Consider the following 114,431-nt stretch of genomic DNA (forward strand, 5'->3'; position numbering starts at 1 on the left):
TACGGTGTTGGGGATGCTGAAATTGAGCGGTGCGCTGCTGACTGCACGAGCATTGATACCTTGATGGTTCAACAGCTCGGCGTAGGCGATACAGCAGGCGAAGGCGTCGATATCCAGATAGGCGGAGCCGGAGGTCACGACCCGCATGATGTGCGACATTGCTTTCCTTAAAATCCATTGTCCAAAATGAAAACCGCGCATGAGTGTCCGACGCACTCATGAATAAAATATGACACCCAGGCCCCTATGCCGTTACCGCCAAGCGACAGCGCCTGCCTCGAACGCCATCGGGTTGCAGTGGCTCACTGTTTCAAGCTGATATCATTCCGGCATTCACCTGCTGAGTAGCAATCATGAACCGTCGTAAAAAGATCAATCAGCTATTAAAGGCCAACGCAAAGAAGGCCAGTGCCAAATTGGCACCTAAAAGCAAAGATAAATACGTCAGTAAAGCGGACCGCTTGAAACTGGCGGAGGGGTCCGATCAGGACGCCAGCAGTTCCCCAGACAACGAAACCTGATTCAAGGCACTCTATAGCGGCGTAGCAGTCTGTTCCTCGCCCCTTCTCGCCCAGCGGAGTTCCCATGATCACTGTCCACCACCTCAACAACTCGCGCTCGCAGCGCATTCTCTGGCTGCTCGAAGAGCTCGGCCTGCCTTACGAGATCAAGCGTTACCAGCGTGACCCGAAGACCAACCTGGCGCCGCCGGAACTCAAGGCGGTTCATCCGCTGGGCAAGTCCCCGGTAATTGAAGACGGCTCGCGCGTGGTGATCGAGTCCGCCGCGATCATCGATTACCTGATCCGTCGCCACGGTGCGGGCCGCCTGCAACCGGACCCAAGCACCGCCGCCTTTGATGAGTACGTGCAATGGCTGCACTTCGCCGAAGGCTCGGCGATGCTGCCGTTGATGCTCAACCTGTACGTCGGGTTCCTGGGTGACGCCGGCGCGCCGTTGCATCCGCGAATCGAGTCCGAGGTGGCCAATTACCTGGGTTATCTCAACGATGCGCTGGCGCACACGCCGTATCTGGTGGGTGACGAATTAAGTGGCGCGGATATTCAGATGAGTTTTATCGGCGAAATCGCCAACGCACAGGGCAAGTTGCAGGCGTATCCGAACCTGGCGGCGTGGGTGCAGCGGTTCCAGGCGCGACCGGCGTATCGCAAGGCGCTGGAACAGGGTGGGGAGTATGCGTTTGCGAAGTGACGGGCGATGAGGCCTTTGGCGAGTGCTTGAACCGGCGCCCTGCAGGCGCTGCCGAGCTTTAGCGAGGCTGCGATGCAGGCGCACACCGAGGTGATCCTGTCGCAGCCTCGCTGAAGCTCGACAGCTCCCACATTTGGACGGGTTTACCCCCGGCAAAGCTCTCTCGGCAGCCCACTCAGCTCAGGCGGAAACGTGCGGTGTTGTCACTCAACGCGCGGCTCCCCTTGCTCAGCGTATCCGCAGCCCGGTTCACCGCCCGCGCGCCATCGAGCAAGCGCCCCGCCGCCTGGTCCACCTGCTGGATATTGCCGCTCACTTCATCCGCCGTCGTCGCCTGCTCTTCCACCGCCGCCGCGATGTGCGCCAGGGTGTCGGTGACGTTCTGCACCGCCCCGGCGATCTCGCCCAGCCGCGTGCCCAGCCCGGTGACGGACTCGGCGTCGGTCAGGGCCTGAGCGCAGGCGGCGCTCATCAGTGTGACCGCCTGGCTGACCGTGGCACGCAAGCTGTCCACGGTGCTAGCGATTTGCGCGGTGGAGGCCTGGGTGCGTTGCGACAGGCTGCGCACTTCATCAGCGACCACCGCAAAGCCCCTGCCCTGTTCGCCGGCGCGCGCGGCTTCGATGGCGGCGTTAAGTGCCAGCAGGTTGGTTTGCTCGGCGATGCCACGAATGGTGTCGACCACCGACTGAATCTGCTGGCCCTGTTGGCTCACTTGTTCCAGGGCGTTGGCGGTGTCGGTCAGGCGCCGGTTGAGTTGCTGGATGCTGGCCGTGGTGCGCTGGCTATCGCGGCTGCTGTCTTCGGCGATGCGTCGAGTGTGCTGGGCGCTACCGGAGGCTTGTTCACAGCTTTTGGCGACGCCCATGGAAGTGGCGGCCAGTTGCGTAGCCGCTGCGGCGATCTGGCTGATCTGGTATTGCTGGTCTTCGACGTCGGTGAGGGTGCTGCCCGATTGCGAGTTGAGCGTGAGCACCGCCGAACCAAGCTGCTGAGTCTCGTGATTTACGCCCAGCAGGCTGGTACGCAGTTGCACCACCGCCACGTTGAGCGCGGCGCTGATCGCAGCCAGTTCATCGCGGCCGTCAACAGCCACTTCCACGCACAGGTTGCCGTCGCGCAGGGACTGGGCCAGCGTGGTGATGCCGCTGGCACTGCGACGGATCGAGGCTTGCAGACACATGAACAGGTAGAGCGCCGCCAGGGCCAGCAGGCTGAAGATGGCCGCGACGGGGATGAATTGCTGCAAGGCGCGATCGTGGTAATAGGTCAGGCGTGCATCCAGCGAGCGGAGCGACTGGTTGCGCAGCGCGCCCAGGCTGCCGAGCATCGTGTCGACACTGCGCTCGAAACCGGCAGGGTCGAGTTTGATGGTGCCACCGAACACGCCGTCGTCGAGCACTTTAAGCTCGCTGTCCAGTTGTTGCAGGCTGTTATCGTACTGCGCGGTCCAGGGCTCCAGGCCGAGGTATGGTTTGGCCTTGAGCGACGCGGCGGCCTTGACCAACTGGTCTCGCGCATCGCCGATACGGCCGCGCAGGTCGCGCATCTGCAAGCGGCTTTGCAACGTGAACTGCCCCGAGGCGATGGACGACTGACCAATACTGGCCATGCGGCCGATACGCTCGATCAGGTCCGGCGTGTGCTGGGTGGAAATCTGCATTAGCAGATAAGTCTCCAGCCAGGGGTCGAGGATCAGGCCGGCGTCGAGGGTGATCTGTTCGCGCAGGGTTTGCATGGCGGTCAGCGCCGAGGTGAAGCGATCGTAGCCGTCCGGCCACCAGCCCACGGTGCGCAGGGATTGCACATCCATCCCCTTGACCATTGCCTGCAACGCGTCGAAGCGCGCCAGGGTGTCGACGCTCGCGCCCTGTTGTTTGAGCGCATCGCCCAGAGCTTGCAGGCTTTGCAGGATAAGCGGGTTGTTCGCATCCAGCTTGTCCATCGCCGCCTTGGCTGCGGGCGTCGGTTCACGCAGCAGGTCCAGCGCTTTCCAGCGCGAGGCGAGGTTGCGCTGGGCAATCAATTGGCCATCTAACGCGTCCAGGGCCAGTAGTTGAGAAACGCCGGACTTTTCGCTGGAAATCACCGCAAGTTTGTCGCGATAGTCCAGCCCGATCATCCAGAGGCTCCCGACCAGGGGCAGCATGAACAGAATGAACAGGATCTGGAATTTGCGGGCGAAGCCGAAACGTCCGAGCAGGCGGATACCGGGTGACAACAGACTGTGCATGGCCGACTACTCCCCAAAACAACCCACGCGAGGCAACGATGGACGAAGCCTTGAAATGAATCACGGCAAAGTGCCATGTCATTGATTGGGAAGGCCCAAGCAAGATACGAGCCGCCACTAGCGAGCCCCTGAATAGGCGGTGCGGCACGCAAAAAACCGCGCGCAGTGCTCGAAAATGGGGCGAAAGCACTCAATCAAGGGAACGACCGAGTAGCGAGTGGGTTCGATCAACCCGGTGCGGCAATGAAAGGCCAGCTCACGCCAGCAACGCGGTGATCCACTGCACCTGCCGGGCGACCTCTTGCACCTTGGCCTCGGGCACCGCCTGGCGAGCCTGCTCGAAACTGGCCAGGGTTTTCTGCTTTTGCCGCAGCAGGCGCTGCCACTTGGCCAGGAAGGCCGGGCTGCGGGCCTGCAACTGCAGCGGACCGAAGTACAACTCTTCGGCACTGTACGCCACCGGTTCGGCGCGCTCAGCGACGATGATTTCGTAGTAGAAGCGGTTTTCCCGCAACAACTCTTCGACCAGGATGCGGTAACCGTTGTCCATCAGCCATTGGCGCAGCGGTTGCTCGCCGCCGTTGGGTTGCAGGATCAAGCGCTCTTGGCCGGTGAGGTGCGCCTTGCCGCTGTCGAGGATGTTGCGGATCGTCTCGCCGCCCATGCCGCAGACGCTGATCGCGGTGATCGCGTCGGCAGCCGTGATGGCTGCCAGGCCATCGGCCAGGCGCACGCTGACGTGTTGCTCCAGGCCATTTTCACGCACGGTGCGTTCGGCGGCCTGGAATGGCGTCGCGGCCACCTCCCCCGCCACCGCCGCCGCGATCAGGCCACGGCGCAGCAACGCCACCGGCAAGTAGCCATGGTCGGAGCCGATATCCGCCAACCGCGCCCCAGCCGGCACATGCGCGGCTACGCGCTCCAGGCGCATGGACAATGTGTGTTCGTTCAACTGCGGTTCCTTCTTCACCACGAGTGTCAGTGCGAGGGCTATTGACGCACAAACTCCACCACCCGCTCCAGCATTCGATCACACGCATCCAGTTGCTGCAGACTGATGAACTCATCCGCCTTGTGCCCCTGTTCCATGCTGCCGGGTCCGCACACCACGGTGGGAATCCCCGCCTGATCGAACAGCCCGCCTTCGCTGCCGAAGGCAACGGTGCCGAAGTCCTGCGAACCGCAAAACTGCGCGACCCACTCAGCCGCCTGGCTTTGCGACGAAGTCGCCAACCCCGGATAGCTGGACAACTCACTGAAGCCGATCGCGCACTGCGCACTCACCGCCTGCATCGCCGGCAGCAGGGTTTGCTCGGCATACAAACGTAACTGGTGCGCCACCTGCCACGGGTCCTGGGTCGGCAGCGAGCGCACTTCGAAATCAAAGCAGCACTGCTGCGGGACGATATTCAGCGCCTTGCCGCCGCTCATCACCCCGGTTTGCACCGTGGAAAACGGCGGATCGAACGCCACGTTCAGGTGTTGCGGCGCCTTGAGTTCCTCACCGAGCCGCACCAGTTCCCGGATCAAGCAGGCCGCGTACTCAATGGCGTTGACGCCTGATGGTGCATAGGCCGAATGACACGCCGCACCCTGCACGTCGCAGCGCACGGCCAATTTGCCTTTGTGCCCCAGCACCGGCTTGAGTTCGGTGGGCTCGCCGATCACACACAACAACGGCTTGACCGGCTGCGCGTGAAACCTTTCGATCAATGAACGCACGCCCAGGCAGCCCACCTCTTCGTCATAGGACAGCGCAATATGCACCGGCATACGTAGCGACTCCCGCACCAGCGTCGGCACACAGGCCAACACACAGGCGATATAGCCCTTCATGTCGGCGGTACCACGCCCGTACAACTTGCCGTCTTTTTCGGTGAGGTCGAACGGCGCCACGCTCCAGCGCTGGCCGTCCACCGGCACCCCATCGGTATGCCCGGACAGCACGATGCCAGGCACATCCGCCGGGCCGATGGTCGCCAGCAGGTTGGCCTTGTTCTTGTGTTCGTTGAACACCAGTTCACAGGCGACACCGTGGCCCTGCAAATACGTGCGCACGAAGTCGATCAGCGCGAGGTTGGATTCGCGGCTGGTAGTGTCGAAGCGCACCAGTTGCGCCAGCAGGTCACGGCTGTGGCTCATCGGTCATCTCCCGGCACCGCATAGCCCGGCGCGATGTGCGGGTTGAGGGCGCGGTCGAGGTAGTCTTGCAGTTGCCCGCGATAGGCCTGCCAGAGCAGATCGAGGGCGCCAATCGGGTCGGCGTCGGCCCAGTCCACGCGCAGACTGACGATGGGCCACAACAGCTCATCGACCACCATCAGGGCCGCCGAATGCACCGGCCCCGCTTCACCGCCGTGGGCCTGGCCAGCATGCATCGCGGCGAGCAGCCGGTCCGCCAGAGGCCCGGAGGCGTTCTCGAACACGCCGACCATCGCAGCGATTACATCGGGATTGGCCAGCATGTTCCCGGCCGCCACGCATTGCTCGCCACTCAGCGCCGCATGAATGCCAAGGGTTTGCGAGCCACTGAAATGTGCGGTGCGGCCCAGGCCATCGATCACCGTCACCTGCCGATAGTCGCGGTGGTCCTGCCCAGCAAACACCGCCGCCACGGCCTCACTCGGCGCCATGCCCTGCTCCAGCAGGTCGAGAATCTGCGGGCCCAGGCTCGGCAGGGTGATGTTCTGCGACGCCACCGCGCCTACACCGGGGCGCAGCCACGGGCAACGCGCGCCCACGGCGATGCTCGACGAACTGATAGCGATCCCCAACTGGCCCGTCTCGGCACAGCGGGCGACAACGGAAAAGGTCATAGGGCTTCCTCAGTCGAGCACCGACGCATCGGCATCGATCATCATGTGCTTCATTTCTTCAAAATGCCGGCGCGAGAAATCGGTGATGCCTTCCCAGCCCCGCGCGGTTCTTTCCGCCACTTCATCGGACAACACCCGCAACGGCTGCCCGGTGGACCACGCCGTGACGAGGATCTGGCAGGCGCGCTCCAGGGTCCAGATATCGTCGAACGCTTCACCGATAGACGAGGCGGTCACCATCACACCGTGGTTGCCCATCAACAGGCGGCTCTTGCCGTCGAGCAAGCCGGCCAGGCGTGCGCCTTCGGCCTCGGTGTCGGCCATGCCGCCGTAGAGCTCGTCCACCGCCACACGGTTGAAATAGCGTGCGGTGTTCTGGTCGATCGCCGGGATGTGCGGCTTGGCCAGGCACGCCACCGCCGTGGTGTAGACCGGGTGCAAGTGCAGCACGGCACGGGTGTGCGGCAGCCGTCGATGGATCTGCCCGTGGATCGACCAGGCGGTGGCGTCCACGTCCGGGTGGTCGGCACAGGCGGGGTCGTCGGCGTTCAATAGCAGCAGGTCGCTGGCGCGAATGCGCGAGAAGTGCTTCCACTTCGGGTTGAGCAAAAACTGTTTGCCATCGGCCGACACGGCAGCGCTGAAGTGGTTGGCCACCGCCTCGTGCATGCCCAGGTGGGCAACGATGCGAAAGGTCGCCGCCAGGTCGATGCGCGTCTGTTCTTCGAGGGATAACGCCATGGATCGGTCTCCGCAGGGCGCGGCCGCAAGACTGCGGCCGCGCAATAGGCTTACTTGGGCATCAGCGCCGCAAGGTCGGCATCGGTAGGCGCCTCGAAGTTGTACTTCTTGAGCAAGGCCGCGTATTCCGGCGTGGTGCGGTACTTCTCCAGACCGTCGAGCAAGGCCTGCTTGACCGTGTCATTGCCCTTCTTCACGCCGAAGCCGTTCAGCACCGGGTAGATCAAGGCGTCGGACGAAATCACCACGCGGCTGCCCAGTTTGTCGATCACGCCACGGGCCACGGCCGCGTCGGTGATCTGCGCTTCGACCGCATGGGCCAGCAGCGCTTGGGTGGTTTGCGGGTCGGTGCTGTACTCGCTGATCTGGATCGGCTTCAACCCTTTGGCCACGCAGTACTCGGCCGACAGTTTGTTCATCTGCGCCAGCCACGAGGTAGCCCCCATGGAACCGATCTTGTGGCCGCAGAACTCTTCCGGGGTCTTGGGTTGGAAGGCACTGTCCTTGAGGGTCAGGATCGACTCGCCGCTTTTCAGGTAGGGAATCATGTCGATGACCTTGACCCGCTCGGCGGTGATATACATCGACGAGTTGGTCACATCGAAACGCCCGGCCTGCAAGCCGGTGATCAAGTTGGGAAAGCGCGTGTCGAGGGTCTCGACCTTGCGCCCCATGACCTTGCCCAGGCCGTCCATGAACTCGATATCGAAGCCCGCCGGCTTGTTGTTATCCATGTATTCATAGGGGAAGAACGTCACATCGGAACCGGCGATGATCTTGCCGTCCTGCTGGAACGCCGAAGCCGCCAACGAGGTCATCGCAACCGCTGCGCCCAGCAGGCACAAGGCAAGGGGACGAACACTTTTACGAAACGCTGTCATGGTCAATACCTGCAAGGGAGTGGGGAGGTTAGGCAGTGGCAGAATCTTGTCCGGCCTGTTGCACGAAGAAAGACGCACCACGGGGTTTCTGCGGCAAGCGCAGTTGGTTGTCCGTGGAACGTATCAAGCCACTTTCTTCACCGGCCACCAGCAGGCCGGCATGTGCGCTGGGCAGAGGGTTTTCGCCGAATGGCAGCGCGTCTTCAGCGGCGTAGACGCTGATGAACAGGGTGCGCGGCAGTTCGGTCTCGTTAGGGCTGGAGGCGTGCAGCAAGCGGGTGTGCATGAAGCATACGGAACCGGCCGGGCCGTAGCAGGCGATCGGTTGCCGGCAGTGTTCCGCGACCACTGCGTCGTCCACCGCGCCGGTGAAACGCTGGTTCTGCCAGTGCGACCACAGCGGGCCTTTATGGCTGCCGGGGATCACATTCAGCGGGCCGTTTTGCGGGGTCACTTCGCTGACCATCAGCAAGGCGGTGATGATGTCGTCGTTGCTGTGGGGCGTGAACAAAAAGTCCTGGTGCCACTTCACCTGGGTCGCGGTGTGGGGCAACTTCGAATTGATCTTGCTGTGGTGAAAGCGTGCGCCGCTGGCGCCGATCAACTGCGCGGAAATCGCCGCCATGCGTGAATGCAACGCCACGCGTTCATACACTGGGGAAATTTCGGTGGGCGAGCTGACCCGGCGCAGCGACGGGTGATCGGCGCGATGGTCGCCCTCCAGATCAAAGCGTGCGCGGCCATCCACGGTCGTGCCCCAGCCCTGATCATGGCCGCGACTTTCTTCTACCCACTGGTCGAAGTCGTGCTGCAGCGCGGCCACTTCGTCCATCGACAACACGCCTTCCACCACCAGGTATCCGTCGCGCTGGAACTGCTCGATTTCATCTTGCTCGATCATTTTATGTTTCCTGAACGTTAGAGGGTCACGCCAGCGAGACGTCCTTGAGGAACGCCTCCACGCGTGGGTTCTGACCGCTGCGCAATACCGCAGGCGTGTCGTCGCAGACCACACGCCCCTTCTCCATGAACACGATGCGATCGGAGACCTTGAACGCGAAATTCATCTCGTGGGTGACGATCACCATGGTGATGCCCTCCTCGGCCAAGGCTTCGATGACCTGCAGCACTTCGTTGACTTTCTCCGGGTCGAGCGCCGAGGTGGGCTCGTCGAACAGCATGATCTGCGGGCGCATCATCAGCGCGCGGGCGATGGCCACGCGTTGCTGCTGGCCGCCGGAGAGTTGGTGCGGGTACTTCCAGGCGTGGTCGAGCATGCCGACCTTGTGCAATAGCGCGTAGGCCTGTTGCTTGAGCTCGTCGGTGCGCCCCAGGCCGTGGTATTTCGGCGCCATCAGCAGGTTGTCGAGCACGCTCAAGTGCGGGAACAGGTTGAAGCTCTGGAACACCATGCCGATGTTCAGGCGATGCTCGGCGTGTTCGACGTACTGCGGTTTCTGCGCGCCGGTTTTGTTCAGGTGGATGAACGGCTGGCCGTTGATCCTGATCTCGCCGTTGTCCAGTTGCTCCAGGCCGTTGAGCAGGCGAATCAAGGTGGTTTTACCCGACCCCGATGGCCCGATCACCGACACCACTTCACCGGGCAGGACCTGCAGGTTGACCGAGCCCAGCACCTCGATGTCGTTGTAGGCCTTGTGCAGCCGCGTGGCGTGCAGCGCCGGGGCCCCAGTGGTCGCCGGACGTTGCAGCGCAACACGTTGTTGCGTGGCCAGGGCCAGCACCGCCGCATCGGGAACCCGCGACACATTGCGCTGGTTGACGTCGAGAAAGCGCTCCAGGCGTTTGAGCAGGAAGTCGAACACGGTGACGATAAACACATAGAAGAACGCCACCGCCGCCATGGTTTCGATCACCAGGAAGTTCTGCGAATACAGGCGCTGGCCGACCATCAGGATTTCTGTCAGCGAGATCACCGACACCAGCGAGGTGAGTTTGACGATGGAGATGTATTCGTTGGCCAGGGACGGCAGCGCCACCCGCAATGCCTGGGGGATCACCACGCGCCATTGGGTGCCGAAAAACTTCAAGCCCAACGCCCGCGCCGCCTCGCCTTGGCCTTTGGGGATCGAGAGCAAACCGCCGCGATGGATCTCGGCCACATACGCCGTTTCGCAAATCACCAGGGCCAGCAGGCCGGACCAGAACGGGTCGGCCAGAATCGCCGAAGTGCCGGGCAGCGCTTGAGGCAGGTTGTAGATAAAGATCAACAGCACCAACAGCGGCAGGCTGCGAAACAGCCAGATATAGCCACGCGCGGGAACGCTGAGCAGCCCATGCCTGGATTGCTTGGCCAGCGCCAGCAGAAAACCCAAACCGATGCTCAAGACCCAGGTCAGGGTGCTGAGCTTGATCACCGTCCACGTCGCGCGCCAGAACTCGGCGTCGCCCAGCAGACCAAACGTGTAATTCCAGTCGAATGTCATCGTCGCGGTGCCCTGCCCCAAAAGAAGGAAATTGATCTGCATCAATGAAATCAGAGTCGTGGGGACGGGCCCTTGGGGTCAATTCGTAAAACCCGGTCCACTGGGTAGGCAGAACCTACGCAGCCCGCCGCCGCCCTCGAAACCACCAAAAATCAATGTGGGAGGGGGCTTGCCCCCGATAGCGGCGCATCAGCAACACATCAGCAAGCTGACCCAGTGCAATCGGGGGCAAGCCCCCTCCCACATTGGATAGGCCGCATGACCTGACCGAAAGGGTGCGCGCCTGAACTCACCGCGCCGAACACGCGACCTTTTGGTGCAAATTCAGCTCACACTGCTGAGCGAGCGCACCGCATGCGGGTCAAAAAAACTCGGCGGTGCCATGCCGGGGATGTACTGGTCAGACACAAACATCCGGCAGCGCTCGGCAAACGCCGACACCACGCGTGACAGCTGGGTGTTGCTCGCCGTGGCGTAGCCCAGCTTCATCGGTCGGTGCGTGCCCGCCAGGCGCAGGCGGATCACGCGTTTACCGTCCTGGGACAGGTTCGATTTGGGCCGCGCATTCGCGAAGGAATAACCGATCCCGTTGCCGACCATGGCGCGCACCGTTTCGAGGTTGGTGGAGCGCATGATGATGTTCGGCGTGGTGCCCGCCTGCATAAACAGGCTGAGGAAATAGTCGCGGCTCCAGGGCGTGTCGAGCAGCACCACCGGGTACGCCTCCAGGTCCTGCATGCTGACCGCCGACAGACTCGCCAGCGGGTGGTACTCGCCGACCATCACATACGGCGGCAGGTGTGCCAGGGGTTGGAAGTCGATGTCGGGGCTGGTCACCAGGTCGTAGGTCAGGGCGATGTCCAGCTCGCCACTGCGCAGTTTTTCCAGCAGTTCCTCGTGGTTACCCTCGGCCTGGGTCACGCGCACGCCCGGAAACGCGCGACCAAAGCCAAACACCAACTCGGGGGTGATCATCGGCGCCAGCGACTCCAGGCAGCCCACCCGCAGCGGCCCGCGCACGGTGTTCAATGACTCCGAGGCGATGGTGTAGAGGTTGCTCATCTGTTCCATGATCTGCTTGGCTTCTTGCATCACCAGACGCCCCACTGCCGTCAGGGAAATGCCCTGGGCGTGATGCCGGATAAACAGCTGGATGCCCAGCTCAGCCTCCATATGAGTGATCGCCGCCGAGATCGACGGCGAGGAGACATGGATGCGTTCAGCGGCGGCACTGATGCTGCCGGCCTCGCCCGACGCGACAAAATATTCCAGTTGGCGCTGAGTAATACGACTGAGCATCAGGCCTGTACCTCGGTAATGACTGTATGCCCAGCGTGTTGCAGGGTTCATGCCGGGATAGGCGCGGGGCCTGCGCAGGGCGATGACCAGCACGGGCTTCGGTTTTTCCTAAGCACTACCCCGCACAAATGCTGGTTTCGCCCGGCAACAGGCGATGTGAAGCTGATTGCATCCCGCTTCCGACGAGTCGCCAGCCATGCCCACCCACACCCGCATCCGCATGTTCAACACAAAGCAGACCTACCCCAACCAGACGCTGGACAACGACCTGTGCCAGGCCGTGCGCGCCGGCAACACCATCTATGTGCGCGGCCAGATCGGCACTGATTTCGACGGCAACCTGGTCGGCCTCGGCGACCCGCGCGCCCAGGCCGAACAAGCGATGAAAAACGTCAAGCAACTGCTTGAGGAGGCGGGTTCCGACCTGTCCCATATCGTCAAGACCACCACCTATTTGATCGACCCGCGCTACCGCGAGCCGGTGTATCAGGAGGTCGGCAAATGGCTCAAGGGCGTGTTCCCGATTTCCACCGGGCTGGTGATTTCCGGCCTGGGCCAACCCGAGTGGTTGATGGAGATCGATGTGATCGCCGTGGTGCCGGACGATTGGACCGTATGAAGGCGGCCGACGCCGAAGTCGTGTTGCACCTCGCGGAACAAGCCGGAGAACCCCATGCCCCACACCGTGTACTTCCTCAATGGCCCCAACGCCAACCTCTACGGGCTGGACAAGAACGGCACCTACGGCAGCGCCAGCTTCGCCAGCATCGAAGCGTGTTGCCAGGGCCACGCCGCAGAGTTGGGCCTGACCCTGGACTTTCGCCAAAGCAACCATGAAGGCGTGCTGGTGGACTGGATTCAAGAGGCCCGCCTGAACGCCGACGCCATCGTGATCAACGCCGCCGGACTGAGCTACAGCTCGGTGCCGATCCTCGATGCGCTACTGGCGTTCGACGGCCCGATCATCGAAGCGCACATGAGCAATATCTGGAAGCGCGAGAGCTTCCGGCATCACTCCTACGTGTCCAAAGCCGCCACCGGCGTGGTCGCCGGGTTGGGCGCGCTGGGTTACCGACTCGCACTCACGGCGCTGGCCGAGCTGCTCAAAGAGCCGCAGCAGTGAGCAGGCCGATCATCGATCAAATGCGGCTCTGCGGTGTTGCAGATAAACCTCTAACTTTTCAGGAAACGCCTATGTCCGTCGAAACAATCAACACCTTGGTAGTCGGCGCAGGCCAGGCCGGCGTCGCCATGAGCGAGCACCTGTCGCTGATGGGCGTGCCGCATATCGTGCTGGAGCGCAGCCGCATCGCCGAGCGCTGGCGTTCGGAGCGCTGGGACTCGCTGGTCGCCAACGGCCCGGCCTGGCACGACCGCTTTCCTAGCCTGAAATTCGAGGGCATCTCCCCCGAAGCCTTCCCGCCCAAGGAGCGCATGGCCGATTACTTCCAAGCCTATGTCGAGATGCTCAACGCCCCGGTGCGTACCGGCGTCGAAGTGTTGCAAGTGGAGCGCCATGTCGGTCGCCCCGGCTTCAAGGTGACCACCTCGGCGGGCGTGATCGAGGCCGCTAACGTGGTGGCCGCCACCGGGCCGTTCCAACGCCCCTCGATCCCGGACATCGTCCCCACCAGCGCGCCGCTGCATCAGTTGCATTCCTGCGCCTACAAGAATCCGGGCCAACTGCCCGAAGGCGCCGTGCTGGTGGTCGGCGCCGGTGCCTCCGGCTCGCAGATCGCCGAAGAACTGCAAAAGGCCGGCAAAACCGTGTACCTCTCGGTCGGCGAACACTACCGCCCTCCCCGCGCCTACCGCGGCCGCGACTATTGCTGGTGGCTCGGCGCCCTGGGCCTGTGGGACGAAGTCAAAATCCAGCCGAAGAAAAAACACGTAGCCTTTGCCGTCAGCGGCTACGAAGGCGGTAAGACCGTCGACTTCCGCCGCCTCGCACACCAAGGGATCACCCTGGTGGGCGCCACTGAACACTGGAACGCAGGCGTCATGACCTTCGCCCCTGGCCTGGCCGCCAACGTGGCAGAGGGGGATCGAGCGTACTTCGAGGTACTGCGCGACGCCGATGCCTATATCGAGGCAAACGGCTTGCCGTTCCCCGAAGAACCGCAAGCCTGGGAACTGCTGCCCGACCCGCAATGCCTGCTTGACCCGATCCTCAGCCTGGACCTGGCCGAAGCCGGCGTGACCACGATTCTGTGGGCCACCGGTTTCAAGTTCGACTTCAACTGGTTGAAGGTCGATGCGTTCGACGAGAACGGCGAACCGTTCCACAAACGCGGGATTTCGGCACAGAGCGGGATCTACTTCCTGGGCCTGCCGAATCTGGTGAACCGGGCGTCGTCGTTTATCTACGGGGTTTGGCATGATGCGAAGTACGTGGCAGATCACATCGTGTTGCAGAACGAGTACATGGCGTATGGCAAGGCTTAGCGCCTTGCTCCCCGCGCCACTTCAACGACCGATCCGTTACAATCGCCACTTTGGACATTCGCCAAGGAGGCAGCCATGAGCGTTCGTGGTCAAGATCGACAGATCGACAATATTGAATTCAATGTCAGCGACATTGCCCGCAGCAAAACGTTCTACGGCCACGCGTTCGGATGGACGTTCGTCGACTACGGCCCGACCTATACCGAATTCAGCGATGGCCGGCTGACCGGTGGTTTCACCACGGGGGAGCCGGTGCGGCCGGGCGGTCCTTTAGTCATCTTGTATTCGGACAATCTCGAGGACGCACAGCAGCGGCTCAAGGCTGCGGGCGCGGTGATCTCCCGCGAAACCTTTTCGTTCCCCGGTGGAAGCAGGTTCCACTTCATTGATCCTGACGGCTATGAACTGGCCGTGTGGACAGCGCAACCGTAAAGACTGAGCTTTTATCGATTGAGCGAGCGCATGGTTTTATACATGCGCAAACTTTCCTTCCCCACTTTTATGCTGTTTCTGTGCTTGCAGGGTTGTGCAGAGATACCCACCCGTTCGGATGTAAATGCCGGTAAAAATTGGCCCCCTGCACCTCGTCAACTCTCCGCCTCCGCGCTTCTCCTCCTCCAGTCTCCGCCACATCGGCCGATAACCTTATTAGCCGCAAGCCTATTGCATGCGTCCCCTCACTGGATCGAGCCCGTCGCCATGAACCCACTCAACTTCCTAAAAAAAGCTCGGGCCGATCGACAAGGCACCGCCACCCTCACCTGCACCGCCAATGAGCTGGAGTCTTCATTGGCTAACCTGCGCATCGCGCCGGTGCTGATCACCGGTTTCATTTCCCCTCATCTGGACATCGACCAGGTCGCCGCGAAGCTCAAGCGCCGCTTCCCGCAAACCAGCATCAGCCTGTGTACCTCCGCTGGCGAGTTGTGCAACGCGGCGAATTCGCTGTATTGCACCACCGGCGAGCGCTGGGACCGGATTGTGCTGCAGCTGTTTGACGACAGCCTGATCGCTTCCGCCGAAGTGGTGATGGTGCCGCTGGAGTGTGAAGACATCCGCAGCGGCGGCAAGCGCATGGGCATGAAGGAGCGGATTGCCAAGCTGACGAACAATATCAAGCGCGTGCAGGTACACACACCGATCGACCATCGCGACACGCTGGCCTATGTGGTGTTCGACGGGTTGTCGGCGTCGGAGTCGTTTTTCATGGAGGCGTTGTATGAATCGGGGCGTTTCACCTGCCTGTTTGTCGGCGGGTCGGCCGGGGGCAAGCTGGATTTCCAGAAAACGCTGATCCATGACGGCCAGCGCAGTTACCAGAACCACGCACAAATCGTGTTCCTGAAGACCGCCGCGAATGTGCGTTATGGCGTATTTAAAAGCCAGAACTTCAAACCAGCTGATTTGACCTTCAGCGTGCTGACCGCCTCCGAAGAGGACCGCACGATTGACCAGGTGATCGACAGTGCGGGCAATATCAAGAGCATGGTGCAGGCACTGTGTGACGCCTTCAATTGCACGCCCCAGGCGCTGGAGCCGAAGTTGGCGGATTACTCATTTGCCATCCGCGTGGGCGGTGAGTTGTTCGTGCGCTCCATCGCACGGATCGACTATGAACACCAGATCGTCCAGCTGTATTGCGACGTGGCACCCGGCGAGGAGTTGGTGATGGTCCGGCGCACACCGTTGCGCGAGGCCACCCGCGTGGACTACGAGCAGTTTCTGCGCGGCAAGGGCGGGCAGCCGGTGGCGGGCATTCTCAATGACTGCATTTTGCGCAGGCTGAACAACGCCACCGAATTGGGCAGCATGGCCGGGACGTTTGGCGATGTGCCGCTGGCAGGGCTGTCGACCTTTGGGGAAATCCTGGGCTTGAACCTGAACCAGACACTGACCGCGATTTTCTTCTTTCGGGTGGCCAAGGGCGCCAGCTTCAGCGACGAGTACGCGGACAATTTCATTGCGCACTACGGCGAGTTCAAAGCCTTCTTCCTCCGTCGCCAGGTGAATAAACTGGCGGGCTTGAACCATGTAGTGGTCAAGCAGATTGCGGCGTTCAAAAACAATGACTTCAGCGGCGCCCTGAATACCCGCGGGCTGGACAGCAATATTTTGCCGGTGTTCGAGGGCCTGGCGGACCTGGGCCAAGTGTTGGCCCAGGCCGAACGTCAACACGAGGAAATCTCCTCGCAGATCAAGCATTACTCCGGCGAGTTGCACGCCTCGATGGATGAACTGGTTGGCACCATCGACCAGCAGAACACCGTGTCTGCGAAAGCCGGTGCGACGGTCGAGGGCTTGTCCAGCCAGGCCGATGATGCCGTGGTCGGCGCGCGGACCCTGGCCGGTTCGAGTTTGCGTATCCAGTCGATTGTGCAGGTAATTCAACAAATCGCCGGCCAGACCAACCTGCTGGCGCTCAACGCGGCTATCGAAGCCGCGCGCGCAGGCGACCTGGGCCGGGGTTTTGCGGTGGTGGCGGACGAGGTGCGCAAGCTGGCGGAAATCACCCGCAAGAATGCGGCGGAAATCGGCGTGGATATCGACCTGTTATCCGGCGAAATCCAGCGTGTTGCCCAACAGATTGAAGACCAGTCCAGCGGCGTCGGTGCCTTGCGCGAAATGCTCGATGCGCTGGAGGCGTCAAGCCGTGCGACGGAGGGGACTGCGCAACGGACCAAGACAATTGCGGATACGTTGACTGGGCTTACGCATGCGTAGACCCCCATGGGGTCAACTTCGGATGTTCGAGTAGCTGGAACAGAGTGTTCAGCCAGAGGGCTCGCGTGCAGGGATGATCGCGAGTTTCTGGCTGGGCATCCTTTAAGACTATGATGCGGCGCTCATCAGTGCCTTCCGTATAGCGTTCAAAATTCGGGGGATTGCAGGGCCCGATTATTGGCGCAACGGAAAGCAATTCAATGCACAGGTCGGGGCTAAAAAGCGACCCAGCGCAAGGTGCACACCACCGGAAACAATCGCTCAGCACCCGCTCAACGCCACCTGCGGCCGCTCGCCGGCAAAGAAAAACGGGCGCAACCGCACGCCGACGCTGTTGCCGATGAACGCCGCCACCAGCCACACCCAGCCATGCAGGCTGCCGGAGGCGATGCCGCTGAAGTACGCGCCGATGTTGCAACCGTAGGCCAGGCGCGAGCCATAACCGAGCAGCAGGCCACCGATCACCGCAGCCCCCAGCGAGCGCGCAGGAATGTTCAGGCTGGGGGCGAAACGCCCGGCCAGGCCGGCAGCCAGGAGCGCACCGAGGACGATGCCGATGTCCATGACGCTGGTGATGTCTTCCCACACCGGCGCGGCCAGGGCCTTGGCATTGCCCGGTATTTGCCAGAACGCCCAATTGCCCACCTCCACGCCCAGGCCGCTCACCACCTTGGCGCCCCACAGCGCGAACGCCGAGGTGATGCCCCACGGTCGACCGGCGAGTGCCAGGGTCGCGTAATTGAGCAGGGCCAGGCCAATCGCGCCCCACACCAAGGGCCAGGGCCCACGCAGAAAACGGCGCACGCCTCGGTGCTCGCTGGTCACCCCGGCTTCCAGTTGACCATGACGGGCTTTTTCCAAGCGCACGCTGACGGCTGCGATGAGGCCGAACACTGCCAGGTTCAAAAGCAACGCGGGCATGACCCCGAAACTTTTGACGATGGACGTCGCCGGCAACGCCGGCAGTGCAAACCACCAGCCCACATGGTGCGTGGCGATCAACGAACCACAGATAAAGAAGAACAGCGTCACCAACATGCGCGCATTACCGCCGCCCACGGTGAACAGGGTGCCCGACGCACAGCCGCCGCCCAACTGCATGCCGATGCCAAAAATGAACGCTCCGAACACCACCGACACCCCGGCCGGCGCTACCAGCCCAACCACCGGCTGGCCGAACAACGTGCCCGCCCCCAGCGCCGGGAAGAACAGCAACACCGCTATCGCCAGCATCACCATTTGCGCACGCAAACCGGCGCCGCGCCGGTCATTGATGAACACACGCCAGGCCGAGGTAAAGCCAAAGGCCGCGTGGTACAGGGTCAAGCCCAGCGCGGCGCCGACGACCAGCAACAGCACCTGGCGCGCGCCGACAAGGTTATGCAGGAACACGGCGCCCAGTACCAGCAGCACAAAAGCCACCAGGGGCGCGACGGGCTTGCGCGCAGAGGTTGTGGAAAGAGAGGTGCTCATGAGGTATCTCAATTCGTTTGAAGGGGTTTGATTACGAAGCCATCGAGTATAAACCGAGGGGTCGGTCTCCGGAGGAATCGGCATCCGAGCTGAAGGATTGTATAGGGGGACGGGGTATGCGATGATCCGCGAATCATAGGTAGGGGGGGTATATTGTGAGCCATATAGCGGCCAACAAAGACAGTCTGATCAAGCGTGTCAAACGCATTGCCGGTCAGATTCAAGCGGTGGAAAGAGCACTGGAATCGGACAGCGATTGCGCCAAGACCCTGCACCTGGTGGCCGCCACACGCGGCGCCATCAACGGTTTGATGGAAGAAATCATCGAAGAACATGCCCGCGCGCATGTGGCGGACCCATCCCTCAGCGAGGAAGAACGTAACCAGGGCGTCGAAGAGCTGCTTGAAGCCATTCGGCGGTACTCCAAATGAGCCTTGATCACACGCACGGTCACACCCACGAGCATGTCTTCCTCGGCGCGGCTCACGAAGAAAACGCCAAGCGCACCTTATGGGTGGTGATGCTGACGGTAGTGATGATGGTCGCGGAAATCGCCGCCGGCGCCCTGACCGGCTCGATGGCCCTACTGGCCGACGGTTTTCATATGGCCACCCATGCTGGCGCGTTGGGCATCGCCGCTGCGGCCTATGCCTACGCCCGGCGCCATGCGTCCAGCCCGCGCTTCAGCTTCGGCACCGGCAAGGTCGGCGATCTGGGCGGTTTTGCCTCGGCGCTGATCCTGGCGCTGGTGTCCCTGGGCATTGGCATCGAGTCGATCATGCGCCTGCTGCAGCCGACCGAGGTGCAGTTTGGGACGGCAACCCTGATTGCTATCGTAGGGCTGGTGGTCAATATCGTCAGTGCGCTGTTGCTCGGCCACGGTCATAACCACGGGCATGACCACGACCACGAGCATGCCCACGGCCACCATGGCCACGATAACAACCTGAGATCCGCCTACGTGCATGTGCTCGCCGATGCGCTGACCTCGGTGCTGGCGATCGCTGCGTTGCTGGCGGGGCGGTATCTGGGTTGGGTCTGGCTGGACCCGGCGATGGGCATCGTCGGCGCCATCGTGATTGCACGCTGGGCATGGAGCCTGATGGGCGTGACCGCCGGCGTCCTGCTCGACCAGACCGACGTGCATGTTGCGGCGGAGATCCGGGAACTGGTGGAACAAGCGGGCGACGCGACGATTACCGACTTGCACGTCTGGCAGGTAGGGCCAGGTGTGCATGCGGCAATCGTGAGCGTCGTCGGCCACGCCACAGCGGATGCCGACAGCATTCGCGAACGCCTCAAACCGGTGCATGAAGTGAGTCACCTCACCGTCGAGTTTCGCACGCTCGATGCAGCGTAGCGACGACGCCGGGCGACTCGCCCCCTTACGAGCGTCCGACTGACCCGGAGACCGGAAGATTACCGAGCAACTTCAGCCCGGTACTCTTCACGAACGCGTCATAGTCCATCGGCCGTTGGATACGCGTCTGCGCGTTGGGCAGCACGTAAGCCCAGGCGCGTTGCGACGAGGCGTCGTACACCAGCTTGAACAGGCGCGTCGGCACCCAGACCTTGTTGTCGCCGATGGTGCCGTAGCCTGGGTCGAACAACGGGCCGGTGAACACAAACACATCGCCGCCGGCGCGCTTGGCGAACTTGCGCACATCCGCCTCGACCTTGCTCCAGATCTTACGGTTGTTGACAGGGTCTTGCGGCACCATGTTCGACAGCGCAAACGACTGTGCCATGGCATGGGCGTTCGGTGCGTCGGCGGCCGGGGATTGGTGGCCACGGTCGACGGCCGGATGCTGGCTGCGGTAGTCACTCAACTCCGCGCGCCCACCCTTAGGGATGCGCGGGTCGGGGTAGAACAGATTGGTGCGTTCCTCACCTTTGGCATCCTGCAACTGCGCGGCATTCAGGCGCTCGACCACCACCAGCGGCGTCTTGCTGGTCTGCGAATAGAGCACCGCGAAACTGTCCGAGCACAGGGCCAGGGGGCGCATGCCAGCAGGCACGGTGGCGGTGTTGATGGGTTTCGCGGCGGGAAAAAGATCGGCACAGCCATCAAAGGACGCGCGTTGCTCAGTGGCGGTATAGAGGTTGGGCAGGCTGCGGGCGTGGGCCCCGGTCGAGAGCAAAACAAGGGCCGACAACCCGACTGCAATGTTGCGTAAGTGCATGCTTTAGATCTTTTTGGTAAGGGTAAACGGATGACCACCGACGGTGGTGCGGGGGCTGTTGACCGTGAAAAACCAGGTTAGTGCCGCAGGGCGGCCCCTGCTCTATGCTTGGGCCGCGAGTTGCAGCCCTCCTGCACAGACAATTGCGCTCAATGGACGGCAAAAATCAGCGTTTGATTGATATGACCACCTTGGCGATTCTGAACACCGGTCTAAACTCCGATACCCAGTCATGCTCCGCAAGGGAGTCAGCGTGCCATGCAGTCCACCCTCAAACTGCTCGATCAACCCACCCGATATATGTTCTTCACCGGCAAGGGCGGCGTCGGCAAAACGTCGGTCTCCACCGCGGTGTCAATCGCACTGGCTGACGCAGGCAAGAACGTGCTGCTGGTCAGCACAGACGCCGCCTCGAACCTTGATGAGATGCTCGGCGTTGAGTTAAGCAATCAGCCTGTCGCGGTGCCGCACGTGCCTGGAATGTCCGTGCTCAATATCGACCCAGGGACCGCAGCCATTGACTATCGGGCCCGGGTTGTCGAGCAAATGGGCGCCCAGGCCAGCGATCAAGACATTGCGCTTGTGCGCGAGCAACTCTCAGGGGCATGCACGACTGAAATCGCAACCTTCGATGAATTCTCGCACCTGCTGTCGCAGGGCAGCGCGGCCTACGACCACATCGTGTTCGATACCGCGCCCACGGGGCACACGCTCAGACTGTTGAGCCTGCCAAAAGCGTGGAGCGGTTTTTTGAAGGGCAATGATCGTGGTGCGTCATGTTTGGGGCCGCACTCGGGCTTGAAAATGCAGGAGCAGCTATTCAATCAGGCATTGGCGGCGCTCAACGATCCAGCCCTGAGCACTGTTGTACTGGTGACCCGCCCTGATAAAGGCGCGCTCGGCGAGGCGGCACGCTCCAGCGATGAGCTCCGTGAGTTGGGCCTGAAAAACCAGCGCCTGGTGGTGAATGCGGTGTTTAAACGCAGCAATTTGCATGACCCGATCGCAGCGGCGATTGAGTCCGTAGGCCAGCAGGCGCTCGACGAGATGCCCGCGTCACTGCGCCAGCTTTCAGCCGACTACATCCCACTCAAGGCAGTCGACTCCGTAGGCCTGCCCGCGCTTCGCGCACTGCTGACCCCGGAGCTTGCTCGCCGAGCCAGCACTGCAACCCCGGCACCGGCACGCCTGGAATATCACGCACTCTCGGAGTTGATTGCCGAGTTAGCTCACGACCAGCACGGCTTGATCATGGTCATGGGCAAAGGCGGTGTTGGCAAAACCACCATTGCCGCCGCCATCGCATTGGGCCTCGTGCAGCATGGCAAGTCCGTGCACCTGAGTACAACAGACCCTGCCGCACATCTGACGGTAACCCTCAACGCCGAGGTGCAGGGACTCAGCGTCGGCCGCATCGACCCTAAGGTCGAGACCCAAAAATACGTGAACAAGATCATCGCTTCCCGCGCGCCAGGTATGACGGAAGACGAAATAGCCTTGCTCATCGAGGATCTGCGATCCCCCTGCACCGAAGAGGTCGCGGTGTTCCACGCGTTCTCCCGCGTGGTTGCTCAAGCCAGAAGCGCATTTGTGGTATTGGACACCGCTCCCACGGGACACTCCCTGCTACTGATGGACGCCACAGGCGCCTATCACCGCCAGATGGTTCGCGAATTCAAAGGCAAAGCCTCGGACCACATCGTCACGCCACTGATGCGCCTGCAAGATGCGGACTACACCAAAATCATTCTCGTGACGCTGCCCGAAGCCACACCGGTGTCTCAGGCGGCGGCGCTGCAGGATGACTTACGCAGGGCCAACATCGAACCGTTTGCCTGGGTGGTCAATAAGTCGTTACTGGCCACCGATACGACAGACCCGCTGCTGCGAGCACGCCTGGATAGCGAGCGCAAACAAATGGCGAGGGTGGCCGACGAAACCCAGCATGCCGTCATCGTGGTGCCCTGGACGGCGGAGCCGCCGGTTGGCGTCGCCGGGTTGAAGCGCCTGCTGGACTGAAACGATACTCGGCGAACTCATGCTGTGCGCCTGGATTGCTGGAGCAAATCCCAGGCCCCAAAAAGCCTGCATCGCTGCAGGCTTTTCTCTGTCTGGCACGCCCCTGACTCGAATAGATAAACAAGCATCTGTTTTGCAATGAGACCCTGCTGATTTATATCCCTACGATTATCCCAATCAAGTTCGTACTTTATGCAAAGCACGGCAGCAGCAAGACGTAGGCCCGTCTGTGCTGGATTTGGCCCGGCGGGTTATCGATCAGAGCCGTATTTATCGCCAGACAGTCTTTAGACCCGCTCTTAGCGTTGATACAAAGCTTTCCAATGACGGATCTTTCTCGGCGTGCTGCTTAAGCCTGCCGATGAAAATCCACTCATATTCGGCCCAAAAAATTCGAATCGTTTTGGGTGATTTGCAGTCGAATACAACTTGATAGATTCTTGTTTCTCGCTGCTGAACGACGACGCATTGCTCATGGCAAACCAATACTCGTTGCCCTGGTTCCAGGGTCGGAGCATTCAGCGGAAGGCGCTTCTCAATTGCTGTTTTGCGCATGATGACTGCCGTCCTTAAAATTCAAAAACCTTACGCGTTGCATCAAAAGCAAGGGCGATCCGCTGTTGCGAGGCGCTCATCTGGAGCCTTTGCGCATGACGCCCTATGGGGTCTTCAACAATCACGCAAAACCGGCCGCAGGGTCGTGCACCTTTAAAGCCACGCCTTGGGCGGACCTCCTCGGCCCCTCGTGGCTCAGGTGCCTCGACAATCCTGCTCATGACTAGCCTCCAGCGGCTCATATGTGCATAATATTATCATGCAATGATAATAGAAAGGCAATCGACTCGCCCCTGCTTCAGACAGGGGCGAGGTCTTTTAATCAATTGCGGGGCGGCAAATACATGCATGAGAACAGCAATACGTGAGCGCTTGGAGACCCGTATGAAACGTGAGGACGTAAAAACCAAATACGCTGAAGGCATTCAGTTTGATACCCATTTGATTGCCAACCCGGCCAACACCCAGGAGTGGATCGTCTTCTTTAAAAAGGATGCAGGAAGAAGCTTCTTCCTAGTCAATGACAACGAAGAAATCGAACCCTTCCGGTACCTTGATGATTTGATTCATGAACTGCGAGAAATCGGTATCAAGGTTGCTGAAATTCACTTTTGAATTGTTTTCCTTGGAGTGTCGTCATGTCCGTCAAAATCGAGCAGCTGTCTAGCCAGAGTGAACCGCTATGGTCTGTGTGCATTGGAGCCAGGCGCATTCAATTTCGCAATGAGCAGGGTGCAAAAGATTACGCAGAAAAGCTAAAAGAGCGTATTGAAGCCCCGCACTCATTCCCTCGCACATTGTCGTCCGCCGACAAGCGCGATAGCAGCAAACAATAATATTTAATGAATTTCTATTAACGCTAACGTTACGACAACACAGTATTGCTACTTCCGTAGCGCGCCGTGGAACTTAGTCAGTCAAATTGATTTTCATGTTGCACAGCGCTCGACGGTGCAAGAACGCTGAGGGATGGCCGGATCGGCCCGTGGGGCATAAGAAGATTTAGCCCGGCAGGCTGCCCTCGGGGTAGGTCAGCGTAGAACACACGCAGAAAATCGCCAGCTCGTAGTGAGCTGGCGAATCGGACGACGCGCGTGATTCCTGATGCGCTATTTAGCCACGCACGTAGGCCACCAAGGCGTCAGCGAACGACTCAGTGGTGCCGGCCCCGCCCATGTCGGCTGTCACTTGATCACGGGAGTTTTCCAGAACAGCGCGGATAGCGGTACGCACGCGTGTCCCCTTGTCCACCATGCCCAGGTAATCAAGCATGTCTGCGGCAGCCAACAACAATGCGCATGGGTTCGCGATGTTCTTGCCGGCGATGTCCGGCGCCGAGCCATGGACCGCTTCGAAGATGGCCGCATCGGCGCCGATGTTGGACCCCGGCGCCAAACCCAAGCCACCGACCAGGCCTGCGCACAAGTCTGAAAGGATGTCGCCAAACAGGTTGGTGGTGACGATGACATCAAATTGATGGGGATTCATCACCAACTGCATACAGGCGTTGTCGACGATCATCTCGTGGAATTCGATTTCCGGATAATCCGCCGCAACTTCACGCGCCACCTCAAGGAACAACCCGGAGCAAGACTTGATGATGTTGGCCTTGTGCACCGCGGTCACTTTTTTACGGCCTTTGCTACGAGCCAGCTCGAACGCGTACCGCACGATGCGTTCGGAGGCTGTGCGTGTTACGCGAATGCTCGCCAGAGCAACTTCGCCGTCCTCAGAAATACTTTGCCCTTCTGGCAGGTACGCCCCTTCGGTATTTTCGCGCACCGTGATGATATCGATATCTTCGAAGCGTGAACGAGTACCAGGGAAACTGATCGCCGGTCGGACGTTGGCGTAGAGATCGAAATGGCGGCGAAGGTGAACGTTGATCGAGGAGAAGCCGCGGCCAATCGGCGTGGTCAGAGGGCCTTTGAGTGCGACACCGTGTTTGGCGATCGTCTCGATGGACACGGGCGGCATCAGTTGCCCATGCTGCTGCAAGGCCTCCAAACCGGCCTCAACGAAGTCATACTGAAGATTGCAGTCAAGGGCATCGAGTACGCGTAGCGTCGCTTGCATGATCTCGGGGCCGATGCCGTCACCCTTGATGATTGCGATGGTTTTGCTCATGGTCTCTTCCTTAACAGCGCTTTGTCAGCCTGCTGTTTTGATGGGGGCATTGAGACTGGTGTCACGAGTCTGCTGATAGGCATTGACTGTCTGACGGCTTTCACCGCGGCAGAGTGCCGTGTGTCATCCTCCGCGCCGTGACTGCGCAGGTCATCACGGATCAATTGACGAGCGACCTGAGTGGGTGTCAGCTCTCGCGTCGCACAAAACGGGCATGAACGCGGCTGCTACGAGCGAGCGCCCGGATCAAGCGTGCAGTCATTTGCTCCACCGATGACGCGCATAACATTAACATACAATGCTAATTCCACGTGGTGGAAAGCGGCGTTTTCCCGATGAGACAAAGGTCTTAGAACGCCTGTGCGTGGCAGGGCGAGGTCGCGTTTAGGCAGGCATAAAAGGAAGACGAGTTGTGGCTCGGATCATTCAAGAACGGATGATCTTGCAAATGGTGGGCTGTCGATATTCAGGCGCTGCGGCGGCTGGATGCACACTGAGTGCGACAGTTGCCAACCGCGCAAAAGGTCGTGCAACTGCCGCACATCAGCCTGATTGATCTCAGCTTACAGCGGGTAGTGCGTTGGGTAATGCAGCTTCGCAACGCCGGTGTCGATAGCGGCCTTGGCCACTGCGCCGGCGATTGCGCCGAGCAGGCGAGCATCGAGTGCTTTGGGGAGAATGTAATCGCGCCCAAACTCAAGCTTATCGACATTGAATGCTTGCAGCACTGCCACAGGGGTTGGCTCTTTGGCCAGTTGGCGCAGTGCTTCCACTGCCGCAATTTTCATCGCTTCGTTGATCCGGGTTGCCCGAACATCCAGGGTCCCGCGAAAGATGAACGGAAAGCCCAGAACGTTATTTACTTGGTTCGGGTAGTCAGAACGGCCGGTCGCCATGATCAGGTCATCACGTGTGGCCATGGCCAGTTCGTAGCTGATTTCAGGGTCGGGGTTTGAGCAGGCAAACACGATCGGCTTGGGAGCCATCGCCGCCAGCGCTTGCGCCGGAAGAAGATTGGCTCCAGATAGCCCCACAAACACGTCGGCACCGCTCATGGCTTCCATCAGCGTAAGCGGGCCACCGTCGTTGACAAATTGTGCTTTGTATTGGTTGAGGTCTTTGCGGGCGGAGTGGATGACACCGGTGCGATCGACCATGTACAGATTGCTTTTTTGCGCGCCAAGACTGAGCAGCAGGCGCATGCAGGCCGTGGCTGCGGCACCCGCGCCGAGGCAAACGATTCTCGCGTTCTCCAGCGTTTTACCCTGAATTTCCAGCGCATTGAGCATACCGGCCGCGGTGACGATGGCGGTGCCGTGTTGGTCGTCATGGAAGACCGGGATGCTGCACAGTTCGATCAGGGCTTCTTCGATTTCAAAGCACTCAGGGGCTTTGATGTCTTCCAGATTGATGCCACCAAAGGTGTCAGCAATACGCACGACTGTGTCGATAAAGGCCTGGGAACTCTCAGCATTGACTTCGATATCGATCGAGTCGATGCCGGCAAACCGTTTGAACAGCAACGCTTTGCCTTCCATGACCGGCTTACTGGCCAAGGGGCCTAGATTGCCGAGGCCCAAAATGGCCGTACCGTTTGTGATCACGGCCACCAGATTGCCTTTTCCGGTAAAGCGATAGGCGTTCTCCGGGTCCCTCGCGATTTCGCGAACGGGCTCGGCTACGCCTGGGCTGTACGCCAGTGCGAGCTGGGCGGCGGTGTCGGCAGGCTTGGTCAGCGCAATGCCGATTTTTCCTGGGGTTGGGAATTCATGGTAATCCAATGCAGCCTTTTTGAAGTCGGTAGTCATGCGAGCCCCTAATTAGACGTTGATTATAATTTTATGTTAACACTATTATAATGCAAGACAATGAGGTCCTGAGCCACAGACCAGGATCAAATTGCCGGTTTGAATGCTGCTGATGAAGGGGTTTATCAGCGCCAGACCAACGCTATTGGCCCTAAGACTTCAGGGCGGGCCTGTATTTTTTGGCCAATCGCGCCCTCCTATGCTTGAACCCGTTTTAGGCCACCTTGTGTGGCCATTTTTTTGCGCGCACGAATACCCAATGGGCCACGACCTAAGCGCGGCACATCTGGATTCAGGGTTTTCTCATTGCGTCTTGGACGCTGACCCACGCGCTTCGACACTCGTGCGAGTGCTTGACCCGGTTACATAAGGGCGTCGGCGTGGCTCATTGGTTCGGATCAGTGTTGATCCGTGTTAGGCGAGGCAGGGTGAATTCGCGGAAAGGATGGGGGCATCGATTCTTTCTTTAACACCGCTCAATCTTTACAGACATGATCAACCTTCCTGAGTGCAGCTGTCAGAAATGAACTTCAGCGGACTTGATACCCAGCTCGCGAAGCTCATGGATCAGATCATCGAGGCGTCCAAATGACTCCACTTCCTCATTGTCATTAACCAGAAAATAGCTCCTCCCTGCATCCTTTTTGAACAGAATGATCCACTCGTGCGTGTTGGCCGGATTGGCTATCACATGCGTGTCGAAGTGCATGCCTTCCCCGTGATTGGTTTTGACATCTTCGCGTTTCATGCGGGGTCTCCGGGCATAGGGTCCAGCTCTCTGAACACTGAATCTAGAGCGTCGCAGGTGGTGTGCCGAGGCTAGACCAATTGCTTTGCTATTATCACATCGTGTGAATAGTATGCACATGCCACCAGAACGAGGCTAGTCATGATTGCGATACGAGAAGCTTGGAAAGCGGGCTTGTTAGGGCGCGAACATTGGCTTAGAAATATCGTCTCGGGGGTCATCGTCGGCGTCGTAGCGCTGCCCTTGGCCATGGCATTTGCCATCGCCTCCGGCGTCAAGCCAGAACAGGGGATCTACACGGCCATTGTGGGTGGCTTGCTGGTTTCGCTGTTCGGCGGAAGCCGGCTTCAGATTGCTGGCCCCACAGGGGCGTTCATCGTCATTCTGGCCAGCGTGACAGCCAAGTACGGCGTTGATGGCTTGCAGGTCGCAACAATGATGGCCGGGGCAATTCTATTACTGCTCGGTATCACCAAACTTGGCGCACTCATCAAGTTCATCCCTGATCCCGTTATTGTTGGATTCACTGCCGGCATCGGGGTGATCATTTGGGTTGGACAATGGAAAGACTTTTTGGGCTTGCCGAAAATCAGTGGCGAGCATTTCCATGAGCGGCTGTGGCACCTCATCCAAGCATTCCCCAACCTTCATGTACCCACGACACTGTTAGCCCTGCTGAGCCTGGCACTGGTGGTCCTCACACCTAGACTGCCCGGCGTAAAGCGCGTTCCTGGCCCCCTGATCGCCATGGTCGTGGTGACGGCATTGCATGCCTATTTTCAATTCGACGGCGTGGCCACGATCGGGAGTGCCTTTGGGGGCATTCCCCAAGGGCTTCCCAAAATAGGCCTTCCTCAAATAACGCTGCCACAGGTCATTGAGTTGATCGGCCCGGCGTTTGCGATCGCAATGCTGGGGGCCATCGAGTCACTGTTGTCGGCGGTTGTCGCCGATGGGATGGCCGGCACCAAACATGACTCCAATCAGGAGTTAATCGGCCAAGGCATTGCCAACCTGGTTACCCCGCTGTTTGGTGGCTTTGCTGCGACAGGCGCGATCGCTCGAACAGCAACCAACGTCCGTAATGGCGGCAATAGCCCAATCGCGGGGTTTACGCACGCCCTCACGTTGATTCTGCTGATCTTCTTCTTGGCTCCTTTGGCTTCGGATATCCCACTTTGCGCGCTGGCGGCGATCTTGTTCGTGGTCGCTTACAACATGAGCGAACTGAAGCACTTCAAGCGCATGGTCAAACGAGCCCCCAAAGCAGACGTTGCCATCCTTTTAATCACCTTCGGCCTGACCGTTTTCAGTGACCTGACGATCGCCGTGAACATCGGGGTCATTCTCGCCATGCTGCAATTTATGCGTCGTATGGCTTCCTCCGTGGAGGTACAGCTCATGGTCGAAAAAGAGCTGGAGGTGGAGTTGCGCATGAATGGGCATACACATCTTCCTACCGGTGTTTTGGTTTACACCATTGAGGGCCCCCTTTTCTTTGGCGCAGCAGAAACCCTTGAGCGTGCTTTGGCGCAAACGCACACCGATCCCGAGACGTTGATTATTCGCCTGAAGCGAGTGCCGTTTATGGATATCACGGGCCTGCAAACGCTGCTCGAAGTGATAGAGCAACTGCAAAAACGCAACATTGTCGTAAAGCTGTGCGAAGCCAACGAGAAAGTGCTTGGCAAGCTCGACAAGGCAGGGATTCTTCAGGCGCTTGGTTCACAGCATTATCATGCTGACTTCAGCGGCGCACTGGTCAGCCATGTCCCGACTAACGAGACCCAGGACTAGACGTGAGGGGCAGGCGTGAATGAGGCGCGATGAGCAGGCATTTGTCTTGCCCGCTCATGCAGGGATGAATTATTTGCCATTGGCCGCAATTTTGCTTTTGGTCGCGTAGGACACGCCATGCGTCTCCAGGTAGTCCCTAATAAGCTGACGAACGACCTGAGAAGGCGTCAGATCCTGAGACGCACAAAGCTCCTCAAGGGCTTTTTTCTTGACGGGATCAATGAGCACCGTTAATCGTGCAGTCTTATTTTCCATGGAATGGCCTGTACCCTAAATCGATCAATGATAATCAAATTATAATAGTCGGACATTCATTTGTCACCGGTTAGCTTCCAGACGTGAGACGGCTTCCTGCAAATCACGTTGGGCGCCTGGATTACCGGGTCAACCAGACGCTCGCCAAGGAGTGCTCCCGAATGCTTACAGAAAGACAATCTGAGGCGTAGCTGTGTCTGCGTATATTCTGATTAGCAACTAATTCAATAGGAATTCATGCTGCTGCGTCATCTGCAAAGCAGTTTTTTCCAAACGCAGTAAAAACTCTTTCCGTGGCTGTCCGCCGCCATATCCGGCGAGCGCACCATTTGTCGCTATGACACGGTGACAGGGGACGACAATGGACAGGCGATTGTGTCCATTTGCATTGCCCACCGCTTGGCTTGCACCTGGCTTGCCGATGCTCCCAGCGACGGCACCGTAAGTTGAAATGGTTCCATAGTCGATTTTTAGAAGCGCTGCCCACACAAGCCTGTCAAAAGAACTGCCTGGCATGTGCAGCGGTACTGAAAACTTTTTTAGCGTTCCATCAAAATAAAGTTTCAGCTGCACTTCGATCTGCTTGATGTGGGGATGCTCGCCCGGTGCAATTGAATACCCATAACGCCCACGCAATTCATTTAACTCAGCAGTGAGCGCCGGGCGGTCAAGAAATTCGAGGAGCACCAAACCTCGCTCCTCTGCCATAGCAATCATCGGCCCCAATGGCGTAGTCAGATGGCGATATAGCAGGAGCGACGTTTCGGCCGACTTGCCAGGGGAAATTTGAAATGTTTTTTTGAAGGCATCTCTAAAGCCACTTAATGACTCGTACCCTAAGTCAAAAGCCGTGTTATCCAGCGTTTCGCCCACAGCAATGCGACCTAAGGCAATACCGAGCCTTCTGGAACGCATCCATGTATGAAAAGTCATACCAAAATTTTGTTTGAACCACCTGCGTAACCGTAGCGGGTCGATACCACGCTTAGTTAGTTCAGCATCACTCCAGCGAGCATCAGGCGATGCAGATATAGAGGCTAGTAGACCCTTGACCCAATCTGGCGCGGTAGCTGCGAGATCCAACGGCTTGCATCGTAAGCACGGCCGATAGCCTGCTGCCATAGCTTCGTTCGCCTGCGAAAAAAACTCTACATTCTCGGGTTTTGGCTTGCGTGCTCCACACGTAGGGCGGCAAAAGATACCTGTAGTTTTGACAGCCGTAAAAAAAACGCCCTCATAGGCGCTGTCGCTACACAGCATCGCGCTGACCATCTCGCCTCTGGGCGGAAGATCGTTGTTGTAAGATCTCATAGACCGTAGCCTCATCCTGCATTGGGCGTGAACATCATTTTTAGACGTGGGAAACAGTGGCAATTTTCAGGCGGATCACAGATTAATACGTGAATGATTAATCTTGGCTCAGTTGGTTTTTGCCATAAGGCCATTCAGATCGCTGTATGTAAATGCGTCCAATGGGTGCTCAAAAAGCCTTCCCGTGCGCAAGAAACTCTTGGCGAGCGCGTTGTTTGCACCCAATAAGAACTCAGCAATGCTGGAACCTGCGCTTAGTCGTTTGACGCCTAGTCTCGCCAATTCATGTATCTCTGGTTGGCCGCTCCAAGAAAGCAGGTTGACAGGTAATCTAGTTGCCTCGCACAGCGTGGCAATGTCGTACTCCTCAACCATTGCAGCTGCAAAAAAGCCGTCAGCACCGGCTTGCTCAAACAACGATGCACGGGAAATGGTTTCTGCCAGTTGTCGTTCTGGTGCTACCAAACATCTGAGATACACGTCAGTTCGTACGTTCACGAACAGATCGATCCCGCGTGTGCTTGCCACCTTCTTTGCCACTTCGATTTTTCGCAAAATCAGATCGATGCTCCCCGCACCGTCTTCAATGTTGATTCCAACGGCCCCAGCCCTAACCACGCAATCAATGACTTTGGCAACCGATTCAAGATCGTCGGAGTAGCCACCTTCGACATCGACTGTGAGGGGTACTGTCAGCACACGAACCATTGACTCCACTGTAGTAGTCAACAATTTCAGGGGAAGCTGATTACCATCTTGGTAACCATTCGCCCAAGCCACAGCGGCGCTGCTGGTCGCTACCGCCTTACTCCCCACGCTCTCGACAATACGTGCGCTGCCGGCATCACCCACGTTGGCAAGTACCAACAAATTATCCTGGTGAAGGTTACGGAAAACCGTACTTAGTCGCGTCATTCAGTAGTACCCCGGCGAGAGAAGACAGGTGCAGATCACGCTATCGTAAGCTGACTACAACGACGTCTCCACCGAGAAATCGACAGTGATTTGAGTGCTAGCGAATACGATTTTTTGCTGGCTAGAGAGCGCGGAATACCCACCTCTAAAGTCTGCTGCACGATGTTGCCGTACACATCCACTTATCGCGGGGATCAGGTATCAAGATCGATGAGCCGTGTGCGGATGCCTGCATCGGCGCAAAATCCGCCCAGATTGGCGCCAACCGTGGTCTTACCCGACCCGCCTTGGGTTGCTGGGTCAAATCCAAAGCAAAAAAAAGCCTGCATCGCTGCAGGCTTTTCCCTATCTGGCTCCACGACCTGGACTCGAACCAGGGACCCAATGATTAACAGTCATTTGCTCTACCAACTGAGCTATCGCGGAATTTGCCGTATGTTACTGATTAAAAAGGATAAGTCAAGCACTCCGTAGCGCCTGATCGGCGCATTCGGACAGTTGGCGTGCGCCTCTATCCCGCGACGGCCATTTCCTTGGCCAAGTCCAGCCAGGCCCGGGCTGCCGGTGGCAGGTGGGCGCTGGCGCGCCAGGCCAGGGCGATGTGCCAGTCGGTGTGGGGTTCGTCCAAAGGAATCAGCGCGATGCCGGCGTGCTGGTGCTTGAGCGCGAGCATGCGTGGCAGGAAGGCGACGCCCAGCCCTGCCGCCACCAGGTCGACGATGAAGTCGATCTGCCCGCTGCGGGCGGTCACCCTGGGCGTCACGCCCTTGCGTTCGCAGGCGGTGAGGATTAATGCGTTCAGGGCAAAACCGGCTTCGAACAGAATGAACGGTGAATCCGCGAGGTCGGTGAAGTCGATGCGCTTGCGCCGCGCGAGCGGATGGCTCATGGGCAGCACGGCCATCAGTGGCTCATTGCGCACGGGCTGGTAGTCGAAGCCTTCGTCCACCGGCAGTAGCAGGGCCGCCAGATCGACCTCCCCGGCTTCCAGGCATTCGCGCAGTTTTTTGCTGCCGTGCTCGGTGAGTTCGATATCGATGTCCGGGTAGCGGTTGCGGTAGGTCGCAAACATGGACGCGAACAGTACGCCGCATCCCACTGGCGGCAGGCCGATACGCAGCAGGCCACGCTTGAGCTCGCGCAGGTCGTTGATCTCGGCGACCAGGTCGCTGCGCTCGGCGAGCAGCACCAGGGCGCGGCGGTAGGCAATTTCGCCGGCGGCGGTAAGTTCATTCTTGTGGCCGAGGCGATTAAGCAGCGGCGCGCCCAGCTCGTCTTCCAGGGTCTTGACCGCCTTGCTCACCGTCGACTGGGTCAGCGACACCACCTGCGCCGCCTGGGAAAACCCGCCCTGACGCACCACCTCGACGAAGACACGCAGTGTTCTCAGGTTCATCGGTATTCCTTTTGCGACTGGACGCTAGCGATAAAAGTTGTTTTTATCATGCCAGATGTTTGCTTACCGTAATCCCCCTTTGCCCTGCGGAGACACTGTTCATGATCATTTCGTCGGCATCCGATTACCGTGCTGCCGCCAAGCGCAAGCTGCCGCGCTTCCTGTTCGACTACATCGACGGCGGCGCCTACGCCGAACACACAATGCACGCCAACAGTTCGGACCTGGCCGAGATCAGCCTGCGCCAGCGCATTCTGCGCAACGTGGATAGCCTGAGTCTGAAGACCACGTTGTTCGGTCAGGAACACGCCATGCCGATCATCCTCAGCCCAGTGGGCTTGACCGGCATGTACGCGCGGCGCGGCGAGGTGCAGGCGGCCAAGGCGGCGGCCAACAAGGGGATTCCCTTCTGCCTGTCGACAGTGTCGGTGTGCTCGATTGAGGAAGTGGCGTCGCAAAGCGCGCAGTCGATCTGGTTCCAGCTCTATGTGCTCAAGGACCGCGGCTTTATGCGCAATGCGCTGGAACGGGCGCAGGCCGCCGGGGTGACGACGCTGGTGTTCACCGTCGATATGCCGACGCCGGGCGCACGTTACCGGGATGCGCACTCGGGCATGTCCGGACCGTATGCCTCGGCGCGCCGGATGCTGCAGGCCGTCACCAAACCACAATGGGCATGGGATGTTGGCGTGATGGGCCGCCCGCACGACCTGGGCAATATCTCCAAGTACCTGGGCAAGCCCACCACCCTTGAAGATTACGTCGGCTGGCTGGCCAACAACTTCGACCCGTCGATCAGTTGGAAAGACCTGGAGTGGATACGTGAGTTCTGGAAAGGCCCGATGATTATCAAGGGCATCCTCGACCCGCAGGACGCCAAGGACGCGGTGAGCTTCGGAGCCGATGGCATCGTGGTCTCCAACCATGGTGGCCGCCAATTGGACGGCGTGCTCTCCACTGCCAAGGCACTGCCGCCGATTGCCCAAGCGGTAGGCGACGACCTGACAGTGCTGGTGGACTCCGGCATTCGCTCCGGGCTCGACGTAGTGCGCATGCTCGCCCTGGGCGCCAAAGCGTGTCTGCTGGGACGCTCGACCGCCTATGCGCTGGCCGCCGATGGCCAGCACGGGGTGGAAAACCTGCTGGATATCTTCGCCAAGGAAATGCGTGTGGCCATGACACTGACCGGTGTGACATCGATTGAGCAGATCGACCCGAGCACCTTGGTTCAGCACGGCGTGTAAAACTGCCATCAACCTGCCATCAACCTGCCAAATAACTGACATTAAGCTGCAGCCTCTGTTTTTGACATACTGAATACCCTTTGATTTATAAGGATTTTATTAAAAAACAACAAAGTGGCATGAATCTCGCTCTAACCCTTTCAAGCAGGTTATGCGATGACAAGACGTGTGGCAGTGCCCAGGGGTTATAACCCCTGGCAAAGCGGTTTAAACTGTTTCCAATGTTTTACGGAACTGAAGGAACAGTAAGACGCTTGGTACTCGCCACTCGCATCGAGCCTGTAAGACAGCTAAGTGCTTAGAGGCCGACTGCTTATGAAAACCCCGCCCCAGACTCACGCAATCGACTTTGACAGTGCCAAATTGCAACGCCTGGGCTTTGGTCAGCCATCCTCTCTCCCGCACCGCCCCACCACGGTTGTTCAACTGCGCCAACAACTGGGCCTGCAATTGCAGACCAGCCTGGAACCGCAACGCATCCTCGGCCTGTTCTTTCGCGAGATCCAGCGCCTGGTGCCCCTTGACGCTATGCACTACGTCCATCAGCCCAGCGACCTACGCCTGGAATTCGGCCATCGCGGCCATCATTCGGTGAGCTACGCCTTGAGCCATGAAGGCGAACATTTGGGCGAGCTGGTATTCCGTCGCAACCAACGCTTTTTGGAGGAAGAACTGGGTCAGCTAGAATCCCTGCTCGCCACCCTGCTCTACCCGATGCGCAACGCCCTGCTCTATCGCGCCGCCACCCGCAGCGCCCTGCGTGACCCGTTGACCGAAACCGGCAACCGCATCGCCATGGACCAGACCCTGCAGCGCGAAATCGACATGGCGCGGCGACACTCGAACCCGTTGTCCCTGCTGATGCTCGACATCGATCACTTCAAACGCGTCAACGACACTCACGGCCATGCGGTCGGCGACAAGGTACTGCGCGCCGTGGCCGCGTCAATCAAGGGCCAGCTACGCAATATGGACATGGTGTTCCGGTTTGGCGGGGAAGAGTTTCTGGTCCTGCTCTCCAACACCGGCCGGGAAGCGGCGGCGATCGTCGGCGAGCGGCTGCGCCAGGCGGCACAGACCCAGGAATATTGGGCGGATGACATACGCATCGATCTGACGGTGAGTCTGGGCTGCGCGACGTTGTTGGCTGGCGAGTCTGCCGAAAGCCTCTTGCGCCGGGCCGACAGCGCCCTGTATGTAGCCAAGCGCGAAGGTCGCAACCGCTTGGCAATGGCGGGGTAGACCCCCGCCACGCGTTTTACATCACGCTTCGCTAGCGACGCGCACCAGGCGCTCGCGAACAGTCGCGGCCGCAGGCTTTTCGTTCTCCAGGCGCATGCAGCTTTCCAGGAACAAGTACATGTAGTCGTAGCTCTTGCACACGGCCTGGCGCAGCTCTGCCTGCAGTTGTCGGCTGGGGTTCATGCCGGCCAACGTGCAAATGATTTCCAGTGCTTCCCAAGGGTGGGCATCGTCGTACTGGGCATGCATCTTCAGCCACTTCATTGCGCGCTTGCGGTCTTCCTCTGGGAAGGCTGCGGCATAAACGCCGGTGGAACACACCAACGCGGACCACTCCCCCGTCGCGCCCTCGATGGCGTAGTTGGTGGCGGCGATCGCAATGATCAACGAATCGGCCGAACTGGTGTGCCAGCACCAATGACTCAGTGCGTGCAGTTCCGGCGCTACGTTCTGTGCTTGCAGCTCTTGGAGGCTGACGCCGTGGGCGCCGGCCCAATGCAGCCAATAGTCGGCGTGGTTCAATTCCACCCGAATATTGCGCATCAGCCAACGCCGCGCCATGTCCTCGCCAGGATGACGGGCAAACTTGGTCTTGGTGAGGTTCTGTGCCATGTACAAGGCAAACTGTTCAACCACGGGCCAGCCACCGATCAGGTATTGGCGCATGGTCTTGGCGCTCAGCGTGTTATCACGCATGCGCTGATACAGTTCGTGCTCGACAACTCGGCGCTTGCTTTCGCTACAGCCCTGGATCAATTGCTGCGCCCAGGCGGGGTAACTCGAGGCTTCCATAAGCGGGCCGGTTCTGTTGAAGGTGTCGATCACTGTAAGGCTCCTTTTTAAGTGTGATTGTACAGACCAGCAAATGTTTCAGCGGAATGTGCCGGGCGCCTTGAATAACAGAGGCTGCGGCCGCACAGGTCGACACTGCAAGCTATCAAAGGTAAACAATTGCGGGCGTTCAATCACGTAGCCCTGAGCGTAATCCACACCGATCTCAAGTAGAGCCTGTTCGATGTGCGGCGTTTCAACAAACTCGGCAATTGTGCGTTTACCCATGACGTGGCCGATGTGGTTGATCACTTCGACCATGGCGCGGTTAATCGGGTCGTCCAGCATATCCTTTACGAAACTTCCATCGATCTTCAAGAAGTCTACAGGTAAATGTTTCAGATAAGCGAATGAGGACATTCCGGCGCAGAAGTCATCGAGTGAGAAATGGCAACCTAACTCTTTGAGTTCATTAATAAAGCGAATTGCGCTGCCTAAATTTGCAATAGCGCAGGTTTCAGTTATTTCAAAACAAATCATTTCTGGCGGAACACTGTAAGCCGCAAACTTCTCGCGTAAAAAACCGAGAAAAGCGTCATCACCAATAGTTATGCCTGACAGATTAATCGCACACATAGCCATGGGCCGGCCCGGGCGCTCATGCATGCAGCGGGCAATGAGGTTGAACACGTTGTCCACCACCCAGCGATCCAGGGAGCTCATCAACCCGTAACGTTCGGCGGCCGGAATAAAACTGTCGGGCAGGATGATCCGGCCGGACTCGTCGTGCATCCGCAGCAGGATTTCAATGTGCCCACTGCCGGCGTCGGTGTGCCCCAGGGGCGAGATTTCCTGCGAGTACAGGCAAAAGCGGTTTTCTTCCAAAGCCATGTGCAAGCGTTGCACCCAGGCCATCTCGCCGAAGCGCAGGGACAGTTCGGAGTCGTCGGGATGGTAGACCTGCACGCGGTTGCGGCCCTTTTCCTTGGCCATATAGCAGGCCATGTCGGCGGCGCGCAGCGACGTTTCCAGGGTGGTCGGGATCTGTGAAATATGCACCAGGCCAATGCTAACGGTGGTCATGAATGGCCGGCCCTTCCACACGAAATGCAGGTTCTGCACGGTGTGGCGCAGGCTTTCGGCGATTTTTTCCGCCACCGTCGCCGGGCAGTTCTCCAGCAGGATACCGAACTCATCACCGCCCAGGCGCGCCAGGGTGTCGCCGTCCCGCAGATCCGACTGCAGCAGTGCGCAGATATGCCGCAACAGCTCGTCGCCTGCCGCATGGCCGCAGGTGTCGTTGACCAGCTTGAACTGGTCCAGGTCGAGGAACATCAAGGCATGCCGCCCGTTGTGCTCACGCCCGACGTGTTGCAGCACCTGTTCCAAGCGGAACTCGAACTCACGACGGTTGGCCAGGCCGGTCAATGCGTCATGGGTCGCCTGCCACGAAAGATTGGCGATGTATTGCCGTTCCTGGGTCATGTCGTGCAGCACCAGCACCGCACCGCTGACTTTGCCGGCACTGCGGATCGGCGCGCCCACCAATGTCACCGAGACGGTACTGCCGTCCAGGCGCTGGATGGTTTTGGAGTGTTCGCTGCCGCCACTCAAGTGGCCCTTGGTGATGTGTTCGATCAGGGCGAAAGCATCGGGCTGGGCATCGTCATCGAGTAGGTTGAACAGTGCCGCCAAGGGCTGGCCCTGGGCACGGGCCGATGTCCAACGCGTCAGTGCCTCGGCGGCCGGGTTCATGTAGGTAATGGCGCCATCGACATCGGTGGTGATCACGCCATCGCCGATCGACTCCAGGGTGATCTGTGCCCGCTCCTTCTCCACTTGCAGGGCATCGGCGAAGGCGTGCCGCTGCGTCAACAACTTATAGGTACGCAGCAGCGCCAGGGCGATCAGGCACAGTGCCGTGGCCAGGTTGGTGATCAGCAACAGCCGCAGGATGAAACGCGAGCCTTCACCCAGGGCATCGCTGAACGCCTTTGCCGCCGGCGTCACGCCGTCGTTGATGGCAAATATTTGCGCCTTCCATTGCCGCACATCGTCATCACGGACCTGGCTGGTGGTGATCGCCCGGTGCATCGCCTGGGCCAGGTCGTCCAGCTGGACCAGATAGCCATCGCCCACGGCCCACCGTTCGATGGCTTTTTCCAAGTAACTGAAATGGCGAAAGTTGAGATACAGCCAGATCACACTGGAGACGTCATCCGGGTGGTTGCCGCCCTTGATGATCCCCTGGCGCGCCGCGTTGAGGTCGGGGGCCGGGCGGTCCAGTGCGATACGCAACTCATGCCCGCCCTGAGGCACGGCAATGGCTTGTTGGTATTTGAGGTAGGTGGCCTCGTCGCGATTATCGGCGTACAGCGTCAGATAGTAGATGGCGTCTTTCTGGCCCTTGGACCAAAGACTCTCGCCGGCCACATAGACGCGCACCGCTGAAAGCACATATAGACTGATGCAACCTAATAATACTTGGAACAATACGACGGCGATAAAGGGCCAGACAATGCCCAACAGCCTTGGCGTTCCGAGAGTCCGCTTCTGCTTCATGAAGTCCCTTGCACATGCACAGCCAAATACGCGCGCGGACGTCCGCTCCTGATAGCACAGCGTAGGCTAAATCAACGCACTTGTTGCAAGTGTCCGTAAAGTTTGGCGTATAGGCCGCCATCCGCGATCAGTTGCTGATGGTCACCGTCCTCGGCGATATGCCCACCGTCGAACACCAGTACCCGATCAGCTTGTTTCACCGCCGAGAGTCGATGGGCAATGATCAGGGTAGTGCGCCCACTGAGAAACCGCGCCAGCGCCTGGTGCAGGTTGTACTCGGTGGCAGCGTCCAGGGCCGAGGTCGCCTCGTCCAGGATCACCACCTTGGGCTCGGCCAAGACCATGCGCGCAATCGCCAGGCGTTGGCGCTGGCCACCAGAAAAGCGCACGCCGGAGCGCCCCACCACACTGTCCAGGCCCAGGGGCAAGGCCTTGACGGTCGCCTCCAACTGGGCGATTTCCAGCGCCTGCCAACAGGCCTGGTCACTGCGATTGCGGCCCATGGTCAGGTTGGCACGCACGGTGTCGTTGAACAGCGCGGGGTGTTGCAGCACCACCGCGACGTGCTCGCGGATGGTCTCCAGGCCGATTTCCTGCTGGGTTGCACCGCCGAAACGAATACTCCCCGCCTGCGGTGTGTACAACCCCAGCAGCAGTTGCACCAGGGTACTTTTGCCACCGCCGCTGGCGCCGACAATCGCCACCTTCTCACCGGGCTCGATGCTGAGGTTCAACTGGTCGAGCACCCGGTCTTCGCCATAGCCGAACGTCAGGCCACGCACGTCAATACCGACCGTTTCGCGCCCGGTGAACGGGTCTGCGCCGCCGGCATATTGCGGCTCATCGGCACGGGCCAGCAGCTCGTTGATCCGCGTCAGCGCCCCGCCCGCCGCGTAGTAGGCGTATTGCAGGTTCAGCAACTGCTCCACCGGGCCGATCATGAACCACAGGTAGCTGAACACCGCGAGCATCTGGCCGATGGACAGGTCGGAAAACAGCACGGTGAGCATGGCGGCCGCGCGAAAAATGTCGATGCCGAACTGGAACAGCAAACCGCTGGCGCGGCTGGAGGCGTCGGTTTTCCATTGGGAGTGAATGGCATAGTCACGCACTTCACGGGCCCGCTGGCCGAGGCGGCCAAGGAAAAAGCCCTGGCGATTGCCCGCACGGACCTCCTGAATGGCGTCGAGGGTTTCGGTCAACGCCTGAGTGAAGCGCGAGGTGCTGTCGTTTTCGAGTTTCTTCAGGTGCTTGACGCGCTTGCCCAACTGCACCGTGGCATAGATCACCAGCGGGTTGAACAGCAGGATCAGCAACGCCAGTTGCCAGTGCATCCACACCAAAATCGCCGAGGTGCCGACCAGGGTCAACATGGCCACCAGGAAACGGCTGAGGGTTTCGCCGACGAATTTGTCCAGCGTATCCAGGTCGGTGACCAGGTGCGTGGTGACGGTGCCACTGCCGAGGCTTTCGTACTCGCCGAGGGAAATGCGCTTGAGCCGCTCGATCAGGCGCACCCGGATGCGGTAGACGATGTCCTTGGCCAGTCGCGCAAACAAACGCGCCTGCACCACGTTGAACACCAGCGCACCGCAGCGCAGGGTCAGGGTCACCAGCAGCATCAGGCCGATATAACCGGCAGCTTTCTGCCAGCCCAGGGGCAGCGCGTGGTTCATCACCTTGAGCGCGGCATCGCCATGGCCCAGCAGCACTTCGTCAACCAGCAGGGGCAACAGCAGGGGGATGGGCACGCTGCACAGGGTCGCCAGCACGGCGACACCATTGGCGACCCACAGGGATTTTTTGTGACGCAAGGCCAGGCGGCGTATTTCCGCCCAGGTCAGTCGATCAATGTGGTGGGTGGGCTCGGCGTCAGGCTGGTCAGGCACAGGCAGCTCGCTCCAGCCAGCGGGCGAGCAGCGGCGACAGCGCGGACAGCGGCTGGTAGCCGTTGGTCAGCAAGGCCAACTGGCCATTGCGCTCGGCCAGCAGCGTCGGAAAACCGGCGATCCCCAAATCCTGCACCCAGGTGAAATCGGCGGCGGTGGCGGCGTGCTGCTCGGCGCGGTCAAACGCCCCGGCGAACTCGATGCGCGGTATGCCGGCTTTTTCCGCCAGTTCCACCAGAACACTGGCGAGGGTCACGTCGCGCCCCTCGACATAAAACGCATGCTGGATCAGCCCCAGCAGCTTCCACGCGCAATCCGGCGCCAGGCTGCGCGCGGTGACGATGGCGCGGCACGCCGGCTCAGTGTCGTAGACAAAACCTTCAGGCAGCGCGCCGTCACGCTTGAACGTCTGCCCGGTGGCGTCGGTGACCGCCTGCCAGTGTTCCAGGATGTAGCGCCGTGTCGCCGGCTCCAGCGCCGCGCCGCTGCCGGTGCGCAAGCCGCCCACCACCAGGTGCAGCTCCACGCCGGCCGCCTGGGCCTGCTCGACCAACGCCTCGGCCACCGGGGCAAAGCCCCAGCACCAGGAACACATCGGGTCCATCACATAGAGCAGGCGCGCAGACATGGCTCAGACCTCGGAAGGGGTTTGCTTGTAGTTGAAGCCAATCGGGTGCGGCATATTGCGGGCCTTGGCCAGTTCAATCTGCTTTTGCCGGTCGATCGCGCTGCGACGGGTTTTCTCCGATAGCTTATCCCAGCAATGTGGACAACTGATGCCCGCCACGTAGTGCTCGGATGTACGATCTTCCACACTAACCGGTGTGCGGCAGGCATGACATTGATCGTAGTCACCTTCGCTCAAGTCGTGGCGCACGGTCACGCGGTTGTCGAACACAAAGCAGTCGCCCTGCCATTTGGTCTCGGCCTGTGGCACCTCTTCGAGGTACTTCAGGATGCCGCCCTTGAGGTGGTAAACCTCATCGAAGCCTTCGCTGAGCATATAGCTGGAAGCCTTCTCGCAACGAATGCCGCCGGTGCAGAACATGGCGACTTTCTTGTGCTTGGCCGGGTCGAAGTTGGCTTTGATGTAGTCGGGAAACTCGCGAAAACTGGTGGTTTTCGGGTCGATCGCGCCTTCAAAGGTGCCGATGGAGACTTCGTAGTCGTTGCGGGTGTCGATCAGCAGCACCTGCGGGTCGCTGATCAGCGCGTTCCAGTCCTGTGGGTCAACGTAGGTGCCGACTTTTTTGTTCGGGTCGACGCCTTCGACGCCCAGGGTCACGATCTCTTTCTTGAGCTTGACCTTGGTGCGATAGAACGGCTGCTCGTCGCAGTACGACTCTTTGTGGTCGATATCGACCATGCGCAGGTCGTTCTTCAGCCAGGCCATCAGGCCATCAATGCCTTCGCGGCTGCCGGAAACGGTGCCGTTGATGCCTTCTTCGGCGATCAGCAAGGTGCCTTTGATGCCGTTGTCGACCATCGCCTGCAGCAAGGGCTCGCGCAGGGCGACGTAGTCTTCGAGGGTGACGAACTTATACAGTGCCGCCACGACAATCGGTTGAGTCATGGGTGTTCTCTCCAGGTGGCTACCCTCGTAAGGGGTGAACCGGATGCAAAAAAAACGCGCCGGCTAAGCGGCGCGTTGCGGATTCTAGCAAATGCGGGGGGTCAGAAACACCCGGTCATCAGCTATGGCCGCCGGCGCAGGTCGGCGAGGCCGGGGCTGCGTCGATTTTCGCCCATTCTTCAGGCGTGTAGGTATGCAGCGCCAGCGCATGAAACTCGCTCATCAGGTCACCCAGGGTGGCGTAGACCTTCTGGTGGCGCTTGACGCGGTTAAGCCCTTCGAACTGCTGGCTGACCAGCACGGCCTTGAAGTGGGTCTGTAACCCACGGCTGTGCATGTGGCTTTCGTCCAGCACGCTCAAGTGGTCCGGGCCCAGGGCGGCAAGCGCCGTTTCGATACGCTGTTGCATGGTCATTCCTGCTTACTTCTTCTTGGCCGGAGCGGCGGCTTTAGGTGTCAGCTCGTTGGTCATGTCTTCCAACAGCTTGTTCACCACCGGCACGGCGCTTTCCAGCTTGGCCTGAGTCATCTGGGCCGATTGCTGGGTCAACTGCGGCATTTTTTCCAGGACTTTCTTACCCAATGGAGATTGGTAGAACGCAACCAGGTCCTTGAGCTCGGATTCGCTGAAGTTGCTGGTGTAGAGCTTGACCATGTCCGGTTTCAGTTTTGGCCAGCCGATGGCTTGGTCCAGGGCGGCATTGGCCTTGGCCTGGTAGCTGTCCAGTACGGACTGCTTGGCGGCCGGCGCTTTGGTCTGTTCGAAACGCTGGGCGAACATTTGCTGCACTTGCATGTACACCGGGGTCCCCAGCTTGTCAGCGTGGGCCAGGGTAAGGAAGGCTTCGGCACTGGCGTTGTGGCTGGCGGTATCGGCAAAAACCTGGCCGCTGGCGCAAACCAGAGCAACCGCGGTACAGATGGCACGAAGACGAGTCATCGAGTTTCCTTTTCTAGCAGGCGAGGTCAGACCCCAAGGGCGCCCATTCTGCGCCTAAAAAACCTCGCGGCTCAACCCCAGGCCTTGTCGGGCCTGGATTTGCGGTGGATGAATCCGATGAAAAGTCTTTTAGGGAACCCCCTGGGTCGATCACGGCCTAAACTGCGCAAACGAACCTGAAGGAGTGTGCCCGATGAGCCGTATCGAAACCGACAGCCTGGGAGAAGTCCAAGTCCCGGATGACGCTTACTGGGGCGCGCAGACCCAACGCTCACTGGTGAACTTCGCCATCGGCGAGCAGCGCATGCCCCTCGCGGTACTGCACGCCCTGGCCCTGATCAAGAAATCCGCCGCGCGGGTCAACAGCCGCAATGGCGACCTGCCTGCCGACATCGCGCGCCTGATCGAACAGGCCGCCGACGAAGTGCTCGACGGGCAGCATGACGACCAGTTCCCGCTGGTGGTGTGGCAGACCGGCAGCGGCACCCAGAGCAACATGAACGCCAACGAAGTGATCGCCGGGCGCGCCAACGAGCTGTCGGGCAAGGCCCGCGGCGGCAAGAGCCCGGTGCATCCGAACGATCATGTGAACCGCTCACAGAGTTCCAACGACTGCTTCCCCACCGCCATGAGCATCGCGGCGGTGCAGGCAGTCAACCAGCAACTGCTGCCCGCGATCACGCACCTGTCCGGCGGGCTGGCGGAATTGTCGGCACGCCATATGAAGCTGGTGAAGACCGGTCGCACCCATATGATGGATGCCACGCCGATCACGTTTGGTCAGGAACTCTCGGCGTTTATCGCCCAACTCGATTACGCCGAACGCGCGATCCGCAGCGCCCTGCCCCAGGTGTGCGAACTGGCCCAGGGCGGCACCGCCGTCGGCACCGGGCTCAACTCGCCCCACGGCTTTGGCGAGGCGATTGCCGCCGAACTGGCGGCCTTGTCGGGCCTGCCGTTCGTGACCGCACCCAACAAATTCGCCGCCCTCTCCGGCCACGAACCGCTGGTGACCCTGCACGGCGCCCTGAAAACCCTGGCCGTGGCCCTGATGAAAATCGCCAACGACCTGCGCTTGCTGGGCTCCGGCCCCCGCGCCGGGCTGGCAGAAGTCAAACTGCCGGCCAACGAACCGGGCAGCTCGATCATGCCCGGCAAGGTCAACCCGACCCAGTGCGAAGCGCTGTCGATGCTCGCCTGCCAGGTCCTGGGCAACGACGTAACCATCGGCATTGCCGCCAGCCAGGGGCATTTGCAGTTGAACGTGTACAAACCGGTGATCATCCATAACCTGCTGGAATCGATCCGCTTGCTGGCCGACGGCTGCAACAACTTCCAGGAACACTGCATCGCAGGCCTCGAGCCCGACGCCGAACAAATGGCCGCGCACCTGGAACGCGGGCTGATGCTGGTGACCGCACTCAACCCGCACATCGGCTACGACAAAGCCGCGCAGATCGCCAAAAAGGCTTACGCCGAAGGCCTGACCCTAAGAGAAGCCGCGCTGGACCTGGGCTACCTGACCGACGAACAGTTCGACCAATGGGTACGCCCGGAAAACATGCTGGAGGCCGGACACTAAGCGCAGCGCAGCACGTGCTTTTGCTTTGTTCTTGCTCTTGATCTGCTTTTGATCTTGATCTTAGGCGCCCCGTTAAACCACGCTGGCCGAACGCAGGTTTGAATCCGTGGGTAACCCGGCAGGACGCCGGGTTAGCCGTCCTGGGCCATGGATGGCCCATGACGGCGGCCCACGGATTCAAGCCTGCGTTCGGGCACACCGAGCCTAGGCGAGGTGCCGAGTGGTGGGGCAAGAGCGTTTTGCTTACTTTTGCGCTTTTCAAAAGTGAGCCGCCGTAAGGGCGGAACCCATAGCCGCAGTTACCGCAGCAATGGATATGAACTCGATCCAATCCAAAAAAATGGTCGCCCCAAAGGCCGCCATCGCAGGCAAGCCAGCTCCCACATTTGGAACGAGGTGAACCTGTTGGATCTGTATCGGCTGTCAGGTCGCCATCGCAAGCAAGCCAGCGCCCAAGCGTAGACCTGCATACACCCGATAAAACACCTCAGCCAATCAAGACGCCAACCGCGCCCGCCGCGCCTTGAGCCCCGCAAACAACGACGGCGCCAACGCCACCGTCGCCGACCCCAACACCACCACCAGCGCCCCCGCATAGCCCAGCGCATTGATCTCTTCAGCCTGCACAAAACCCGGCCACCACCACGCCGCCAAGGCCACCGCCACAAACGTCACCAACGGCGTCAGCGCCAGGGTCGCACTCACCCGCGAGGCTTCCCAATGAGCCAGGGCCTCGGCAAATGCCCCATAGGCCACCAGCGTGTTCATGCAGCACGCCAGCAGCAGCCAGCCTTGCAGCGGGCTCAGTTGCAGGGCCTCCAGCGGATGCGCCCAAGGCGTGAGCAACACAGCACACGACAGATAGATCACCATCATCACCTGCAGCGAATTCCACACCGTCAGCAATTGCTTCTGGCCCAGGGCGTAGAACACCCAGATCGTGGTGGCGAGCAGGACCGTCAGCACCCCGGCGGTGTAAGTGCCCAGGGACGTCAGCAACTCCACCAGACGCTGGTTGAAGAACAGGCCAAAGCCGATGAGCAACGCCACCAGGCCCAACACCTGGCCCAGGCTGAAGCGTTCTTTAAACACAAACACGCTGGCGACCATCAGGAAGATCGGCCCCATCTGCACCACCAGTTGCGCCGTGCCGGGGCTGAGCACTTTCAGGCCTACCAGGTACAGCACGTAGTTGCCCACCAGGCCGCACACGGCCATTGCGACCAGCCAACCGCCGCGCGGCCCGAGCGCGCGCACACTGGGCAACCGCTTGACGGCGGCGAGATAGACAAACAGGCAACTGCCCGCGACCGTCAAGCGAAACCAGGTGACGGTAATCGGGTCCATCACTTGCAGCACTTGCTTGAGTTTGATCGGGAGAATGCCCCAGAGCAGCGCGGTCAGCAGGGTCAAGCAAAAGCCATAGACCCAGCGCCCGGAAGAGATGTGCATGCGTGCCCCAGAAGCCAGAGGAAGTCGAACAGGCATTCTAGGGGCAAGGACACGAATTGGGATACGCCGCCGTTCAAATGTGAGGGCAGGCTTGCCTGCCCCCCACAGCGGACTCAGCGCACAGCTTCGAACAGCCCGGTCGCCCCCATGCCGCCGCCCACGCACATGGTGACGACGCCATAGCGCAGATTACGCCGCTGCAACTCACGCACCAGATGCCCGACTTGCCGCGAACCCGTCATGCCGAACGGGTGGCCGATGGAGATCGAGCCACCGTTGACGTTGTATTTGGCATTGTCGATTTCCAAGCGGTCGCGTGCGTACAGGCATTGGGAGGCGAACGCTTCGTTGAGCTCCCACAGGTCGATATCCGCCACCTGCAAGCCCCTGGCCTTGAGCATCTTGGGCACCGAGAACACCGGGCCGATGCCCATCTCATCCGGCTCGCAACCGGCCACGGTAAAGCCACGGAAAAACGCCTTGGGCTTGAGCCCCAGCGCCAAGGCTTTTTCCAGGCTCATCACCAGCGTCATCGAGGCGCCGTCGGACAATTGCGAAGAGTTGCCCGCCGTCACCGAACCGTCTTCGGCAAACACCGGTTTCAGGCCCTGGAGACTGGCCAGGGTGGTGTCGGGGCGGTTGCAGTCGTCGCGGTCGACTACGCCGTCGAGCACCTGCACTGCGCCGGTATTTTTGTCCTCGACGCTGTACTTGACCGCCATCGGCACGATTTCATCGTCGAACAAACCATCGGCCTGGGCCTGGGCGGTGCGCTGCTGGCTTTGCAGGGCATACCGGTCCTGGTCCTCGCGGCTGACGTTATAGCGGCGCGCGACGATTTCGGCGGTCTGGCCCATGGGAAAATAGAGGCCCGGCACCTGCGCTTTGAGCAGCGGGTTGATCAGGTTGTCGGTGTTGACGCTTTTCATGGTCAGGCTGATGGACTCGACGCCGCCAGCGACGATGATATCGCTGCAGCCCGAGGCGATCTGGTTGGCCGCGATGGCAATCGCCTGCAAGCCCGAGGAACAGAAACGGTTGAGGGTCATCCCTGCCGTACCGGTGCCCAGTTGCGACAGCACCGCGACGTTGCGCCCGATGTTGTAGCCCTGCGCGCCCTCGTTGGAGCCCGCACCGACGATGCAATCCTCTACCGTCGCCGGGTCAATGCCATTGCGCACGAGCAGCGCGTTGACGCAATGGGCCGCCATGTCATCCGGCCGGGTCTGGTTGAACTTGCCGCGAAAGGATTTGGCCAGGCCGGTTCGCACGCTGTCGACGATCACTACTTCACGCATGGGGCTACCTCGATCTTGTCGTTGTTGGGAGAGGGATCGAGGATAGATCCAGGCCTGCCCAACCGCGACGATCATTCACCCCGCCTATAGGCCTACTTCTTCTTGCCTTTCTGGTCGTGCTTGTCGGACTGGGCAAACGCCTCTTCCAAGGCCAGGTTGATGGTGCGCAGCACCTTGACCCGCGCCCAGCGCTTGTCATTGGCTTCGACCAGGGTCCACGGCGAGACCTCGGTGCTAGTGCGGTCGACCATATCGCCCACGGCGGCACGGTATTCATCCCACTTCTCGCGGTTACGCCAGTCGTCTTCGGTGATCTTGAAGCGTTTGAACGGGATCGCTTCGCGGGCCTGGAAGCGCTCCAGTTGGGTATCCTTGTCGATGGCCAGCCAGAACTTGACCACGATCACCCCGGCGTCGCGCAGTTGCTCTTCGAAATCATTGATCTCGCCATAGGCGCGCATCCAGTCCGCCGGGGTGCAGAAACCTTCGATGCGCTCCACCAGCACACGACCGTACCAGGAGCGGTCAAACACGGAGAACATGCCCCGCGCCGGAATCTGCCGCCAAAAGCGCCACAGGTAAGGCTGAGCGCGCTCGTCTTCGGTGGGCGCGGCGATCGGGATGATATGGTACTGGCGGGGATCGAGGGCCGCCGCTACCCGTCGGATCGCCCCACCTTTGCCAGCCGCATCGTTACCTTCAAATACCGTGATCAGAGCGTGCTTGCGCATGCGTTTATCACGCATCAGGCCGGAAAGACGCGCCTGTTCAGTGATCAATTGCTCTTCGTAATCGTCTTTTTCCAGGCTCAAGGTCATGTCGAGACTGTTGAGCAGGCTCACTTGATCCACAGCCACCGGCAACGGTGCCGGGTTCATGCCGCTGACTTTGCCCTTGGGTTGCCTCAAGGCGTTTTGCAGGCCTTCGAGTAGAATCTTGCCCACGGTGAGACTGCGGTAATTGCTGTCGACCCCTTCGATCACATACCAAGGCGCGTAGTCGCGGCTGGTACGGCGCAGGATGCGTTCGCCGAAGTGGACGAACTTGTCGTAGGTCTTGGACTGCTGCCAGTCCAGCGGGCTGATCCGCCAACTGTGCAGCGGGTCGTCGGCCAGGGCCTTGAGCCGCGCCTTCATCTGTTTCTTGGACAGGTGAAACCAGAACTTGAAGATCAGCGCGCCTTCGTCGCAGAACATCTTCTCCAGGCGCTCAGCGCCGGCGATGGCCTGGTCGAGCCGCGCGTCCTTGATTTCGCCCTGCACGCGGCTTTGCAGCATCTGGCTGTACCAGTTGCCGAAGAAGACCCCCATGCGGCCTTTCGCAGGCAACTGCCGCCAGTAACGCCAGGCCGGCGGGCGCGCCAGTTCTTCGTCGGTCTGCTGGTCGAAGGTGCGCACTTCGATCAAGCGCGGGTCCATCCATTCGTTGAGCAGCTTGACCGTCTCGCCCTTGCCGGCGCCTTCGACGCCGTTGATCAGGATGATCACCGGGAACCGTTTCTGCTGTTGCAGCTCGAACTGCACTTCGAGCAAGGCTTCGCGCAGGGCCGGCACTTCGGCGTCGTAAGTGTCTTTGTCGATGGCATGACCGATTTCAGCGGATTCGAACATGAGCAGCTCCGTTTCAAGATGACTCAAGACTAGCGGATTGGGCAGCAACACGCGGCAGGAAATTCAACCCTCGCTTGCCATGGATCAATTCATTGCCGGTTGATCGGCTAGAATGGCCGCCTTGCCTTTGCCGAGTCGCCCATGAACCCTGTAACCCACGCCCAGCTCGACTGGGATGACCAAGGTCGCCCGCATTCGCGGGTGTTCGACGATGTGTACTTTTCCGACCAGTCGGGCCTTGAAGAAACCCGCTATGTGTTCCTCGAACAGAACCGTTTGCAGGCACGGTTTGCGGCCTTGCCGGCGGGTGGGCGCCTAGTGATCGGCGAAACCGGGTTTGGCACCGGGCTGAACTTTCTCTGCGCCTGGCAACTGTTCGAGCAACACGCGGTGGCCGGTGCTCGCCTGCATTTTGTCAGTGTGGAAAAGTACCCGCTGAGCCACGCCGACCTGCAACGCGCCCTGCTGCTCTGGCCGCAACTGCAGCCGTTCGCCGCGCAATTGCTGGCGCAGTACATCGCCATCCACCCAGGCTTCCAGCGCCTGCTGCTGGATAACGGCCGCGTGACCTTGACCCTGCTGATCGGCGACGCCCTGGAGCAGTTGCCGCAGCTGGATGCGCAAATCGACGCGTGGTTTCTCGACGGTTTCGCCCCGGCGAAAAACCCGGATATGTGGACCGCCGAGCTGTTTGCCGAACTGGCACGCCTGGCGGCCCCGGGATCGACCATCAGCACCTTCACCAGCACCGGGTGGGTGCGACGCCTGATCAATGCCGCCGGGTTCAAGATGAAGCGCACACCGGGCATCGGCCATAAATGGGAAATCCTGCGCGGCGAATTCCTCGGCTGGCCGGCCGAGACGCCGTTGCCAGCCGTGAGCAAACCGTGGTTCGCGCGCCCGGTGCCGCTGCGCGGTGAGCGCAGCGCTCTGGTGATCGGCGGCGGCCTGGCCGGCTGCACGACGGCGGCCAGCCTCGCTGCACGCGGCTGGAATGTCAGCCTGCTGGAACGCCATGCCCGCCTGGCCGAGGAAGCCTCGGGCAACCCGCAAGGGGTGCTGTACCTCAAGTTGTCGGCCCATGGCACGGCCCTTTCGCAATTGATTTTGAGCGGGTTCGGCCACACCCGGCGCCTGCTCGAACACCTGCACCGAGGCGTCGACTGGGACGGTTGCGGCGTGCTGCAACTGGCGTTCAACGCCAAGGAAGCCGAGCGCCAGGCCCAGTTGGCTGCAGCGTTTGCCCCTGGCCTGCTGCACCCGTTGGACCAGGCCCAGGCCCAAGCGCGCGCCGGTGTGGCGCTGGAACACGGCGGGCTGTTTTTCCCCGAGGGCGGCTGGGTACATCCGCCGGCCTTATGCGAATGGCAAGCCCGGCACCCGTTGATCAACGTACTGACGCATCACGAGGCCCTTGAGTTGCAACGGGTTGACGGGCAATGGCACGCCCTGGCCGGCGACACCCTACTGGCCAGCGCCACGGTGGTGGTGCTGGCCGGCGCGGCCGAGATCAAGCGGTTCCCGTTCAGCGCCGAGCTGCCCCTCAAGCGCATTCGCGGGCAAATCACCCGCCTGGCGCAAACCCCAGACAGCCTGGCGCTGGCCACCGTGGTCTGTGCCGAAGGCTATGTGGCCCCGGCGCGCCTCGGCGAACACACCCTGGGTGCCAGCTTCGACTTCAAGAGTGACGACCTGGCGCCGACAGTCGCCGAGCATGTCGGCAACCTGGAGATGCTGCGGGAAATCTCTGTCGACCTGGCACACCGCTTGGGCGCCGACGCCCTCGCCGCCGATCAACTCGAAGGGCGCGCCGCGTTCCGCTGCACCAGCCCCGACTACCTGCCGATTGTCGGGCCGCTGGCCGATCACGCCCTCTTCGACCAGGCCTACGCCGCGCTGCGCAAGGATGCCCGCCAAGTCCCCGAGGCCGCGTGCCCGTGGCTCGACGGCGTGTACATCAACAGCGGCCACGGCTCGCGCGGCCTAGTGACTGCGCCGCTGTGCGCCGAATTGTTGGCGGCCTGGCTGGACGATGAACCCTTGCCGCTGCCCAAAAGCGTGGCCGACGCCTGCCATCCGAATCGATTTGCCTTGCGTGCATTGATCCGCGGCACGGGCGGGTTATAACAACGGCAGCGGGCAGGCGGTCAGCGCACCGGGTTTGAGTGCCTCTTCGGTCTGGCGCCTGATCTCGGTGGACTCAACCTGCGCCCGCGCCTGCAAAATCACGTTCATCTGCTCGCGGTAGTCGGCATCACCCAACGTCTCGCCCTGATCAAACACCGCCTGCATCCGTTCGTCGAACGGCTTGGTCAAGCGGTCGAGCGGCACACTGTTAGCTTTCTTCAAATAGCCCGTCCACAACGGCAACTCAACCAGATAATTCAACAACTCGCTTGAGTTCTCGGCTGCGCGGAGCTCGTCAGCGGCTTCCGTCAAGTGCTGGGACGTCACCTCAGCCAAGCTCTCAAAACGCATATGTTTGGGTTGGCCCGGCAGGTGAAACCTGTCGGCCAAGCCTTTTCGAAAGGCCAGGCTCACCTCCAGCGGGTCAGCACTGGGGTGATCTTCGCTATGACGCCGGGCATAACGCTCAAGTTGGTCGAGCCGAAATAATCCCCGGCCGAAATGCAGTAACGGTTCGGCGGTCAACTGACCGCCCTCGACCGACCTTGAAGCCTCGTGAATATGCGTCAGCACCTCTAGATTGCTGAAACTCGCGGCCGCGGCATCATCACAATTGAGCGGAGTAGCGGCGCGCTCAAAGATTTCTTGGCGCAAGCCGGCATCGGTTTCGGCCGAGTCCAGCACCCACCACACACGCCGACTCATGTCCTCGCGGACCTTCTTGGTATCAGCGGTGCCCCCCAGCCCGGCCAGTAGGTTGAACAGCCCATCGGAGCCAGGTTCCGCCCTGAGCGCGGTCCAGGTGGACTGTTTGGTGGTAAACAGCGTGCCCACGTCCTTCAACCAGAGCTCCTGCGCCCGTTGCTCGGTCATACGGGCAATGTCATCTTCCAGAAAACCCATGCCCACGCCGACACGGGTTCGGTAGTTGCTCAATAGTTGCCGGCTGGGGGCGTCCAGCGGGTTGTCCCCAAGGTTGAGCGTGCGTGCAACCCCACGCGGGACATCGGCCAGCCATTGCGGCAACTGCGTGATTCGATTGCCACGCAGGTCCACCGTTTCCAGGTACGGCGGCCGTCGTAGACCGACAGGCAACTCCCTGAGCGAGCAGCTATTGAGGAACAGCGTTTGCAAATCCAGCATCCGACTGATCGTCGGCGGGTTCAGCAGCGGGTTGCGGTTCAGGTCCAGTAACCGCAGTTCGGTCAAGCCCGCCAGGGTCGTGCGGGAGACTTCGGTCAGTTGCAGTTGGTTGTCGCTCAGGTACAAGCGCTGCAACCCGGGCATCTGCTCCAGCGTCTGCGGCAGGTCGGTCAGCTTGTTGCCCATCAGGTCGAGCGTCTGCAGCCCCTTGAAATGCCCAAGGAACTGCGTAACGTCATTGTTGAGCGCCATGTGCTTGAGCGACAGCACGCGGACATGGGCGAAATCAACTTCAGCAGGTAACTGAGGCAAAGGGCCCGTCGCCATGGCGTCCAACTTCAGGCCAAATACCTGCCCCTCCTCATCGGGCAGCAGTGTTTTGCGTTTCCAACTGCGCTCAATGGCCTTCATGACCGATTGGCGAGCCGAGCGAAAGTCCTTCCGGGCAGAGCGAGACATATCTTTCGTAGCCGCCTTGTCGTCATACCAGCGCTTCAACGTCAGCAACAGCACCTTGAGTTGTCTTTCCAACCCTTTGACAGCCTTGGCGCGCGACACGTGATCCGGGCCCAGGTCCTGCAGCAATCGTGAGAGCTGGCGTGAATCCAGTTTAGGGTAGAGCTTGCGCGCCTTGCGCATCAGTGCGGCCGGTTGCGCCGGCGGATCTTCCAATACCGCCTGAATACAGGCCAACGCTGGCTTGGGTACCGGGCGCTCCGGCCAGAGGCAACGCGCCAGCGTCTTGCGCTCCGCTTCAGCCTTGGCCAGCAGATCATGCCGCAAGAAAGCGCCGCGCTGCCCGCCGTTCAGCTTCAGCGTGGCCAGTTGATCGGCCGACAACGTGTCTGTCAGGGCCTGGTAAAAACCCTCCTCACCGGTGGCGAGCGTGCCCAAAGCCTTGCCGTGCCCATCAAATGCCTGACAGCCCTTGGCAGATGTCACGACAGTGCGCCGCAACGCCGCGCCCGGCGTCCCACCTTGCGCAATCAGCTCACCCGTGAGCGTTTCGCGGCGCACTTGCAGCGACATCGCCTGCGGCCAATCGGGTACTCGTGCCAGCAGCCCGACCACCAGGCGCTGGGTGGCTTCGCTGCCTTGTCGTGGCCAGTACAAACCACTGAGCGCCTGATCCTCCTCAAGCAGTTGCAACGCCTCCCGGGTCTGTTGCGCCAGCGCCAGCGGCACCCGACCGGCCTCACGCAAACGCCCGCGTTCCACGCTCGAAGTCTTGGACAGCAGCTCCCAGGCGATGCGATTGGGCAAGCGCGGATAGTGCGACTTGAGCAGGCCATGATCGCTGTGGGTGATCACGTCGGAGTGCTGATACAACTGCTCATACACCTGCCGATGAGTGACCTGAAGCGAGGCGAGCAAGCGACGTTTCAACGTCTCCTCGGCCTCATCAGCTTCCACCACCCCACCGAGCAATGCCTGGGTTTCATCAGCGTCCAACGCGGACAGCAGCGTGGGCATCACCTCGCCGTTTTCCAACTGTTGCTTGGTGAGGTGGATGCTCAGGTCCTCATAATCAAAGGGTGCTACATCCGGGTAGCGTTCAAGCAAGTTGCCCTCATTGTCCAGCACCTCGAAGAAGCGCCCGCTGGGCCAACCGGCCATATACGGCAATGCGAACATCTGGGTGCGTGCCGTACCGGTATCCAACTGCGCCTGGTGTTCAAGCTGCCAGGTCAGGTCACGCACTTTTTGTTCTTGTATGAAACGCGCCACCCCCTCCTTGAAGCGCTCCGGTAATGGCAGGTTCTCCACAGCCCGGTAACGCAACTCGGACAACGACAGGTCGGTAATGCTCGCAATCTCCTTCAAGCGCTCATCGCTCAGCGCCCCAAGCGCGGGATGCAAGCGTTTGATGATGTATGACGGGCTTTCCCATTCCTCGGGCCGCTCCCACTCAAACCGCCAGCCCCCCGTCAAATTATGCTCAAGCACCGGACGATAGGCCTCGCTGTGCAGCGGGTGCGTGGCTCGCCACTGCTTGGCGTGGGTGTCGAAGACCATCGAATACACCCCGCCTTCGATCTTGACGTAGAACTTCCCGTTGACCTGATACACGCCCGCGCCGTTAGCCACGGTGCCGGCGATCACGTCCGGGGGCTGACGATAGGCGCGGGGCCGACGCGGCCATAACCATGCGCTGTCGTCGGGCCGCTTGACGGCCTCCATGCCGTCAAAAAAATCCACCGGCCGGGTGACCAGGCGCTTGGCCGCACTAAACACCTTTGCACCTGCCGCAAACAGGGCCATACCCGCCATGCTTTCAGCCACGTTGAGCAAATGCCCGAGCGCCTCGGCTTTTTCACGATGAGTCCAGTCGTCGATGCCCTCAAACACTTCGCCCAGCAACTGGCCGATGCCAATCCCGGTCATCAAGGCCCCCACCACCGGCACCACAAAACCGGCGACGTTGAGCACGGTCAAGCCGGCGTCCAGGTAGCTCTGCAGACGCTGCTGACGGGCGTCTTCATCCGCCTGCGCCGTGGGCACGGCCAGCACGTGCGCGTCCAGCAGCAACTTGCCGGTGCCAACGTTGAAAAAGAAGCTCGACAGATTGCCCGTCTCCGCCACCGGCTCCAGACGCGCCAGGGTTCGGCGCTGGTCAAATCGCTGGAAAAACCCGAAGCGTTCCGACTCATCCAGGTAGCCGGTAAAGAAGCGCCGATACGCCTGCACCTGGAGCTTGAGCGTCAGGTACTGCTTGAAGTCATCCAGCGACGGGTACTCGTACCAGGGCCTTAGCGGCTCATTGGGCATGTAGAGCACCACCGGGCCCGAGGAAAAACCATCTGTCGCCGCGTGGGCCAATACCATCACGCCCCACACGCAGCTTCCGCCGATATTCAGCCCCTGCCAGACCAGCGGTTTACCGTGAAACAGCAGATGTTGCATCTGGTCGGCGGGGGCATTCGCCTTGATCAGCGCCAGCACTACCGTGTAGGTCGACTGGCTGATATCGCCCTTCGCGTAAGCGATGTGTAGATCGGTCTGCATGTCCATGCGCCTGGCTTGCCCCAGGGTCGAGACGGCCGGGTTGTAACCGCGCTCCGCCGCCACCGAGTCGCCGGGGGCTGACAGGTTAAACACCTCCCGCAGATGCTGTTGATAGGCGGCACCGAGGTCCAGTTCCCGGCAGTAGCCCACGAAGGTTTCGGCGCTGAGGCCTTGAACGACCGTCTGGCCCACACGAATGACCGATCCCTGCGGCATCCCCCCGGGCTCGGCAAGCGCCTGCGGGAAGTTCTGCATGGCCGCCTGCAGCAGGCTATGTCGCTCAGTCTTGATCACCTCAATCGCCGGGCCGATAGGGGCTTTCATTTTGTAAGAACGCCGGGGCACCTCCAGCATGTCGTGCTCGATATCCAACGACGCGTGCCCCTTGCTGGCCAAAAATGCCTGGAGCCGTTCGGCGCAAAAAACCTTGAGCGATTTGACCCGCGCCAACAGGCGCGCCGCTTGTTCGTGAGGGTGCTGGCTATCTGCATGGGCATCTTGCAGGGCCTGGCGCGTCTGGGTATCGGCGTCGATCCACCAGGCGGGCAACTTCTCTTGCAGCACTTGGGCTTTGTCCAGGTCTGCGGTGATCTCCAACAATGTGGCGGTGATGTCTTCTTGCGTCACCGGCGCGGGGGTTTGAGCTGAATCCTGTGATTCGGCCATCGGGAGCCTTCCTTATTGCATTGAGTAATGACGCTCAACAATAAGCCCGACGCCTGCGCCGAATGACGCAAAAACCGGGGCGGTTGCCCCACCAAACCGCGCAAAATTTGTATGTTTACCAGGCCTATTTACCGCCCGCGAATCCGCCGCCACGCGCGGCGCAGGGTCGCGCCCGAGCAGTCAAGGCTCTTTGCCTTATAACAGATCGTTCTAAAACTCCGTTGATTTGCCCGTGTCAGTTTCTGGGTACGCGCCCTTTGGGCGTATTGAGTGTTGAACCTCCCCAACGGAAAAACCGGTAAGGAATTTATGTGCGGATTAGCTGGAGAACTACGTTTCGATGCCCAACCTGCCGACCTGGCTGCGATTGAGCGCATCACCCATCACTTGGCCCCACGCGGCCCCGACGCCTGGGGCTTCCATGCCCAAGGGCCGATTGCCCTGGGCCATCGGCGCCTGAAAATCATGGACCTGTCGGACGGTTCTGCCCAACCGATGGTCGACGCGCAGTTGGGTTTGTCCCTGGCCTTCAACGGCGCGATCTATAACTTCCCGGAACTGCGCCAGGAGCTGGAAGCCTTGGGCTACGCCTTCTATTCCGGCGGCGACACCGAGGTGCTGCTCAAGGGCTACCACGCGTGGGGCGAAGCCCTGCTGCCCAAGCTCAACGGCATGTTTGCGTTTGCCATCTGGGAGCGCGATGCCCAGCGTCTGTTTATTGCACGTGACCGTCTGGGCGTGAAGCCGCTGTACCTGTCGCGCACCGGCCAGCGCCTGCGATTTGCCTCGACGTTGCCGGCGCTGCTCAAGGGCGGCGATATCAACCCGCTCCTCGATCCGGTGGCGCTCAACCATTACCTGAACTTCCACGCCGTGGTGCCCGCGCCGCGCACGCTGCTGGCCGGCATCGAGAAACTGCCGCCGGCCAGTTGGATGCGTATCGACGCCAACGGCAACATCGAGCAGAAAACCTGGTGGACCCTGCCCTACGGCCCGCGTGAGGATGAGCAGCACCTGACCCTCGAAGACTGGACCGACCGCGTACTCGACAGCACCCGCGAAGCCGTGGCCATCCGCCAACGCGCCGCCGTGGATGTGGGCGTGCTGCTGTCCGGCGGCGTCGATTCGAGCCTGCTCGTCGGCCTGCTGCGTGACGTCGGCGTGCAGGACCTGTCGACCTTCTCCATCGGCTTTGAAGACGCCGGCGGTGAACGCGGCGACGAGTTCCAATACTCGGACCTGATCGCCAAGCACTACGGCACCCGTCACCACCAACTGCGCATCGCCGAGCGCGAGATCATCGAGCAACTGCCAGCGGCGTTCCGCGCCATGAGCGAGCCGATGGTCAGCCACGACTGCATCGCCTTTTACCTGCTGTCACGGGAAGTGGCCAAGCACTGCAAAGTGGTGCAAAGCGGCCAGGGCGCCGACGAGCTGTTCGCCGGTTACCACTGGTACCCGCCCGTGGACGGCGCCAGCGATCCGTATGCGGCGTACCGCGAGGCGTTTTTCGACCGCAGCTACGACGACTACGCGGCCACCGTCACGCCGAAATGGCTGACCGCCAACGACGCCGCCGGCGACTTCGTGCGCGAGCATTTCGCGATGCCGGGCGCGGACGCCGCCGTGGACAAGGCCCTGCGCCTGGACAGCACGGTGATGCTGGTGGACGACCCGGTCAAACGCGTCGACAACATGACCATGGCCTGGGGCCTGGAGGCGCGCACACCGTTTCTCGACTACCGCCTGGTGGAACTGTCGGCCCGCGTACCGGGCAAATTCAAATTGCCCGACGGCGGCAAGCAAGTCCTCAAGGAAGCGGCGCGTCGGGTCATCCCGAGTGAAGTCATCGACCGCAAGAAGGGTTACTTCCCGGTGCCCGGCCTCAAGCATTTGCAGGGCGATACCTTGAACTGGGTCCGCGATTTGCTGCTGGACCCGAGCCAGGACCGCGGCCTGTTCAATCCGGCCATGCTCGACCGCTTGCTCACCGACCCACACGGTCAACTCACCCCGCTGCGCGGCTCCAAGCTGTGGCAACTGGCGGCGCTGAACCTGTGGCTCAGCGAACAAGGAATCTGATCGATGAAACCTCTCGCAGCGGCTTACAGCCAACGCTTGCTCAAGGGCCAGGCGCCGACCTACGAGCGCCTGCAAGCACGCCTGGCCGAAGACGGCAGCCCACTGGCCGCCGAGCCGATCGCGGTGCATTGCGGCTGGGGCCGGTTGTTGATCGGCCACACGTTTCCCGACCCGGCCAGCCTCGCCGAGGAGCTGCTCAATGAGCAGGCCGGCGAGCGCGACATCGCGCTGTACGTGGCCGCGCCCCAGCAGATCCTGGGGATCGATCCGCAGCAACTGTTCCTCGACCCGTCCGACACCTTGCGCTTGTGGTTCTCTGACTATCGTCCGTCGACCCGCGTGTTTCGTGGCTTCCGTATTCGCCGCGTGCAGACCGAGGCCGATTGGCAGGCGGTCAACCAGCTCTACCAGGGACGCGGCATGCTGCCGGTCGACGCCGCACGCCTGACGCCCCGCCACGCGGGCGGCCCGGTGTATTGGCTGGCCGAGGACGAAGACAGCGGCGCGGTGATCGGCAGCGTGATGGGCCTCAACCACCAGAAAGCCTTCCAGGACCCGGAAAACGGTTGCAGCCTGTGGTGCCTGGCGGTCGACCCGCACTGCACCCGCCCCGGCGTCGGCGAAGTGCTGGTGCGCCATCTGGTGGAACACTTCATGAGCCGTGGCCTGAGCTACCTGGACCTGTCGGTGCTACACGACAACCGCCAGGCCAAGAGCCTGTACGCCAAGCTCGGCTTTCGCGCCCTGGCCACCTTTGCGATCAAGCGCAAGAACGGCATTAACCAGCCGCTGTTCCTCGGCCCGGGCCCGCAGGTGGGGTTCAACCCCTACGCGCGGATCATCGTCGAAGAAGCCCATCGTCGTGGCATCGACGTGCACGTGGACGACGCCGACGCCGGCCTGTTCACCCTCAGCCATGGCGGCCGACGCGTGCGCTGCCGTGAATCGTTGAGCGACCTGACCAGCGCCATCAGCATGACCTTGTGCCAGGACAAAAGCCTGACCCACAAGGTGCTCAACGCCGCCGGGTTGAAACTGCCGGCGCAACAACGGGCAGGCAGCGCCGATGACAACCTGGAGTTCCTCGACGAACACCAGCGCATCGTGGTCAAACCGCTCGATGGCGAACAAGGCCAAGGCGTGGCGGTGGATCTGCAGACCATCGAAGAGGTGCAACAAGCGATTGAAGCCGCGCGCCAGTTCGACAGCCGGGTCTTGCTCGAAAGTTTCCACGAAGGCCTGGACCTGCGCATCCTGGTGATCGGCTTCGAGGTGGTCGCCGCAGCGATCCGCCGCCCGGCCGAAGTGATAGGTGACGGCCAGCATTCGATCCGCGCCCTGATCGAGGCGCAAAGCCGTCGTCGCCAGGCCGCCACCGACGGCGAAAGCAAAATCCCCCTGGACACCGAAACCGAGCGCACCCTGCACGCCGCCGGTTATGACTACGCCAGCATCCTGCCCAGTGGCGTGCAGTTGGCCGTGCGCCGAACCGCCAACCTGCACACCGGCGGCTGCCTGGAAGACGTCACCGGGATCCTCCATCCGACGCTGGTCGACGCCGCCGTGCGCGCCGCGCGGGCCCTCGACATCCCGATGGTCGGCCTCGACCTGATGGTGCCGGCGGCCGATCAACCGGAGTACGTGTTTATCGAAGCCAACGAACGGGCCGGGCTGGCCAATCATGAACCGCAGCCTGCGGCGGAGCGGTTTGTGGATTTGTTGTTTCCGCACAGTCAGCCGAGCGCTTGAAAGATGTATTGCCTGGAGCGGCGCTATCGCGGGCAAACCCGCTCCCACAGGTGACCGCATTCCACATGTAGGAGCGGACTCGCCCGCGCTGAAGCCCGCCCCGCCACCGCCGCTAACCCCTCATCGAAACCATCGATGCCCTCACCCCATCAGGAGTTTCCATGACCCGAACCCTCCCCGAACCGGATCTCAACTACCTGCAAAAAGTGCTGCTGGAAATGCTCGCCATTCCCAGCCCGACCGGCTTTACCGACACCATCGTGCGCTATGTCGCCGAGCGCCTGGAAGAACTCGGCATCCCCTTTGAAATGACCCGCCGTGGCACCATCCGCGCCACCCTCAAGGGCCAGAAAAACAGCCCCGACCGCGCGGTATCCGCGCACTTGGACACCATCGGCGCCGCCGTGCGGGCGATCAAAGACAACGGCCGCCTGACGCTCGCCCCGGTCGGCTGTTGATCGAGCCGCTTTGCCGAAGGCAGCCGCGTCAGCCTGTTCACCGACAACGGCGTGATCCGTGGCAGCGTGTTACCGCTGATGGCCTCCGGGCATGCGTTCAACACCGCCGTGGATGAAATGCCGGTGAGTTGGGACCATGTCGAACTGCGTCTGGACGCGTACTGCGCCACCCGCGCCGATTGCGATTCCCTGGGGATCGGCATCGGTGACTATGTGGCGTTCGACCCGCTGCCCGAGTTCACCGAGAGCGGGCATATCAGCGCGCGTCACCTCGATGACAAGGCCGGCGTCGCCGCCCTGCTCGCCGCCCTCAAGGCGATCATCGACAGCGGCGAACCCTTGCTGATCGACTGCCACCCGCTGTTCACCATCACCGAGGAAACCGGCAGTGGCGCGGCGGCCGCGCTGCCCTGGGACGTGAGTGAGTTTGTCGGCATCGACATCGCCCCGGTCGCCCCCGGCCAGCATTCCAGCGAGCATGCCGTCAGCGTGGCGATGCAGGATTCCGGCGGGCCGTATGACTATCACCTGTCGCGTCACCTGCTGCGCCTGGCGACAGATAACGAACTGCCGGTACGCCGCGACCTGTTTCGTTATTACTTCAGTGATGCGCACTCGGCGGTCACCGCCGGCCACGACATTCGCACCGCCTTGCTGGCGTTTGGTTGCGATGCGACCCACGGCTACGAACGCACCCACATCGACAGCCTCGCGGCGCTGAGCCGTTTGTTGACGGCTTACATTCTCAGCCCGCCAGTGTTCGCCAGCGACGCGCAACCGGCGCAAGGTTCACTGGACCGGTTCAGTCATCAGCTCGAGCACGAGACCCAGATGGAAAGCGACACCCGCGTGCCGTCGGTGGACAGCCTGGTCGGCCAGAAGTCCTGACACTGGCAACAACGGTCCCGGCGCAGTAGCATCGCCGGGACTTAACCCCAGAGGCTTGTATGCTGATTCCCTACGACGCACTTGAAGTCGACACCCTGACCCGCCTCATCGAAGACTTCGTGACCCGCGACGGCACCGACAATGGCGACGACACGCCCCTGGAAACCCGCGTACTGCGCGTACGCCAGGCACTGACCAAGGGCCAGGCATTGATCGTATTCGACCCCGACAGCGAGCAATGCCAGTTGATGCTCAAACACGACGTGCCCAAGCATCTGTTCGACTGAAAGGGCAGTTCAGGGATTGGGCACCCGCACCGGATGAGTGGCGGTGCCCTGGCGTTCGACGATCTTCTGGTACACCTCGGCGCGATGGACCTGCACCCCGGCCGGGGCTTCGACCCCGAATTTCACCTGGGAACCGTTGAGTTCGAGAATGTGCAAGGCGATGTCATCGCCGATGGAAATGATTTCGCCTACGGCACGGCTTAAGACCAGCATGGCGGTTGTCCTTTTCGAGTGACAGGACCCCGACCTTGCGCGCCTGGGTGATGCTCAGCAATGACTTGCGGTCGAATCAGGCATCACCTACAGCAGTAGGTAATTTGCCTGACAGACCACATGATTTTTTTGCGCTGAGCCCAGTCAAGAAACCGATCAGCCCTTAATCGCCTGGGCTTTGGCGCGCATCTTGTCGGCCATCACGGTCATCTCGTCATACAGCAACTGCGGGTTCTTCTGCTTCAACGCCCAGGCCATCCGCCCTTGCTCGTGGGGCAGGATCATGAACTCACCCTCGGCCACCCGCTGATAAATGTAATCCGCGATATCGGCCGCCGAAATCGGCGAGCTTTCCAGCAACTTGCCCACCTGCGCCTTCATCGCCGGGGTCGGCCCACGGAATGAGTCCAACAAGTTGGTCTGGAAGAACGACGGGCACACCACGTGAACCCCGACTTCCTGCTGCTTGAGCTCCACCAGCAAACTCTCCGACAACGCCACCACACCCGCCTTGGCCACGTTGTAGTTGCTCATGGCCGGCCCTTGCATCAGCGCCGCCATTGAGGCGATGTTGATGATGCGGCCTTTGCTCTTTTCCAGCAGCGGCAGGAACGCCTTGCAGCCCTTGACCACGCCCATCAGGTTGATTGCGATCTGCCAGTCCCAGTCTTCCAGGGACAGTTCGGCGAAGAACCCGCCAGAGGCCACGCCAGCATTGTTGACGATCACATCGATCCCGCCCAGCTTGACCTCGCAGGCCTGGGCAAAGGCGGTGAGCTGGCTGTAGTCGCGCACATCGCAACGCTGGATAAACCCATCGCCGCCCGCCTCGCGCACTCGCTTGAGGGTCTCTTGCAAGCCTGGCTCGCTGACATCCGACAAGGCCAACTGCCAACCCTCGCGGGCCCAACGCAGCGCGATTTCGCGACCCAGTCCGGACCCGGCGCCGGTGATCATCATGCGATTTTGCATAGGAAAATAGCCTTGTGGTTCACGGAAGAAGTGATCGGCAGTGTAGCGAAGGTTTTTCCTACACCCACGCACCATCCAATTGATGAATGCCCTGAGCAAACCGCGGGACGGGTCGGATACTGCGCTACGCCCTAAGTTCAATATTTTTAAACTAAGCGCAGGCGCTCAATGACGCGTTAAAAGAAATAAGCGACTTTCCAAAATGCTTTAAAAAATAGGGAATTTTCTGTCAAGCGGCACAGTCGGAGTTGTTAAGGCGTCCGCAATTAAACCGGCGGGCCTAATGTTAAACAACCAGTCCTTGCACAAGGCCTATAAGGAAATACAACTATGAGCCTCATTTTAATCATCATCCTAATTCTCCTGCTGGTCGGCGGTTTGCCGGTGTTCCCGCACTCCCGTAGCTGGGGTTATGGGCCGTCGGGTATTCTCGGCGCCGTCCTGGTGGTGCTGCTGATTCTGTTGTTACTCGGCAAGATATAAACGCCGGGCAAAAAAAAGAGGCCTTCATGAAGGCCTCTTTTTTATTGCCGGGCTATTAGTCCGGCTTACCGTCGACAACACCGGCGGTGTTATCCAGCAAACTTTTGGTCGCGGTCTGCAGGAACGATTCGAGCTTCTGTTTCAGCCCAGCCTCGTCCGGCGATTCAGCAATCACTTTACCGGTCGGCTCGGCGCCCAGTTCGTATTGCCACAATTTCGCTGGCATTTCCTTAGGCAATACCAGCACGCGGTCGCCGGTGACCAACGCCACGGTCTGATCGCTGCCCGAAGGTTTGATCACGCCGAAGCCCTTGTCGCCTTCCGGCAGGTTGAGCAGGTCACGGCCCCAGCACTGGTGCAGGGTGTCGCCACCGAGACGGCCCATGATGGTCGGTACGATGTCGATCTGGGTACCCACGGTGTGGTCACGCTCGCCGAACTTCTCTTGCATGCCCGGTGCAATCATCAGCATTGGCACGTTGAAGCGGCCCAGGTCCATCTCGGTGATCTGCTGCTCGTTACCGAAACCGTGGTCGCCCACGATCACAAACAGGGTTTCCTTGAAGTACGGCTCCTTGCGGGCTTTTTCAAAGAACTGGCCCAGGGCCCAGTCGGAATAGCGCATCGCCGTCAAATGCTCGTTGAGGGTGCCACGGTCGGTGACTTTCTCCACCGGCAACGGGGTCGGCAAGGCATACGGCGTGTGGTTGGACAGGGTTTGCAGCAAGGCGTAGAACGGTTTGCCGCCTTCACGCGCTTTCAGTTCTTCCAGGCCACGGTTGAACATGTCCTGGTCGGACACGCCCCACGTCGGATCGGAGAACACCGGGTCGACAAAGTCGTTGCGGCCGATGAAGTTGGTCATGCCCTGGTTGCTGAAGAAACCCGACTGGTTGTCCCAGGCGAAATCGCCGTTGTAGACATACACATCGTCAAACTTGCGCGCACTGAGCAGCTGCGGCAGGCCCGACAGCTTGTGGCTGCCTTCCGGGGTCTGCATCAGGTATTCGAAACCCGGCAGGTTCGGGAAGCACGCCATGGTGGCAAACATACCCTGGTGGGTGTGAGTGCCGTTGGAGAAGAAGCGGTCGAACAGCAGGCCTTCCTTGGACAGTTTGTCGAAGTACGGCGTGATATTGCCCGGACGCCCCAGGGCGCCCACCGAGTGACCGGCGAAGCTCTCCAATAGGATGACCACGACGTTTTTGATCGGCAGGGTTTTCTCGGCCGGTGGCGTGAAATCACGGCGCACGGCGGCGGTGTCGGTATCCACCAGCTTCTCTTGCGGCAGCACCAGCATGTCGCGCACGGTCTGGGTGGCCAGCGACTGTTCGAGGGTGGCCTTCCAGATGTTGGTGCGTTCTTCGGAGAAGCGCGACTTGGCTGCGGCGATCAGCGACAACGTGCCATTGAGGCCCAACTGGTTGGCGAAGTTCGAGTCGGTGGTGTAGACGTCACCCCAACGCAGCGGCGGGCCCTGGCGCAGGGTGCCACGGGCGGCGACCACGGCGACCAGCAGGCACACCACAAACACCGCGATCCGCGAATACCACGGCGCCACTTGGCGGGTGCCAATGCTGCCGCCGCTGAACGGGCCGCGTGGGCGCGTCGCGCGGTCGGCACCCTTGAAGGCCATGCTCAGGATCAGCGTGCCCACGGCCCAGGCCAGCAGGTAGCGCACCACCGGGAAACCGTACCAGAGCATGCTCATCACGGTTTTCGGGTCTTCCTTCACGTATTGGAAGACCAGGCCGTTGAGGCGCTGGTGGAATTCGCGGTAGAAGTCCATCTCCATCAGGCCCAGGAACAGCGCGATGCTGGAGGCCAGGGTCAGCCAGAAACGGAAGAACCCCCGCGCGGCCATGGCCCTCACGCTGAACAATGCCAGCAGCAAGGGGATCACCAAGTACACCACCAGGCGAATGTCCAGGCGCAGGCCGTTGGCGAACGCTTCCAGGAAGGTCGAGGCCGGTGTGTCGAGGATCATCTCGCGGTTGTACGCCAGCAGCGCCAGGCGCAGCAGGGAGAACATCACCATCATGACCAGCGCGCAAAGCAGCGTGTATGCCAGATGGGATTTGACGGTCGGTTGCAGCAGGCGATTAGAAGCTCGCTGCTGATTCAGGGCGTCCGGGTTTGCCATGTCGTTTCAGGACCCATTGGAAGTTTAAGTTGCGAAAGAGTGCAGTGGCGTCCGACCCTCGCCCAGGCTGGCTGGGGTAGGCGGTAAACGCGGTGGCGCAAATGGTGCCCGATCACTGCCGGCAACGCTATTAATTACTGAACGCGTGCCGCAATCCCGCCGCTGACGGCGCGTGAGATAGAGCCGTCGCCGGGAGATAAAGCCGGCGAATTGTCTTGGATGAGATGTGAAAATTTCGTACAGCGAATATTTCGACACACAATATTAAGGTATTCGCTGAAACCATTGTGGGAGAGGGCTTGCCCCCGATAGCGGTGGTTCAGCCACTGTTGTAAGGACTGATACACCGCTATCGGGGGCAAGCCCCCTCCCACATTTTCCGTGCCCGCTTCAGCTTGAGTGAAGCTGGCGCTCAGAAGCGCATGTTGCCCCGTGGCCCGGCGATCGCCCAGATGATCAGGCCCAGTACCGGCAGCAGCAGGATCAACAGAATCCACAGCACCTTGGCACCGGTGCTTGCGCCACTTTTGAACACATTGATGATCGCCCAGATATCCAGCGCGAGGATGATCAACCCGACCAGACCGTTGAAAGTGGAACCCATGGTGTCGCTCCTAAGTGAGGGCATGCCCTTGTAGGATAGCCAGCCCTGGCTGCGGTTCCGTTTTATTTCAGACGTGGACCGCGACCCGCAGCGCTTCCAGGGACGGCTCGCCCTTGATGCCAACTTCGGCGCACAGTTCCAGCACGCGCGGCAGGTCGTTGCCGTACACCAGCACGGCCTGGATCTCGTCATCCAGTGGCTGGCTGAGGTTCAGCAACACATAACCACCGTCTTCCGGGCTGAGCGCACTCATCTGGATCTGGATGCGATTGAGCGCGGTAAGGGCTTCGGTCTTGGCCAGTTGCTTGGGCTTGAGGTTAAACGCCACGCCGGGACCAAACGATGCAACGATCTGCGCAAACAGGTCGCCATAGGTGTCGGCCTGGAACAGCACGGTGTCCGGCAGGCTGCCGACCACTACCCACTCGCCCAAAGGAATCGAGAACGTATCGTCGTAGTTGATGTCCGGGTTTGCCGCCAGAAACGCCACAGGGTCGGCGTAGGCCTGCGCCGCTTCCTCGGCGATGCGCGCCACCTCGTCGTCGCCCATGACGCCGGCGCTGATTTTACGGATGAGTTCGACGAGGGCGTTTTTCATGAAAGGGTCCTGTGGCGGGCTGGTTTTTGAGGGCGCGTAGCCTACACCAGTTTCTGCAACTGCGCCGCCGTATCCACCGCGCCCATGGTCTGTGCCGCTGCCAATGCGGTGGCGCCCTGGGCGTCGATAGCCTTGGGGTTGGCGCCCTGGCTGAGCAGGTAGTCGAGCATTTCGACGCGGTTGAACATCGCCGCCATCATCAACGCCGTGCGCCCGTCCGAGGATGACGCGTCAACCGGCGCGCCGCCTTCTATCAGCGCCTTGACCACGGGCAAATGGCCCTTGAACGCCGCACCGGCCATCGGCAGTTGATGCTTGTCATTGGCGATCTGCGGATCAGCCTTGAATTCCAGCAGCACTTTTACCGCGTCGGCGTGGCCGTGATAAGCGGCCAGCATCAGCAAGGTGTCACCATTGTGGTTACGCAGGTTGGCTGGCAAGCCCTTGGCCAGCAGCGCGGCCATCAGGGCGGCATCGCCTCTGCGCGCGACGTCGAAGACCTGTTCGGCAAATTCGGCGGCTTCGTCGTCAGTCATTTGTTTGGCGTGGTCCGACATGTGGGGGCTCCTTGTCTGGTAAGGCTTGGGGTACTGAAGAGTAGGCGCCCAGTGTCGCGAGGGAGTTCCCCACTGTCATGGTTTTTTTGTCGAAAGCGGCCATAGGCAGAATCAATAGCGGAACTGACCGCCCTGGATCTGCGCGAGCAACTGGACGGTGACGGGCACGTAACTGTCCGAACCGGGCAACCAGGCGTACACCGGGTCGGTGCCCGCCTTGTCCGGGTCGAACGCCTCCTCCTTGAGCCGCACTTTCTGGTACTTGAACGTGCCCGTCGTCTCCATCTTCATCTTGATCCGCAGGAACAGCGGCACCGCATAGTGCGGCAACTGGCCATGGGCGAATTGCAACAACTCGCGCATATCCAGGGCGGCCAGGGATTCGCTGGGGGTGATGGCGACCATGCCGGCGCGGCCATTGGTGTTTTCGATCTCGACACCGTAGGCCACCACTTCGGCGATCTGCGGGTGTTGCAGCAGGATGTTCTCAACCTCGGTGGTGGAGACGTTTTCACCTTTCCAGCGATAGGTATCCCCCAGGCGATCGACAAATTGCGCATGGCCAAAACCGATGCTGCGCAGCAGATCGCCGGTATTGAAGTAACGGTCGCCCTTTTCGAACACGTCGGTCAGCACCACCTTGCGGTTCTTTTCCGGGTCGGTGTAGCCGTCGAACGGCGCCTTTTCATCGATCTTGGCCAGCAACAGGCCCTGCCCGCCCGTGGGCACCTTGCGCATGAAGCCATCGGCGCAACGCATTGGCTCACCGCTGTCGTGGGCGTAGTCCACCAGCGCCCAGTGCTGCAGGCAGAAGCCGATGGTGTTGTCGAAATTCAACACATTGGTGAAGCCGATATTGCCGTCACTCGCGGCATACAGCTCACAGATATGCTCGACGCCAAAGCGTTGCTTGAACTGCGCCCACACGCCGGGCCGCAGGCCATTGCCGACCATCTTGGTCACGCGGTTGTCACGATCCTGGACGTTGGCGGGTTGGTCGAGCAGGTAACGGCACAGCTCACCGACATAACCCAGGGTGGTGGCGTTGAACTTGCGCACATCGTCCCAGAACTGGCTGGCGCTGAATTTGCGGCGAATCGCAAACCCCGACGCGCCGACAATCGCCGAGCCCCAGCACACGCAAAGGCCAGTGGCGTGATACAGCGGCAAGGTGCAATACAGGACGTCGGCGGGGCCCATGTCGAGGGCGATGCTGCCGAAGCTGACGGCGGTTTTGGTCCAGCGGCCATGTTTCATGATGCCGGCCTTGGGCAAGCCGGTGGTGCCGGAGGTGTAGATATAGAAGCACGGGTCGTTGAAAAAGATCTGCCGGGAGCTGGCCAGGTTGTCCACCGCGCACTCGGCGCTGGCGGCCATCAGGTCGACATAGCCAGCAGGCACGGCGCTGCTGTGTTGATCCGCGACAAACCAGGTGCGGTCCGTCTCGATCGCCACTTGCTCGCGCACCGCCGTGTAGGCCGCCACCAATTCCGCCCCCACCACAATCGCCACCGGGTTGACCAGATTCAGGCTGTGAACCAGCGCCGCCTGGGTTTGCGCGGTATTGAGCATGGCGCAGATGCCGCCCAGCTTGGCCACGGCCAGCACGTTGAGCAGCAATTCTGGGCGATTTTCAATAAACAACGCCACTACATCGCCCTTGCGGATGCCCTGGCTGTGCAAGTGGTGGGCGATGCGGTTCGCACGCTGATTGGCGTCGCGGTAACTAAGCACGCTGTCGCCATACAACAACGCAGCACCGTCAGGGTTGCGCAAGGCTGCTTGCTCGAAATGCCAGCCCAGGCCACAAGGCTGCGCGGGGTCGGTGACATTGGCGGCACGCATGCCGCGGACCACCCGAGGCAAGGCCCGGACGATGGCGGGCACCTTACGCAGCAGCATGCTCCAGGTAATCATGTCGTTTTGCGGAGGGTTCATGGAGGAACGTCCTTTTTCTTATTCTTCGTGGAGGCCAGAAGCTCCGGCACTTTTGTAGGCAGCGAGCCACATGCTCACGGGAAAATACGCCAGCCGTTCTTAGGCTGTACACGCGGGATTTGAAATGTTTTGTATCCCAGGCCGGCAACAGGCAACCGACAAACAGGGAATTTAGCGACACATCCACAGTCCTTATGAGTAACGATGCATCCGCCTGGCCGGATCGAATAGCGCAAAATGCAGGATGCATGATGGCCACTCATGCAAATTGCACGAAATCAAAAATCCATATTTTTCACAACTCATTGATTTTAAAAGACTTATTACAAAGTTGTAAGATGGCACAATCACTGCACCTATCACTCCATGCTTGCCAACTTGAGCCAACGGAGCTGATAGACATGAGCCTGATCCAAGATAAATTCGCCTCAGTATTCTCCCAATACGACGTCACCACTCAGCCACGCCCGGACGGCGGTATCCTGCTGACCCTGCGCAACAGCGAAGGTAAGCAGGTCAAGCGTTCGATCTCCTACCAGCAATTGCACACGGCCGATCAACTCACCTGGGTAATCAGCGCCATTCGCCGCGACCTGGCCGAACAAGCCAGCGACCTGCCGCAAATTTCGATGCTGCAAAGCCAGAACCGCTTTGCCCTGCCGACTTACCACTCGGCATAAGCCACACATAAAAAAGGGCCGCGACGCCATTCAGCGTCGCGGCCCTTTTTTATGAACTCAACACAGGCCCAGGCGGGCCGCTTCATTCATCGCTTGTACACGATTGTTGACGTGTAACTTGCCGTAGATGTTACGTAGGTGGAATTTCACCGCGGCTTGGGACGTTTCACGAATCCGGCTGATTTCCCAGATCGTCTTGCCTTCGGAGGCCCAGCGCAAGATCTCCAATTCGGTCGGGGTCAGGGGCTTGCCGGACAGGGCCAAGCGTTTTCTGACATCGGTGGGCACGCTCAACGGCGCGCCTGACGCTTCTGGATCACTCATCGCTTTCTCTCCTTCTTATTGGCTGATGCTTATCGCCTTTCGGATTCCTCCTATTGACAGGCGATATAAACATTGAGACCGGGGAGAGTTACATAATGCAGAGCGTTAGAGCGTAAGGCCGGTGATAAACAGCCAGGCCTTACAGATAAATAAGCCACTTCCCACAACAAATTCCAACTTGCCGGGGTTGAACATTCAAGTCGATTAAGACTAGTCATCCATCCCCGGAAAACCGGCAGCGATATCGTCCCCGCTGAACTCAGGCACCCCGCCGCTTGCCGTATGGGACAGGCGCAACATCACAAAATGTGGGTTCTCGCCCATATCGAACCAATGAGGCATGCCGGCCGGGATCACCAGCAGGTCATTTTTCTCACAGCGCACGCCGTACACATAGTCGCCAATGTGCAAGGCAAACAGGCCTTGGCCGGCGATGAAAAAGCGCACGTCATCTTCGCTGCAACGGCGCTCGGCGAGGAACTGATCGCGCAATGCCGCCTTCTGCGCAGGATCGCCGGGGACACGCAGCACGTCGACGCAGGCATAGCCGAGGGCGTCGATCTGCGGCCGGTACGCCGCGATCATGGCGGCGTCGTTCGCGCCTTTTTCAATAATGCCGGGCTGCCAGCGCTCGAATCGCACGCCATGCTCGGCCAGGGTCGACACGACATCCTCGAAGTGGGTCAGGACTTTGTTCGGGGTGTCCGGTGTGGCGACGTGGTAAACAGCTACATAACTCATAGGACAGTTCCTTGGTTCTGCTCGTGCAATCGAAAGCCGATGATAAGGGCGGCGGCCAGGGCCGCAACGCTGGCGATACTGAAGGTCAGGGTCGGCCCCAACAGGTTCCAGCTGTAACCGGCATACAACGCACCCAGCGCGCCGCCGGTGCCGGCCAAGGCCGCGTATAACGCCTGGCCCTGGCCTTGCTGGCGGGCGCCGAAGCTGCGCTGCACAAAGGCAATCGCCGCCGCATGAAAGCTGCCGAAGGTGGCCGCGTGCATCACCTGCGCCAACAGCAGCACCCAGAAAAACTCAGCGAACGCGCCCAACAACAACCAGCGCAGCGCCGCCAACAGGAAACTCGCCATTAACACCCGGCGCAGCGAAAAGCGCGTGAGGATGCAGCTCATGCCCAGGAACATCAACACTTCCGCCACCACCCCAAGGGCCCACAGCATGCCGATCACGCCACGGCTGTAGCCCAAGTGTTCCAGGTGCAGGGTGAGAAAGGTGTAATACGGGCCATGGCTCATTTGCATCAACGCCACGCAGGCATAAAACGCCAGGACGCCGGGGCTGCGCAACTGCTTGAGGAAGCCCTCGCCGGCCAGGCGCGGGCCATGGTTCGCGGGCTGCGCATTCGGCACCCACAGGCTGGCAGCGATGATCCCGGCCATGATCACCACGACCACTACCGGGTAAATATCCAGGCTCAGCCAGTCGAACAGGCGCCCCATGATCACCACCGTGAGGATGAACCCGATGGAGCCCCACAGGCGGATCTGGCTATAGCGCGAGGTCTGCTGGTGCAGGTGGGCCAGGGTGATCACTTCAAACTGCGGCAGCACCGCATGCCAGAAAAACGCATGCAGGGCCATGACCAGGGCCAGCCAGGCGTAGGTCTTACTGACGAAAATCAGCGCAAAACTCACCAGGGTACATACCGCACCAACGCGCACGATGGCCAGGCGTCGGCCGGTGTAGTCGCCCAGCCAGCCCCACAGATTGGGGGCCACGCAGCGCATCAGCATGGGGATGGCCACCAGCTCGCCGATACGCGCGCTGGAGAACCCCAGGTGATCGAAGTACAGCGCCAGGAATGGCGCCGTCGCCCCCAGCAGGGCGAAGTAGAAGAGGTAGAAGCTGGAGAGTCGCCAGTACGGGAGGGCTGGCGTCATGCAAGGGGCCGCTTCGCGGCCCCACGCGAGCAAACTCGCTCGCCATACACCGTCACAGCTGGCCCAGCACCGGGGTACTCACGCGCACATCGGCGTTTTGCCCACGGTTGCGCAGCAGGTGATCCATCAACACGATGGCCATCATCGCTTCGGCGATCGGCGTGGCACGGATGCCGACGCACGGATCGTGGCGGCCCTTGGTGATCACGTCCACCGGGTTGCCATATACATCGATCGAACGGCCCGGAGTGGTGATGCTCGACGTGGCCTTGAGCGCCAGGTGCGCAACGATCGGCTGACCGGAGGAAATACCGCCGAGGATGCCGCCCGCATTGTTGCTGAGGAAGCCCTGCGGGGTCAGTTCATCGCGATGCTCGGTGCCGCGCTGGGACACGCAGGCGAACCCGGCGCCGATTTCAACGCCTTTGACGGCGTTGATGCTCATCAGCGCGTGGGCCAGTTCAGCGTCCAGGCGGTCGAAGATCGGCTCGCCGAGGCCCGGTTTCACGCCCTCGGCGACCACGGTGATTTTCGCCCCGACGGAATCCTGGTCGCGGCGCAACTGGTCCATATAGGCTTCCAGCTCAGGCACTTTGTCCGGGTCCGGGCAGAAAAAGGCGTTGTCGTCGACGCTGTCCCAGGTCTTGAACGGGATTTCGATCGGGCCCAGCTGGCTCATGTAGCCACGGATAACGATGCCCTGGGTCGCCAGGTATTTCTTGGCGATGGCACCGGCGGCCACGCGCATCGCGGTTTCGCGGGCCGAGCTACGGCCGCCGCCACGGTAGTCGCGTTCGCCGTATTTGTGGTGGTAGGTGTAGTCCGCGTGGGCCGGGCGGAACAGGTCCTTGATCGCCGAGTAGTCCTTGGACTTCTGGTCGGTGTTGCGGATCAGCAGGCCGATGGCACAGCCGGTGGTGCGACCTTCGAACACGCCGGAGAGGATCTCGACTTCATCGGGTTCCTGGCGCTGCGTGGTGTGGCGGCTGGTGCCGGGCTTGCGGCGGTCGAGGTCACGCTGCAGGTCTTCCAGGGACAGCTCGAGGCCGGGCGGGCAGCCGTCGACAATGGCGACCAACGCCGGGCCATGGCTTTCGCCCGCGGTGGTGACAGTGAACAGCTTGCCGAAGGTATTGCCGGACATGCAGGGCGCTCCGTGAAATCAGTTGTAATCACTCAGCAGTGATAACCAAGCTCGCCAGTATACGCGGGCCAACCGACTAGTTCATCCTCGAAACCTTACCGGTAGACGTTGGTCGAACCGGCACCTCCTGAATGATGGCGCGATGATGTTTCGAGTTTTGCTGTTTACCCTCTCCCTGTTCACTGCCGTAGCCCATGCGGCGTCCCCCGTGGTGTTGCAACGGCCCATCAGCCTCGACACCGGCAACGGCGAGCTGTTCGGCTCGCTGCTGCTGCCGCAGTCCGACAAACCGGTGCCGGTGGTGCTGATCATTGCCGGCTCCGGCCCGACCGACCGCAACGGCAACAGTGCCGACGGCGCGCGCAACGACAGTCTCAAGCGCCTGGCCTGGGTGCTGGCTCGGCATAACATCGCCAGCGTGCGCTACGACAAACGCGGCGTGGCGGCCAGCCTGGCCGCCACCCCCGATGAACGCAACCTGACCCTCGACGCCTACGTGGCCGACGCCGTGGCCTGGGGCAAGCTGCTCAAAGCCGACAAGCGCATGGGCCCGCTGATCGTGCTGGGCCATAGCGAAGGCGCGCTGGTGGCTGCGCTGGCGGCACCGCAACTCGACCCGGCCGGGGTGATTTCCCTGTCCGGCAGCGCCCGTCCGGTCGATCAGGTGATCCGCCAGCAACTGGCCGGTCATCTCCCCCCGGCCCTGCAGTTGCGCAGCAATGAAATCCTCGACCACCTCAAGGCAGGCCAAGTAGATGCCGATGTGCCTGACCCACTGCTGGGCATTTTCCGACCCAGCGTGCAGCCGTATCTGATCAGCCTGTTTCGCGCCGATCCCTCGGCCGCCTTTGCCAAGTTGCGCATGCCGGCACTGATCATCCAGGGCACCAACGATTTCCAGGTGGGTGTGGGCGATGCCCGGCAATTGAAGAACGCCAAGCCCGATGCCGAACTGACGGTGATCCAAGGCATGAACCATGTGATGCGCATCGTGCCCAATGAGGTGAAGCAACAGTTGGAGTCGTACAACGACCCGCAATTACCCCTCGCCGCCGAGCTGGGAACCCGCCTGGTGCGCTTTATCGACGGACTTCAACCCCGTTAACCGACTAATTGCCTCCAGTACTGGGAAAAACGGCCGATAAGCCCAACGTCGACAGCAAAAAGCCTGTCGACTGGCTGGGCTTGGACAGGATCGCGCCGCATGACTAACACCGAAGCAACACCAGAACCTACCGCCGACACCCCGGCGGAAGACACCGAGGTCGTCGACGCGACGCCCCTGCCGTGGGCGGACGTGCAGGCCGAACATTTCAAAATGCTGCGTCTGGCGCCTCTGACCATCGACCGCGCCACAGGGGTACGGCCTTTGCGGTTTGTGCAATTTGGCTATGTCGAGCGCCATGACCACCATCACAGCCTGCTGCGTATGGTCATCCAGTTGCCGGGCCAACGGGTGCGCCGCGAGCAGAATCACCTGGACATCTGGGTCGATCACGATAAACACCGTGTGCATTTCGGCCCGGGCAATAGCCTCGAAATCGAACCGGCCAACCGTGGCATCGGCCGCTTCCTGGTCGCCCAAGGTGCCGCGTGGGCGAAGAAGAAGTGGTCGCACTACCGCGTCGACGGTGTGGACCTGTCCAACAAGGACGCCCTAAACGAAGCCACACGCCTGCGCCGCGATCATTTCTTGCGTATCCAGGGTTTTGATGTGGCCTACGCCGACGTGCAGCATCTGAAGGGCAACGTGCAGCCCGGCAAGGTCAGCGACGTGCTCGATAGCTGGAACACCGAGAAAGTGCAGTTCGTGGAAATCCTTGAAGCCGCGCAAATGCTGCAACAGGCCGAGCAGAACCTGATGGAGCAGGAAGTGAAGCTGCGCAAGGAAGAGGAAAAGGTCACCAAGTTCAAGCGTGAGGACAGCGGGCTGCGCTTCACCATCACCTGTCTGGTGGCGTTTACCGTGTTTCAGGCCGGGTTGTTGATCTGGATTGCCACCCACCGGTGATGTGGGAGGGGCTTGCTCCCGATAGCGGTGCATCAGTCAATGCATTCAGTGACTGACACGCCCTCATCGGGGGCAAGCCCCCTTCCACCGTTATCAGCGAGGTCGGTTAAACCCTGGCGGCAAATACCGCCTGATGGTTGCGGCACTGCTCCGCCGTGAGCATGAACACCCCGTGCCCACCGCGCTGGAACTCCAGCCAGGCGAAGTCCACTTCCGGGTACAGCGCCTCGACATGCACCTGGCTGTTGCCCACTTCGACGATCAACAAGCCCTTCTCGGTCAGGTGGTCCGCCGCTTCGGCCAGCATCCGCCGTACCAGGTTCAAGCCATCGTCGCCGCAGGCCAGGCCCAGTTCCGGTTCGTGCCGGTACTCGTCCGGCATGTCGGCAAAGTCTTCGGCGTCCACATACGGTGGGTTGGACACGATCAAATCGAAGCGCTGGCCTGGCAAACCATCAAAGCCATCGCCCTGCACGGTATACACACGCTCGTCGGCGCCATGGCGCTCAATGTTCTGGTTGGCCACTTCCAACGCTTCAAACGACACGTCCCCCAACACCACTTCGGCGTCCTGGAACTCGTAGGCACAGGCGATGCCGATGCAACCAGAGCCGGTACACAGGTCGAGAATGCGTGCCGGCGGCTGGTCCAGCCAGGGTTCGAAGCGGTTTTCGATCAGTTCGCTGATCGGTGAGCGCGGGATCAGCACGCGCTCGTCAACGATAAACGACATGCCGCAGAACCAGGCTTCGCCAATCAGGTAGGCTGTCGGCACCCGCTCATGGATGCGACGGTGGAGCAGCCGTTGCAGGTGGGCAACTTCCTCTTCTTCCAGGTTGCAATCGAGGTAGCCGTCGGCGATTTCCCAGGGCAGATGCAAGGCGCCGAGCACCAATTGCCGGGCGTCGTCCCAGGCATTGTCGGTACCATGCCCGAAAAACAGCTCTTCCCCATGGAAACGGCTGACAGCCCAACGGATATGGTCGCGCAAGGTGCGCAGGCGGGAAGTGATCACGGGGGCAGACTCCTGGAAAAAACGACTGGCGATTCTAACAGCCTTCGTCTGTAGCGACGATGTACGAAAAGCCTCAGCCGTATGTCGGATTTCATCCAATTTGCCATCATCGCGTCAAACAAGCGCACCTCTTGACATGGCTGCACGCCAGCAACGGCGTAGCTTACGATGGTAGCGATTCACAGAACCGCTCAGCCAGTGGACAATGGCGCAAAAGCCCCCCTCACAGGAGCCCCCAGAATGTCCGTTCCAAAGACGATGTTTCAAATCAGCGGTCGAGGTTACGCGGCGGCCAATCTCAGCCATGCGACCCTCGTGATCATCGATGCGCAGAAGGAATACCTCAGCGGTCCACTCGCCCTCACGGGCATGGACGCGGCGGTCGGCAATATCAAGCAACTGGTCGCCGCGGCGCGCAACGCCGGTCGCCCGATTGTGCATGTGCGCCACCTGGGCACCGTGGGCGGCCTGTTTGACCCGCAAGGCGAGCGCGGCGAGTTCATTCCCGGCCTGGAGCCTATGGGCGACGAAACCATCATCGGTAAACTGCTGCCCAGCGCGTTCCACGGCACCGGCCTGGAAAAACACCTGCAGGACCTCGGTCCTCTGGACCTGATCGTCTGCGGTTTCATGAGCCACTCCAGCGTCAGCACCACCGTGCGCGCCGCCAAGAACCTGGGCTTTCGTTGCACCCTGGTGGAAGACGCCTGCGCCACCCGCGACCTGCCGTACAAGGGCGGCGTCCTGAGTGCCGAGCACGTGCAACAAACCGAAATGGCCATCATGGCCGACAACTTCGCTACCCTCGCCTTGACCAAAGACCTGATCTGATTGCCCTGGGATGAGCGGCGCGGCCGATTCGAGGCCCCGCTCATCTGCAAATGCCTGTCATTTGCTGCAATTACCTCTGGCACCGGAACAACCTGTGTATCTTCCGGTCGAAGGGCCGATACCCTGGAGGAAAGGTCGGAATGAAGATATCCGATGGTTTTGATGCTCGTCGCTTGCGCCCCAAGGGCCGGAGCAACTGGCGTCTGCGCCTGGCAACCGGCATTGCCGCGCTGCTGGCGATAATAGGTGTGCTGCTGGCGGTCGCCGGCGGCGCTGGTTTGTCGGGACATTCCCCGGCGCTGGGCGAACTGAATACCAGCCCCGGCGGCTCGGCGATTCTGTTGGTGATCGGCCTGTTGGTGCTGTGGTTCGGCGTGTGGTTGTGGCGCCGTAGCCGGCGCCGGATGCACCAGCCATTGGAGCTGAACATCGCCTCGCACTTGATGAAAAAACACGACTGATGGCGTTTGGATAGCGTTTCCTACGCCCCGGCCGCCGCGATTTAGGTAAACTGCCCGCCCCTCGCGGAGGCTGACATGCAAGACGACGATTTTTCCCTGTTCAAAAACGAGCTGCGCGGCGTCAAGCCGATCAAGCACGACCGCGCCGAGACCGGCAAACCCAAGACTGATCGGGCGCAGATCGCCAAGCTGCGCCAGGCCGCGACCGTGCGCACCGATGCCACCACCGTGGACGGCCTGTCGGACCAGTTCGTCATCGACGTCGGCCCCGAAGACGAGTTGATGTGGGCCCGCGACGGCGTGCAGGAAAGCCAGATGCGCAAGCTCAAGGTTGGCCAGATTCCGTTCGAAGGCAGCCTCGACCTGCACGGTATGAATGTGGAAAAAGCCCGGGAAACCCTCTGGGCATTCCTCGCCGAAGCCACCAAGTTCGAAATCCGCTGCGTGCGCGTCACCCACGGCAAGGCCGTGCGCCTGGACGGCAAGCGGCCGATGATCAAGAGCCACGTCAACACCTGGCTGCGCCAGCATGCCCAGGTGCTCGGCTTTACCTCTTGCCAGGCCCGCCATGGTGGCGCGGGAGCGGTGTACGTGATGCTCAAGCGCACCATGATGGAAGGGCGCGACGAGTAATAAGTGCCATCGTCAGGCTTGCAGCGATGTGTCGGCCACCGTACCCTTGCGCTTTGCGAAAATCCCACAGGTAGTTTCATGTCCCTGGAACAGAATTACACCGCGATCCTCGGCCAACTCGGCGAGGACGTTACCCGCGAGGGCCTGCTCGACACGCCAAAGCGTGCCGCCAAGGCGATGCAGTACCTTTGCCGCGGCTATGAACAGACACTGGAAGAAGTCACCAACGGTGCCTTGTTCAGCTCCGACAACAGCGAAATGGTGCTGGTCAAGGACATCGAGTTGTACTCGCTGTGCGAACACCATCTGCTGCCGTTTATCGGCAAGGCCCACGTCGCGTATATCCCGAGCGGCAAAGTACTGGGCCTGTCAAAGGTCGCACGGATTGTCGACATGTATGCGCGCCGCCTGCAGATCCAGGAAAACCTCAGCCGCCAGATCGCCGATGCCGTGATGCAAGTGACCGGCGCGCTGGGCGTGGCCGTGGTGATCGAAGCCAAGCACATGTGCATGATGATGCGCGGTGTGGAGAAACAGAATTCGTCGATGATCACCTCGGTGATGCTGGGTGAGTTCCGCGAAAACGCGGCGACCCGCAGCGAGTTCCTCAGCCTGATCAAGTAATCGGCTGGGTAGGAAAAAGCCGGCGTTCATCGCCGGTTTTTTTTCGCCCCCGTAAATCAAGTAAGATGCGGCCCTCTGTTCTGGGCAAGAGGTTTCAGCCATGTTCGTCAAAGCACTTCGAGTGGGCCTCGGCCACGTCATCATCGCGGGCGACTTCATTACCCGCCCACGCAAAAAGCAGCGCCCCGCCGAACAGCAGGCGCAGGTCAACGCGGCTGCCAAAGAACTGACCCTGTATCAGTTCCACGCTTGCCCGTTCTGCGTGAAGACCCGTCGTACCCTGCATCGCCTGAATGTGCCGGTAGCGTTGAAGGATGCGAAGAACAACGAACAGGATCGCCAGGCCCTGCTGGAGCAAGGCGGCAAGATCAAAGTGCCGTGCCTGCGCATCGAAGAGAATGGCCAGACCACCTGGATGTATGACTCCAAGGTGATCATCGATTACCTGGACAAGCGTTTCGCTGCCATCTGACAGACCTGCGCAGTTCCACTGTGGGAGGGGGCTTGCCCCCGATGAGGGAGTGTCAGTCGCCGAATACATCGACTGACACTCTGCTATCGGGGGCAAGCCCCCTCCCACATTCAGTTCGGTGTTGGCAAATCCAGGTCCAGATCCAGCAATGCAGAACCCAGGCATTTGCCACGGGCATCCAGCGCCAGCGAGCGGGTCACACCGCCGCGCAAGATCCCCGGCAACCAAGGTGATCATCGATTACCTGGACAAGCGTTTCGCCGCCATCTGACAGGCCTATGCAGATCCACTGTGGGAGGGGGCTTGCCCCCGATGAGGGAGTGTCAGTCGCCGAATACATCGACTGACAATCCGCTATCGGGGGCAAGCCCCCTCCCACATTTAGTTCGGTGTTTGCAAATCCAGGTCCAGATCCAGCAATGCAGAACCCAGGCATTTGCCACGGGCATCCAGCGCCAGCGAGCGGGTCACACCGCCGCGCAAGATCCCCGGCAACCAAGGCGATCATCGATTACCTGGTCAAGCGTTTCGCCGCCATCTGACAGGCCTATGCAGATCCACTGTGGGAGGGGGCTTGCCCCCGATGAGGGAGTGTCAGTCGCCGAATACATCGACTGACACTCTGCTATCGGGGGCAAGCCCCCTCCCACATTTAGTTCGGTGTTGGCAAATCCAGGTCCAGATCCAGCAATGCAGAACCCAGGCATTTGCCATGGGCATCCAGCGCCAGCGAGCGGGTCACACCGCCGCGCAAGATCCCGGGCAACACGAAGTTCAGCGCCTGAACATTGGGCAACTCATAGCGCCGTACCGGCGCCGCACCCGGTTCCAACAAACCGGCGAAGAACGCCGCCACACGCTCGGCCGTGAGCTGTTCGCAGAGCAGCGGATAATCCTCGGCGCGATAAGCAATGATCGAGATATTCGACGTGTCGCCCTTATCCCCGGTGCGGGAATGGGCCAGGGTATGCAGCTTCATGCTTCGATCCTCGGGTTGACTGCGTCACGCGGCAACAACAACGATGCCACCGCCACCACCTGGCGCACACTCTTGCTGGCTCCACCGCCGCCGGACGGGCCGTTGGTGTAGAGGGTTTCCACTTCATTGCCGACCCGCACCGCTTCGCTGCGTTCCTCACAGCGCGCTGCCACGCGCAGGCGCACTTCCCACGGCTCGACGCTGCTGCGCGGACCATGCAGCGAGTCCATGCCGATCAACTCGGCGCGCACGTCCTGCATCTCCACGCCCATCAGTTCCAGGCGCTTGAGCACCACCTCCCGCGCCAGTTGGGCGCGTGCGACGGCCCCCGGTCCGCCGTAGGACATCTGCCCCTCGCCGATCCATCCGTCCAGATAACCCACGCTGACTTTCAGCCGCTCCGGCCGTGCCCGTCCGGCAGCGCCCCGGGCGCGTACCCGGTCGACGCTTTCCTCGACAAAGCTCACACCGGAAAAGTCGGCGGTGACATCCGGCGTCAGGTATGCCGCCGGGTCATGCACTTCGTAGATCAGTTGCTCAGTACACGTGGCGCGGCTGACGCGCCCGCCGGACCCGCTCACTTTGGTGATCACGGCGTTGCCCTCGGCATCGATCTCGGCCAAGGGGAAGCCCAGGCGCGCCAGGTCGTCCACGTCCTTGAACCCGGGATCGGCGAAATAGCCACCGCTGACCTGCCCCGCGCATTCGAGCAAATGCCCGACCAGCGTGCCACGCCCCAGGCGCAGCCAGTCGTGCGCCGCCCAACCGAACTCAAACATCTGCGGCGCCAGGAACAACGAGGGGTCGGCAACACGCCCGGTGATCACCACATCGGCCTCGGCGCGCAACGCATCCAGAATGCCATCGACGCCCAGGTAGGCGTTCGCGGAAATCAGCCGCGCGCCCAGCGAGCCGAGCGTCTGGCCGTTATCCAACACCTGCTCGGGGCGCAACACGTCGAGCACATCATCACCCACCACCGCCACGACCTTGAGGGCCAGGCCCAGTTCGCTGGCGATGCGCCGCACTTCACGGGCCGCCGACACCGGGTTGGCCGCGCCCATATTGGTGATCACCCGCAAGCGCCGGCGACCTTCATGCTCGCCGACAAAGGGCAGCACCCGGCGCATGCGTTCACTCAGCAGCGGGTCATACCCGCCCTGCGGATCGCTGATGCGCGCCTGTTGCGCCAAGGCGATGGTGCGTTCGGCCAGGCATTCGAAGACCAGATAATCCAGGTCACCCTGTTCGGCCAGTTCCACGGCAGGTTCGATACGGTCGCCGGAGTAGCCGGCGCCGGAACCGATGCGCAAGGTTTTCATCTCAAAACACTCCCAAGAGCAACGCCGTCAGGGTCATCAACACCGACGCGGCGAACAGAAACGGAATGGTGAAGCGCTGGTGATCGGCCAGTTCGATCTTGCACAGGCCCACCAACAGGAAGGTCGCGGGGGTCAGCGGGCTGACCGGGAAACCAGTGGTGTGTACGCCGAGCAATGAGGCCTGGGCCACTTGCAGGGGGTCTACGCCCAGGGCCTTGCCGACTTCGGCGATCACCGGCATCACGCCGAAATAGTAGGAATCGGGGTCAAACAACATGCTCAGCGGCATGGAAATAAAGCCCACCACCGCCGGGATCAACTTGCCATGGCCGGCCGGAATCTGCGCCACCGCCACTTCGGCAATCGCCTTGAGCATGCCGGTGCCTTGCATGATGCCGGTGAAAACCCCGGCGGCGAGCAGGATACTGGCCATGGTCAGCGCCGTTTTTGCATGGGCGTCGATGCGTGCACGCTGGGCGTCGACATTCGGGTAGTTGATGCACAGCGCGACCACGGTACCGAGCATGAACATCACCACCGGGTCGACCCAGCCGGCAATCATCACCACCATGACCAGCACGGTCAGGAGCAGGTTGACCCAGAACAGCCGTGGGCGACGCAGCTTGATGTCGTCGTCGCTGAGCACCCGTTGCGGCATGGCGTCCACCGTCGAACCGGCGCCCAGGCCCAGGCGTTTTTCCTCACGATGACCAAGCCACCAGGCGCAGGCGAAGACGAAGATCAAGCCGACGATCTGCACCGGGATCAGCGGCTGGAACAGGTCCGCCACCGGCACATGCAGCGCGGCCGACGAGCGCAGTACCGGGCCGGTCCACGGTAGGAAGTTGACCCCGGCGGCCATCGCGCAGACGCAGGCGAGGATGCGTTTGTCGATGCCCAGCCGCGTATACAGCGGCAGCATCGCCGGCACCGTCACCAGAAACGTCACCGCGCCGGAGCCGTCCAAGTGAACCAGCAGGGCCAGGGTCGCGGTGCCAACGACAATGCGTGTAGGGCGCGTCCCTACTGTGCGCAGGATGCGATCAATGATGGGGTCCAGCATGCCGGCATCGGTCATGATCCCGAAAAACAGGATCGCGAACACAAACATGCCCACCACCGGGGCGACGTTCTTGATACCGGTAATGACGAAGGCACTGGTTTGCAGGCCGAACCCGCCGAGCAGCGCGGCGATGATCGGTAAGGCGATCAGCGCCACCAGGGGCGAGAGGCGTTTGCTCATGACGGCAGCGAGCAAGCAAAGGATGGTAATGACACCCAGGGTAGCGAGCATGGGTTACTCCAGAGCGGCCTTGGTGGCCGGTTATTGTTTTCCCTGGAGTATTGGAAGCGCGTTAGACTTTGTAAATTGGAATATTCACCCGTTGGCGTTCGGAAAAACAAAATGAAGAATTCAATCCAACACATCCAAGCCTTCCTCACCGTCGCGCGCACCGGCAGCTTTACCAAGGCGGCCAACGAACTGCACCTGTCGCCGTCCGCGCTCACCGTGCAAGTTCAGCAACTGGAGGACTGGCTCGGCGTCGCCCTGCTCGACCGCAGCCCGCGGCATGTGAGCATCACCGCCGCCGGCCAGGAGGCGCGCGGGCCGATGGAAAAACTGCTGCTGGACCTGGACAACATCGTCACCGGCTCCCGCGACCTCGCCGCCCTGCGCCGGGGCGTGGTGACTATCGCCGCCCTGCCCTCGGTCTGCGCAGGCGCCCTGCCGCCCGCGCTGCGCCTGTTTCGCGAACGCTTCGCCGGGATCGACGTACGCCTGCACGATTTGGTGGCCCACCGCATTCATGCCCAGGTGCGCTCGGGCGAGGTGGACTTCGGCATCGGCGTGCGCGCACGACTGAGCCACGGGCTGGCGTTTATGCCGGTGCTCAATGATCGGTTATGCGCGTTTGTACCGCTGGATCATCCGCTCGCCCGCCATCGGGCGTTGACCCTGGAGCAACTGGCGGATCAGCCGATCATCCTGACCGGGCGCGACAGCAGCGTGCGCGAGCACGTCGAGGCGTTATTTGATCAGACACGCCTGACGATGAACGCAGGCATGGAGGCCAATTACATGTCGACCGTACTGGCACTGGTGCGTCAGGGGCTGGGGATCAGTGTGCTGCCCGAATCAGCGGCGGACAGCCTGGAGGGGTTGAAGCGCATCACCATCGACCATCCCGGCGTTAACCGGGAGATCGGGCTGATCAGTCGCAGCGGGATAGGCCTGAGCCCGGCGGCGCAGCGCTGTTTCGACTTACTGCATGAGCAATTATCCAACACACCGCTGAGTTAAATGTGGGAGGGGGCTTGCTCCCGATAGCGGTGGTTCAGTCATGCATCAGGTGACTGACACGGCCCTATCGGGAGCAAGCCCCCTCCCACAGTTGACCGAGTGAGTCAGTCGAGCATGGCCACATGTTTGGGATGGCTGGCCACCCGCTTCAGCCAAGCCTGCACAGCCGGGTAAGGCGTCAAGTCAAAACCGCCCTCATGCGCCACATGGGTGTAGGCATACAGCGCAATATCGGCAATCGAATACCGCTCGCCCACCAGGTACGGCGTGCTTTGCAACTGACGCTCCATCACCTTCAACGCCTTGTAGCCGCCCTTGTGACTGGTGGTGTATTCGTCGAGGCGATCCTGCGGCATGCCCAAATACAGCTGGATAAACCGCGCCACCGCAATATACGGCTCATGGCTGTACTGCTCGAAGAACTGCCACTGCAACACCTGGGTGCGCAGGCGCGGTTCGGTCGGCAGAAACTCGCTGCCATCGGCGAGGAAGTTGAGGATCGCGTTGGATTCCCACAGGCAGGTGCCGTCTTCAAGTTCCAGCACCGGGATCTTGCCGTTGGGGTTCTTGGCCAGGAACTCAGGGGTCTCGGTGCCGCCGTTGAGGATGTCGACATCCACCCATTGATACGGAATGCCCAACAGGTTGAGCATCAATTTGACCTTGTAGCAGTTGCCCGACTTGTGATCGCCATAAACCTTGTACATGGGGCTCCCCTTATGCCGCTTGCGCGTGCTGTGCTTGACGGACCACTGCGGCCAGGCGCTTGAGACCTTCGTCCAAACGGGACGGGTCGATATGGCTGAAATTGAGCCGCAGTGAGCCAAGGTGCTGGTCCGGCTCGGAAAAAAACGGTTCACCGGGCATGAACGCGACGTTCTGATCGAGCGCAGGTGCCAACAAGGTGCGGGTATCGAGCGGTTGTTTCAAGGTCAGCCAGAAGAATAATCCACCCTGGGGCACCTGCCAGTCCGCCAGGTCGTTGAAATGTCGCACCAATGCGGCCTGGAATGAGTCCCGGCGCTGGCGATAGAAACTGCGCAGTTCCACCAGGTGCTGTTGATACTTCTCGCTGCCGATCCACTGCATCGCCTGCCACTGGCCGATGCGATTGGTGTGCAGGTCGGCCGACTGCTTGAGCTTGAGCAGGTGCGGGAACAGGTCGGGGCTGGCGATCAGGTAGCCGACGCGCAAACCGGGCAACAATGTTTTGGACACGGTGCCGGTGTAGATCCAACTGGCCTTTTTCAGACGGCCGGCGATGGGCTGTGCACTGCCGCCGTCAAAGGTCAGTTCGCGGTAGGGTTCGTCTTCGATCAGGGTCACGCCGAACTCGTCGAGCAACGCCGCGACGGCTTCGCGCTTGGCCTCGCTGTAACGCACGGCCGACGGGTTCTGGAACGTCGGGATCAGGTAGACGAACGCCGGGCGGTGACGTTCGACACTGGAGCGCAGCGCGGCCAGGTCCGGGCCGTCGGCTTCCAGTTGCACGGTGAGACACTCGGCGCCGAACAGTTGGAAAATCTGCAGCGCGGCCAGGTAGGTCGGGCCTTCCAAGAGAATTTTCGTGCCCTTGTCGATATACAGCTTGGCCGCCAGGTCCAGGGTCTGCTGGGAGCCGCTGACCACCAGCACCTGGCTGGCCTGGCACGGCACGCCCAATGCGCGCGCCTCGGCGGCCAGCAATTCACGCAGCTGCGGCTCGCCTTCGCTCATGCCGTATTGGCCGATATTCAACGGCATGTCGTCCCAGTTCAACGCAGGCAACATCGCTTCGGCAGGCAGCCCGCCGGCGAACGACATCACTTCCGGGCGCTGTGCCGCCGCGAGGATTTCACGGATCAGGGAGCTTTTGAGGCGTGTAACACGTTCTGAGAAGGCCATAGAGTCACCGGTAGCAAAGCCTGTGGGAAATACGTCAAACTGGTTGACCGAAATTACGACGACTTCAGTGGATACGTCAATATGCTTGACCTTAAAAACCAGACCAGCCAGCAAAAAGCTATGGAGGCGTTCTTCTTCGGCTACCAGGCGTTCACCGCCAAGGCCGACGAAATGCTGGAGCGACGTGGCCTGAGCCGGGTGCATCAGCGCATCGTGTTTTTTATCGCGCGCTACCCCGGCCTGAACGTGAAAGAACTGCTGGAATTGCTCGGTGTGAGCAAGCAGGCGCTGAACATGCCGCTGCGCCAATTACAGGAAATGCACCTCGTCGAAAGCGTCGCGTCCGAGACCGACAAGCGCAAACGCCTGCTGGAATTGAGCACCGAAGGCCTGCGCTTCGAGCAATCGTTACGCCGTGAACAGGTGAAGCTGTTGCAGCGCGCCTTCAATGAGGCAGGGGAAGAAGCGGTGAACGGCTGGCTGGCGGTCAATCTGGCGCTGAGTGCGGTGAATTAGCCTTTCATCCCTTTTTGCGCAGGCAATCGAAAACATTATTTGCTTTATTTGTATACAAAAGCATAATTCGCTTCGTGCGAGTTCCTGACCTATTAGTCAACAAAACCCGCCAGTACCTCACAGCGCCTAAGCGCTGGCCATAACAATAAAATGCTTGAGGAGTACTCGCTGTGGATAGCCGCAAATCCGAAGCCCCGCTGGACCTCGCCCCGCCGGACCTCTCCCTCACGAACCCTGGCTGGCTGGAACGCCTGTTCAAACTGCGCTTGCATGGCACCACAGTGAAGACCGAATTGATCGCAGGTCTCACAACGTTCATCACCATGGCCTACATCATCTTCGTCAACCCGAACATCATGGCCGACGCCGGGATCGATCACGGTGCCGCGTTCGTCGCCACCTGCATCGCCGCCGCGCTGGGGTGCCTGCTGATGGGCTTGTACGCCAACTGGCCGGTGGGCCTGGCGCCGGGCATGGGTTTGAACGCGTTCTTTACCTACACCGTGGTCGGGACCATGGGCTACACCTGGGAGACGGCACTCGGTGCGGTGTTTATCTCCGGCGTGTTGTTCATGCTGCTTACGCTGTCGCGCATCCGTGAATGGCTGCTCAACAGCATTCCGGTGAGTCTGCGCCACGCGATGGGCGCCGGTGTGGGGTTGTTCCTCGGGGTGATCGGCCTGAAAACCGCCGGCATCATCGTCGACAGCCCGGCCACCCTGATCAAGCTCGGTTCGCTGCACGAACCGGCGCCGTTGCTGGCGGCCATCTGCTTTCTACTGATCGCGATCCTCAGCTACCACCGAGTGTTTGGCGCGATCCTCATCAGCATCATCGCCGTGACCCTCGCCGGCTGGGGCCTGGGCCTGGTTCACTACAACGGCATCCTCTCCTCCCCGCCGAGCCTGGCGCCGACCTGGCTGGCCATGGACGTTAAGGGTGTGTTCAATGTGAGCATGATCAGCGTGGTATTTGCCTTCTTGTTTGTACACATGTTCGACACCGCCGGGACCTTGATGGGCGTCGCGCAACGCGCCGGTCTGGTGAACGCCGATGGCAAGATCCACAACCTGTCCCGAGCGTTGAAGGCTGACAGCGCCTCCAGCGTATTCGGCGCCATGGTCGGCGTGCCGCCGGTGACCAGCTATGTGGAAAGCGCCGCCGGTGTCGCCGCCGGTGGCCGTACCGGGCTGACCGCTGTGACCGTGGGCGTGCTGTTTGTGGCGGCGATGTTTTTCGCACCGTTGGCCGGCATGATTCCGGCTTACGCCACCGCCGGCGCGCTGATTTATGTGGCGATGCTGATGATGGCGAGCATGGCCCATATCAACTGGGACGAAGCCACCGACAGCATTCCGGCTATCGTCACCGCGATCATGATGCCGCTGACCTTCTCGGTCGCCGACGGCATCGCCCTGGGCTTTATCACGTATGTGGCGCTCAAGGCCGGCACCGGCAAGTACCGCGAAATCTCCATCAGCCTATGGGTGTTGTGCGCGATTTTTATCGCGAAATTTATCTTCCTGTAGTTCGGGAACACGCGAAGAAACCGCCTCACCCTCGGGTGAGGCTTTGGCATCAAAGGAGCACTCTAAATGAACCTGGAAACCTGGCTGCTGTTCAGTGGCGCGGCGTTGATCGTGATCCTGATTCCCGGCCCGTTGTCGTTGCTGATGATCAGCAACAGCCTCAACTACGGCCTGCGCCGTTCGTACCCGGCGTTTCTCGGCGGCGTGTTTGCCTCGATCTGCCTGTTGAGTGCCTCGGCACTGGGGCTGGGCGCGCTGTTGTTGGCGTCCGAACAGCTGTTCAGCGCCTTGAAGATGGTCGGCGCGCTCTACCTGTTTTACCTCGCCTGGCAGAGCTGGCAGCAGTCGCGCCAACCGGCCCAGGGCGCGGTGGTGCCACTGGCCGTCGCCACGCCGCGTTTTCGCGCCTTGTTTGGCCGCGCGTTTGTGCTGGGCGCCAGCAACCCGAAGGACATCCTGTTCTTCGCCGCCTTCCTGCCGCAGTTCCTCAGCAGCGACCGGCCGTTTCTGCCGCAGTTGCTCGTCATGATCGCCACCTGGACCGTACTCGACCTGCTGTGCAAGCTCGCCTACGGTCTTGGCGCCCACGGTGCGGCGCGGTATTTGCGCAGCGGCAACGGCCAGAGCTGGTTCAACCGCACCAGTGCCGGGCTGTTCGGGGCCGCTGGCGTTGCGTCGCTGATCAACCACTAGGACGGGCTCACTTTGGCGAAATAGACGCTCGGAAGGGCCTCCCCTGCAGTAGGCCATTGGACGCCCGCTACGATTCGAAACAGGCGCTTGTCACGCATCGCACTCTTGACGGCAGCAAACGCCACCGACGTCGGATTATTGGTGATCGCAATATTGAACCAACGATCCGTCAGCCGACGTTCCAACTTGATAGACCCCAGCTCAAGCCAATGAACTGACACGTAGTACACCCGGTTTGAGCCGGAAAGAGGATGAGTCACGAATAATTCACGGGTGGTCTTGTTGCCGTGCCTTACCAGAAGCGCCTCGACGCTGAACCCCTGCTGTTCCAGCACACGCTTGATCGCCGCGCACTGTGCAATGTCTCGCTGAGGGCCCATCTCGCGGCCGCCGGATCGCAGCGCCGGGTCCAAGTCGGTCACCTTGAAATCGACGCGAGTGAAGCCCGGTGCCTTGCCGTCAAAACCGACGTGAAAGGTTCTTTTGCCCCTTTCGGTGGACCGCAGCATTCTCAGCAAATCATCCGTCTGACCCGCCCTCGCGGGGGCTGGAGGCGACCATTTGTCCAACGTCGCGCGGATATTGAGCAGATGCGTGGCCGTTGCCGGGCGGGATGGGCCTGCCAACTCAATCAACCTTGCGGCGGTAAACTGTCGACTTGAGAGCGTCATGCTGGGGAACACCGCGCCCACAGACTCCGGCAAAGGCTTATCGAACAGGGGCGCATGGACCAGCCATTCACCCGCAGGGCTACGTGTCACCGGGAAAGGCTGCTCCAGAATATCCACGCTGGTCCAGCGCTCAATGTCAAAACTGGCCAATGACACCATTGGCTCATTCCTGTGGATAAACACGATGCCGTCCAACGGCGCCTGATCACCCTGAGGGAGCATCCTGTAATAGCCGCTCATAGGGTCCATCACGCCGGTATTCGGCGGGGCCACCCGAAGGACATTGTGGGGAAACCCTCGGGTGTCCGACGTAATATGAAACACCTCGGGAACCGGAGACGTCGCATCCGGGCTCTGCAGTGAAGTCCGCCAATTCGACCAGTGGCTAGACGTCGCGGATGACTGGCGAATGGCGTCTTCGGTAGCAACGCGTGCAGTCGCGGGCCACCAGTCGGGCGGCGGTGGCGGCGCTGGCGCGCGCCATGGGTTGAGCACGCCGGAACTCGTGCCCGCCACCGGTTGCGGGGCGTCCGCGCCGAGTGACCATTCCTTGGGCTGATGGAGGTGCAAAATCAGTTCGTCTTGCCCCGGCACCTGCGTGTTTTTCAGGCGAAATACCGGTTCGTTCCCACGCCGGTAAAGGGGGTAATGGTGCGTATCATCCGCCACAAAGGGCTCACCATTTTTCACATAGACGCCCGACTCGTCCGGCCCTTTCAATGCAACGGCGCCCTCCGGCACCCCCTTGATTTTGAACCGTTCCAAGGCCTTCAACTGCGTCACGGGGGACGGTGCCGTGCGAGAAACCCCGCTGCGTACCGCCATCCGCAACCGCTGTATGCGCCCCAGCAACCCTCTCAGCATCGGCCGCGCAATACCTGCGCCGGCACGGCCCACCTTCTTCGGGCCGGGGATTAAGTTCAGCAGCAGGTCGATCGCCATAAAGGCGCTCATAAAACCCACATCAATCGCATCGTAGGGGTCGCCGAAACGGTGATAACTGCGCGATACGCGCAGCAACTCATAGAAGTCATTGAACATCCCGTACAACGGCGAGAACCCCCCCACCACCGCCCGCGCGCGGGTGTCGCCCTGCTCACCCAGACGGCGGGTTCGATAGCTCGCCAACGCCTTGCCGGAATGGCTGGCGGCTTGGGTCCGCCGTTGCAAATCCTGCACGCTGGCGTGGTAGAGCAACGCCTCGGCGTTGCTGTGGGGCGTAGCCACAAACCCCAGCCAGTCCTGCGGATCACTGGCGATCTGCTCAAGGGTTTGGGCTTCGATCTCCTCAAGCACCGCCGCAGGCTCCAGGTGCTTGATGCTGAATGAACGAACAAACTCGATCCCCCGCCAGATCCCTTTCGCCATGAAAAAAGCCGGTATGGCTTTAAGCGTTTTGCCAGCCTGGACGTGTGCACCGCCGCCCTCCGCAGGCTGGGGGATCGCCTCGAATGCCCAGCCCGGTGCGACCTGCCGCGCCAGCGCCTTGACGTTATCCGGTAACGCGCCGATGCGGTTCAATTCAGCATGGGCCCGTTGCAGGCTGCCGTACTCGGTCAGGACCAGGGACGACGGCGCATCGGGCCAGTAAACCAGGCACAGTTCGGAGCGCCGGTCATGCACCACCACGATCCCTGCGACATAGCGATCATGCTGCATCGTGTGGCCCACCAGATGAACCACGTACAGCTGCAACTGGTGCTGGTTGTTCGACAGGTCTTGCGGTGTGCGCGCCGCCATCGCGGTCTTGAATACGCTTTGTGCCGTCGCCGTCAGCCCCTGCTGAGTCGCGCAGAACAGGTGATACTCAACGCCCGCGCGCAAGGCGCGATTCAACAGTTCGCGAATCCGCCCGTTGCTGAGCGCGCGGTCGGCTTCAATACGCGGATAAAAAACCCGGTTGATCGCGGTGTCGTACTGACCGCCGATATCCAGCGAAGACACCATACGGGTCAAGTAGTCGGCATTCAGGCGTTGCTTCCACTCAGGTTGCAGATAGCGCGCACGATTGAATCGCCAAGCGGTCCAGGGCGCCAGTGGGTCGAGGTTATGCAGCGTCAGTTGCAGCAGGCTGAAGGTCGTGCGCGCTGCGGTTGGGGTCAGCACGATGTTGCGATCACCCACCGTACAGCCGCTGGTCCATCCACAAAACGCACCGTGGACATCATCCGGCATATCAATCAACGGTTGGTCGATGTCCAACAGCGGGAAGAAACCATCCTGGCGCAAACGGGCGATCAACGCGCGCCGGGCGAATGTATCCAGGTCAGGCAGGCGTTGCCCAAGTCGGCCTTTAAACGCAAAAGCGCTGCCCAGGTACAGCCGCAGCAAACGCTTGAAGGTTCTACGCTGGGCCCGGGTTGCGTGCGCCAACCAAGTGGGCAGTTTCCTCGCTTCAGACGCCGCCGCGCGCAGCAGCTCGATGTTGGCCAGAGCCTGGCTCAGGGCAGTATTGAGCGGAATATTCAGCTGTTCTTCCAGCGCGACCATTAGCAGCGAGCGGCTCAGCTCGGCATCCGTCACTTCACTGAAAATACGCGTGATGTCTTCGCGGCTTCGTTTCAAGCGGTCGTAGCAGCCCAGCAGTTTCTTGAGAGCCACCAGCGCAGGCTTGCCCTGGATCTCAACGTAGCGCACGCCGAGGGTTCCACGGGCCGCATGTGCGCGTAAGTCACGCCGCTTATCGTGCTCGACGCAGCCCCAGAGCACCGAGTCGTCAAGGCTGCTCAGGCTCGCCTGGAGGCTTTGGGTCAAGGCGTCCAGTCCGGCAAACGCCTTGACCCCGCCTTCGCTTCCAAAAGCGTATACCACCACCGGAAGCTGGCGCGCCGGGCGCCTTACCGCCGCTGCCGTGGTCACCACCCACACGTTATGGAGGGCGTAAAACGCGTCCGGTTCGCTGCCCACCGCGATCGACAGGACTTGGGTCTGACTGCCAAGGCGTTGGGTGGGCGACGGGTGCTCCACCACGTCGATCATCAGGTCGCGATGCGCCGTACTGATCAGCTTGAGCCGGTGTTGCAACTCAACCTCACAGCGCAGGGCCTCGGTTTGGGTGCGCATGAACAGCGACACGCGCCTGGGCGTCCCCGCGCCGTCGGGACGCTCGGCCCAAAAAGCCAAATCGAGCAACCGAGGCTGCCCATCCCGCATCAGTGTCTTCAACACCTCGGCATACGCCTTGAGTTGGCTCACCAGCGCCACGATGACCTGGTACGCAAGCGTGTCCGCGCTGGGATCGTCCGGGACCAGCAGCGCAACCAGGGCTTTTTCGTAGCGTTTGACCTGATGCTCAGCGGTGCGCAGAGCCAGGCCGGACGCCGTGCTGGCGAAGATGATTTCTGCGCCTCGTCGTTGTCGGTCCCAGTTGAGCAATTGATCGCCAATAACGCCGAGCCGAGCGCCACCGACCAGTTGCCGCCTCGCCCCCTCCACCTGTGCCAGAAAAGGTGCGGCGTCCAGCGGCTGAGGCCGAGGCCGAGGCCGTTGTTCAGAAAACACGTGCGCGTCATTGATCTTCACCGCACAAGCCAGCTCGTTGCTCCATTGCCCTGTCAGCATCGCCTGAGCGCACAGCGTCAGCGCGTCGTCCATCAGCGGCAGGCCGCGAACAAAGCGGTGCGCCGCGGACAAGGCGGTTGGCCGGCATAAGTCATTGCGCCGACTCAGCGGCAAGCACTGCCAGAGCGCGTGGAACCGAGACCGGTCCAACACCAGCAGGCCGTCCTGCAGGGCCGCGTAGGACGGGTACTCGTAGAAGTTGCAGCCCTCTCCCGGCAGATAAACCACATGCGGTGCCTCGCTGGGGTCGCCTTCTCGATAAAGATGCAAGGCACCGGGAATCGCTACCGCAGGCGTACCCGGCCACAGCAACTGGCCCACTTGCAGCGTGGCCCAAGCCCCGCCCGCGCGCTGGCGAGCCTCGGCGGTGGGAGCCTCGATCAGGGCCTGAACCATGTCCAATGCCGCACTCGATAACGGCTCCAGTTGCCGCGCCATAAACGCCCGGTCGGCGAAAAGCGCCTTGTACAACTCGACCCAGCGCTCCCGGCGAGTGAGCCAGGAACCCTGCGCCAGGGCGTCCCAATAGACGCTGACCGCATGGGCCAGCCGCTCAAACAGCCTCAGCGCGATCACACGGCGCAGTGCTTCCAGCGGCGTATAAGGCAAGCGCCGGTTCGGCTCGTCTTTAACGCTCAGGGTGGTGAATTGATTGACGTTGATCACCACCGTCGGCAGGACCAGCAACGCCAGCGCCCGATCGGTCAGGCTGTCGACTTTGCGCGGCACGGCTGGCGGCTTGGGCTCGGTGAACAACAGGTGGTCCGGGTCCATCTCGAACGCGTTGCGCAGCTCGGCGCGAATGACCGTCAAGACTTTCGGCGAGCGTCCTATCAGGCGTGCCAGTGCCCGCGTCGAGGTGATGCAGCGCGCGTCGGCAAGACCGATCTGATTGATCAGGCGGCTGGGATGGGTATAGGCGTTGATCCGCCGTTTCAACTGCTCGCGAATCGCCTGCGCTTGCGCTTGGGCAGCGAGGTCCGGGTCGTCGGCAGTAACGGTATCGGCTGAAACGCTCGCGTGATCGGGGGACGAGGTCATGGTGTTTTCTTCTGTATGAGGAAAACACCCAGCCTAGACAGCGCCTCTGTGCAAAAGGCGCTAGATAGTTGCACGCGCAAGCGGCATGAAAAAAGCCCGCCGTGTGGGCGGGCGGAAAACCAACGAAGAGCTGTGGGGGCGCGCTCAGCTACCGCGGTAGGTGGAGTAACTGTAGGGCGAAATCAGCAGGGGCACATGGTAGTGATCCTGTTCAGCGCTGATGCCAAAGCGCAGCACCACCACGTCGAGGAAGGCCGGCTCTGGCAATTGCACGCCACGGGCACGGTAATAGTCGCCGGCGCTGAATTGCAGCTGGTAGACACCGCTGCGGTAGTCGTCGCCTTGGAGCAACGGTGCGTCGCAGCGGCCGTCGCTGTTGGTCACGGCGCTGGCGACCCGTTCCAGTTGCGCGCCGTCGACGCGGTACAGTTCAACCTTGATGGTGCTGCCGGGACAGCCGTGAGCGGCGTCCAAAACGTGTGTGGTCAAACGTCCCATGGCGTGTACGCGCCTCCCGAGGTCAGTAGAAGTGAATGCCGCACTTTTTCAGGGCAGCGAAAAAGCCGGCGCTGGTCGATTAAGACACTTTTTAAAAAAATTGTACACAATAAAAATTACAAACCCTACGATCCTCCAGCCGACCTTGCTCGACCGGCCGATTCACGAGTAATCCTTGCTTTTAAACAACCTTTTGTCCATTAGCTGACCAGTCAGGCAAGTTTCTTGCTACACCCTTGAAGGTGAGCGTGGCGGAAAAAAGGCAGAAATCCAGGCTTACAAAGTGGGCAATAAGTTGTATACAATCACTCATCACTGTGACGCCACTCAGTCTTTCCACTGCCCGGCCGCCACACACACCGCTACCACGCACAAGAAGGAAGACTGCAGTGAGCGCTGACTACCCACGCGACCTGATCGGTTACGGCAGTAACCCTCCTCACCCCCACTGGCCGGGCAAGGCACGCATCGCGTTGTCTTTTGTACTCAACTACGAAGAAGGCGGCGAGCGCAATATTTTGCACGGTGACAAAGAGTCCGAAGCCTTCCTGTCGGAAATGGTCTCGGCCCAGCCGCTGCAGGGCGAGCGCAACATGAGCATGGAGTCGCTGTACGAATACGGCAGCCGTGCCGGCGTGTGGCGCGTCCTCAAATTGTTTAAAGCATTCGATATCCCGCTGACCGTCTTCGCCGTGGCCATGGCCGCCCAGCGCCATCCGGACGTGATCCGTGCAATGGTCGCCGCCGGCCATGAGATCTGCAGCCACGGCTATCGCTGGATCGACTACCAGTACATGGACGAGGCCCAGGAACGCGAGCATATGCTCGAAGCCATCCGCATCCTCACCGAACTGACCGGCGAACGCCCGCTGGGCTGGTACACCGGCCGCACCGGCCCGAACACGCGGCGCCTGGTGATGGAGGAAGGCGGCTTTCTCTATGACTGCGACACCTATGACGACGACCTGCCCTACTGGGAACCCAACAACCCCACCGGCAAGCCGCACCTGGTGATCCCTTACACCCTGGACACCAACGACATGCGTTTCACCCAGGTGCAGGGATTCAACAAGGGCGATGACTTTTTCGAATACCTCAAAGACGCGTTCGACGTGCTCTACGCCGAAGGGGCCGACGCGCCGAAGATGCTTTCCATCGGCCTGCACTGCCGCCTGATCGGCCGCCCGGCGCGCCTTGCGTCGTTGAAACGCTTTATCGAATACGCCAAGGGCCATGAACAGGTGTGGTTCACCCGCCGTGTCGACATTGCCCGTCACTGGCACGCCACGCACCCTTACAAGGGAGCGGCGCAATGACCGCGTTCCAGACCTTGAAACCGTCGAGCCTGAGCCGCGATGCATTCATCAGCGCCTTTGCCGACATCTACGAACATTCGCCATGGGTGGCTGAAAAGGCCTTCGACCTGGGCCAGGACGCTTCGATCGACGTGGTCGAAACCCTGCACCAACGCATGAGCGACATCCTCTTGAGCGCCGATCACACCCGGCAACTGGCGCTGATCAACGCTCACCCGGACCTGGCCGGCCGTGCGGCCATCCAGGGCCAACTGACCGAAGCCAGCACCCAGGAACAAGCGGGCGCCGGTATTCACCAATGCACGGCCGAAGAGTTCTCACGCTTCACCGAGCTGAACGAGGCCTACAAAGCCAAGTTCAAGTTTCCCTTCATCATGGCGGTAAAAGGCAGCAACCGGCATCAGATCATCAACGCGTTCGAATCGCGCATCCATAACCCGGTGGACACCGAGTTCAAGTGCGCGCTGGACGAGATCAACAAGATCGCGCTGTTCCGCTTACTGACCCTCTAAACGACCATCCCCAGCCACCCTATCCAAGGCAGACAAGAAGAATGAAAGCGCAACCCTTACCGTTCGAGAAGTTCGTCAACCTCGCCGACGCCCGCCTCGGCACCAAGATCATCTCGGTGACCGATGACTGGTTCGCCGACGCCAACCGCCTGTTCCAGCCGACCCCGGCCGTGTGGAAGGAGGGCGTTTTCGATGATAACGGCAAGTGGATGGACGGCTGGGAGTCACGCCGCAAACGCTTCGAAGGCTACGACAGCGCAGTGATCCGCCTGGGTGCAGCCGGCTCGATCAAGGGCGTGGACATCGACACTTCATTCTTCACCGGTAACTTCCCGCCGTCGGCCTCCCTGGAAGCCTGCTTCCTGACCTCGGGCGAGCCGGACGACAGCACCGAGTGGGTGGAAGTGCTGTCGGCCGTCGAACTGCAAGGCAACAGCCACCACTACCACGCAATCAACCACGACCAGGCGTTCAGCCACCTGCGCTTCAACATCTACCCGGATGGCGGCGTGGCCCGTCTGCGCGTGTACGGTGTACCGTTCCGCGACTGGTCGGCGGTGGGCGACAACGAACAGGTCGACCTGGCTGCCGCGCTGAACGGCGGCCGGGCCCTGGCCTGCTCCGACGAACACTTCGGCCGCATGGGCAACCTCCTCAATCCGGGCCGTGGCGTCAACATGGGCGATGGCTGGGAAACCGCCCGCCGTCGCACGCCAGGCAATGACTGGGTGATCGTCGCGCTGGGCCATGCGGGCGAGATCGAAAAGATCATCGTCGACACCCTGCACTTCAAGGGCAACTACCCGGACACTTGCTCGATCCAGGGCGCCTTCGTCAAGGGCGGCACCGACAGCCAGATCGAAACCCAATCGCTGTTCTGGCGCGAACTGCTGCCGGCGCAGAAGCTGGAAATGCACGCCGAACACACCTTCGCCGAGCAGATCAAGGCGCTGGGGCCGATTACCCACATCCGCCTGAATGTGTTCCCGGATGGTGGTGTGAGCCGCCTGCGCGTATTGGGCAAGGTCGCTAAATAGGCGTGAGCCCAATCGCGGGCAAGCCCGGCTCCCACAGGGGTACGCGGACAAATGTGGGAGCCGGGCTTGCCCGCGATTGCGGTAGATCAGACAACATCACATTCGAAAACTTAAGAAGACAGCCATGCGCACACTGATGATCGAACCCCTGACCAAAGAAGCCTTCGCCCCTTTCGGAGACGTTATCGAAACCGACGGCAGCGATCACTTCATGATCAACAACGGTTCGACCATGCGCTTCCACAAACTGGCGACGGTCGAAACCGCTACGCCTGAAGACCACGCCATCATCAGCATCTTCCGCGCCGACGCGCAGGACATGCCGCTGACCGTGTGCATGCTGGAGCGACACCCGCTGGGCAGCCAGGCGTTCATACCGCTGCTCGGCAACCCCTTTCTGATCGTGGTCGCGCCACTTGGCGATGCACCGGTATCAGGCTTGGTCCGCGCCTTCGTCACCAACGGCAGGCAGGGCATTAATTACCATCGCGGCGTCTGGCACCACCCGGTGCTGACGATCGAAAAGCGGGATGACTTCCTGGTGGTTGATCGCAGTGGCACCGGCAATAACTGCGATGAGCATTTTTTCAAAGAGGATGAGCGGTTGATCCTCGCCCCCCACCAATAAGAGAAGGCCTGATCACCCGACAACAAGGGCGACAAGCGAGAGGTAAAGACTGTGGAAGCACACCTGTTGGAATGGCTGAACCTTAGCGTGCGCTGGGTTCACATGATCACTGGCGTCGCCTGGATTGGCGCGTCGTTTTACTTTGTCTGGCTGGAAAACAACCTCAATCGCGTCAACCCCAAGGACGGCCTGGCCGGTGACTTGTGGGCGATTCACGGTGGCGGTATCTACCACCTGGAAAAATACAAACTGGCCCCGCCGACCATGCCGGACAACCTGCACTGGTTCAAATGGGAAGCCTATTTCACCTGGATGTCGGGCGTCGCGCTGCTGTGCGTGGTGTTCTACCTCAACCCGACGCTGTACCTGCTCGCCCCCGGCAGCAGCCTGAGCGGCACCGAAGGCGTGTTGCTGGGCATCGGCTCACTGTTCGCCGGCTGGTTCATCTACTCGTTTCTCTGCGACTCGGCCCTGGGCAAACGCCCGGCCCTGCTCGGCCTGACCTTGTTCGTGCTATTGATCGCGGCGGCGTATGGCTTCAGCAAAGTGTTCAGCGGCCGGGGCGCGTACCTGCATGTGGGGGCGATCATCGGCACCATCATGGTAGGCAACGTGTTCCGCATCATCATGCCGGCGCAACGCGCGCTGGTGGCGGCAATCGCGCAGAACCGCACGCCGGACCCGGCCCTGCCGGCCAAGGGCTTGCTGCGTTCACGGCACAACAACTACTTCACCTTGCCGGTGCTGTTCATCATGATCAGCAACCACTTCCCGAGCACTTACGGCAGCCAGTACAACTGGCTGATCCTGGCGGGGATTGCCGTGGCAGCGGTGTTGGTGCGGCATTACTTCAACACCCGGCATAACAGCCAGAAATATGCCTGGACCTTGCCGGTGGGCGCGTTGGCGATGATTTGCCTGGCGTATGTCACCGGGCCCAAGCCAGTCACGGACGTAGCCAAGGCACCGGCAGCCATCGAGTACCAACCGTTGCCGGAAACCGCGCTGGGCGGTGGCGTGAAATCCGCTGCGCCCGCCGCACCCGCTGCTGCAGCCGCACCTGCCCAGGCGACGATTGATTTCGACAAGGTGCATGGGGTGATCCAGGCACGTTGCGCCGTCTGCCATTCGGCCAAGCCCAGCAGCCCGTTGTTCAGCACTGCACCGGCGGGCGTGATGTTCGACACACCGACGCAGATCCAGCAACAGGCGGCGCGTATTCAGGCGCAGGCCGTGGCGAGCCAGATCATGCCATTGGGCAACATCACCCAGATGACCCAGCAGGAACGCGATCTGATCGGCACCTGGATCAATCAGGGGGCGCGCACGAATTAACGGATGAGCGCATGACTAACCTGTGGGAGGGGGCTTGCTCCCGATGGCGGCGATTCAGTCACTGATACTTTGAATGACACACCGCAATCGGGAGCAAGCCCCCTCCCACATCGGGCCTGCGATGTTTTGAACACTGAGTGACACCCAGCCGTTGAATGCCTAACAACACACCAAAAAGATCCGAGGTGTTATGACCGGCGTGCGTTGTCGCTGAATGTACTGTTCAACATCCTCGGGGTTCTGAACGACACGCCATCGCCCACACGCATTGATTCCTTCGTTACAACAAAAACAATAACAAACAGGGAACGCCCACATGTACACCATTGACCTGGGGACGGCTACGAGCCGTGCCCCATTCTCGCCCCATACGCGCTCTAACAGCGCACTTGAGCCAAGGCTTTGGAGCCAGTATTCTCCGCGCCCGCTCGAATCGACTCAAAAAAAAACAGCGAATATAAAAGCTGACTATAAGGCCAACTTATCCCGGCCTGCGGTCTGCGGCCCAAGTGCGCAAAAGTCCCCTGAGTTCGACTGCATCCGTTGCCGCAGACGACAATTTTTTGGGTTTTTTAGCACCTTGGCGCAGCTCTTGCTAAAGCATAAAAGCTGACCGAACAGACGATTTTTTCAGCGAGCCAAAAGGCGCCACACCAGAGCGCCGACGTAGAAGAAAAACCATAAAACTTTAACTCGGGAGCAACCGAATGAAACCTATGTTCAAAGGCCTGATGCTGGCAGGAACCCTGCTGGCTGGTGGCCAAGCTGTGGCCGGTGACCTGTTGCAATGGCAGAACAACAGCCTGACGTACCTGTGGGGCAAAAACTTTACCGTCAACCCGCAGATCCAACAGACCGTCACGTTTGAACACGCCGATGCGTGGAAGTACGGCGACAACTTCTTCTTCCTCGACCGCATCTTTTACAACGGCAAGGAAGACGGCAACGTCGGCCCCAGTACTTACTACGGCGAGTTCAGTCCACGCCTGTCGTTCGGCAAGATTTTCGACAAAGACTTGTCCTTCGGCCCGATCAAAGATGTATTGCTGGCGTTCACTTACGAGTTCGGCGAAGGCGATAACGAATCGTACCTGTTGGGCCCGGGCTTCGACCTGAACATCCCCGGTTTCGACTACTTCCAGTTGAACTTCTATCAGCGCCAGACCGAAGGCAGTCGCGCAGGCGACGGCGTATGGCAGATCACCCCGGTGTGGTCGTACACGCTTCCCATGGGCAACTCCAACATCCTCATCGACGGCTATATGGATTGGGTGGTGGACAACGACAAGAACGCCCATGGCACGTATCACGCCAACCTGCACTTCAACCCGCAGGTCAAATATGACCTGGGCAAGGCGATGAACTGGGGCGAGAAACAGCTGTATGTCGGTTTTGAATACGACTACTGGAAGAACAAGTACGGGATCGAAGATTCCGGCGCGTTCAAGACCACTCAGGATACGGCGAGCTTCCTGGTCAAGTACCACTTCTGATTGAACACCGCGGATTCATGTGGGAGGGGGCTTGCCCCCTCCCACCGTCAGATCGGTAACAGGCCCAGGAACCGCGTTATTTCCTCGCGCTTGGCCAGGGCATCACTGCGCCCCAACTCGATCAATTCGCTGCAATACCCCGCCTCGAACAGCAAATAACTGAGCACCCCCGCCCCGCTGGTCTTGGTCGCACCCGGCCCCCGCAGGAACAGACGCAACGCCGCCGGCAATTCCTGCCGATGCCGCGCCGCAATCTCATCGATCGGCTGACTCGGCGCAATCACCAGCACGTCCACCGGCGCCAGGCCCTGGGCCGCGCTGTCGACCGGCTGGAAATGGCTGAACTGGTTCAAGCGCTCCAGCAATTCGATATCACTTTCCAGGCTGTCAATAAACGTGCTGTTGAGCATGTGCCCGCCGATCTGCGCCAGGGTCGGCTGCTGGCCGGTGTAGGCGCGCTGCAACGGGTGTTCATGCTCGACGCCGCGCGGGTTGCCGCTGACGCCCACCACCAGCACGCGGTTGGCGCCCAGGTGCAAGGCCGGGCTGATAGGCGCCGATTGCCGCACGGCGCCATCGCCGAAATACTCATGCTCGAGTTTGACCGGGGCAAACAGCAAGGGAATCGCCGAACTGGCCAACAGGTGTTCAACCGTGAGTTGGGTGGGCACACCGATACGCCGGTGGCGCAACCAGGCATCGATGGTGCCGCCGCCCTGGTAGAACGTCACCGCTTGCCCGGATTCGTAACCGAAGGCCGTGACCGCCACCGCCTTCAGGTGTTTGTCGCGGATGGCTTCGTCAATGCCGTCCAGGTCAAGTTTGTCGTGCAGCAAATCGCGCAGCGGCGAGCTGTTGAGCAGCGCCACCGGCACCTGGGCGCCCAGGCCGAGCAGGCTGTGGAAACAGAAGCGACCGGCCTGGTGAATCACCCCCGGCCAGTCGCTGCGTAGCACCAGGTGGCTGCGAAACCCCTGCCAGAACGCCGTCAGACGCTCGATCGCCGCAGTGAAGTCCATGGCGCCGCTGGCCAAGCTCACCGCGTTAATTGCGCCGGCCGATGTACCGACGATCACCGGAAACGGATTGGCCGCGCCAGGCGGCAGCAACTCGGCAATCGCCGCCAATACCCCCACCTGATACGCCGCTCGCGCCCCGCCGCCGGAAAGAATCAAGCCTGTGACCGGTTCAGCTTGGCGCATCGCATTACTCCATGGGGGGAAAAGCAGGTCTTATCGACGGCGTTTTTCGTACAATTTGGGCTCGCCCGGCGGCCGGCTCTTGAAGCGGCGATGGGTCCACAGGTATTGCTCGGGGCATTCGCGCACCGAGGTTTCGACCCACTGGTTGATCCGCAGGCAATCGATCTCATCGCTCTCGCCGGGAAAATCAGTCAACGGCGGGTGGACCACCAGGCGGTAACCGCTGCCGTCGGCCAGGCGTTCCTGGGTAAACGGCACCACCAGCGCCTTGCCCAGGCGGGCGAACTTACTGGTGGCGGTCACCGTGGCGGCCTGGATACCGAACAGCGGCACGAAGATACTTTGCTTGGCGCCGTAGTCCTGATCCGGTGCGTACCAGATGGCCCGGCCGGCGCGCAGCAGCTTGAGCATGCCGCGCACGTCTTCACGCTCCACGGCCAGGGAGTCAAGGTTGTGGCGCTCGCGGCCACGGCGCTGGATAAAGTCGAACAGCGGGTTGCCGTGCTCGCGGTACATGCCGTCGATGGTGTGCTTTTGCCCGAGCAGCGCCGCGCCGATTTCCAGGGTGGTGAAATGCAGGGCCATGAGGATCACGCCCTTGCCGTCCAACTGGGCCTGCTTGAGGTGCTCCAGGCCTTCAACATGGGCCAGCCGCGCCAGGCGCTGGCGCGACCACCACCAGCTCATGGCCATTTCAAAGAAGGCGATGCCGGTGGAGGCGAAGTTTTCCTTGAGCAAGTGTTTACGCGCTTGCGCGGACTTTTCCGGGAAGCACAGCTCCAGGTTGCGCGCGGCGATGCGGCGCCGTTCGCCGGCCACGCGGTACATGCCGGCACCCAGCAGGCGACCAATGGTCAGCAGCGCACGGTACGGCAATTGAGTGACCAGCCACAGCAGGCCGAGTCCCAGCCATAACAGCCAAAATCGTGGATGAAAAAATACAGCTCGAAAACGCGGGCGATCCATTACAGATTCCGGTAAAGACATGGGCCGCGCATTCTACAACGGTTCGACTCGGCTTGCGGCCAGTGGTTGTTCTCGTTATAAGTCTCGACACTTTTCGTGACAAGCCGCTTTTGCCGACCATGAGCCAAACCGAACCGCTAGACCAAGATCCCGTGTTCCAGCTAAAAGGCAGCATGCTCGCCATTACCGTGCTGGAATTGGCCCGCAATGACCTCGACGCGCTGGACCGCCAGCTCGCCGCCAAGGTCGCCCTGGCGCCGAATTTCTTCAACAACGCCCCACTGGTGCTGGCCCTGGACAAACTCCCGGCCGGCCAAGGCACGATCGACCTGCCAGGCCTGATGCGCGTTTGCCGCTCCCATGGCCTGCGCACCCTGGCGATTCGTGCCAGCCGTATCGAAGACATTGCCGCAGCCATCGCAATTGAATTGCCAGTACTGCCACCGTCGGGTGCCCGCGAGCGTCCGCTCGACCCATTGCCCGGTGAAGTGAAGAAAACACCGGAAAAACCACCGGAGCCTACGGTCAAACCGACCAGGATCATCACCTCCCCCGTGCGCGGCGGGCAGCAGATTTACGCCCAGGGCGGCGACCTGGTGGTGATCGCGTCGGTCAGCCCGGGCGCGGAACTTCTGGCCGATGGCAACATCCATGTATACGGCCCCATGCGCGGGCGTGCCCTCGCCGGCATCAAGGGTGATACCAAGGCGCGTATTTTTTGTCAGCAGTTGACCGCTGAGCTGGTGTCGATCGCGGGCCAGTACAAGGTTTCAGAAGACTTGCGCCGTGATCCGCTGTGGGGCGCTGCGGTACAAGTCAGCCTGTCGGGTGATGTGTTGAACATCATCCGTCTTTAACGGATACTGCCGCATTTTCCAAGCATCTCTAGACTCTGATAGCACAGCGAAACCGGCAAGACTTGCGTAGGACTCATTTGAAGTTGGCGTTTCCCTGCGGAAACCACATCTTTTCCCTACAAAGGCTGTCCGCCTGCAGCGAGTTCCAAGAGATGTTTTTCAGGGACTGAAAGTCCTTTTTCCTTAGGGGTGAAACACCTTGGCCAAGATTCTCGTGGTTACATCCGGCAAGGGTGGTGTGGGTAAGACCACCACCAGCGCCGCTATCGGTACCGGCCTCGCTCTGCGCGGCCACAAGACAGTCATCGTCGACTTCGACGTCGGTTTGCGTAACCTCGACCTGATCATGGGCTGCGAACGCCGCGTGGTGTACGACTTCGTCAACGTGGTCAACGGCGAAGCCAACCTGCAACAGGCCCTGATCAAGGACAAGCGCCTTGAGAACCTGTACGTACTGGCCGCCAGCCAGACCCGCGACAAAGACGCGCTCACCAAGGAAGGCGTAGGCAAAGTCCTCGCTGAATTGAAGGAAAACTTCGAATACGTGGTGTGCGACTCCCCGGCCGGTATCGAAACCGGTGCTCACCTGGCGATGTACTTCGCCGATGAAGCCATCGTGGTGACCAACCCGGAAGTCTCCTCGGTGCGTGACTCGGACCGCATGCTGGGTCTGTTGGCCAGCAAGTCCCAGCGCGCCGAAAAAGGCGAAGAACCGATCAAGGAGCACTTGCTGCTCACCCGTTACAACCCTGAGCGCGTCAGCAATGGCGAGATGCTCGGTGTTGAAGACGTCAAGGAAATCCTCGCAGTGACCCTGCTGGGTGTTATTCCCGAGTCCCAGGCCGTACTGAAGGCCTCCAACCAGGGCGTCCCGGTAATTCTGGACGACCAGAGCGACGCCGGCCAGGCGTACAGCGATGCAGTTGATCGCTTACTGGGCAAGACCGTGGAACATCGCTTCCTCGATGTAAAGAAGAAGGGATTCTTCGAGCGTATCTTTGGAGGCAACTAAACAATGAAATTTCTCGACTTCTTTCGCGCCAACAAAAAGCCAAGTACCGCGTCGGTAGCGAAAGAGCGTCTACAGATCATCGTGGCGCACGAACGCGGCCAACGCAGCACGCCAGACTACCTGCCAGCCTTGCAGAAGGAGCTGGTCGAGGTGATCCGCAAGTACGTCAATATCGGCAACGACGACGTGCATGTCGCCCTGGAAAACGACGGCAGTTGCTCGATTCTGGAACTCAATATCACCCTGCCTGATCGTTGATCGAAAGGGCGGTCGCCACGGCGGCTCCGTCACCTTGATCCCTTTGCGGGAGCCAGGTGGTCGAGCCGCCGTTGGCGTTTGTTACGAGGCTGTTTAATGCCGTTGTCCAACATCCATATCCTCTACCAGGACGACGCTGTCCTGGTGGTGAACAAGCCGACTTTGCTGCTCTCGGTGCCTGGCCGCGCCGACGACAACAAGGACTGCCTGATCACTCGCCTGCAGGAAAACGGCTACCCAGAGGCCAGAATCGTCCATCGACTGGATTGGGAAACCTCGGGGATCATCCTGCTCGCGCGGGACGCCGATACCCACCGCGAACTGTCCCGTCAGTTTCATGACCGCGAAACCGAAAAGGCCTACACCGCCCTGGCTTGGGGCCAACCGGAACTGGACAGCGGTAGCATCGACCTGCCCCTGCGCTACGATCCGCCGACCAAGCCACGCCATGTGGTCGACCACGAGTTCGGCAAGCACGCGCTGACCTTCTGGAAGGTGCTGGAACGTTGCGGTGACTGGTGCCGCGTCGAGCTGACGCCAATCACCGGGCGCTCGCACCAGTTGCGCGTGCATATGTTGTCGATCGGCCACCCGCTGCTCGGTGATGGCTTGTATGCCCATGAACACGCCCTGGCCGCCTGGCCGCGCCTGTGCCTGCACGCGAGCATGCTGAGCTTCACCCACCCGCAAAGCGGCGAGCGCTTGCGCTTCGAGTGTCCTGCCCCCTTCTAAAGCTGTAAACACTGTCAAATGTGGGAGGGGATTGCAGTGGGTCAGTGAACAAATACAGTGACTGACACTCCGCCATCGGGGGCAAGCCCCCTCCCACATTTGTGCTGTGCACTTCTCGCCATCGAACGGTAAACTCCGCGCATTGCTGTCTGGAGCTATTTATGCGCGAAGCGTTGAATCAAGGCCTGATCGACTTCCTCAAGGCCTCCCCTACTCCCTTTCATGCCACTGCTGCCCTGGCCCAGCGTCTCGAAGCGGCCGGTTACCAGCGTCTCGACGAGCGCGACACCTGGACCACCGAGGCCAACGGTCGCTATTACGTGACCCGCAACGACTCCGCGATCATCGCCTTCAAGCTCGGTCGCCACTCGCCGCTGCAGGGCGGCATCCGCCTGGTCGGCGCCCACACCGACAGCCCGTGCCTGCGGGTCAAGCCCCAGCCCGAGCTGCAACGCCAGGGCTTCTGGCAGTTGGGCGTCGAAGTCTATGGCGGCGCATTGCTGGCACCGTGGTTCGACCGCGACCTGTCCCTGGCCGGCCGCGTGACCTTCCGTCGCGACGGCAAGGTCGAAAGCCAACTGATCGACTTCAAACTGCCGATTGCCATCATCCCCAACCTGGCCATCCACCTGAACCGTGAAGCCAACCAGGGCTGGGCGATCAATGCCCAGACCGAACTGCCGCCGATCCTCGCGCAGTTTGCCGGTGACGAGCGCGTGGACTTCCGCGCCGTGCTCACCGAGCAGTTGGCCCGCGAACACGGGCTGAACGCCGACGTGGTGCTCGACTACGAGCTGAGCTTCTACGACACCCAAAGCGCCGCCGTGATCGGCCTCAATGGCGACTTCATCGCCGGTGCCCGTCTGGACAACCTGCTGTCGTGCTACGCCGGCCTGCAAGCCTTGCTCACCAGCGAGACCGATGAAACCTGCGTGCTGGTGTGCAACGACCACGAAGAAGTCGGCTCCTGCTCGGCCTGCGGTGCCGACGGCCCGATGCTGGAACAGACCCTGCGGCGCCTGTTGCCCGAAGGTGACGAATTTGTACGCACCATTCAGAAATCGCTGCTGGTCTCGGCCGACAATGCCCACGGCATCCACCCGAACTATGCCGACAAGCATGACGCCAACCACGGCCCGAAACTCAACGCCGGCCCAGTGATCAAGGTCAACAGCAACCAGCGCTACGCCACCAACAGCGAAACCGCCGGCTTCTTCCGCCACCTGTGCATGGCCGAGGAAGTGCCAGTGCAGAGCTTTGTGGTGCGCAGCGACATGGGCTGCGGCTCGACCATCGGCCCGATCACCGCCAGCCACCTGGGTGTGCGCACCGTCGACATCGGCTTGCCGACGTTCGCCATGCACTCCATTCGCGAGCTGTGCGGCAGCCATGACCTGGCGCATCTGGTGAAAGTCCTCGGTGCGTTCTACGCAAGCCGCGATCTGCCCTGAGCCAAAGGCTGAATGCAGCTAAACAGGTGGGAGGGGCAAGTCGAATCGTCGCACCGCCCCTCCCACATTTGGCTTCGCGTACACCTGATCTATATCACCTACATTTCCCGCAATCCCACCTAGACTTGTCATTATTCCCACTCTGACAGGGCCGTCGCCTCATGATCACCATGTCCTCATTCCACACCATGCTCATTCCTATCCTCATCGGCATGATCATGCTCGCGGTCGGCTTCAATTTTCGTGACAAGCCTCTCGGTGTGTTTGGCATGTGGATCGGCATGCTGTTGATCCTGGGCACCGTGGTTTACAAGATCCTCGCCAAACTCGCTGAATAACAAATGCACTCGCATTGGGCATAGGGGCCTCGTACACTCGGTCAATTCGTCGTTTTCAAGGTTGACCGCCTCGTGCTTTCCCGTCTGTTTGCCCTGCCCTGCTACTTGCTGATCGCCCTGCTCACCCTGCTCCCGCTCGCTCCGGCCCAGGCCGTTGGCTTGCCTGGGCTGCTGGGTGGCACCAGCAAGCCTCAACCCCAGGCCGACCTGCCGCTGGGGCAATCGCTGGACGAGGTGATCAAGACCCTGGAAAACGACCAGCAACGTACCCAGTTGCTGAGCGACCTGAAAAAGCTGCGCCAGGCCACGCAAAAGGCCCAGCCGGCCGCCGAACAAGGCGTGCTCGGGCTGATCGGCAGCACGCTGTCTGGCCTTGAGCAGCAATTCTCCGGTGTCGACAGCCCGCTGGGACGCTGGTCCGATGAAGTGGACATGGCCAAGGATGAACTCAAGGCCTTGATGCTGCCGGCCAGCGAATGGCTGCCGATCATCTTCGGTTTTGCCCTGATCCTCGCCGTGTGGAGCCTGCTGGCCGCCGCGCTGATCTGGCTCAGCCACCGCGTGCGCGAGCGCTTCGGCCTGCCCGAAGAACTGCCGCAACACCCGCGCACCTGGGACATGCTGCGCTTCGCCCTACGCAAACTGGGGCCGTGGCTGATCGCGCTGGTGATCACCGTGTACCTGAGTTACGCGCTGCCCTCGTCCCTGGGCAAATCCCTGGCGATGGTGCTGGCGTATGCGCTGGTGGTCGGCACCTGCTTCTCGGCAATCTGCGTGATCGCATTCTCCGTGCTGGACGGCCCGCATCGCCGTCACGCGTTGTATATCCTGCGGCGAAAGGCGTTCCGGCCCTTGTGGTTGATCGGCAGTTTTGCCGCCTTTGGCGAAGCCTTGGGCGACCCCAGGCTGGTCGTTGCGCTTGGCCAGCACCTGGCGCACACGGCGGCAACCGTCGCCAATGTAATGGCCGCGCTGTCCACCGGTGTGTTTATCCTGCGCTTCCGCCGGCCGATTGCGCACCTGATCCGCAACCAGCCGCTGTCCCGTCGCCTGACCCGCCGCGCCCTCAGCGATACGATCGAAATCATCGGCACCTTCTGGTACATCCCGGCCCTGCTGCTGGTCTGCATCTCGCTGTTCGCCACCTTCGTTTCCGCCGGCGACACCAGCACCGCCTTGCGTCAGTCATTGCTATGCACGGTGTTGCTGGTGCTGTGCATGGTAATCAACGGCCTGGTACGCCGCCATGCCCTCAAGCCGCACCGCGGGCACAAACGCCATGCGCTGTACTCCGAACGCCTGAAGAGCTTCGTCTACACCCTCGCCCACCTGGTGGTGTGGCTGACGTTTATCGAGCTGGGGCTGCGGGTCTGGGGCCTGTCATTGATCCGTTTCACCGAAGGCGACGGTCATGAAATCAGCGTCAAGCTGTTCGGCCTCGGCGGCACGCTGCTGTTTGCCTGGCTGATCTGGATTCTCAGCGACACCGCGATCCATCACGCCCTCACCCGCTCGCGCAAAGGCCTGGCCAACGCGCGCGCGCAGACCATGATGCCGCTGATCCGCAACGTGCTGTTCGTGACCATCTTCATCATCGCGGCCATCGTCGCCCTGGCCAACATGGGCATGAACGTCACGCCGTTGCTGGCCGGTGCCGGTGTAATCGGCCTGGCCATCGGCTTTGGCGCGCAGTCGCTGGTGGCGGACTTGATCACCGGCCTGTTCATCATCATCGAAGACTCACTGGCCATCGATGACTACGTGGACGTCGGCGGCCACCTCGGCACAGTCGAAGGCCTGACCATCCGTACCGTGCGCCTGCGCGACATCGATGGCATCGTGCATACCATCCCGTTCAGCGAGATCAAGAGCATCAAGAACTACTCCCGAGAGTTCGGCTACGCGATCTTTCGGGTGGCGATCCCGTACAACATGGACATCGACGATGCAATCAAGTTGATACGCGACGTCGGCCAGCAGATGCGCAACGATCCGCTACAACGCCGCAATATCTGGTCACCGCTGGAGATTCAGGGCGTGGAAAGTTTCGAGTCGGGCAGCGCGATTCTGCGCGCGCGCTTCAAGACTGCGCCGATCAAGCAATGGGAAGTGTCGCGGGCGTTCAACCTGTCACTCAAACGCCATCTGGACGAGGCCGGGCTGGACCTGGCTACACCGCGCCTGAGTGTGCAGGTGGTGACCGGCGCGTCGGGCGGGCTGGAGAAAGAGAAGAACGCCTGAGCCTTCAGGCGCAATGTGGGCGCTGCCGAGCCCCACATTGGAGCTTCGCTGATTTCAGTGTGGTGGGCTCAGGTCAGCGCCGCGCCGTCCATCTTCTGGCGCAGGCTCAACGGACGCATATCGGTCCAGACCTCTTCGATATAGTCCAGGCACTCTTTCTTCAGGCCGCTCTTGCCCACGGTACGCCAGCCTTCCGGCACGGCCTTGTAGTCGGGCCAGATTGAATACTGTTCTTCATGGTTGACCACTACCTGAAACAGGATGTCGTCGCGGTCAAATACTGAGGTCATTGCTGTTCTCCATCACTCAAAGGCTGGCTGCGCACCACGCGCAGCGCTGATATCTGTAGGAACGTACCAGGCGGCCGAAAAATTAGAGGCTGGCGACCGCTGCAGCCAAGGCACGCCCGAAGATCTCGGCGACCTGATCGATCTGGGCGGCGCTGATCACCAACGGTGGCAGGAAGCGCACCACGCCGCCATGACGCCCACCCAGCTCCAGAATCAGGCCGCGCTTGAGGCATTCACGCTGCACCAGCGGTGCCAGGTGCCGGTGGACCGGCGGGTGGCCCTGGATATCGAGCGCGCCGTTCGGGTCCACCAGTTCCACGCCGAGCATCAGCCCGCGACCGCGAATATCGCCCAATTGCGGGAAATCGCGCTGCAGGAGGTGCAGGTGCTCCGCCAGGCGCTCGCCCATCGCCGCCGCATGGCCGGCCAGGTCGTGATCCTTGAGGTAGCGCATCACCGCCGACCCGGCCGCCATTGCCATCTGATTGCCACGGAAGGTCCCGGCATGGGCGCCCGGCAACCAAGTGTCGAGCCAGTCGCGGTACACCACCACCGCCAACGGCAGGCTGCCGCCGATGGCCTTGGACATCACCACCACATCCGGAATGATGCCTGCGTGTTCGAAGGCAAACATCTTGCCGGTACGCCCGAAACCGCTCTGGATTTCATCGATGATCAACGCCACGCCCGCCTGCTCGGTAATCCGCCGCAGGCCGCGCAGCCAGTCAAGGTCCGCCGGGATCACGCCGCCCTCGCCCTGCACCACTTCGACAATCACCGCCGCCGGCAACAACACCCCGGCTTCCGGGTCGTTGAGCAGGTTTTCCAGGTAATGCAGATTGACCCGCACACCTTGCGCGCCGCCCAGGCCGAACGGGCAACGGTAGTCATAAGGGAACGGCAGGAATTGCACACCATTGCCGAGCAGGGCGCCCAACGGTTTCTTCGGCCCCAGGCTGCCCATCAGGCTTAACGCGCCCTGGCTCATGCCGTGATAACCACCCTGGAACGACAACACCGTGCTGCGCCCCGTGGCGGTGCGTACCAGCTTCAACGCAGCTTCCACTGCGTCAGTGCCGGTGGGGCCGCAGAACTGGATTTTGGCTTCCTGTGCCAACGCGGCCGGCAACAGGCCGAACAGATCCTGCACGAACTGATCCTTGACCGGTGTGGTCAGGTCGAGGGTGTGCAACGGCAGTTCGTCGCTCAGCACTTGCTGGATCGCGTCGATCACCACCGGGTGGTTATGCCCCAGCGCCAAGGTGCCCGCGCCGGCCAGGCAGTCGATGAAGCTGCGGCCTTCCACGTCTTCCACGTAGATACCCTTCGCGCGTTTGAGTGCCAGAGGGATACGCCGTGGGTAGCTGCGGGCGTTGGACTCCTGCTGGCGTTGGCGCGCCAGCAGCGGGCTTTCGTCGAACTGGTAGAGCGTTTCCACGGGTGCAGGGCTGACCGGCACCTGAGCGTCTGCGATACGGCTGCTAGCGACTGACATCTCTCGATCCCTCAATACGCTGATGATGGTGACCCAACTGCCGATCCGTTGGCGTCTGGCCCAAGGGCATGCGCACGGATTTCCTGTTGTGGAAACGCACCAGCGTCGAAAGGATTTAGGGGCTGTGGTAGTTACGGATGGATGAAGCGCCAAATGAGACAGCGCTTGACGTCAAAGCCCCCGGTACTTGTCGTTCAGCGCATACAAAATCGCACACGTCTCGGCATCCAGGCACCCACAATAATCCCTGGCCCGAAAGTGCATTTGAAACGCGCGGGTTCGCAGCTCGAACGCCTGGCGATTCTGCGCCGGTTTATACCCGTAGCGCTGAAAGGCACGCTCCACTTCCACCTCGGGCGGTAACCCGACACAAAATCGGCGCTGGTACATCGCCCGCGTCGCCTCATCGAACCAGGCCCCCACGCCCGCCTCGAACAGGCAACGCCAAGGCAAGTGCGGCCCCGGATCACTCTTGCGCCAATACGCCACATCCGAATGCCCGAGGATCTCGGTCGGACCGATGTGCGGGTAACGCGCAAGGATGTCGCGCAGCAATTCGATCAATACATCCACCTGCTCCCGAGGGTACGCAGGAAAGGTAAACACGCCGTCCTCATCGCGCGCCTGGTTGACGATCTCGATGCCGATCGCGCGGCTATTGAGGTTATCCCGCCCGCCCCAGTGGCTCACCCCGGCATGCCAGGCACGCTGCGCCTCATCCACCAGGCGGAACACGCGCAACTCGTCATAACCGGCGGCGCGGTAGCCGGGCTCGGCCGGATCAGGCAGCAGATAGTGCGCACTGACACCGTGCCGCGTCAGGGTCTGCAGGGATGACATAAAGGGCGCGGCGGTGTAATGCAGGACCACTTGCCCCACGGGCTCGCCGTTGCGTTCGTTGAAGTCCTTGGCGGGGAAACTGGTATCGATGACCAACATAAGAATCGTCCTTTTCGGTACAGGCCGAGTCATTCGGCCCGTTCAAGCGCAAAACAATGACCGCCATCCTGAAGGGTTGAACGTCAGGCGGGCGGTAACTATTTGGCACGCGAAAGAACGGTGATCAGCGACGCAGCGGCATGCCCAAATCGACCCGCAGGCCATCCGGCTGGCTATCGAACGTCAACGAGCAGGAGCAGCGTTGGACAATCGCCTGCACAATCGCCAGGCCCAGGCCACAACCCTCGCTGTTGCCGTTGCGCCAGAAGCGCTGGGTCAGGTATTGCAGGTCTTCGCTGGCGATCTGTTGGCCATGGTCACGCACGCGGAACACCACCTGATCGCCGGCCATCAATACACTGAGCTCCACCCGGGTATCGCCCGGAGTATGGCGCAGGGCGTTGTCCAGCAGGTTGCGCAGGGCAGCGACGGCCAGGCCCACCGGCATTTCCACCGGGGTGTCGCTGAGATTTTCCGGCAGGATCAGGTCGATACGCTGGTTGTCGCCGGCGTTGGCGTCCTGGATCGCCAACCGCGCGACTTGCTCGGCGCTGGACTGCAAGCCGTCGTCGAACGACAGGCTGCCCTCCACTCGCGCCAGCAAGAGCAATTGCTCGAGGGTACGATGTAGGCGGTCGGCGCCCTCCTCGGCATGGGCCAGGGACTGATCGCGGGCCGCGCCTTCGGTCATGCGCGCCACTTGCAGGTGGGTCTTGATCGCAGTCAGCGGGCTGCGCAGTTCGTGGGCGGCGTCGCCGGTGAGGCGCCGTTCGCGTTCGATGGTCTTGGCGATGCGCTGCAACAGTTGGTTCTGGGTGTCGAGCAGCGGTTTCAACTCGCTGGGCAGCGGGTGGATCTGCAGCGGCTCGAGGGAATCGGCACTGCGCCGCATCAATGCGTCACGCATGCGATTGAGCGGCAGCAGGCTTTGCCCGATCCCCAGCCACAGCAGGCACAGGCAGCCCAACAACGCCACACCGACCGGCACCGAGGCCGCCAGCAGAATCGACAGGTTCAACGCCTCGCGCTCGACCTGGCGGTCGGCGGTGGTAATGAACAGATCGCCACGGCTCAGGGTAAAGCTGCGCCACGCCGCGCCGTCGATGATCTGGTCGCGAAAACCGCTGCGATGGGATTCCAGCCCCTGGTCCGGAGTGGTGTGGCTGCGCGCCAACACTTCGCCGCGCAAGGAACTGACCTGACAGGCCATGCCGCCCGGCACATTCAGTTGCTCGGCGCTGAAGTGCTTGCCCTCGGCGCTGCTTGCCAGGCCCGGCATCTGCTCCGTCAAACCGGCGACCATGCGCGCCGACGCGACCAGGCGCTGGTCGAGGGAGAACATCATCTGGTTGCGCAGATCGTTGAGCATCCAGGCAGCCGCCAGCGCCCAGATCAACACAAAAGCGGCGCCGAGCTTGAAGGTCAGGCGCAGACGCAGGCTCATCACGGGGGGCTATCTCCACCATCCGCCGGGCCCAGGCGGTAACCCAGGCCACGTACTGTTTCGACGATGCCGTTGCCCAATTTGCGCCGCAAATGGTGGATATGCACGTTGAGGGCGTTGCTTTCCAGTTCGTCGTTGAAGCCGTAGACGCTGTCTTTGAGCTGTTCGCTGGAGAGCACGCGGCCCTTGTTGTGCAGCAGCGCCTGCAACAGCGCTTGTTCGCGGCGGGAAAGGTCCACGGATTGCCCGGCCAGCAGGGTTTCGCGGCTGCTCGGGTCGTAAGTGAGACGGCCGTGCTCGATCAGGTTGACGCTGCGCCCCGCCACGCGGCGCAGCA

The 114,431-nt window shown here is 61.0% G+C and carries 103 protein-coding genes, 1 tRNA gene and 4 pseudogenes (2 of these 108 only partly in view); 47 read left to right on the forward strand and 61 right to left on the reverse strand.

Going from position 1 to position 114,431, the window contains the following annotated elements; translation table 11 throughout:
- Positions 1-147: the 5' end (the start) of a DHH family phosphoesterase gene (locus tag ACS5Q8_RS19690; protein WP_443694856.1), read on the reverse strand. It extends 774 nt beyond the left edge of the window; only the first 147 of its 921 coding nucleotides appear in the window; the start codon lies at positions 145-147; its stop codon lies off the left edge, out of view.
- Positions 148-353: 206 nt separating this feature from the next.
- Between ACS5Q8_RS19690 and ACS5Q8_RS19695 the strand changes: the two genes are divergently transcribed.
- A complete protein-coding gene (locus ACS5Q8_RS19695; RefSeq protein WP_247408186.1) occupies positions 354-521 on the forward strand; it encodes a DUF2986 domain-containing protein in 168 nt (55 codons plus the stop codon).
- Positions 522-585: 64 nt separating this feature from the next.
- A complete protein-coding gene (locus ACS5Q8_RS19700; protein WP_247408184.1) occupies positions 586-1,212 on the forward strand; it encodes a glutathione S-transferase family protein in 627 nt (208 codons plus the stop codon).
- Positions 1,213-1,387: 175 nt separating this feature from the next.
- Here the strand turns inward: ACS5Q8_RS19700 and ACS5Q8_RS19705 are convergent, their stop codons facing one another.
- The 9 genes from ACS5Q8_RS19705 to ACS5Q8_RS19745 form a co-directional block, all read right to left on the reverse strand.
- Complete coding sequence (locus ACS5Q8_RS19705) at positions 1,388-3,445, reverse strand: methyl-accepting chemotaxis protein (protein ID WP_426102675.1); 2,058 nt, start codon at positions 3,443-3,445, stop codon at positions 1,388-1,390.
- A 256-nt stretch (positions 3,446-3,701) separates the two neighbouring features.
- Positions 3,702-4,397, reverse strand: coding sequence for a tRNA (adenine(22)-N(1))-methyltransferase (locus tag ACS5Q8_RS19710; protein ID WP_465159350.1), 696 nt, complete (start codon positions 4,395-4,397; stop codon positions 3,702-3,704).
- Between the two features lie 38 nt (positions 4,398-4,435).
- Positions 4,436-5,587: an acetylornithine deacetylase gene (gene argE / locus ACS5Q8_RS19715; protein ID WP_443694833.1), complete on the reverse strand. Its 1,152-nt coding sequence runs from the start codon at positions 5,585-5,587 to the stop codon at positions 4,436-4,438.
- Complete coding sequence (locus ACS5Q8_RS19720) at positions 5,584-6,261, reverse strand: DUF1028 domain-containing protein (protein ID WP_426102669.1); 678 nt, start codon at positions 6,259-6,261, stop codon at positions 5,584-5,586. The genes argE and ACS5Q8_RS19720 overlap by 4 nt, the downstream gene beginning before the upstream one ends.
- Before the next feature lie 9 nt (positions 6,262-6,270).
- On the reverse strand, positions 6,271-7,002 hold the full coding sequence (locus ACS5Q8_RS19725) for a class II aldolase and adducin N-terminal domain-containing protein (protein ID WP_426102667.1): 732 nt from the start codon (positions 7,000-7,002) through the stop codon (positions 6,271-6,273).
- A gap of 50 nt (positions 7,003-7,052) precedes the next feature.
- Complete coding sequence (locus tag ACS5Q8_RS19730) at positions 7,053-7,883, reverse strand: ABC transporter substrate-binding protein (RefSeq protein ID WP_465159351.1); 831 nt, start codon at positions 7,881-7,883, stop codon at positions 7,053-7,055.
- Between the two features lie 28 nt (positions 7,884-7,911).
- Positions 7,912-8,784: a phytanoyl-CoA dioxygenase family protein gene (locus tag ACS5Q8_RS19735; RefSeq protein WP_247400860.1), complete on the reverse strand. Its 873-nt coding sequence runs from the start codon at positions 8,782-8,784 to the stop codon at positions 7,912-7,914.
- Between the two features lie 25 nt (positions 8,785-8,809).
- Positions 8,810-10,327 (reverse strand): amino acid ABC transporter permease/ATP-binding protein, encoded by a 1,518-nt coding sequence (locus tag ACS5Q8_RS19740; protein WP_247400877.1) that lies wholly within the window; start codon positions 10,325-10,327, stop codon positions 8,810-8,812.
- 324 nt (positions 10,328-10,651) lie between these two features.
- The gene (locus tag ACS5Q8_RS19745) at positions 10,652-11,626 is read right to left on the reverse strand and encodes a LysR family transcriptional regulator (protein ID WP_276194099.1); all 975 of its coding nucleotides are present in this window, start codon (positions 11,624-11,626) and stop codon (positions 10,652-10,654) included.
- A 196-nt stretch (positions 11,627-11,822) separates the two neighbouring features.
- On the opposite strand from ACS5Q8_RS19745, the gene ACS5Q8_RS19750 reads away from it, so the two are divergent.
- The 5 genes from ACS5Q8_RS19750 (at position 11,823) to ACS5Q8_RS19770 (ending at position 16,792) form a co-directional block, all read left to right on the forward strand.
- Positions 11,823-12,245 carry a RidA family protein gene (locus ACS5Q8_RS19750; RefSeq protein WP_276194100.1) on the forward strand — a complete coding sequence of 141 codons (423 nt, stop codon included), beginning with the start codon at positions 11,823-11,825 and terminating at the stop codon, positions 12,243-12,245.
- A gap of 54 nt (positions 12,246-12,299) precedes the next feature.
- Positions 12,300-12,749 (forward strand): type II 3-dehydroquinate dehydratase, encoded by a 450-nt coding sequence (locus ACS5Q8_RS19755; protein ID WP_465159352.1) that lies wholly within the window; start codon positions 12,300-12,302, stop codon positions 12,747-12,749.
- 71 nt (positions 12,750-12,820) lie between these two features.
- Positions 12,821-14,071 (forward strand): flavin-containing monooxygenase, encoded by a 1,251-nt coding sequence (locus ACS5Q8_RS19760; RefSeq protein ID WP_276194102.1) that lies wholly within the window; start codon positions 12,821-12,823, stop codon positions 14,069-14,071.
- A gap of 75 nt (positions 14,072-14,146) precedes the next feature.
- Positions 14,147-14,503, forward strand: coding sequence for a VOC family protein (locus tag ACS5Q8_RS19765; RefSeq protein WP_465159353.1), 357 nt, complete (start codon positions 14,147-14,149; stop codon positions 14,501-14,503).
- 267 nt (positions 14,504-14,770) lie between these two features.
- Positions 14,771-16,792 (forward strand): FIST N-terminal domain-containing protein, encoded by a 2,022-nt coding sequence (locus ACS5Q8_RS19770; protein WP_465159354.1) that lies wholly within the window; start codon positions 14,771-14,773, stop codon positions 16,790-16,792.
- A gap of 261 nt (positions 16,793-17,053) precedes the next feature.
- On the opposite strand, the gene ACS5Q8_RS19775 is transcribed toward ACS5Q8_RS19770, so the two are convergent.
- A complete protein-coding gene (locus ACS5Q8_RS19775) occupies positions 17,054-18,265 on the reverse strand; it encodes a YeeE/YedE family protein (protein ID WP_465159355.1) in 1,212 nt (403 codons plus the stop codon).
- Positions 18,266-18,420: 155 nt separating this feature from the next.
- Here ACS5Q8_RS19775 and ACS5Q8_RS19780 point away from each other — a divergent pair, with 155 nt between their 5' ends.
- Together ACS5Q8_RS19780 and dmeF are read left to right on the forward strand one after the other, a co-directional pair.
- Positions 18,421-18,696: a metal/formaldehyde-sensitive transcriptional repressor gene (locus ACS5Q8_RS19780; protein ID WP_017849380.1), complete on the forward strand. Its 276-nt coding sequence runs from the start codon at positions 18,421-18,423 to the stop codon at positions 18,694-18,696.
- The gene (dmeF, locus tag ACS5Q8_RS19785; protein ID WP_443694840.1) at positions 18,693-19,625 is read left to right on the forward strand and encodes a CDF family Co(II)/Ni(II) efflux transporter DmeF; all 933 of its coding nucleotides are present in this window, start codon (positions 18,693-18,695) and stop codon (positions 19,623-19,625) included. Before ACS5Q8_RS19780 ends, dmeF begins: the two co-directional genes overlap by 4 nt.
- A 25-nt stretch (positions 19,626-19,650) precedes the next feature.
- On the opposite strand, the gene ACS5Q8_RS19790 is transcribed toward dmeF, so the two are convergent.
- Positions 19,651-20,448, reverse strand: coding sequence for a DNA/RNA non-specific endonuclease (locus ACS5Q8_RS19790; protein WP_443694842.1), 798 nt, complete (start codon positions 20,446-20,448; stop codon positions 19,651-19,653).
- Positions 20,449-20,706: 258 nt separating this feature from the next.
- On the opposite strand from ACS5Q8_RS19790, the gene arsA reads away from it, so the two are divergent.
- Positions 20,707-22,467, forward strand: coding sequence for an arsenical pump-driving ATPase (gene arsA, locus ACS5Q8_RS19795; RefSeq protein WP_465159356.1), 1,761 nt, complete (start codon positions 20,707-20,709; stop codon positions 22,465-22,467).
- 270 nt (positions 22,468-22,737) lie between these two features.
- Here the strand turns inward: arsA and ACS5Q8_RS19800 are convergent, their stop codons facing one another.
- Positions 22,738-23,022, reverse strand: coding sequence for a hypothetical protein (locus tag ACS5Q8_RS19800; RefSeq protein WP_276194109.1), 285 nt, complete (start codon positions 23,020-23,022; stop codon positions 22,738-22,740).
- A 384-nt stretch (positions 23,023-23,406) separates the two neighbouring features.
- Here ACS5Q8_RS19800 and ACS5Q8_RS19805 point away from each other — a divergent pair, with 384 nt between their 5' ends.
- Positions 23,407-23,637: a hypothetical protein gene (locus ACS5Q8_RS19805; protein ID WP_017845892.1), complete on the forward strand. Its 231-nt coding sequence runs from the start codon at positions 23,407-23,409 to the stop codon at positions 23,635-23,637.
- Positions 23,638-23,660: 23 nt separating this feature from the next.
- Positions 23,661-23,858, forward strand: coding sequence for a hypothetical protein (locus ACS5Q8_RS19810; protein WP_247398169.1), 198 nt, complete (start codon positions 23,661-23,663; stop codon positions 23,856-23,858).
- 277 nt (positions 23,859-24,135) lie between these two features.
- Here ACS5Q8_RS19810 and ACS5Q8_RS19815 read toward each other — a convergent pair whose 3' ends face one another.
- From ACS5Q8_RS19815 to ACS5Q8_RS19825, 3 genes are all read right to left on the reverse strand, one after another.
- Positions 24,136-25,149 carry an isocitrate dehydrogenase gene (locus ACS5Q8_RS19815; RefSeq protein WP_247398167.1) on the reverse strand — a complete coding sequence of 338 codons (1,014 nt, stop codon included), beginning with the start codon at positions 25,147-25,149 and terminating at the stop codon, positions 24,136-24,138.
- Between the two features lie 563 nt (positions 25,150-25,712).
- Positions 25,713-26,957, reverse strand: a complete 1,245-nt coding sequence (locus tag ACS5Q8_RS19820) for a malic enzyme-like NAD(P)-binding protein (RefSeq protein ID WP_276194110.1) — start codon at positions 26,955-26,957, stop codon at positions 25,713-25,715.
- Positions 26,958-27,474: 517 nt separating this feature from the next.
- Positions 27,475-27,705: a hypothetical protein gene (locus ACS5Q8_RS19825; RefSeq protein WP_198717600.1), complete on the reverse strand. Its 231-nt coding sequence runs from the start codon at positions 27,703-27,705 to the stop codon at positions 27,475-27,477.
- 141 nt (positions 27,706-27,846) lie between these two features.
- Between ACS5Q8_RS19825 and ACS5Q8_RS19830 the strand changes: the two genes are divergently transcribed.
- Positions 27,847-29,502, forward strand: coding sequence for a SulP family inorganic anion transporter (locus tag ACS5Q8_RS19830; protein ID WP_276194111.1), 1,656 nt, complete (start codon positions 27,847-27,849; stop codon positions 29,500-29,502).
- A 69-nt stretch (positions 29,503-29,571) separates the two neighbouring features.
- Here the strand turns inward: ACS5Q8_RS19830 and ACS5Q8_RS19835 are convergent, their stop codons facing one another.
- The 6 genes and pseudogenes from ACS5Q8_RS19835 to ACS5Q8_RS19860 form a co-directional block, all read right to left on the reverse strand.
- Positions 29,572-29,757 (reverse strand): ribbon-helix-helix protein, CopG family, encoded by a 186-nt coding sequence (locus ACS5Q8_RS19835; RefSeq protein ID WP_019694382.1) that lies wholly within the window; start codon positions 29,755-29,757, stop codon positions 29,572-29,574.
- Between the two features lie 219 nt (positions 29,758-29,976).
- Entirely contained in the window at positions 29,977-31,068 is a 1,092-nt protein-coding gene (locus ACS5Q8_RS19840; protein WP_276194112.1) for a bifunctional transcriptional activator/DNA repair enzyme AdaA, read from the reverse strand.
- 108 nt (positions 31,069-31,176) lie between these two features.
- A complete protein-coding gene (locus ACS5Q8_RS19845) occupies positions 31,177-31,983 on the reverse strand; it encodes an isocitrate lyase/PEP mutase family protein (RefSeq protein WP_426102651.1) in 807 nt (268 codons plus the stop codon).
- Positions 31,984-32,183: 200 nt separating this feature from the next.
- A pseudogene (locus ACS5Q8_RS19850) lies at positions 32,184-32,312 on the reverse strand (ParA family protein); the annotation flags it as partial.
- 21 nt (positions 32,313-32,333) lie between these two features.
- Positions 32,334-32,409, reverse strand: a tRNA-Asn gene (locus tag ACS5Q8_RS19855).
- A gap of 85 nt (positions 32,410-32,494) precedes the next feature.
- On the reverse strand, positions 32,495-33,379 hold the full coding sequence (locus ACS5Q8_RS19860) for a LysR family transcriptional regulator (protein ID WP_276194118.1): 885 nt from the start codon (positions 33,377-33,379) through the stop codon (positions 32,495-32,497).
- A gap of 101 nt (positions 33,380-33,480) precedes the next feature.
- Here ACS5Q8_RS19860 and lldD point away from each other — a divergent pair, with 101 nt between their 5' ends.
- Positions 33,481-34,623: an FMN-dependent L-lactate dehydrogenase LldD gene (gene lldD, locus ACS5Q8_RS19865; protein ID WP_426102649.1), complete on the forward strand. Its 1,143-nt coding sequence runs from the start codon at positions 33,481-33,483 to the stop codon at positions 34,621-34,623.
- 315 nt (positions 34,624-34,938) lie between these two features.
- Positions 34,939-35,865, forward strand: a complete 927-nt coding sequence (locus tag ACS5Q8_RS19870; RefSeq protein ID WP_426102647.1) for a GGDEF domain-containing protein — start codon at positions 34,939-34,941, stop codon at positions 35,863-35,865.
- 21 nt (positions 35,866-35,886) lie between these two features.
- Here the strand turns inward: ACS5Q8_RS19870 and ACS5Q8_RS19875 are convergent, their stop codons facing one another.
- The 7 genes from ACS5Q8_RS19875 to ACS5Q8_RS19905 form a co-directional block, all read right to left on the reverse strand.
- Positions 35,887-36,657: an iron-containing redox enzyme family protein gene (locus tag ACS5Q8_RS19875; RefSeq protein WP_426102677.1), complete on the reverse strand. Its 771-nt coding sequence runs from the start codon at positions 36,655-36,657 to the stop codon at positions 35,887-35,889.
- Positions 36,658-36,735: 78 nt separating this feature from the next.
- Entirely contained in the window at positions 36,736-39,198 is a 2,463-nt protein-coding gene (locus ACS5Q8_RS19880) for an EAL domain-containing protein (protein WP_276194122.1), read from the reverse strand.
- Positions 39,199-39,269: 71 nt separating this feature from the next.
- A complete protein-coding gene (locus ACS5Q8_RS19885; RefSeq protein WP_426102645.1) occupies positions 39,270-41,087 on the reverse strand; it encodes an ABC transporter ATP-binding protein in 1,818 nt (605 codons plus the stop codon).
- Positions 41,080-41,715: a DsbA family protein gene (locus ACS5Q8_RS19890; protein WP_443694852.1), complete on the reverse strand. Its 636-nt coding sequence runs from the start codon at positions 41,713-41,715 to the stop codon at positions 41,080-41,082. Before ACS5Q8_RS19890 ends, ACS5Q8_RS19885 begins: the two co-directional genes overlap by 8 nt.
- Before the next feature lie 3 nt (positions 41,716-41,718).
- Positions 41,719-42,660, reverse strand: coding sequence for an oxygen-dependent tRNA uridine(34) hydroxylase TrhO (trhO, locus tag ACS5Q8_RS19895; RefSeq protein ID WP_276194125.1), 942 nt, complete (start codon positions 42,658-42,660; stop codon positions 41,719-41,721).
- Positions 42,661-42,778: 118 nt separating this feature from the next.
- A complete protein-coding gene (locus ACS5Q8_RS19900) occupies positions 42,779-43,075 on the reverse strand; it encodes a BolA family protein (RefSeq protein WP_247408105.1) in 297 nt (98 codons plus the stop codon).
- Positions 43,076-43,081: 6 nt separating this feature from the next.
- Positions 43,082-43,600, reverse strand: a complete 519-nt coding sequence (locus ACS5Q8_RS19905; protein ID WP_010567461.1) for a DUF2059 domain-containing protein — start codon at positions 43,598-43,600, stop codon at positions 43,082-43,084.
- A 193-nt stretch (positions 43,601-43,793) separates the two neighbouring features.
- On the opposite strand from ACS5Q8_RS19905, the gene ACS5Q8_RS19910 reads away from it, so the two are divergent.
- Positions 43,794-45,182: a class II fumarate hydratase gene (locus ACS5Q8_RS19910; RefSeq protein WP_276194126.1), complete on the forward strand. Its 1,389-nt coding sequence runs from the start codon at positions 43,794-43,796 to the stop codon at positions 45,180-45,182.
- A gap of 495 nt (positions 45,183-45,677) precedes the next feature.
- On the opposite strand, the gene ACS5Q8_RS19915 is transcribed toward ACS5Q8_RS19910, so the two are convergent.
- From ACS5Q8_RS19915 to pap, 3 genes are all read right to left on the reverse strand, one after another.
- Positions 45,678-46,634, reverse strand: a complete 957-nt coding sequence (locus tag ACS5Q8_RS19915) for a DMT family transporter (protein ID WP_276194127.1) — start codon at positions 46,632-46,634, stop codon at positions 45,678-45,680.
- A 113-nt stretch (positions 46,635-46,747) separates the two neighbouring features.
- Entirely contained in the window at positions 46,748-47,932 is a 1,185-nt protein-coding gene (locus tag ACS5Q8_RS19920; RefSeq protein ID WP_426102639.1) for a thiolase family protein, read from the reverse strand.
- Positions 47,933-48,024: 92 nt separating this feature from the next.
- Positions 48,025-49,542, reverse strand: a complete 1,518-nt coding sequence (pap, locus tag ACS5Q8_RS19925) for a polyphosphate:AMP phosphotransferase (RefSeq protein ID WP_276194129.1) — start codon at positions 49,540-49,542, stop codon at positions 48,025-48,027.
- Positions 49,543-49,683: 141 nt separating this feature from the next.
- Here pap and mnmC point away from each other — a divergent pair, with 141 nt between their 5' ends.
- Positions 49,684-51,669 carry a bifunctional tRNA (5-methylaminomethyl-2-thiouridine)(34)-methyltransferase MnmC2/FAD-dependent 5-carboxymethylaminomethyl-2-thiouridine(34) oxidoreductase MnmC1 gene (gene mnmC / locus ACS5Q8_RS19930; RefSeq protein ID WP_465159357.1) on the forward strand — a complete coding sequence of 662 codons (1,986 nt, stop codon included), beginning with the start codon at positions 49,684-49,686 and terminating at the stop codon, positions 51,667-51,669.
- Here the strand turns inward: mnmC and ACS5Q8_RS19935 are convergent.
- Positions 51,664-56,484, reverse strand: a complete 4,821-nt coding sequence (locus tag ACS5Q8_RS19935; RefSeq protein WP_465159358.1) for an NEL-type E3 ubiquitin ligase domain-containing protein — start codon at positions 56,482-56,484, stop codon at positions 51,664-51,666. The two genes, mnmC and ACS5Q8_RS19935, sit on opposite strands and share 6 nt — an antisense overlap.
- A 309-nt stretch (positions 56,485-56,793) precedes the next feature.
- On the opposite strand from ACS5Q8_RS19935, the gene ACS5Q8_RS19940 reads away from it, so the two are divergent.
- The 4 genes and pseudogenes from ACS5Q8_RS19940 (at position 56,794) to ACS5Q8_RS19955 (ending at position 61,948) form a co-directional block, all read left to right on the forward strand.
- A complete protein-coding gene (locus ACS5Q8_RS19940) occupies positions 56,794-58,566 on the forward strand; it encodes an N-acetylglutaminylglutamine amidotransferase (RefSeq protein WP_465159359.1) in 1,773 nt (590 codons plus the stop codon).
- 3 nt (positions 58,567-58,569) lie between these two features.
- The gene (ngg, locus tag ACS5Q8_RS19945; RefSeq protein WP_465159360.1) at positions 58,570-60,315 is read left to right on the forward strand and encodes an N-acetylglutaminylglutamine synthetase; all 1,746 of its coding nucleotides are present in this window, start codon (positions 58,570-58,572) and stop codon (positions 60,313-60,315) included.
- 161 nt (positions 60,316-60,476) lie between these two features.
- Positions 60,477-61,661, forward strand: a pseudogene (locus tag ACS5Q8_RS19950) (osmoprotectant NAGGN system M42 family peptidase).
- 59 nt (positions 61,662-61,720) lie between these two features.
- A complete protein-coding gene (locus ACS5Q8_RS19955) occupies positions 61,721-61,948 on the forward strand; it encodes a YheU family protein (RefSeq protein ID WP_003236706.1) in 228 nt (75 codons plus the stop codon).
- A 9-nt stretch (positions 61,949-61,957) separates the two neighbouring features.
- Here the strand turns inward: ACS5Q8_RS19955 and csrA are convergent, their stop codons facing one another.
- Positions 61,958-62,161, reverse strand: a complete 204-nt coding sequence (gene csrA, locus ACS5Q8_RS19960; protein WP_276194135.1) for a carbon storage regulator CsrA — start codon at positions 62,159-62,161, stop codon at positions 61,958-61,960.
- Between the two features lie 156 nt (positions 62,162-62,317).
- Positions 62,318-63,133: an SDR family oxidoreductase gene (locus ACS5Q8_RS19965; RefSeq protein WP_198717299.1), complete on the reverse strand. Its 816-nt coding sequence runs from the start codon at positions 63,131-63,133 to the stop codon at positions 62,318-62,320.
- A 330-nt stretch (positions 63,134-63,463) separates the two neighbouring features.
- Here ACS5Q8_RS19965 and ACS5Q8_RS19970 point away from each other — a divergent pair, with 330 nt between their 5' ends.
- Positions 63,464-63,616 carry a DUF3309 family protein gene (locus tag ACS5Q8_RS19970; RefSeq protein WP_198717298.1) on the forward strand — a complete coding sequence of 51 codons (153 nt, stop codon included), beginning with the start codon at positions 63,464-63,466 and terminating at the stop codon, positions 63,614-63,616.
- 55 nt (positions 63,617-63,671) lie between these two features.
- Here ACS5Q8_RS19970 and ACS5Q8_RS19975 read toward each other — a convergent pair whose 3' ends face one another.
- From ACS5Q8_RS19975 to ACS5Q8_RS19995, 5 genes are all read right to left on the reverse strand, one after another.
- Positions 63,672-65,759 carry an LTA synthase family protein gene (locus ACS5Q8_RS19975; protein WP_276194136.1) on the reverse strand — a complete coding sequence of 696 codons (2,088 nt, stop codon included), beginning with the start codon at positions 65,757-65,759 and terminating at the stop codon, positions 63,672-63,674.
- 412 nt (positions 65,760-66,171) lie between these two features.
- Entirely contained in the window at positions 66,172-66,363 is a 192-nt protein-coding gene (locus ACS5Q8_RS19980) for a PLDc N-terminal domain-containing protein (protein ID WP_198717296.1), read from the reverse strand.
- Positions 66,364-66,430: 67 nt separating this feature from the next.
- Positions 66,431-66,961, reverse strand: a complete 531-nt coding sequence (locus tag ACS5Q8_RS19985; protein WP_276194137.1) for a hypothetical protein — start codon at positions 66,959-66,961, stop codon at positions 66,431-66,433.
- 41 nt (positions 66,962-67,002) lie between these two features.
- A complete protein-coding gene (locus tag ACS5Q8_RS19990) occupies positions 67,003-67,518 on the reverse strand; it encodes an ankyrin repeat domain-containing protein (protein WP_198717294.1) in 516 nt (171 codons plus the stop codon).
- A 111-nt stretch (positions 67,519-67,629) separates the two neighbouring features.
- Positions 67,630-69,456, reverse strand: coding sequence for a long-chain-acyl-CoA synthetase (locus tag ACS5Q8_RS19995; RefSeq protein ID WP_465159361.1), 1,827 nt, complete (start codon positions 69,454-69,456; stop codon positions 67,630-67,632).
- 401 nt (positions 69,457-69,857) lie between these two features.
- On the opposite strand from ACS5Q8_RS19995, the gene ACS5Q8_RS20000 reads away from it, so the two are divergent.
- Positions 69,858-70,136, forward strand: coding sequence for a DUF3509 domain-containing protein (locus ACS5Q8_RS20000; RefSeq protein ID WP_048721059.1), 279 nt, complete (start codon positions 69,858-69,860; stop codon positions 70,134-70,136).
- A gap of 57 nt (positions 70,137-70,193) precedes the next feature.
- Here the strand turns inward: ACS5Q8_RS20000 and ACS5Q8_RS20005 are convergent, their stop codons facing one another.
- The 4 genes from ACS5Q8_RS20005 to aroC all read right to left on the reverse strand — a co-directional run bounded on the left by ACS5Q8_RS20005 (position 70,194) and on the right by aroC (position 73,505).
- Positions 70,194-70,460, reverse strand: coding sequence for a response regulator transcription factor (locus ACS5Q8_RS20005; RefSeq protein WP_247404572.1), 267 nt, complete (start codon positions 70,458-70,460; stop codon positions 70,194-70,196).
- Between the two features lie 210 nt (positions 70,461-70,670).
- Positions 70,671-71,201, reverse strand: coding sequence for an acireductone dioxygenase (locus ACS5Q8_RS20010; protein ID WP_276194139.1), 531 nt, complete (start codon positions 71,199-71,201; stop codon positions 70,671-70,673).
- Positions 71,198-72,361, reverse strand: a complete 1,164-nt coding sequence (locus ACS5Q8_RS20015; RefSeq protein WP_465159362.1) for an MFS transporter — start codon at positions 72,359-72,361, stop codon at positions 71,198-71,200. Before ACS5Q8_RS20015 ends, ACS5Q8_RS20010 begins: the two co-directional genes overlap by 4 nt.
- Positions 72,362-72,413: 52 nt before the next feature.
- Positions 72,414-73,505 (reverse strand): chorismate synthase, encoded by a 1,092-nt coding sequence (aroC, locus tag ACS5Q8_RS20020; protein WP_276194141.1) that lies wholly within the window; start codon positions 73,503-73,505, stop codon positions 72,414-72,416.
- 142 nt (positions 73,506-73,647) lie between these two features.
- Here aroC and ACS5Q8_RS20025 point away from each other — a divergent pair, with 142 nt between their 5' ends.
- Together ACS5Q8_RS20025 and ACS5Q8_RS20030 are read left to right on the forward strand one after the other, a co-directional pair.
- Positions 73,648-74,610 carry an alpha/beta hydrolase gene (locus ACS5Q8_RS20025; RefSeq protein WP_443697469.1) on the forward strand — a complete coding sequence of 321 codons (963 nt, stop codon included), beginning with the start codon at positions 73,648-73,650 and terminating at the stop codon, positions 74,608-74,610.
- 99 nt (positions 74,611-74,709) lie between these two features.
- Positions 74,710-75,516, forward strand: a complete 807-nt coding sequence (locus tag ACS5Q8_RS20030) for a hypothetical protein (protein ID WP_426102625.1) — start codon at positions 74,710-74,712, stop codon at positions 75,514-75,516.
- Between the two features lie 106 nt (positions 75,517-75,622).
- Here ACS5Q8_RS20030 and prmB read toward each other — a convergent pair whose 3' ends face one another.
- Complete coding sequence (gene prmB / locus ACS5Q8_RS20035; RefSeq protein WP_465159363.1) at positions 75,623-76,531, reverse strand: 50S ribosomal protein L3 N(5)-glutamine methyltransferase; 909 nt, start codon at positions 76,529-76,531, stop codon at positions 75,623-75,625.
- Positions 76,532-76,771: 240 nt separating this feature from the next.
- Between prmB and ACS5Q8_RS20040 the strand changes: the two genes are divergently transcribed.
- The 5 genes from ACS5Q8_RS20040 to ACS5Q8_RS20060 all read left to right on the forward strand — a co-directional run bounded on the left by ACS5Q8_RS20040 (position 76,772) and on the right by ACS5Q8_RS20060 (position 79,552).
- Positions 76,772-77,362: a cysteine hydrolase family protein gene (locus ACS5Q8_RS20040; protein WP_198717286.1), complete on the forward strand. Its 591-nt coding sequence runs from the start codon at positions 76,772-76,774 to the stop codon at positions 77,360-77,362.
- A gap of 140 nt (positions 77,363-77,502) precedes the next feature.
- Complete coding sequence (locus ACS5Q8_RS20045) at positions 77,503-77,823, forward strand: hypothetical protein (protein WP_276194145.1); 321 nt, start codon at positions 77,503-77,505, stop codon at positions 77,821-77,823.
- Positions 77,824-77,898: 75 nt separating this feature from the next.
- The gene (locus tag ACS5Q8_RS20050) at positions 77,899-78,456 is read left to right on the forward strand and encodes a Smr/MutS family protein (protein WP_198717284.1); all 558 of its coding nucleotides are present in this window, start codon (positions 77,899-77,901) and stop codon (positions 78,454-78,456) included.
- Between the two features lie 78 nt (positions 78,457-78,534).
- Complete coding sequence (gene folE, locus ACS5Q8_RS20055) at positions 78,535-79,080, forward strand: GTP cyclohydrolase I FolE (RefSeq protein WP_017845839.1); 546 nt, start codon at positions 78,535-78,537, stop codon at positions 79,078-79,080.
- A 100-nt stretch (positions 79,081-79,180) separates the two neighbouring features.
- On the forward strand, positions 79,181-79,552 hold the full coding sequence (locus ACS5Q8_RS20060; protein ID WP_276194146.1) for a glutathione S-transferase N-terminal domain-containing protein: 372 nt from the start codon (positions 79,181-79,183) through the stop codon (positions 79,550-79,552).
- Positions 79,553-79,662: 110 nt separating this feature from the next.
- Here the strand turns inward: ACS5Q8_RS20060 and ACS5Q8_RS20065 are convergent.
- The 5 genes and pseudogenes from ACS5Q8_RS20065 to ACS5Q8_RS20085 form a co-directional block, all read right to left on the reverse strand.
- Positions 79,663-79,776 (reverse strand): annotated as a pseudogene (locus tag ACS5Q8_RS20065) (AtuA-related protein); the annotation flags it as partial.
- A 157-nt stretch (positions 79,777-79,933) separates the two neighbouring features.
- Positions 79,934-80,047: pseudogene (locus tag ACS5Q8_RS20070) on the reverse strand (AtuA-related protein); the annotation flags it as partial.
- Between the two features lie 157 nt (positions 80,048-80,204).
- The gene (locus ACS5Q8_RS20075; protein WP_426100014.1) at positions 80,205-80,531 is read right to left on the reverse strand and encodes an AtuA-related protein; all 327 of its coding nucleotides are present in this window, start codon (positions 80,529-80,531) and stop codon (positions 80,205-80,207) included.
- Positions 80,528-81,853, reverse strand: coding sequence for an acyclic terpene utilization AtuA family protein (locus tag ACS5Q8_RS20080; RefSeq protein ID WP_426100015.1), 1,326 nt, complete (start codon positions 81,851-81,853; stop codon positions 80,528-80,530). The genes ACS5Q8_RS20075 and ACS5Q8_RS20080 overlap by 4 nt, the downstream gene beginning before the upstream one ends.
- Before the next feature lies 1 nt (position 81,854).
- Positions 81,855-83,147 carry a CitMHS family transporter gene (locus ACS5Q8_RS20085; protein WP_198717280.1) on the reverse strand — a complete coding sequence of 431 codons (1,293 nt, stop codon included), beginning with the start codon at positions 83,145-83,147 and terminating at the stop codon, positions 81,855-81,857.
- Positions 83,148-83,258: 111 nt separating this feature from the next.
- Between ACS5Q8_RS20085 and ACS5Q8_RS20090 the strand changes: the two genes are divergently transcribed.
- Entirely contained in the window at positions 83,259-84,155 is an 897-nt protein-coding gene (locus tag ACS5Q8_RS20090; protein WP_443696258.1) for a LysR family transcriptional regulator, read from the forward strand.
- Positions 84,156-84,259: 104 nt separating this feature from the next.
- On the opposite strand, the gene ACS5Q8_RS20095 is transcribed toward ACS5Q8_RS20090, so the two are convergent.
- Positions 84,260-84,862, reverse strand: coding sequence for a glutathione S-transferase family protein (locus ACS5Q8_RS20095; RefSeq protein ID WP_276194150.1), 603 nt, complete (start codon positions 84,860-84,862; stop codon positions 84,260-84,262).
- A 10-nt stretch (positions 84,863-84,872) separates the two neighbouring features.
- Positions 84,873-86,039, reverse strand: coding sequence for an aminotransferase-like domain-containing protein (locus tag ACS5Q8_RS20100; protein ID WP_276194151.1), 1,167 nt, complete (start codon positions 86,037-86,039; stop codon positions 84,873-84,875).
- A gap of 81 nt (positions 86,040-86,120) precedes the next feature.
- Here ACS5Q8_RS20100 and ACS5Q8_RS20105 point away from each other — a divergent pair, with 81 nt between their 5' ends.
- The 3 genes from ACS5Q8_RS20105 (at position 86,121) to ACS5Q8_RS20115 (ending at position 88,777) form a co-directional block, all read left to right on the forward strand.
- Positions 86,121-86,555, forward strand: a complete 435-nt coding sequence (locus ACS5Q8_RS20105; RefSeq protein ID WP_276194152.1) for a MarR family winged helix-turn-helix transcriptional regulator — start codon at positions 86,121-86,123, stop codon at positions 86,553-86,555.
- 197 nt (positions 86,556-86,752) lie between these two features.
- On the forward strand, positions 86,753-88,084 hold the full coding sequence (locus ACS5Q8_RS20110; protein WP_276197972.1) for an NCS2 family permease: 1,332 nt from the start codon (positions 86,753-86,755) through the stop codon (positions 88,082-88,084).
- A gap of 66 nt (positions 88,085-88,150) precedes the next feature.
- Positions 88,151-88,777: a LysE family translocator gene (locus ACS5Q8_RS20115; RefSeq protein WP_276194153.1), complete on the forward strand. Its 627-nt coding sequence runs from the start codon at positions 88,151-88,153 to the stop codon at positions 88,775-88,777.
- On the opposite strand, the gene ACS5Q8_RS20120 is transcribed toward ACS5Q8_RS20115, so the two are convergent.
- The gene (locus ACS5Q8_RS20120) at positions 88,774-94,050 is read right to left on the reverse strand and encodes a dermonecrotic toxin domain-containing protein (protein WP_465159364.1); all 5,277 of its coding nucleotides are present in this window, start codon (positions 94,048-94,050) and stop codon (positions 88,774-88,776) included. The genes ACS5Q8_RS20115 and ACS5Q8_RS20120 overlap by 4 nt on opposite strands.
- A gap of 144 nt (positions 94,051-94,194) precedes the next feature.
- Positions 94,195-94,548, reverse strand: a complete 354-nt coding sequence (uraH, locus tag ACS5Q8_RS20125; RefSeq protein ID WP_276194155.1) for a hydroxyisourate hydrolase — start codon at positions 94,546-94,548, stop codon at positions 94,195-94,197.
- Between the two features lie 389 nt (positions 94,549-94,937).
- On the opposite strand from uraH, the gene puuE reads away from it, so the two are divergent.
- The 6 genes from puuE to ACS5Q8_RS20155 all read left to right on the forward strand — a co-directional run bounded on the left by puuE (position 94,938) and on the right by ACS5Q8_RS20155 (position 100,869).
- A complete protein-coding gene (gene puuE / locus ACS5Q8_RS20130; RefSeq protein ID WP_247403387.1) occupies positions 94,938-95,864 on the forward strand; it encodes an allantoinase PuuE in 927 nt (308 codons plus the stop codon).
- Positions 95,861-96,376, forward strand: a complete 516-nt coding sequence (uraD, locus tag ACS5Q8_RS20135; protein WP_426100022.1) for a 2-oxo-4-hydroxy-4-carboxy-5-ureidoimidazoline decarboxylase — start codon at positions 95,861-95,863, stop codon at positions 96,374-96,376. The genes puuE and uraD overlap by 4 nt, the downstream gene beginning before the upstream one ends.
- 41 nt (positions 96,377-96,417) lie before the next feature.
- The gene (alc, locus tag ACS5Q8_RS20140; protein ID WP_276194157.1) at positions 96,418-97,413 is read left to right on the forward strand and encodes an allantoicase; all 996 of its coding nucleotides are present in this window, start codon (positions 96,418-96,420) and stop codon (positions 97,411-97,413) included.
- Between the two features lie 124 nt (positions 97,414-97,537).
- Positions 97,538-98,041, forward strand: a complete 504-nt coding sequence (locus tag ACS5Q8_RS20145; RefSeq protein WP_084381579.1) for an ureidoglycolate lyase — start codon at positions 97,538-97,540, stop codon at positions 98,039-98,041.
- Positions 98,042-98,092: 51 nt separating this feature from the next.
- Positions 98,093-99,376: a urate hydroxylase PuuD gene (locus ACS5Q8_RS20150; protein ID WP_276194158.1), complete on the forward strand. Its 1,284-nt coding sequence runs from the start codon at positions 98,093-98,095 to the stop codon at positions 99,374-99,376.
- A 707-nt stretch (positions 99,377-100,083) separates the two neighbouring features.
- Positions 100,084-100,869: an outer membrane protein OmpK gene (locus ACS5Q8_RS20155; protein WP_276194159.1), complete on the forward strand. Its 786-nt coding sequence runs from the start codon at positions 100,084-100,086 to the stop codon at positions 100,867-100,869.
- Between the two features lie 47 nt (positions 100,870-100,916).
- Here the strand turns inward: ACS5Q8_RS20155 and ACS5Q8_RS20160 are convergent, their stop codons facing one another.
- Together ACS5Q8_RS20160 and ACS5Q8_RS20165 are read right to left on the reverse strand one after the other, a co-directional pair.
- Complete coding sequence (locus tag ACS5Q8_RS20160) at positions 100,917-102,071, reverse strand: patatin-like phospholipase family protein (RefSeq protein ID WP_276194160.1); 1,155 nt, start codon at positions 102,069-102,071, stop codon at positions 100,917-100,919.
- Positions 102,072-102,101: 30 nt separating this feature from the next.
- On the reverse strand, positions 102,102-103,037 hold the full coding sequence (locus ACS5Q8_RS20165) for a lipid A biosynthesis lauroyl acyltransferase (RefSeq protein WP_276194161.1): 936 nt from the start codon (positions 103,035-103,037) through the stop codon (positions 102,102-102,104).
- 119 nt (positions 103,038-103,156) lie between these two features.
- Here ACS5Q8_RS20165 and minC point away from each other — a divergent pair, with 119 nt between their 5' ends.
- The 7 genes from minC to ACS5Q8_RS20200 all read left to right on the forward strand — a co-directional run bounded on the left by minC (position 103,157) and on the right by ACS5Q8_RS20200 (position 109,926).
- Positions 103,157-103,894, forward strand: coding sequence for a septum site-determining protein MinC (minC, locus tag ACS5Q8_RS20170; protein ID WP_276194162.1), 738 nt, complete (start codon positions 103,157-103,159; stop codon positions 103,892-103,894).
- 199 nt (positions 103,895-104,093) lie between these two features.
- On the forward strand, positions 104,094-104,906 hold the full coding sequence (minD, locus tag ACS5Q8_RS20175) for a septum site-determining protein MinD (protein WP_276194163.1): 813 nt from the start codon (positions 104,094-104,096) through the stop codon (positions 104,904-104,906).
- A gap of 3 nt (positions 104,907-104,909) precedes the next feature.
- Complete coding sequence (minE, locus tag ACS5Q8_RS20180) at positions 104,910-105,164, forward strand: cell division topological specificity factor MinE (RefSeq protein ID WP_003175252.1); 255 nt, start codon at positions 104,910-104,912, stop codon at positions 105,162-105,164.
- Positions 105,165-105,260: 96 nt separating this feature from the next.
- On the forward strand, positions 105,261-105,896 hold the full coding sequence (locus ACS5Q8_RS20185) for an RluA family pseudouridine synthase (protein WP_276194164.1): 636 nt from the start codon (positions 105,261-105,263) through the stop codon (positions 105,894-105,896).
- 161 nt (positions 105,897-106,057) lie between these two features.
- The gene (locus tag ACS5Q8_RS20190) at positions 106,058-107,347 is read left to right on the forward strand and encodes a M18 family aminopeptidase (protein ID WP_198717262.1); all 1,290 of its coding nucleotides are present in this window, start codon (positions 106,058-106,060) and stop codon (positions 107,345-107,347) included.
- A gap of 161 nt (positions 107,348-107,508) precedes the next feature.
- Positions 107,509-107,685: a hypothetical protein gene (locus ACS5Q8_RS20195; RefSeq protein WP_276194165.1), complete on the forward strand. Its 177-nt coding sequence runs from the start codon at positions 107,509-107,511 to the stop codon at positions 107,683-107,685.
- Between the two features lie 72 nt (positions 107,686-107,757).
- Entirely contained in the window at positions 107,758-109,926 is a 2,169-nt protein-coding gene (locus ACS5Q8_RS20200) for a mechanosensitive ion channel family protein (RefSeq protein ID WP_276194166.1), read from the forward strand.
- A 68-nt stretch (positions 109,927-109,994) separates the two neighbouring features.
- Here ACS5Q8_RS20200 and ACS5Q8_RS20205 read toward each other — a convergent pair whose 3' ends face one another.
- The 5 genes from ACS5Q8_RS20205 to ACS5Q8_RS20225 all read right to left on the reverse strand — a co-directional run.
- Entirely contained in the window at positions 109,995-110,216 is a 222-nt protein-coding gene (locus ACS5Q8_RS20205; RefSeq protein WP_276194167.1) for an MbtH family protein, read from the reverse strand.
- Between the two features lie 82 nt (positions 110,217-110,298).
- Positions 110,299-111,711, reverse strand: a complete 1,413-nt coding sequence (locus ACS5Q8_RS20210) for an aspartate aminotransferase family protein (RefSeq protein WP_276194168.1) — start codon at positions 111,709-111,711, stop codon at positions 110,299-110,301.
- Positions 111,712-111,882: 171 nt separating this feature from the next.
- Positions 111,883-112,650, reverse strand: a complete 768-nt coding sequence (locus tag ACS5Q8_RS20215; RefSeq protein ID WP_276194169.1) for an N-acetylmuramoyl-L-alanine amidase — start codon at positions 112,648-112,650, stop codon at positions 111,883-111,885.
- Positions 112,651-112,774: 124 nt separating this feature from the next.
- Positions 112,775-114,094: an ATP-binding protein gene (locus ACS5Q8_RS20220; RefSeq protein ID WP_465160370.1), complete on the reverse strand. Its 1,320-nt coding sequence runs from the start codon at positions 114,092-114,094 to the stop codon at positions 112,775-112,777.
- A protein-coding gene (locus tag ACS5Q8_RS20225) for a response regulator (protein ID WP_276194171.1) crosses the window boundary here: on the reverse strand, positions 114,094-114,431 show its end. It continues 343 nt past the right edge of the window; only the last 338 of its 681 coding nucleotides appear in the window; the start codon falls outside the window, past its right edge — the gene reads right to left on this strand; its stop codon occupies positions 114,094-114,096. The genes ACS5Q8_RS20220 and ACS5Q8_RS20225 overlap by 1 nt, the downstream gene beginning before the upstream one ends.

It is taken from the genome of Pseudomonas sp. PAMC25584 (genome assembly GCF_058135675.1).

Coding starts and splice junctions, on each gene's coding strand:
- ACS5Q8_RS19955 (WP_003236706.1), top strand. CDS start 61,721: ATGCTGATTCCCTACGACGCACTTGAAGTCGACACCCTGACCCGCCTC.
- lldD (WP_426102649.1), top strand. CDS start 33,481: ATGATCATTTCGTCGGCATCCGATTACCGTGCTGCCGCCAAGCGCAAG.
- ACS5Q8_RS20115 (WP_276194153.1), top strand. CDS start 88,151: ATGAACCTGGAAACCTGGCTGCTGTTCAGTGGCGCGGCGTTGATCGTG.
- ACS5Q8_RS19890 (WP_443694852.1), bottom strand. CDS start 41,715: ATGTCTGCGCGCCTGCTCTATGTGATGGACCCGATGTGTTCCTGGTGC.
- ACS5Q8_RS20160 (WP_276194160.1), bottom strand. CDS start 102,071: ATGCGCCAAGCTGAACCGGTCACAGGCTTGATTCTTTCCGGCGGCGGG.
- ACS5Q8_RS19775 (WP_465159355.1), bottom strand. CDS start 18,265: ATGAGCACCTCTCTTTCCACAACCTCTGCGCGCAAGCCCGTCGCGCCC.
- ACS5Q8_RS19750 (WP_276194100.1), top strand. CDS start 11,823: ATGCCCACCCACACCCGCATCCGCATGTTCAACACAAAGCAGACCTAC.
- ACS5Q8_RS19975 (WP_276194136.1), bottom strand. CDS start 65,759: ATGGCAAACCCGGACGCCCTGAATCAGCAGCGAGCTTCTAATCGCCTG.
- uraD (WP_426100022.1), top strand. CDS start 95,861: ATGACCGCGTTCCAGACCTTGAAACCGTCGAGCCTGAGCCGCGATGCA.
- folE (WP_017845839.1), top strand. CDS start 78,535: ATGTCCCTGGAACAGAATTACACCGCGATCCTCGGCCAACTCGGCGAG.
- ACS5Q8_RS19830 (WP_276194111.1), top strand. CDS start 27,847: ATGATTGCGATACGAGAAGCTTGGAAAGCGGGCTTGTTAGGGCGCGAA.
- trhO (WP_276194125.1), bottom strand. CDS start 42,660: ATGACTCAACCGATTGTCGTGGCGGCACTGTATAAGTTCGTCACCCTC.
- ACS5Q8_RS19845 (WP_426102651.1), bottom strand. CDS start 31,983: ATGACGCGACTAAGTACGGTTTTCCGTAACCTTCACCAGGATAATTTG.
- ACS5Q8_RS20030 (WP_426102625.1), top strand. CDS start 74,710: ATGACTAACACCGAAGCAACACCAGAACCTACCGCCGACACCCCGGCG.
- ACS5Q8_RS19840 (WP_276194112.1), bottom strand. CDS start 31,068: ATGAGATCTTACAACAACGATCTTCCGCCCAGAGGCGAGATGGTCAGC.
- ACS5Q8_RS20075 (WP_426100014.1), bottom strand. CDS start 80,531: ATGAAGCTGCATACCCTGGCCCATTCCCGCACCGGGGATAAGGGCGAC.
- ACS5Q8_RS19735 (WP_247400860.1), bottom strand. CDS start 8,784: ATGATCGAGCAAGATGAAATCGAGCAGTTCCAGCGCGACGGATACCTG.
- ACS5Q8_RS20155 (WP_276194159.1), top strand. CDS start 100,084: ATGAAACCTATGTTCAAAGGCCTGATGCTGGCAGGAACCCTGCTGGCT.
- ACS5Q8_RS19870 (WP_426102647.1), top strand. CDS start 34,939: ATGAAAACCCCGCCCCAGACTCACGCAATCGACTTTGACAGTGCCAAA.
- ACS5Q8_RS20090 (WP_443696258.1), top strand. CDS start 83,259: ATGAAGAATTCAATCCAACACATCCAAGCCTTCCTCACCGTCGCGCGC.
- ACS5Q8_RS19825 (WP_198717600.1), bottom strand. CDS start 27,705: ATGAAACGCGAAGATGTCAAAACCAATCACGGGGAAGGCATGCACTTC.
- ACS5Q8_RS19965 (WP_198717299.1), bottom strand. CDS start 63,133: ATGCAAAATCGCATGATGATCACCGGCGCCGGGTCCGGACTGGGTCGC.
- ACS5Q8_RS19905 (WP_010567461.1), bottom strand. CDS start 43,600: ATGACTCGTCTTCGTGCCATCTGTACCGCGGTTGCTCTGGTTTGCGCC.
- ACS5Q8_RS20120 (WP_465159364.1), bottom strand. CDS start 94,050: ATGACCTCGTCCCCCGATCACGCGAGCGTTTCAGCCGATACCGTTACT.
- ACS5Q8_RS19700 (WP_247408184.1), top strand. CDS start 586: ATGATCACTGTCCACCACCTCAACAACTCGCGCTCGCAGCGCATTCTC.
- ACS5Q8_RS20145 (WP_084381579.1), top strand. CDS start 97,538: ATGCGCACACTGATGATCGAACCCCTGACCAAAGAAGCCTTCGCCCCT.
- ACS5Q8_RS20005 (WP_247404572.1), bottom strand. CDS start 70,460: ATGAGTGATCCAGAAGCGTCAGGCGCGCCGTTGAGCGTGCCCACCGAT.
- ACS5Q8_RS19730 (WP_465159351.1), bottom strand. CDS start 7,883: ATGACAGCGTTTCGTAAAAGTGTTCGTCCCCTTGCCTTGTGCCTGCTG.
- ACS5Q8_RS19995 (WP_465159361.1), bottom strand. CDS start 69,456: ATGAACCCTCCGCAAAACGACATGATTACCTGGAGCATGCTGCTGCGT.
- ACS5Q8_RS20025 (WP_443697469.1), top strand. CDS start 73,648: ATGATGTTTCGAGTTTTGCTGTTTACCCTCTCCCTGTTCACTGCCGTA.
- ACS5Q8_RS19810 (WP_247398169.1), top strand. CDS start 23,661: ATGTCCGTCAAAATCGAGCAGCTGTCTAGCCAGAGTGAACCGCTATGG.
- ACS5Q8_RS20040 (WP_198717286.1), top strand. CDS start 76,772: ATGTCCGTTCCAAAGACGATGTTTCAAATCAGCGGTCGAGGTTACGCG.
- ACS5Q8_RS19705 (WP_426102675.1), bottom strand. CDS start 3,445: ATGCACAGTCTGTTGTCACCCGGTATCCGCCTGCTCGGACGTTTCGGC.
- minC (WP_276194162.1), top strand. CDS start 103,157: ATGAGCCAAACCGAACCGCTAGACCAAGATCCCGTGTTCCAGCTAAAA.
- ACS5Q8_RS20105 (WP_276194152.1), top strand. CDS start 86,121: ATGCTTGACCTTAAAAACCAGACCAGCCAGCAAAAAGCTATGGAGGCG.
- ACS5Q8_RS20060 (WP_276194146.1), top strand. CDS start 79,181: ATGTTCGTCAAAGCACTTCGAGTGGGCCTCGGCCACGTCATCATCGCG.
- ACS5Q8_RS19990 (WP_198717294.1), bottom strand. CDS start 67,518: ATGTCGGACCACGCCAAACAAATGACTGACGACGAAGCCGCCGAATTT.
- argE (WP_443694833.1), bottom strand. CDS start 5,587: ATGAGCCACAGCCGTGACCTGCTGGCGCAACTGGTGCGCTTCGACACT.
- uraH (WP_276194155.1), bottom strand. CDS start 94,548: ATGGGACGTTTGACCACACACGTTTTGGACGCCGCTCACGGCTGTCCC.
- dmeF (WP_443694840.1), top strand. CDS start 18,693: ATGAGCCTTGATCACACGCACGGTCACACCCACGAGCATGTCTTCCTC.
- ACS5Q8_RS19755 (WP_465159352.1), top strand. CDS start 12,300: ATGCCCCACACCGTGTACTTCCTCAATGGCCCCAACGCCAACCTCTAC.
- ACS5Q8_RS19805 (WP_017845892.1), top strand. CDS start 23,407: ATGAAACGTGAGGACGTAAAAACCAAATACGCTGAAGGCATTCAGTTT.
- ACS5Q8_RS19985 (WP_276194137.1), bottom strand. CDS start 66,961: ATGAAAAACGCCCTCGTCGAACTCATCCGTAAAATCAGCGCCGGCGTC.
- ACS5Q8_RS19770 (WP_465159354.1), top strand. CDS start 14,771: ATGAACCCACTCAACTTCCTAAAAAAAGCTCGGGCCGATCGACAAGGC.
- mnmC (WP_465159357.1), top strand. CDS start 49,684: ATGAACCCTGTAACCCACGCCCAGCTCGACTGGGATGACCAAGGTCGC.
- ACS5Q8_RS19980 (WP_198717296.1), bottom strand. CDS start 66,363: ATGGGTTCCACTTTCAACGGTCTGGTCGGGTTGATCATCCTCGCGCTG.
- ACS5Q8_RS19765 (WP_465159353.1), top strand. CDS start 14,147: ATGAGCGTTCGTGGTCAAGATCGACAGATCGACAATATTGAATTCAAT.
- ACS5Q8_RS19760 (WP_276194102.1), top strand. CDS start 12,821: ATGTCCGTCGAAACAATCAACACCTTGGTAGTCGGCGCAGGCCAGGCC.
- ACS5Q8_RS19740 (WP_247400877.1), bottom strand. CDS start 10,327: ATGACATTCGACTGGAATTACACGTTTGGTCTGCTGGGCGACGCCGAG.
- ACS5Q8_RS19820 (WP_276194110.1), bottom strand. CDS start 26,957: ATGACTACCGACTTCAAAAAGGCTGCATTGGATTACCATGAATTCCCA.
- csrA (WP_276194135.1), bottom strand. CDS start 62,161: ATGCTGGTCTTAAGCCGTGCCGTAGGCGAAATCATTTCCATCGGCGAT.
- ACS5Q8_RS20215 (WP_276194169.1), bottom strand. CDS start 112,650: ATGTTGGTCATCGATACCAGTTTCCCCGCCAAGGACTTCAACGAACGC.
- ngg (WP_465159360.1), top strand. CDS start 58,570: ATGAAACCTCTCGCAGCGGCTTACAGCCAACGCTTGCTCAAGGGCCAG.
- ACS5Q8_RS19725 (WP_426102667.1), bottom strand. CDS start 7,002: ATGGCGTTATCCCTCGAAGAACAGACGCGCATCGACCTGGCGGCGACC.
- arsA (WP_465159356.1), top strand. CDS start 20,707: ATGCAGTCCACCCTCAAACTGCTCGATCAACCCACCCGATATATGTTC.
- ACS5Q8_RS19790 (WP_443694842.1), bottom strand. CDS start 20,448: ATGCACTTACGCAACATTGCAGTCGGGTTGTCGGCCCTTGTTTTGCTC.
- ACS5Q8_RS20045 (WP_276194145.1), top strand. CDS start 77,503: ATGAAGATATCCGATGGTTTTGATGCTCGTCGCTTGCGCCCCAAGGGC.
- minE (WP_003175252.1), top strand. CDS start 104,910: ATGAAATTTCTCGACTTCTTTCGCGCCAACAAAAAGCCAAGTACCGCG.
- ACS5Q8_RS20165 (WP_276194161.1), bottom strand. CDS start 103,037: ATGGATCGCCCGCGTTTTCGAGCTGTATTTTTTCATCCACGATTTTGG.
- ACS5Q8_RS20000 (WP_048721059.1), top strand. CDS start 69,858: ATGAGCCTGATCCAAGATAAATTCGCCTCAGTATTCTCCCAATACGAC.
- ACS5Q8_RS19915 (WP_276194127.1), bottom strand. CDS start 46,634: ATGCACATCTCTTCCGGGCGCTGGGTCTATGGCTTTTGCTTGACCCTG.
- ACS5Q8_RS20220 (WP_465160370.1), bottom strand. CDS start 114,094: ATGAGCCTGCGTCTGCGCCTGACCTTCAAGCTCGGCGCCGCTTTTGTG.
- ACS5Q8_RS19875 (WP_426102677.1), bottom strand. CDS start 36,657: ATGGAAGCCTCGAGTTACCCCGCCTGGGCGCAGCAATTGATCCAGGGC.
- ACS5Q8_RS19815 (WP_247398167.1), bottom strand. CDS start 25,149: ATGAGCAAAACCATCGCAATCATCAAGGGTGACGGCATCGGCCCCGAG.
- ACS5Q8_RS19920 (WP_426102639.1), bottom strand. CDS start 47,932: ATGCGTGAAGTAGTGATCGTCGACAGCGTGCGAACCGGCCTGGCCAAA.
- aroC (WP_276194141.1), bottom strand. CDS start 73,505: ATGTCCGGCAATACCTTCGGCAAGCTGTTCACTGTCACCACCGCGGGC.
- ACS5Q8_RS19935 (WP_465159358.1), bottom strand. CDS start 56,484: ATGGCCGAATCACAGGATTCAGCTCAAACCCCCGCGCCGGTGACGCAA.
- ACS5Q8_RS19880 (WP_276194122.1), bottom strand. CDS start 39,198: ATGAAGCAGAAGCGGACTCTCGGAACGCCAAGGCTGTTGGGCATTGTC.
- ACS5Q8_RS20085 (WP_198717280.1), bottom strand. CDS start 83,147: ATGCTCGCTACCCTGGGTGTCATTACCATCCTTTGCTTGCTCGCTGCC.
- ACS5Q8_RS20195 (WP_276194165.1), top strand. CDS start 107,509: ATGATCACCATGTCCTCATTCCACACCATGCTCATTCCTATCCTCATC.
- ACS5Q8_RS20010 (WP_276194139.1), bottom strand. CDS start 71,201: ATGAGTTATGTAGCTGTTTACCACGTCGCCACACCGGACACCCCGAAC.
- ACS5Q8_RS19940 (WP_465159359.1), top strand. CDS start 56,794: ATGTGCGGATTAGCTGGAGAACTACGTTTCGATGCCCAACCTGCCGAC.
- ACS5Q8_RS20050 (WP_198717284.1), top strand. CDS start 77,899: ATGCAAGACGACGATTTTTCCCTGTTCAAAAACGAGCTGCGCGGCGTC.
- ACS5Q8_RS19800 (WP_276194109.1), bottom strand. CDS start 23,022: ATGCGCAAAACAGCAATTGAGAAGCGCCTTCCGCTGAATGCTCCGACC.
- ACS5Q8_RS19910 (WP_276194126.1), top strand. CDS start 43,794: ATGAGCCGTATCGAAACCGACAGCCTGGGAGAAGTCCAAGTCCCGGAT.
- alc (WP_276194157.1), top strand. CDS start 96,418: ATGAAAGCGCAACCCTTACCGTTCGAGAAGTTCGTCAACCTCGCCGAC.
- ACS5Q8_RS20205 (WP_276194167.1), bottom strand. CDS start 110,216: ATGACCTCAGTATTTGACCGCGACGACATCCTGTTTCAGGTAGTGGTC.
- ACS5Q8_RS20080 (WP_426100015.1), bottom strand. CDS start 81,853: ATGAAAACCTTGCGCATCGGTTCCGGCGCCGGCTACTCCGGCGACCGT.
- ACS5Q8_RS19745 (WP_276194099.1), bottom strand. CDS start 11,626: ATGCTCAGTCGTATTACTCAGCGCCAACTGGAATATTTTGTCGCGTCG.
- ACS5Q8_RS20100 (WP_276194151.1), bottom strand. CDS start 86,039: ATGGCCTTCTCAGAACGTGTTACACGCCTCAAAAGCTCCCTGATCCGT.
- ACS5Q8_RS19900 (WP_247408105.1), bottom strand. CDS start 43,075: ATGACCATGCAACAGCGTATCGAAACGGCGCTTGCCGCCCTGGGCCCG.
- ACS5Q8_RS20210 (WP_276194168.1), bottom strand. CDS start 111,711: ATGTCAGTCGCTAGCAGCCGTATCGCAGACGCTCAGGTGCCGGTCAGC.
- ACS5Q8_RS20190 (WP_198717262.1), top strand. CDS start 106,058: ATGCGCGAAGCGTTGAATCAAGGCCTGATCGACTTCCTCAAGGCCTCC.
- ACS5Q8_RS20095 (WP_276194150.1), bottom strand. CDS start 84,862: ATGTACAAGGTTTATGGCGATCACAAGTCGGGCAACTGCTACAAGGTC.
- ACS5Q8_RS19695 (WP_247408186.1), top strand. CDS start 354: ATGAACCGTCGTAAAAAGATCAATCAGCTATTAAAGGCCAACGCAAAG.
- ACS5Q8_RS19835 (WP_019694382.1), bottom strand. CDS start 29,757: ATGGAAAATAAGACTGCACGATTAACGGTGCTCATTGATCCCGTCAAG.
- ACS5Q8_RS19720 (WP_426102669.1), bottom strand. CDS start 6,261: ATGACCTTTTCCGTTGTCGCCCGCTGTGCCGAGACGGGCCAGTTGGGG.
- pap (WP_276194129.1), bottom strand. CDS start 49,542: ATGTTCGAATCCGCTGAAATCGGTCATGCCATCGACAAAGACACTTAC.
- ACS5Q8_RS19970 (WP_198717298.1), top strand. CDS start 63,464: ATGAGCCTCATTTTAATCATCATCCTAATTCTCCTGCTGGTCGGCGGT.
- ACS5Q8_RS19860 (WP_276194118.1), bottom strand. CDS start 33,379: ATGAACCTGAGAACACTGCGTGTCTTCGTCGAGGTGGTGCGTCAGGGC.
- ACS5Q8_RS20015 (WP_465159362.1), bottom strand. CDS start 72,361: ATGACGCCAGCCCTCCCGTACTGGCGACTCTCCAGCTTCTACCTCTTC.
- ACS5Q8_RS20185 (WP_276194164.1), top strand. CDS start 105,261: ATGCCGTTGTCCAACATCCATATCCTCTACCAGGACGACGCTGTCCTG.